Annotated in this window: 103 protein-coding genes (2 of these 103 cut by a window edge); 58 read left to right on the forward strand and 45 right to left on the reverse strand. The window is 74.3% G+C overall.

The window, feature by feature from the left end; genetic code table 11:
- The 4 genes from SM611_RS08150 to SM611_RS08165 form a co-directional block, all read left to right on the forward strand.
- A protein-coding gene (locus tag SM611_RS08150; RefSeq protein ID WP_371948458.1) for a diacylglycerol/lipid kinase family protein crosses the window boundary here: on the forward strand, positions 1-669 show its 3' portion. The gene continues 219 nt to the left of window position 1, outside the view; the window shows 669 of its 888 coding nt (coding positions 220-888); the start codon falls outside the window, past its left edge; it ends in the stop codon at positions 667-669.
- Positions 670-974: 305 nt separating this feature from the next.
- Positions 975-2,495, forward strand: a complete 1,521-nt coding sequence (locus SM611_RS08155; RefSeq protein WP_371948459.1) for a metallophosphoesterase family protein — start codon at positions 975-977, stop codon at positions 2,493-2,495.
- A 157-nt stretch (positions 2,496-2,652) separates the two neighbouring features.
- On the forward strand, positions 2,653-3,153 hold the full coding sequence (locus SM611_RS08160) for a DUF4234 domain-containing protein (protein WP_371948461.1): 501 nt from the start codon (positions 2,653-2,655) through the stop codon (positions 3,151-3,153).
- Positions 3,154-3,467: 314 nt separating this feature from the next.
- Positions 3,468-5,228, forward strand: coding sequence for a bifunctional 3'-5' exonuclease/DNA polymerase (locus SM611_RS08165; protein WP_371948462.1), 1,761 nt, complete (start codon positions 3,468-3,470; stop codon positions 5,226-5,228).
- Here the strand turns inward: SM611_RS08165 and SM611_RS08170 are convergent.
- Both SM611_RS08170 and SM611_RS08175 read right to left on the reverse strand, forming a co-directional pair.
- Positions 5,210-5,896, reverse strand: a complete 687-nt coding sequence (locus tag SM611_RS08170) for an SGNH/GDSL hydrolase family protein (protein WP_371948463.1) — start codon at positions 5,894-5,896, stop codon at positions 5,210-5,212. The two genes, SM611_RS08165 and SM611_RS08170, sit on opposite strands and share 19 nt — an antisense overlap.
- A complete protein-coding gene (locus tag SM611_RS08175; RefSeq protein ID WP_371948464.1) occupies positions 5,893-7,293 on the reverse strand; it encodes an MFS transporter in 1,401 nt (466 codons plus the stop codon). The genes SM611_RS08170 and SM611_RS08175 overlap by 4 nt, the downstream gene beginning before the upstream one ends.
- A gap of 116 nt (positions 7,294-7,409) precedes the next feature.
- On the opposite strand from SM611_RS08175, the gene SM611_RS08180 reads away from it, so the two are divergent.
- A complete protein-coding gene (locus tag SM611_RS08180) occupies positions 7,410-8,042 on the forward strand; it encodes a TetR family transcriptional regulator C-terminal domain-containing protein (protein WP_371948466.1) in 633 nt (210 codons plus the stop codon).
- Here the strand turns inward: SM611_RS08180 and SM611_RS08185 are convergent.
- From SM611_RS08185 to SM611_RS08225, 9 genes are all read right to left on the reverse strand, one after another.
- On the reverse strand, positions 8,008-9,270 hold the full coding sequence (locus SM611_RS08185; protein ID WP_371948467.1) for a flavin-dependent oxidoreductase: 1,263 nt from the start codon (positions 9,268-9,270) through the stop codon (positions 8,008-8,010). The genes SM611_RS08180 and SM611_RS08185 overlap by 35 nt on opposite strands.
- Positions 9,270-10,055, reverse strand: coding sequence for an ABC transporter ATP-binding protein (locus SM611_RS08190; protein ID WP_371948468.1), 786 nt, complete (start codon positions 10,053-10,055; stop codon positions 9,270-9,272). Before SM611_RS08190 ends, SM611_RS08185 begins: the two co-directional genes overlap by 1 nt.
- 55 nt (positions 10,056-10,110) lie before the next feature.
- A complete protein-coding gene (locus SM611_RS08195) occupies positions 10,111-10,968 on the reverse strand; it encodes an ABC transporter permease (protein ID WP_371948470.1) in 858 nt (285 codons plus the stop codon).
- Entirely contained in the window at positions 10,965-11,741 is a 777-nt protein-coding gene (locus tag SM611_RS08200) for an ABC transporter permease (RefSeq protein ID WP_371948471.1), read from the reverse strand. Before SM611_RS08200 ends, SM611_RS08195 begins: the two co-directional genes overlap by 4 nt.
- Entirely contained in the window at positions 11,738-12,721 is a 984-nt protein-coding gene (locus SM611_RS08205; RefSeq protein WP_371948473.1) for an ABC transporter substrate-binding protein, read from the reverse strand. Before SM611_RS08205 ends, SM611_RS08200 begins: the two co-directional genes overlap by 4 nt.
- 36 nt (positions 12,722-12,757) lie before the next feature.
- Entirely contained in the window at positions 12,758-14,359 is a 1,602-nt protein-coding gene (gene mdlC / locus SM611_RS08210) for a benzoylformate decarboxylase (protein WP_371948474.1), read from the reverse strand.
- Positions 14,356-15,204, reverse strand: coding sequence for an ABC transporter permease (locus tag SM611_RS08215; RefSeq protein ID WP_371948475.1), 849 nt, complete (start codon positions 15,202-15,204; stop codon positions 14,356-14,358). Before SM611_RS08215 ends, mdlC begins: the two co-directional genes overlap by 4 nt.
- The gene (locus SM611_RS08220) at positions 15,201-15,941 is read right to left on the reverse strand and encodes an ABC transporter permease (RefSeq protein WP_371948477.1); all 741 of its coding nucleotides are present in this window, start codon (positions 15,939-15,941) and stop codon (positions 15,201-15,203) included. The genes SM611_RS08215 and SM611_RS08220 overlap by 4 nt, the downstream gene beginning before the upstream one ends.
- Before the next feature lie 89 nt (positions 15,942-16,030).
- A complete protein-coding gene (locus tag SM611_RS08225; RefSeq protein WP_371948478.1) occupies positions 16,031-17,014 on the reverse strand; it encodes an ABC transporter substrate-binding protein in 984 nt (327 codons plus the stop codon).
- An 845-nt stretch (positions 17,015-17,859) separates the two neighbouring features.
- Between SM611_RS08225 and SM611_RS08230 the strand changes: the two genes are divergently transcribed.
- From SM611_RS08230 to SM611_RS08250, 5 genes are all read left to right on the forward strand, one after another.
- Positions 17,860-21,024, forward strand: a complete 3,165-nt coding sequence (locus SM611_RS08230) for a sensor histidine kinase (protein WP_371948479.1) — start codon at positions 17,860-17,862, stop codon at positions 21,022-21,024.
- Positions 21,021-21,470 carry a roadblock/LC7 domain-containing protein gene (locus SM611_RS08235; RefSeq protein WP_173396277.1) on the forward strand — a complete coding sequence of 150 codons (450 nt, stop codon included), beginning with the start codon at positions 21,021-21,023 and terminating at the stop codon, positions 21,468-21,470. Before SM611_RS08230 ends, SM611_RS08235 begins: the two co-directional genes overlap by 4 nt.
- A 30-nt stretch (positions 21,471-21,500) precedes the next feature.
- Positions 21,501-21,959: a DUF742 domain-containing protein gene (locus tag SM611_RS08240; protein WP_371948481.1), complete on the forward strand. Its 459-nt coding sequence runs from the start codon at positions 21,501-21,503 to the stop codon at positions 21,957-21,959.
- 40 nt (positions 21,960-21,999) lie between these two features.
- Positions 22,000-22,599, forward strand: a complete 600-nt coding sequence (locus SM611_RS08245; RefSeq protein WP_371948735.1) for a GTP-binding protein — start codon at positions 22,000-22,002, stop codon at positions 22,597-22,599.
- Between the two features lie 109 nt (positions 22,600-22,708).
- Positions 22,709-23,482, forward strand: coding sequence for an SGNH/GDSL hydrolase family protein (locus SM611_RS08250; protein ID WP_371948736.1), 774 nt, complete (start codon positions 22,709-22,711; stop codon positions 23,480-23,482).
- Positions 23,483-23,497: 15 nt separating this feature from the next.
- On the opposite strand, the gene SM611_RS08255 is transcribed toward SM611_RS08250, so the two are convergent.
- The gene (locus SM611_RS08255; protein WP_371948482.1) at positions 23,498-23,833 is read right to left on the reverse strand and encodes an STAS domain-containing protein; all 336 of its coding nucleotides are present in this window, start codon (positions 23,831-23,833) and stop codon (positions 23,498-23,500) included.
- A gap of 381 nt (positions 23,834-24,214) precedes the next feature.
- On the opposite strand from SM611_RS08255, the gene SM611_RS08260 reads away from it, so the two are divergent.
- Positions 24,215-27,784: an AAA family ATPase gene (locus tag SM611_RS08260; RefSeq protein WP_371948483.1), complete on the forward strand. Its 3,570-nt coding sequence runs from the start codon at positions 24,215-24,217 to the stop codon at positions 27,782-27,784.
- On the opposite strand, the gene SM611_RS08265 is transcribed toward SM611_RS08260, so the two are convergent.
- Positions 27,781-29,781 carry an ABC transporter ATP-binding protein gene (locus tag SM611_RS08265; RefSeq protein WP_371948485.1) on the reverse strand — a complete coding sequence of 667 codons (2,001 nt, stop codon included), beginning with the start codon at positions 29,779-29,781 and terminating at the stop codon, positions 27,781-27,783. The genes SM611_RS08260 and SM611_RS08265 overlap by 4 nt on opposite strands.
- A gap of 167 nt (positions 29,782-29,948) precedes the next feature.
- On the opposite strand from SM611_RS08265, the gene SM611_RS08270 reads away from it, so the two are divergent.
- The 6 genes from SM611_RS08270 (at position 29,949) to SM611_RS08295 (ending at position 33,504) form a co-directional block, all read left to right on the forward strand.
- A complete protein-coding gene (locus SM611_RS08270) occupies positions 29,949-31,034 on the forward strand; it encodes an LCP family protein (RefSeq protein WP_371948486.1) in 1,086 nt (361 codons plus the stop codon).
- 22 nt (positions 31,035-31,056) lie between these two features.
- Positions 31,057-31,350 (forward strand): hypothetical protein, encoded by a 294-nt coding sequence (locus SM611_RS08275; RefSeq protein WP_371948488.1) that lies wholly within the window; start codon positions 31,057-31,059, stop codon positions 31,348-31,350.
- An 85-nt stretch (positions 31,351-31,435) separates the two neighbouring features.
- On the forward strand, positions 31,436-31,594 hold the full coding sequence (locus SM611_RS08280) for a hypothetical protein (protein ID WP_371948489.1): 159 nt from the start codon (positions 31,436-31,438) through the stop codon (positions 31,592-31,594).
- 180 nt (positions 31,595-31,774) lie between these two features.
- Complete coding sequence (locus SM611_RS08285) at positions 31,775-31,930, forward strand: hypothetical protein (protein ID WP_371948490.1); 156 nt, start codon at positions 31,775-31,777, stop codon at positions 31,928-31,930.
- A 46-nt stretch (positions 31,931-31,976) separates the two neighbouring features.
- Positions 31,977-32,465, forward strand: coding sequence for a glutathione peroxidase (locus SM611_RS08290; protein WP_371948492.1), 489 nt, complete (start codon positions 31,977-31,979; stop codon positions 32,463-32,465).
- Between the two features lie 127 nt (positions 32,466-32,592).
- Positions 32,593-33,504 (forward strand): oxidoreductase, encoded by a 912-nt coding sequence (locus SM611_RS08295; RefSeq protein WP_371948494.1) that lies wholly within the window; start codon positions 32,593-32,595, stop codon positions 33,502-33,504.
- 123 nt (positions 33,505-33,627) lie between these two features.
- On the opposite strand, the gene SM611_RS08300 is transcribed toward SM611_RS08295, so the two are convergent.
- The 4 genes from SM611_RS08300 to SM611_RS08315 all read right to left on the reverse strand — a co-directional run bounded on the left by SM611_RS08300 (position 33,628) and on the right by SM611_RS08315 (position 36,423).
- Positions 33,628-34,203 carry a TetR/AcrR family transcriptional regulator gene (locus SM611_RS08300; protein ID WP_371948496.1) on the reverse strand — a complete coding sequence of 192 codons (576 nt, stop codon included), beginning with the start codon at positions 34,201-34,203 and terminating at the stop codon, positions 33,628-33,630.
- Between the two features lie 38 nt (positions 34,204-34,241).
- Positions 34,242-34,784 carry a methylated-DNA--[protein]-cysteine S-methyltransferase gene (locus SM611_RS08305; RefSeq protein ID WP_371948497.1) on the reverse strand — a complete coding sequence of 181 codons (543 nt, stop codon included), beginning with the start codon at positions 34,782-34,784 and terminating at the stop codon, positions 34,242-34,244.
- Between the two features lie 73 nt (positions 34,785-34,857).
- A complete protein-coding gene (locus SM611_RS08310; protein ID WP_371948499.1) occupies positions 34,858-35,142 on the reverse strand; it encodes a hypothetical protein in 285 nt (94 codons plus the stop codon).
- Positions 35,143-35,181: 39 nt separating this feature from the next.
- Positions 35,182-36,423 carry a hydroxymethylglutaryl-CoA lyase-like TIM-barrel protein gene (locus tag SM611_RS08315; protein WP_371948500.1) on the reverse strand — a complete coding sequence of 414 codons (1,242 nt, stop codon included), beginning with the start codon at positions 36,421-36,423 and terminating at the stop codon, positions 35,182-35,184.
- Positions 36,424-36,492: 69 nt separating this feature from the next.
- Here SM611_RS08315 and SM611_RS08320 point away from each other — a divergent pair, with 69 nt between their 5' ends.
- The 5 genes from SM611_RS08320 (at position 36,493) to SM611_RS08340 (ending at position 40,459) form a co-directional block, all read left to right on the forward strand.
- A complete protein-coding gene (locus tag SM611_RS08320) occupies positions 36,493-37,710 on the forward strand; it encodes a citrate/2-methylcitrate synthase (protein ID WP_371948501.1) in 1,218 nt (405 codons plus the stop codon).
- Positions 37,711-37,758: 48 nt separating this feature from the next.
- On the forward strand, positions 37,759-38,106 hold the full coding sequence (locus tag SM611_RS08325; RefSeq protein ID WP_371948503.1) for a hypothetical protein: 348 nt from the start codon (positions 37,759-37,761) through the stop codon (positions 38,104-38,106).
- Positions 38,107-38,156: 50 nt separating this feature from the next.
- Complete coding sequence (locus tag SM611_RS08330; RefSeq protein WP_371948504.1) at positions 38,157-38,516, forward strand: DUF3817 domain-containing protein; 360 nt, start codon at positions 38,157-38,159, stop codon at positions 38,514-38,516.
- Between the two features lie 74 nt (positions 38,517-38,590).
- Positions 38,591-39,514, forward strand: a complete 924-nt coding sequence (locus SM611_RS08335; protein WP_371948506.1) for a bifunctional helix-turn-helix transcriptional regulator/GNAT family N-acetyltransferase — start codon at positions 38,591-38,593, stop codon at positions 39,512-39,514.
- 735 nt (positions 39,515-40,249) lie between these two features.
- Positions 40,250-40,459, forward strand: coding sequence for a hypothetical protein (locus SM611_RS08340; protein WP_371948508.1), 210 nt, complete (start codon positions 40,250-40,252; stop codon positions 40,457-40,459).
- Here the strand turns inward: SM611_RS08340 and SM611_RS08345 are convergent.
- A complete protein-coding gene (locus tag SM611_RS08345) occupies positions 40,446-41,282 on the reverse strand; it encodes a helix-turn-helix transcriptional regulator (protein WP_371948509.1) in 837 nt (278 codons plus the stop codon). The two genes, SM611_RS08340 and SM611_RS08345, sit on opposite strands and share 14 nt — an antisense overlap.
- A gap of 103 nt (positions 41,283-41,385) precedes the next feature.
- Here SM611_RS08345 and SM611_RS08350 point away from each other — a divergent pair, with 103 nt between their 5' ends.
- From SM611_RS08350 to SM611_RS08365, 4 genes are all read left to right on the forward strand, one after another.
- Positions 41,386-42,099, forward strand: a complete 714-nt coding sequence (locus SM611_RS08350) for an SDR family oxidoreductase (RefSeq protein ID WP_371948511.1) — start codon at positions 41,386-41,388, stop codon at positions 42,097-42,099.
- Positions 42,096-42,266, forward strand: a complete 171-nt coding sequence (locus SM611_RS08355) for a hypothetical protein (protein ID WP_371948512.1) — start codon at positions 42,096-42,098, stop codon at positions 42,264-42,266. Before SM611_RS08350 ends, SM611_RS08355 begins: the two co-directional genes overlap by 4 nt.
- A 201-nt stretch (positions 42,267-42,467) precedes the next feature.
- Complete coding sequence (gene lon / locus SM611_RS08360) at positions 42,468-44,864, forward strand: endopeptidase La (protein WP_371948514.1); 2,397 nt, start codon at positions 42,468-42,470, stop codon at positions 44,862-44,864.
- 101 nt (positions 44,865-44,965) lie between these two features.
- On the forward strand, positions 44,966-45,463 hold the full coding sequence (locus SM611_RS08365; protein ID WP_371948515.1) for a VanZ family protein: 498 nt from the start codon (positions 44,966-44,968) through the stop codon (positions 45,461-45,463).
- Here SM611_RS08365 and SM611_RS08370 read toward each other — a convergent pair.
- The gene (locus tag SM611_RS08370) at positions 45,460-46,974 is read right to left on the reverse strand and encodes a nitroreductase family deazaflavin-dependent oxidoreductase (protein ID WP_371948516.1); all 1,515 of its coding nucleotides are present in this window, start codon (positions 46,972-46,974) and stop codon (positions 45,460-45,462) included. The genes SM611_RS08365 and SM611_RS08370 overlap by 4 nt on opposite strands.
- A gap of 177 nt (positions 46,975-47,151) precedes the next feature.
- Here SM611_RS08370 and SM611_RS08375 point away from each other — a divergent pair, with 177 nt between their 5' ends.
- The 6 genes from SM611_RS08375 to SM611_RS08400 all read left to right on the forward strand — a co-directional run bounded on the left by SM611_RS08375 (position 47,152) and on the right by SM611_RS08400 (position 52,918).
- Positions 47,152-48,156 carry a Gfo/Idh/MocA family protein gene (locus tag SM611_RS08375; protein ID WP_371948517.1) on the forward strand — a complete coding sequence of 335 codons (1,005 nt, stop codon included), beginning with the start codon at positions 47,152-47,154 and terminating at the stop codon, positions 48,154-48,156.
- Positions 48,153-49,088, forward strand: coding sequence for a 5-dehydro-2-deoxygluconokinase (gene iolC / locus SM611_RS08380; protein ID WP_371948519.1), 936 nt, complete (start codon positions 48,153-48,155; stop codon positions 49,086-49,088). Before SM611_RS08375 ends, iolC begins: the two co-directional genes overlap by 4 nt.
- A complete protein-coding gene (iolB, locus tag SM611_RS08385) occupies positions 49,085-49,975 on the forward strand; it encodes a 5-deoxy-glucuronate isomerase (protein ID WP_371948520.1) in 891 nt (296 codons plus the stop codon). Before iolC ends, iolB begins: the two co-directional genes overlap by 4 nt.
- 80 nt (positions 49,976-50,055) lie before the next feature.
- Positions 50,056-51,063: a sugar ABC transporter substrate-binding protein gene (locus SM611_RS08390; protein WP_371948522.1), complete on the forward strand. Its 1,008-nt coding sequence runs from the start codon at positions 50,056-50,058 to the stop codon at positions 51,061-51,063.
- Complete coding sequence (locus SM611_RS08395) at positions 51,060-52,118, forward strand: ABC transporter permease (protein ID WP_371948524.1); 1,059 nt, start codon at positions 51,060-51,062, stop codon at positions 52,116-52,118. Before SM611_RS08390 ends, SM611_RS08395 begins: the two co-directional genes overlap by 4 nt.
- Positions 52,115-52,918: an ATP-binding cassette domain-containing protein gene (locus SM611_RS08400; RefSeq protein ID WP_371948526.1), complete on the forward strand. Its 804-nt coding sequence runs from the start codon at positions 52,115-52,117 to the stop codon at positions 52,916-52,918. The genes SM611_RS08395 and SM611_RS08400 overlap by 4 nt, the downstream gene beginning before the upstream one ends.
- Positions 52,919-52,931: 13 nt before the next feature.
- On the opposite strand, the gene SM611_RS08405 is transcribed toward SM611_RS08400, so the two are convergent.
- Complete coding sequence (locus SM611_RS08405) at positions 52,932-54,062, reverse strand: helix-turn-helix domain-containing protein (protein ID WP_371948528.1); 1,131 nt, start codon at positions 54,060-54,062, stop codon at positions 52,932-52,934.
- A 126-nt stretch (positions 54,063-54,188) separates the two neighbouring features.
- Between SM611_RS08405 and SM611_RS08410 the strand changes: the two genes are divergently transcribed.
- Genes SM611_RS08410 through SM611_RS08420 form a run of 3 tightly spaced genes read left to right on the forward strand, consistent with a single transcriptional unit; the run spans position 54,189 to position 57,756 of the window.
- A complete protein-coding gene (locus SM611_RS08410) occupies positions 54,189-55,541 on the forward strand; it encodes a flavin-containing monooxygenase (RefSeq protein WP_371948529.1) in 1,353 nt (450 codons plus the stop codon).
- On the forward strand, positions 55,538-56,383 hold the full coding sequence (locus SM611_RS08415; protein WP_371948531.1) for an SDR family NAD(P)-dependent oxidoreductase: 846 nt from the start codon (positions 55,538-55,540) through the stop codon (positions 56,381-56,383). The genes SM611_RS08410 and SM611_RS08415 overlap by 4 nt, the downstream gene beginning before the upstream one ends.
- Positions 56,380-57,756 (forward strand): MFS transporter, encoded by a 1,377-nt coding sequence (locus SM611_RS08420; protein ID WP_371948533.1) that lies wholly within the window; start codon positions 56,380-56,382, stop codon positions 57,754-57,756. The genes SM611_RS08415 and SM611_RS08420 overlap by 4 nt, the downstream gene beginning before the upstream one ends.
- On the opposite strand, the gene SM611_RS08425 is transcribed toward SM611_RS08420, so the two are convergent.
- Positions 57,753-58,034, reverse strand: a complete 282-nt coding sequence (locus tag SM611_RS08425; RefSeq protein WP_371948534.1) for a hypothetical protein — start codon at positions 58,032-58,034, stop codon at positions 57,753-57,755. The genes SM611_RS08420 and SM611_RS08425 overlap by 4 nt on opposite strands.
- A 72-nt stretch (positions 58,035-58,106) precedes the next feature.
- On the opposite strand from SM611_RS08425, the gene SM611_RS08430 reads away from it, so the two are divergent.
- The gene (locus SM611_RS08430) at positions 58,107-58,514 is read left to right on the forward strand and encodes a hypothetical protein (protein ID WP_371948536.1); all 408 of its coding nucleotides are present in this window, start codon (positions 58,107-58,109) and stop codon (positions 58,512-58,514) included.
- 43 nt (positions 58,515-58,557) lie between these two features.
- Here the strand turns inward: SM611_RS08430 and SM611_RS08435 are convergent, their stop codons facing one another.
- The 3 genes from SM611_RS08435 to SM611_RS08445 form a co-directional block, all read right to left on the reverse strand.
- Positions 58,558-60,000, reverse strand: a complete 1,443-nt coding sequence (locus tag SM611_RS08435; protein ID WP_371948537.1) for an aldehyde dehydrogenase — start codon at positions 59,998-60,000, stop codon at positions 58,558-58,560.
- A gap of 133 nt (positions 60,001-60,133) precedes the next feature.
- Positions 60,134-60,565, reverse strand: coding sequence for a cytidine/deoxycytidylate deaminase family protein (locus tag SM611_RS08440; protein WP_371948539.1), 432 nt, complete (start codon positions 60,563-60,565; stop codon positions 60,134-60,136).
- Positions 60,558-61,208, reverse strand: a complete 651-nt coding sequence (locus tag SM611_RS08445) for a RibD family protein (RefSeq protein ID WP_371948737.1) — start codon at positions 61,206-61,208, stop codon at positions 60,558-60,560. The genes SM611_RS08440 and SM611_RS08445 overlap by 8 nt, the downstream gene beginning before the upstream one ends.
- Positions 61,209-61,364: 156 nt before the next feature.
- Here SM611_RS08445 and SM611_RS08450 point away from each other — a divergent pair, with 156 nt between their 5' ends.
- Together SM611_RS08450 and SM611_RS08455 are read left to right on the forward strand one after the other, a co-directional pair.
- The gene (locus tag SM611_RS08450; RefSeq protein ID WP_371948541.1) at positions 61,365-62,492 is read left to right on the forward strand and encodes an exonuclease SbcCD subunit D; all 1,128 of its coding nucleotides are present in this window, start codon (positions 61,365-61,367) and stop codon (positions 62,490-62,492) included.
- A complete protein-coding gene (locus tag SM611_RS08455) occupies positions 62,489-65,512 on the forward strand; it encodes an AAA family ATPase (protein ID WP_371948542.1) in 3,024 nt (1,007 codons plus the stop codon). Before SM611_RS08450 ends, SM611_RS08455 begins: the two co-directional genes overlap by 4 nt.
- Positions 65,513-65,536: 24 nt before the next feature.
- Here the strand turns inward: SM611_RS08455 and SM611_RS08460 are convergent, their stop codons facing one another.
- Positions 65,537-65,902 (reverse strand): PH domain-containing protein, encoded by a 366-nt coding sequence (locus SM611_RS08460; protein ID WP_371948543.1) that lies wholly within the window; start codon positions 65,900-65,902, stop codon positions 65,537-65,539.
- A gap of 401 nt (positions 65,903-66,303) precedes the next feature.
- Between SM611_RS08460 and SM611_RS08465 the strand changes: the two genes are divergently transcribed.
- From SM611_RS08465 to SM611_RS08475, 3 genes are all read left to right on the forward strand, one after another.
- Positions 66,304-67,386, forward strand: a complete 1,083-nt coding sequence (locus SM611_RS08465) for a multicopper oxidase family protein (protein WP_371948544.1) — start codon at positions 66,304-66,306, stop codon at positions 67,384-67,386.
- Positions 67,387-67,461: 75 nt separating this feature from the next.
- A complete protein-coding gene (locus SM611_RS08470; protein ID WP_371948545.1) occupies positions 67,462-68,937 on the forward strand; it encodes a multicopper oxidase domain-containing protein in 1,476 nt (491 codons plus the stop codon).
- 20 nt (positions 68,938-68,957) lie between these two features.
- Positions 68,958-69,476 carry a hypothetical protein gene (locus SM611_RS08475; protein ID WP_371948547.1) on the forward strand — a complete coding sequence of 173 codons (519 nt, stop codon included), beginning with the start codon at positions 68,958-68,960 and terminating at the stop codon, positions 69,474-69,476.
- Positions 69,477-69,549: 73 nt separating this feature from the next.
- Here the strand turns inward: SM611_RS08475 and SM611_RS08480 are convergent, their stop codons facing one another.
- From SM611_RS08480 to SM611_RS08515, 8 genes are all read right to left on the reverse strand, one after another.
- Positions 69,550-70,323 (reverse strand): helix-turn-helix transcriptional regulator, encoded by a 774-nt coding sequence (locus SM611_RS08480; RefSeq protein WP_371948549.1) that lies wholly within the window; start codon positions 70,321-70,323, stop codon positions 69,550-69,552.
- 208 nt (positions 70,324-70,531) lie between these two features.
- Positions 70,532-70,960: a DUF7144 family membrane protein gene (locus SM611_RS08485; protein WP_371948551.1), complete on the reverse strand. Its 429-nt coding sequence runs from the start codon at positions 70,958-70,960 to the stop codon at positions 70,532-70,534.
- A 168-nt stretch (positions 70,961-71,128) separates the two neighbouring features.
- Complete coding sequence (locus SM611_RS08490; RefSeq protein WP_371948552.1) at positions 71,129-71,449, reverse strand: GroES family chaperonin; 321 nt, start codon at positions 71,447-71,449, stop codon at positions 71,129-71,131.
- Positions 71,450-71,459: 10 nt separating this feature from the next.
- A complete protein-coding gene (locus SM611_RS08495; RefSeq protein WP_371948554.1) occupies positions 71,460-72,392 on the reverse strand; it encodes an NAD-dependent epimerase/dehydratase family protein in 933 nt (310 codons plus the stop codon).
- A 54-nt stretch (positions 72,393-72,446) separates the two neighbouring features.
- Positions 72,447-73,202, reverse strand: a complete 756-nt coding sequence (locus SM611_RS08500) for a serine protease (protein WP_371948556.1) — start codon at positions 73,200-73,202, stop codon at positions 72,447-72,449.
- On the reverse strand, positions 73,172-74,158 hold the full coding sequence (locus tag SM611_RS08505) for a DMT family transporter (protein ID WP_371948557.1): 987 nt from the start codon (positions 74,156-74,158) through the stop codon (positions 73,172-73,174). The genes SM611_RS08500 and SM611_RS08505 overlap by 31 nt, the downstream gene beginning before the upstream one ends.
- Positions 74,159-74,278: 120 nt before the next feature.
- Complete coding sequence (locus tag SM611_RS08510; protein WP_371948559.1) at positions 74,279-75,046, reverse strand: SDR family NAD(P)-dependent oxidoreductase; 768 nt, start codon at positions 75,044-75,046, stop codon at positions 74,279-74,281.
- 42 nt (positions 75,047-75,088) lie between these two features.
- Positions 75,089-76,540: a flavin-containing monooxygenase gene (locus SM611_RS08515; RefSeq protein WP_371948560.1), complete on the reverse strand. Its 1,452-nt coding sequence runs from the start codon at positions 76,538-76,540 to the stop codon at positions 75,089-75,091.
- A 259-nt stretch (positions 76,541-76,799) separates the two neighbouring features.
- On the opposite strand from SM611_RS08515, the gene SM611_RS08520 reads away from it, so the two are divergent.
- From SM611_RS08520 to SM611_RS08530, 3 genes are read left to right on the forward strand one after another with little or no spacing between them, the layout of a single operon-like run.
- The gene (locus SM611_RS08520; protein WP_371948561.1) at positions 76,800-78,053 is read left to right on the forward strand and encodes a DUF4132 domain-containing protein; all 1,254 of its coding nucleotides are present in this window, start codon (positions 76,800-76,802) and stop codon (positions 78,051-78,053) included.
- Positions 78,053-80,368: a DUF4132 domain-containing protein gene (locus tag SM611_RS08525; RefSeq protein WP_371948563.1), complete on the forward strand. Its 2,316-nt coding sequence runs from the start codon at positions 78,053-78,055 to the stop codon at positions 80,366-80,368. Before SM611_RS08520 ends, SM611_RS08525 begins: the two co-directional genes overlap by 1 nt.
- On the forward strand, positions 80,368-80,760 hold the full coding sequence (locus SM611_RS08530; protein WP_371948564.1) for a hypothetical protein: 393 nt from the start codon (positions 80,368-80,370) through the stop codon (positions 80,758-80,760). Before SM611_RS08525 ends, SM611_RS08530 begins: the two co-directional genes overlap by 1 nt.
- On the opposite strand, the gene SM611_RS08535 is transcribed toward SM611_RS08530, so the two are convergent.
- On the reverse strand, positions 80,757-81,422 hold the full coding sequence (locus SM611_RS08535; RefSeq protein WP_371948565.1) for a helix-turn-helix transcriptional regulator: 666 nt from the start codon (positions 81,420-81,422) through the stop codon (positions 80,757-80,759). The genes SM611_RS08530 and SM611_RS08535 overlap by 4 nt on opposite strands.
- 81 nt (positions 81,423-81,503) lie before the next feature.
- Between SM611_RS08535 and SM611_RS08540 the strand changes: the two genes are divergently transcribed.
- Both SM611_RS08540 and SM611_RS08545 read left to right on the forward strand, forming a co-directional pair.
- Positions 81,504-82,364, forward strand: a complete 861-nt coding sequence (locus SM611_RS08540) for an aldo/keto reductase (RefSeq protein ID WP_371948567.1) — start codon at positions 81,504-81,506, stop codon at positions 82,362-82,364.
- 59 nt (positions 82,365-82,423) lie between these two features.
- Entirely contained in the window at positions 82,424-82,984 is a 561-nt protein-coding gene (locus SM611_RS08545; RefSeq protein WP_371948568.1) for a PadR family transcriptional regulator, read from the forward strand.
- 40 nt (positions 82,985-83,024) lie between these two features.
- Here the strand turns inward: SM611_RS08545 and SM611_RS08550 are convergent, their stop codons facing one another.
- Positions 83,025-84,011, reverse strand: a complete 987-nt coding sequence (locus SM611_RS08550) for a diacylglycerol/lipid kinase family protein (RefSeq protein ID WP_371948569.1) — start codon at positions 84,009-84,011, stop codon at positions 83,025-83,027.
- Positions 84,012-84,184: 173 nt separating this feature from the next.
- Here SM611_RS08550 and SM611_RS08555 point away from each other — a divergent pair, with 173 nt between their 5' ends.
- From SM611_RS08555 to SM611_RS08570, 4 genes are all read left to right on the forward strand, one after another.
- Entirely contained in the window at positions 84,185-85,207 is a 1,023-nt protein-coding gene (locus SM611_RS08555) for an alpha/beta hydrolase (protein ID WP_371948570.1), read from the forward strand.
- 20 nt (positions 85,208-85,227) lie between these two features.
- Positions 85,228-86,115 (forward strand): amidohydrolase family protein, encoded by an 888-nt coding sequence (locus SM611_RS08560; RefSeq protein ID WP_371948571.1) that lies wholly within the window; start codon positions 85,228-85,230, stop codon positions 86,113-86,115.
- Positions 86,116-86,247: 132 nt separating this feature from the next.
- Positions 86,248-87,330, forward strand: a complete 1,083-nt coding sequence (locus SM611_RS08565; RefSeq protein WP_371948572.1) for a GH12 family glycosyl hydrolase domain-containing protein — start codon at positions 86,248-86,250, stop codon at positions 87,328-87,330.
- 24 nt (positions 87,331-87,354) lie between these two features.
- Positions 87,355-88,863 (forward strand): cellulase family glycosylhydrolase, encoded by a 1,509-nt coding sequence (locus SM611_RS08570; RefSeq protein WP_371948574.1) that lies wholly within the window; start codon positions 87,355-87,357, stop codon positions 88,861-88,863.
- Positions 88,864-88,942: 79 nt separating this feature from the next.
- Here SM611_RS08570 and SM611_RS08575 read toward each other — a convergent pair whose 3' ends face one another.
- From SM611_RS08575 to SM611_RS08585, 3 genes are read right to left on the reverse strand one after another with little or no spacing between them, the layout of a single operon-like run.
- A complete protein-coding gene (locus tag SM611_RS08575) occupies positions 88,943-89,974 on the reverse strand; it encodes a cation diffusion facilitator family transporter (RefSeq protein WP_371948575.1) in 1,032 nt (343 codons plus the stop codon).
- Complete coding sequence (locus tag SM611_RS08580; RefSeq protein ID WP_371948576.1) at positions 89,971-90,384, reverse strand: ArsR/SmtB family transcription factor; 414 nt, start codon at positions 90,382-90,384, stop codon at positions 89,971-89,973. Before SM611_RS08580 ends, SM611_RS08575 begins: the two co-directional genes overlap by 4 nt.
- A gap of 26 nt (positions 90,385-90,410) precedes the next feature.
- A complete protein-coding gene (locus SM611_RS08585; protein WP_371948578.1) occupies positions 90,411-91,445 on the reverse strand; it encodes a DUF6777 domain-containing protein in 1,035 nt (344 codons plus the stop codon).
- A 102-nt stretch (positions 91,446-91,547) separates the two neighbouring features.
- Here SM611_RS08585 and SM611_RS08590 point away from each other — a divergent pair, with 102 nt between their 5' ends.
- Positions 91,548-93,287 (forward strand): serine/threonine-protein kinase, encoded by a 1,740-nt coding sequence (locus SM611_RS08590; RefSeq protein ID WP_371948580.1) that lies wholly within the window; start codon positions 91,548-91,550, stop codon positions 93,285-93,287.
- Here the strand turns inward: SM611_RS08590 and SM611_RS08595 are convergent.
- The 6 genes from SM611_RS08595 to SM611_RS08620 all read right to left on the reverse strand — a co-directional run bounded on the left by SM611_RS08595 (position 93,276) and on the right by SM611_RS08620 (position 101,458).
- Positions 93,276-94,445, reverse strand: a complete 1,170-nt coding sequence (locus tag SM611_RS08595) for a VWA domain-containing protein (protein ID WP_371948581.1) — start codon at positions 94,443-94,445, stop codon at positions 93,276-93,278. The two genes, SM611_RS08590 and SM611_RS08595, sit on opposite strands and share 12 nt — an antisense overlap.
- Positions 94,446-94,508: 63 nt before the next feature.
- Entirely contained in the window at positions 94,509-96,734 is a 2,226-nt protein-coding gene (locus tag SM611_RS08600) for a DUF5682 family protein (RefSeq protein ID WP_371948583.1), read from the reverse strand.
- Positions 96,731-97,858 carry an ATP-binding protein gene (locus SM611_RS08605; RefSeq protein ID WP_371948584.1) on the reverse strand — a complete coding sequence of 376 codons (1,128 nt, stop codon included), beginning with the start codon at positions 97,856-97,858 and terminating at the stop codon, positions 96,731-96,733. The genes SM611_RS08600 and SM611_RS08605 overlap by 4 nt, the downstream gene beginning before the upstream one ends.
- Positions 97,855-99,372, reverse strand: a complete 1,518-nt coding sequence (locus SM611_RS08610; protein ID WP_371948585.1) for a DUF5691 domain-containing protein — start codon at positions 99,370-99,372, stop codon at positions 97,855-97,857. Before SM611_RS08610 ends, SM611_RS08605 begins: the two co-directional genes overlap by 4 nt.
- Positions 99,369-100,667, reverse strand: a complete 1,299-nt coding sequence (locus SM611_RS08615; protein WP_371948586.1) for an SWIM zinc finger family protein — start codon at positions 100,665-100,667, stop codon at positions 99,369-99,371. The genes SM611_RS08610 and SM611_RS08615 overlap by 4 nt, the downstream gene beginning before the upstream one ends.
- 65 nt (positions 100,668-100,732) lie before the next feature.
- Complete coding sequence (locus SM611_RS08620; protein ID WP_371948738.1) at positions 100,733-101,458, reverse strand: M50 family metallopeptidase; 726 nt, start codon at positions 101,456-101,458, stop codon at positions 100,733-100,735.
- 188 nt (positions 101,459-101,646) lie between these two features.
- Between SM611_RS08620 and SM611_RS08625 the strand changes: the two genes are divergently transcribed.
- The 5 genes from SM611_RS08625 to SM611_RS08645 all read left to right on the forward strand — a co-directional run bounded on the left by SM611_RS08625 (position 101,647) and on the right by SM611_RS08645 (position 109,097).
- Entirely contained in the window at positions 101,647-102,630 is a 984-nt protein-coding gene (locus SM611_RS08625) for an AAA family ATPase (protein ID WP_371948587.1), read from the forward strand.
- A 1-nt stretch (position 102,631) separates the two neighbouring features.
- The gene (locus tag SM611_RS08630) at positions 102,632-103,762 is read left to right on the forward strand and encodes a DUF58 domain-containing protein (protein WP_371948588.1); all 1,131 of its coding nucleotides are present in this window, start codon (positions 102,632-102,634) and stop codon (positions 103,760-103,762) included.
- Entirely contained in the window at positions 103,759-105,990 is a 2,232-nt protein-coding gene (locus SM611_RS08635) for a transglutaminase TgpA family protein (RefSeq protein WP_371948589.1), read from the forward strand. The genes SM611_RS08630 and SM611_RS08635 overlap by 4 nt, the downstream gene beginning before the upstream one ends.
- The gene (locus tag SM611_RS08640; protein ID WP_371948590.1) at positions 105,987-106,958 is read left to right on the forward strand and encodes a pyridoxal-phosphate dependent enzyme; all 972 of its coding nucleotides are present in this window, start codon (positions 105,987-105,989) and stop codon (positions 106,956-106,958) included. The genes SM611_RS08635 and SM611_RS08640 overlap by 4 nt, the downstream gene beginning before the upstream one ends.
- Positions 106,959-107,039: 81 nt before the next feature.
- Positions 107,040-109,097: a fibronectin type III domain-containing protein gene (locus tag SM611_RS08645; RefSeq protein WP_371948591.1), complete on the forward strand. Its 2,058-nt coding sequence runs from the start codon at positions 107,040-107,042 to the stop codon at positions 109,095-109,097.
- 24 nt (positions 109,098-109,121) lie between these two features.
- Here the strand turns inward: SM611_RS08645 and SM611_RS08650 are convergent, their stop codons facing one another.
- On the reverse strand, positions 109,122-110,723 hold the full coding sequence (locus SM611_RS08650; protein WP_371948592.1) for a serine/threonine-protein kinase: 1,602 nt from the start codon (positions 110,721-110,723) through the stop codon (positions 109,122-109,124).
- Positions 110,724-111,097: 374 nt separating this feature from the next.
- On the opposite strand from SM611_RS08650, the gene SM611_RS08655 reads away from it, so the two are divergent.
- Positions 111,098-112,579: a hypothetical protein gene (locus tag SM611_RS08655; protein ID WP_371948594.1), complete on the forward strand. Its 1,482-nt coding sequence runs from the start codon at positions 111,098-111,100 to the stop codon at positions 112,577-112,579.
- Positions 112,580-112,654: 75 nt separating this feature from the next.
- On the forward strand, positions 112,655-113,392 hold the 5' portion of the coding sequence (locus tag SM611_RS08660) for a CaiB/BaiF CoA transferase family protein (protein WP_371948595.1). 408 nt of this gene lie beyond the right edge of the window; the window shows 738 of its 1,146 coding nt (coding positions 1-738); its start codon is at positions 112,655-112,657; its stop codon lies beyond the right edge, outside the window.

The following is a 113,392-nucleotide window of genomic DNA, read 5'->3' on the forward strand; positions in this document are numbered from 1 at the left end:
GGCGCCCTGGTGGCGTCCGGCGCGGACGCGCTCTTCGGCATCGTCCCGGCCGGGCGCGGCAACGACTTCGCGCGGCAGCTCGGCGTCCCGTCCGGCGCGGCGGAGCTGGCCCCGCTGCTGCTGGACGGCGAGCCGCGCGCGGTGGACGCCATCGAGGCCAACGGGACGCCCGTGCTCGGCAGCGTCTACGCGGGCGTCGACGCGGTCGCCAACGACAACGCCAACCGGACGCGGGTGCTGCGCGGCTCGGCCGCCTACTACGTCGGCGCGCTGCGGGCGATCGCCTCCTGGCGGCACGCCGACTACCTGATCACGGTGGACGGCGAGCGGCACCGGCGCGAGGGCTACACCGTCGTGGCGGCGAACTCCGGCTACTACGGGTTCGGCAAGCACATCGCCCCGGACGCGCGGGTGGACGACGGCCTGCTCGACGTCGTCCTCATCCGGAAGGCGCCGCGCACCCTGTTCTTCTCCGTGATGCGGGAGCTGGAGAAGGGGACGCACGTGCGGCGCCCCGAGGTGGAGGTCCTGCGCGGCCGGGAGGTGCGGATCGAGCTGGCCGGGCCGCCCGGCCGGACGCTGCCGTACGGGGCGGACGGCGAGCTGCCCGGTGTGCTCCCGGTCACCGCCAGAGTGCTGCCGGGCGCGCTCCGGGTGCTCGCCCCGTAGGTTTTGTCCCCTCGTTTGGGGTGGTTTACGTCCCCATTACGGCCCTCCGTATAGCGTCAGTTACGTCCCGCTTTCGGGACCTTGGGGCTGTCTGTGGAGGCATCATGAGAGGCGACTGCACGCTCGCCGTTCTGGGGGGACTCATGATGACCGCAGGCGCCCTCGACGTGGTGGCGTCGGCGTCCCTGGGGGTGGCGCCGGCGTCCACCACGGGCACGCGAGCGTCCGGCCGACGCCGCGCTTGACGAGTCGGATCGCCTCCGGACAGGCTGTGAGGATTCCCTCACCGCTGCCGGAGGCGTTCTGTGTCCGAGGTTTCCCCCGCGCCCGACAACTCGCGCACCTCCGAGGCGGGTGCGGGGTGGATCTGCGGAAGGCCCGGCACGTTCAACGACCTGCTGCCCGAGCGCGTCCCCGACTTCTCATGGCGGCGCCCGGTGGTGCTGTGGCGGTCCCGCAACGACGTCCTGGCCCGGCTGTTCGGCGACCCGTCCAACACGATCCGCCGGCGGTGCGTCGCGGCGCTGCGCGAGCGCGGCACGCCGGCCGCGTTCACCGTGCACCGCTCGTCCCCGGAGTTCTCGTTCGCCCTGCTCGGCGACACCGGCGAGGGCGACCGGTCGCAGTACGCGGTGGTGCCGCCGCTGCTGCACGCCGCCGCCGGCACCGACTTCATGATCGTCGCCAGTGATGTGATCTACCCCACCGGGGACGCGAGCCAGTACCCGGAGAAGTTCTTCCGCCCCTACAAGGACTACCCGGCGCCCATCTACGCCGTCCCCGGCAACCACGACTGGTACGACGGGCTGCGCGGCTTCCTGCACGTCTTCTGCGACCTGGACGCCGACTGCTCGCCGCCGCCCTGGCGCGGCCCGCTCGCCTTCCTGCCCCGGCTGCTCTGGCGCCGCTCCGGGACGATCGACCCGGAGGCCCTCGCGGAGGCCCGCCGCACGTTCCGGGGCGCGCCCGGGCAGCGGTCCGTCCAGCCGGGGCCGTACTGGGCGATCGACACCCCGTCGCTGCGCATCATCGGCATCGACACCGGCATCACCGGCGCCCTCGATCGCGACCAGGGCCGCTGGCTGCGCGAGGTGTCCGGCGGGCCGAAGCCCAAGCTGCTGGTCACCGGCAAGCCCCTGTACGTGGACGACGACCACCGCCCGGGGGCGATCGAGGGCGGCGGGACGGTCGACGAGATCGTCCGGAACCCGGCGCACCACTACGTCGCCGCGATCGGCGGCGACATCCACAACTACCAGCGCTACCCGCTGCGGACCGGCGACGGCCGGACGATCCAGTACATCGTCTCGGGCGGCGGCGGAGCGTTCATGCACGCCACCCACACCATCCCCCGGACGCACGTGGTGGAGGAGAACGAGTTCCGCTGCTACCCGCTGCGCGGCGACTCGCTGTCCCGCTACAGCAAGCTGTACGGGCGGTGGCTGCGGCTGCCGAAGCTGTTCGAGCTCACCCCGGAGGAGGCCACCGCCGCCGTCCGGCACCGGCTCGGCATCCGGCCGGGGCGCGGCTACAAGGCGCTCCCGGAGCACCGGCCCTCGCGCCGCGCGCGTTTCGTCGCGTCCGTCCTCGGGGTCCCGCGCGACGGACGCCGCCGCCCCGGGTTCCTGCGGCTGCCGGTGCACCGGCTCCCGCAGCGCTTCCGCTCCGAGCTGGCCGACTGGGACCGGCCGCCGTTCTTCAAGAGCTTCCTGCGCATGGACGTGACGGAGGCCGAGCTGCGCATCCGCTGCTTCGCCGCGACGGGCTGCGGCGACCACGAGGACGCGCCGCCCTGCGAGGACGAGGTGAGGATCGCGCTGCGATAGCCGGTCGCCGCGCCGAATCCGCCGGGATTGTGGCCGGAATCGGCGTTTTGCGGCCCCGACGTGGACGGATGCGGTTACAGTCTTGGGTCATCCCACGGGTGAACGGTAACGGACGGTCGGCCGGAAAACGACCGCGTCCCACAGGAAGAGCGACTCGATGAGTTACCCCCAGCAGGGTCAGGGCCAGGCACAGCAGCAGGCGTACCAGGGCGGCTACTCGCCCGCCCCCGCGCAGCAGGGCGCCCCCGCCGCCGTCGGCGCGGGCCACAACATGAAGCGCCGCAACCCGGCCGGAGCCTGGCTCGGCCTCCCGATCATCACCTTCGGCATCTACGGCCTCGTCTGGTTCTACAAGGTCCACGCCGAGCTCCACGAGTACGACCGCCGGATCGACAACGCCGCCACCAACGCGCTGCTGTCCATGCTCTTCGGCGGCATCACGCTGGGCATCTGGCCCCTGGTCATGTGGGTCAAGCTCGGCGGCCGCATCGCCCAGGCCCAGCGCGCCGCCGGCCTCCAGCCGAGCTGCAGCGGAGGCATGGGCTTCCTGCTCGGCATCTTCGGCTTCGGCGTGCTGTACTACCAGATCCAGCTGAACAAGGTCGCCGACCGCTACGGCGACACCCCGGCCGGCCAGCAGGTCTCGCTCGTCGCGTAGTTCATTGCTCCGCCCTCGGCGTCAGGCGCCGGCGCGCCTTCCTTCAACGGGCAAAGCGGCGATCGCTGCATCGCATCCGACTCGCCTGGCGGCTCGCTGCGCGATCAGGTTCTCGCAAGCTCGAACCTGGCTTCGCACGCGATCGCAACGCTGAGGTCGCCGGCGGCTGAGCTTCGAACCCGGATGGTCACGGCCCTGGCCGTCCGTCGAAACGCAGAGAACCCCTTCGCGGATCACCCGCCGCGGAGGGGTTTTCGCGTGCGGGCGCACGCCGGGGCCGCGGTTCTGTCGGTGGGGGCGGCCACAATGAGGACGTGAGGATCGCGGCCGCCGCCGGGCCCGGCGGCGGGGGGACGCTGCGGACGCTCGCCGAGGACGGCACGCCCGCCGCTCCCGCACGCGCCGTCCCCGACCTGGTCGCGGCGATCGCCGACCAGGAGCGGGCCGCCGCGCCGCGCTGGGTGTGGCCGTCCACGGCCCGGCTCTACCCGCGGCTGCTCGACGCGGGCGTCCGGGTGGCCCGCTGCCACGACCTCGAACTGGTGGAGAGCCTCCTCCTCGGCCACGCCGGCCGGTACGGGGAGCCGCGCTCGGTGGCGGCGGCGTGGGCGCGGCTGCGCGGCGAGCCGGTGCCGCCCGACCGCCCGCCGGACGAACCCGCCCCCCAGCCCTCGCTGTTCGACGACGACCCGGAGCGGGACGCGCCCGCCGACGACATCGGGCGGATCGTCGCGGTGCACGCCGCGCAGCAGCGCGCCATCGCCGGGCTCGACGGGTTCGCGCTGCTCGCCGCCGCCGAGTCGGCGGGCGCGCTGGTCGCCGCCGAGATGCGGCGCGACGGGCTGCCCTGGTCGGCCGCCGAGCACGACGCCCTGCTCACCGAGCTGCTCGGGCCGCGCCCCACCGGCGGCCTGCGCCCCCGCAGGCTGCAGGACCTCGCCGACCGCATCAGCGCCGCGTTCGCCCCGTCCTCCGGCCCCCACACGCACGTCAACCCGGACTCGCCGGCGCAGATCCTCAAGGCGTTCGCGTCGGCGGGGCTGCCGATCCCGTCCACCCGGGCGCACGTCCTCAAACGGATCGACCACCCGGCCGTCCCGCTGCTGCTGGAGTACAAGGAGCTGTCGCGGCTGCACACCGCGCACGGCTGGGCGTGGCTCGACACGTGGGTGAGCGGCGGCCGGCTCCGTCCCGAGTACGTGGTCGGCGGCGTCGTGTCCGGACGCTGGGCGACGAGCGGCGGCGGGGCGCTGCAGATCCCGCGCGTCCTGCGCCGGGCCGTCGTCGCCGACCCCGGCTGGGCGCTGGTCGTCGCCGACGCCGCCCAGCTCGAACCCCGCGTCCTCGCCGCCCTCGCCGGCGACCGCGCGTTCGCCGACGCCGCCGCGCACGGCGACCTGTACGCGGCCCTGTCCGATGCCTTCCACGACGACGGCGCCGGCGGCCTCGACGCCCGCGGCAAGGCCAAGCTCGCCCTGCTGTCCGCCATGTACGGGGGCGGGACGGGCGAGGCCGTGCAGCTCCTCGCCGTCCTGAAGCGCCGGTTCCCCGACGCGTTCGAGTACGTGGAGGCCGCCGCGCGGGCGGGGGAGAACGGCCGGCTCGTCCGGTCCCGGCTCGGCCGCACCTGCCCGCCCCCGTCCGCCGGATGGCGCGAGCTGACCTCGGCCGGCGACGACTCCGGCCGCGGCACCGCGGCCCAGGCGCTGCGCAGCCGGGGCCGCTTCACCCGCAACTTCGTCGTCCAGGCCACGGCCGCCGACTGGGCGCTCGCTCTGCTCGGCTCCCTGCGCCGCCGCCTGACCGTCCTCCAGCCCCCACCCACCGCCATTCAAGGGTCGAGCTCTGCTCGGCGCCCCGCCGGCGGCACGGCGTCCGCCGCGCCGGGGGCGCCCCGGCTGGTGTTCTTCCAGCACGACGAGGTCATCGTGCACACGCCCGCCGGGCTCGCCGCGGAGGTCACGGCCGCCGTGCACGCCGCGGCCGACGAGGCCCGCCGCCTGCTGTTCGGCGACACGCCCGTCGCGTTCCCGATGGAGATCGCCGTCGTCGGCCGCTACGCCGACGCCAAGTGAGCCGCCAGCGCCCGGACGGTGTTCGCCGCGGCGAACGCGTGCCCCCGCGCGTTCAGGTGCAGCTGGTCGGAGGTGTAGATGCCGGGGTCGGCGGCGATCGGATGGTCCGGCGGGTTGTGCACGTGGCACGCGCCCAGCTCGGCGGCGACGTCGGCGGTCAGCGCGGCCAGGCTGCGGCTGCGGGCCGAGATGACGTCCCGGTAGCGGGCCGGGCCGAGGCCCGCGACCGTGATGTCCAGCAGCCCGATCGTGACGACGTCGGCCCCCGCGGCGCGGAACGCGGAGATCATGGCGGCCAGTTCGCGCCGCACCCCGTCCGCGTCGAACTCGGGGCGCAGCATGTCGTTGCCGCCGGCGACCACGAACGCGAGGTCGGGCTCGAACGCCAGCGCCGGTTCGAGCTGCGCGGCGCGGACCTCGGCGGCGACCAGGTCGCGGCGGCCGAGGTTGAGCGCGGTGAACCCCGGTGCCGCCGCGCCCAGTGCCTCCTCGATGCGGTCGGTCCACGACAGGTCGCGGTAGCCGGGCACGGGTTCGCGGACGCCCTGCGCGATGCTGTCCCCGATCGTCACCATCCGCGTCCACGGCGCGCCGGCCAGCAGCGCGGCGGACTCGGCGGCGGGCAGGACGGCCGGGTCGGTCGACTCCGACAAGGCGGTCTCGGTCATGCGGTCTCCTTCGTTGGGGCGCCGCCTCGGATGGTCAGCGGCAGGCCCGCGAGGCCCGCGCCGGCGGCGGCCAGCGTGCAGAACAGGTAGACGGCGGTGTAGTCGTCGTGCACCGCCTGGGCGGGCAGCAGCGCGGCGAGGGCGGCGATGCCGAGCGCGCCGCCGAGCTGCCGCGCGGTGGTGTTGAGGCCGGTGGCGCCGGCGAACCGCAGCGGTCCGGCCGACAGCGCGGCGGCCGAGGCGGTGCCGGTGGTGAGCATGCCCATGCCGGTCCCGACGAGGAGGCCGACGGGGAGCCAGAACGTGAGGAAGTGCGGGTCGGCGGGCATCGACGCGACCACCCAGATCCCCGCCGCGACCATGACGGCCGCGCCGCCGACCACCGCGGGCCGGACGCCGATGCGGCCGGTGAGGCGGCCCATCGTGATCGCCGCGGCGGTGGCGGTGAACGCGCCGGGCGTCGAGGCGAGGCCCGCCTTCAGGATCGAGTAGTGCCATTCGGAGGTCAGGAACAGGACGCCGAGCAGCAGCCACGAGTACAGGGCCGTCCCGTAGAGGAAGGAGGCGGCGTTCGCGGCGGCGAACCGCCGGTTGCGCCACAGCGAGATCTCCAGCGCGGGCACCGGGTGCCGCGCGGACCGGTGCAGGGCCAGCGCGACGAGCGCCGCGCCGCCGAGCAGCAGCGCGAGGGTGCGGGCATCGGTCCACGACCAGTCCTGCGTCTGCGTCACGCCGAGCGCGACGCCGCCGATGCCGGCGGCCAGCAGCACCGTCCCGGCGAGGTCGGGCAGCCGCCCGGCGCCGCGCGCGGCGCGCGGCAGCCGCAGCCCGCCGAGCAGCATCGCCAGGCCGACCGGCAGGTTGATGACGAACAGCGACCGCCAGCCGAACTGGTCGACCAGCACGCCGCCGAGGCCGGGGCCGATCGCGGCGGCGAACGCGCCCGCCGCGCTCCACAGCCCGATGGCGCCCGCGCGCCGGTCGGCGGGGGTGTCGTGCAGCAGCAGGGCGAGGGACGCGGGGATCAGCGCGGCGGCCGCGGCGCCCTGCACGCCGCGCGTCGCCAGCAGCACGGGCACGTTCGGCGCCAGCGCGCAGGCCAGCGAGGCCAGCGTGAACAGCCCGGCGCCCCACAGGTAGAGCGCCCGCCGGCCGACGAGGTCGGCGAGCCGGCCGGCGGGGGCGAGCAGCGCCGCGAACAGCGTCGCGTACAGGGTGATCACCCAGGTCAGGCCGGTCAGCGAGCTGCCCGGGAAGTCGGCGTGCAGGTCGGGGACGGCCAGGTTCGCCACGGTGGCGTCCAGCATGGCCAGGAACGTCGCCCCGGCGGCCAGCCAGGGCACGTCCCGCCGCGCGCCGGCGGCGCGGGGCGGCGCCGCGGTGGTGTCGGCGGTCATGGGTAGTGGTCCTCTCAGGAAAATAAACGAACGTTCGTACACTCTTCTGTCGGGACCCCCGCCGTCAAGAGGGTGGGCGCCTTGACTTTGCACGAACGGTCGTGCAGATTTATCGCGTGACCACGGACGGACGGCTGCTGAAGGGCGAGCAGACCCGCAACGACATCCTCTGCCGCGCCGCCGACATCGCCTCGGCGGAGGGCCTGGAGGGGGTGTCGATCGGCCGGCTCGCGACCGAGCTGCGGATCAGCAAGAGCGGGGTGTTCACCCACTTCGGCTCCAAGGAGGAGCTGCAGCTCGCCACCGTCGGCAAGGCGGTGAAGCTGTTCCGCGAGCACGTGGTCAAGCCCGCCCTCGCCGCGCCCGAGGGCATGGCCCGCGTCCGCGCGCTACTGGACGCCTGGCAGCGCTACCAGCGCGAGCCCGTCTTCCCCGGCGGCTGCTTCTTCCACTCGACGATGGCCGAGTTCGACGCCCGCCCCGGCCGCGTCCGCGACGCCATCGCCGCCTCCCAGCGCGACTGGGGCGCCTTCCTGGAGCGCTGCCTCACCGAAGCGCGCGACCGCGGCGAGCTGGACGCCTCCACCGACGTCCCGCAGCTCGCGTTCGAGCTGGACGCGCTGTGCCGCACCGGCGCGGCCCACGCGCTCCTGTACGACGAGCCCGCCTACCACGACCGCGCGTCGCGGGCCATGGACGCCCGGCTGGCGGCCGTCAGCCCGCCGTCGAGTACGACGGGCGCGCGTTGAGCGCCTCCGCGTCGGAGAACGACGTCCGGCGGTAGGCGCCGGTGATCGCGTCCAGCTCCGCGGGGGACAGCACGTCCTCGATCCGCTCGAAGCCGTGCGGCGCGCGTTCGCCCACGGTGTGCAGGATGCGGTCCGCCGGCATGTCCCGGCACGCCAGGACGATCGCGTTGGCCTTGTCGCGGCGCTCCTCCTCGTAGGCGAGCAGCCCGCGGGCGGGATCGCCGGCGCGGGCCAGCTCGCGCGCCAGGACGCGCGCGTCGATGACCGCCTGGGACCCGCCGTTGGACCCGATCGGGTACATCGGATGGGCGGCGTCGCCGAGCAGCGTGACGCGGCCGGACGTCCAGCGGTCGAGGGGGTCCCGGTCGACCATCGGGTACTCCAGGATCTCCGCCGCGCCGGACAGCAGCGCCGGGACGTCCAGCCAGCCGAACCGCCAGCCCGCGAAGTGGGGGAGGACGTCGCCGAGCCGCCCGCTGCGGTTCCAGTCGGCGGCGTGATCCCACCGGTCGCCGGGGAGCCTGACCTCGGCGACCCAGTTCAGCAGGGCCCGTCCGCGCCGCTCGGCGCGCATCGAGATCGGGTAGACGACCAGCTTGGACGCGGTGTTGCTGCCCGCGACGGCGAGGGTCCGCCCGGTCAGGAACGGCCGCCCCTCGGTGAGCCCGCGCCACATCCGGATGCCGTTCCACAGCGGCGGCGGCTCGTCCGGGCGCAGCCGCCCGCGGACGGCGGAGTACAGGCCGTCCGCGCCGATCAGGACGTCCGCGGCGACGGTCCCGGCGGTGCCGGACGCGCGGTCCAGCAGCCGCGCCCGCACCCCCTCGCCGTCCTGCTCGAAGCCCTCGAAGGCGGTCCCGGTGCGGACGGACTCCCTGCCGAGCCGCGCCAGCACCGCGTCGAGCAGGACCATCTGCAGCTCGCCGCGGTGGATCGAGTACTGCGGCCAGTTGTAGCCGAGCGCCCGGCCGCGCGGCTCGCCCCAGATGCGGCCGCCGTGCCGGTCGAAGTGCACCATCTCGGCGGTGGGCACGGCGGTCTCGGCCAGCGCGCCGCCGAGCCCTAACTGGGTCAGTTCCCGGACCGCGTGCGGGAGCAGGTTGATGCCGACGCCGAGCGGCCGCAGCCGGACGGCGGAGTCGACGACGAGCGCTTCGATGCCCGCCTCGTGCAGGCTGAGCGCGGTCGCGAGCCCGCCGATCCCGGCCCCCACGACGAGGGCCCGCATCAAACGCCCGGGGCCGGCGCCGCTCCCGGGACCCGCGCCCCGCCGCGCACCAGCCGTCCCACCTCGGCCCTGAGCTGGACGAAGTCCGGCAGGCCCCGCGTCTCGATCTGGTCGCGGGCGGCGGGCAGCCCGACGGGCAGGTCGGCGTGCACGCGGGCGGGCGCCCGGTTCAGCACGACGACCCGGTCGCCGACGTAGACGCTCTCGTCGATGTCGTGGGTGACCAGCAGGATCGTCATCTTCTCGGTGCGGTGCACCTGCAGGACGAGATCCTCCAGATCCTCGCGCGTCTGCGCGTCCACGGACCCGAACGGCTCGTCCATCAGCATCAGCGACGGGCGGTAGGCGAGGGCGCGCGCGATCGACACGCGCTGCTGCATGCCGCCGGACAGCTGCCACGGGTACTTGCGGCCGGCCTCCGGGAGCCCCACCGACTCCAGCGCCTTCTCCGCGGCGGCGCGCCGCTCCGCGCGGGCCATCCCGCGCCGGCGCAGCGGCAGCGCCACGTTGTCGCGGACGGTCAGCCACGGGAACAGCGACCGGCTGTAGTCCTGGAAGACGACGGCGAGGTCGTCGGGCACGCCGTGGACGGGCTTGCCGTTCAGGGTGAGCGTCCCGCCGGTCGGCTGGATCAGCCCGGCGATGCAGCGCAGCAGGGTCGACTTGCCGCAGCCGGACGGCCCGACGATGCTGAGCAGCTCGCCGTCCGGGACGGTGAGGTCGAGCCCGTCGAGCGCGAGGTGCCCGTCGGCGTAGGAGTGGGTGAGACCGGATATCTGGAGCATCAATAAGCCATTTCTGTGTTCATGTCCTGAGGTTGGCGGCCATGGGGGTCATCGGTCAACTCTCCAGCCGCTGGGCGCCGGTGTGCCAGGCCAGCAGCCGCCGTTCCAGCAGCATGAAGGCGCCGTTGAACAGCAGGCCGAGGATGCCGAGCATCACGATCCCCGCCCACATCCGCGGCAGTTCGAAGGTGCGCTGCGCGTCGATGAGCTCCGAGCCGATGCCCGCGGTGCTGCCGAACAGCTCGGACAGGACCATCAGGATCAGCGCGAACGACAGCGCCACCCGCAGCCCGGCGAAGATCTTCGGCGCGGCGGCCGGGAGGATGACCGTGCCGATCCGGCGGGCCCGGCCGAGGCCGAACACGCGGGCCGTGTCCAGCTGGAGCGGCTCCACGCCGCGGACGCCGTCGGCGGTGTTGAGCAGGACCGGCCACACCACGCCGAACGCGATCGTGACGACCTGCATGGTCGCGCCGAGCTGGAACACCATGATGAAGAACGGCAGCAGCGTCGGCGGCGGCACCGCCCGCAGGAATTCCAGCACCGGGTTCAGCAGGTCGTTGAGGATCTCCGAGCGCCCGATCGCCGCGCCGACGACGACGCCCGCGGCGCCCGCGGCCGCCCATCCGATGAACAGGTGGGTCAGGCTCGTGGAGAAGTCGTCGACGGCGTTGTCGGTGAGGAACAGGTGCGACGCGGGGCCGCCGAACCACAGCTCGCGCAGCACGCTGACGATCTTCGTGGGTGGCGGGAAGTCGTTCTCGCCGACGGCCCTGGTGACGAGCTCCCAGACCACGACGGCGACGGCGACCAGCCAGGCGCGCTCGACGAACCCGCGCGTCGCCCTGCGCACCCTCCGGCCCGGCTTCCGCGCGGGAAGGGCCGTCCGCGCCGGGGCGCCGGCCCCGCTCACGCGACCGCCTCCGCGCGGGCGCTGTGCCACCGGAACGCGACGCGCTGGAGGCCCAGCAGGCCCAGGTTGGCGAGGAGGCCGAGGACGCCCGCCCAGAACGCGCCGGCCAGCAGCAGGTCGGTGTGGCCCCCGCCGGACTGGGTCTCGCTGAGGTAGATCCCCACTCCGTCGACCCCGCCGGCGAACAGCTCGGTGCTGATCACGACGATGAGGGCGACGGACGCGGCGATCCGGACGCCGGTGGCGATGAACGGCGCGGCGCTCGGCAGCGACACCCGCCACAGCACGGCCGGCGTCCCGAACCCGAAGGCGCGCAGGCTGTCCTTGGCCACCGGGTCGACCTCGCGGAGCGCGTACAGGGTGTTGATGAGGATCGGCCAGAGGCACGCGTAGAAGATCAGCGACATCTTCATCCGGGTGGGGTCCGCGAACAGGAGGATGGCGAGCGGGATCAGCGCGACCGAGGGGACCGGGCGCATCAGCTCGACGAGGGCCTGGGCCGCGGTGCCGAGCAGCGGGACCGAGCCGAGCAGCACGCCCAGCGGGACGGCCACGAGCACCGCCAGCGCCAGCCCGCCGAACCACGCCTGGAGCGTGGCCCCGACGTCCACGAGGAACTCCGGGTCCACCGCCAGCCTGCCCGCCTCGCGCAGGATGGTGGAGGCCGGGGGGAGCGCGGTCGCGTCGACGAGACCCGTACGGCTCAGGGTCTCGATGACGGCGGCCACGCCGACCGCCCCGGCGGCACCGAGAACGACGCGGCGGAGATTCATGGGGTCGACGCGATGAACGACTTGGCGTCGATCGGCTTGTCCACGTACTGGAACTCGCTCATGAGGTCGGCGACCTTCTGCAGAGCGGCGGCGTCGAGCGAGGTCGGGTACGCCCCCATGCTCATGGACGAGGCGACCTTGGCGTCGATGCCCTTGGCGTAGGTCGGCAGGACCTGCTCGACGACCGCGCGGTCGGCGGCCATGCCCTGCGCCTTCGTGAGCGCCCGCTGGAACGCCGCGACCGTCTTCGGGTTCTCTTTGACGAACTTCTCGGTGGCGGCGTACCCGGCGATCGGGAGGTCGGCGGTCTTGCCGGTGGCGAGGTCGGCGACCATCCGGGCGCCCATCGACGCGGCCATCTGGGTGCCGAACGGCTCGATCGCCTGGACGGCGTCCACGCTCTTGGACTTGAGCGCCTGCTCCATCGCGGGCGGCGCGACCTCGACGAACTGCTTGTCCTCGTCGAACGCCACGCCCTGCGGGGTGCCGGTGGCGCGGATCAGCAGCGTGCTGATGTTCCGCTTGGTGTTGACGGCGATCTTCTTACCGGCCAGGTCCTTGATCGTCCGGTACGGGGAGTCGCCGCGCACCATCAGCGTGTGGGTCTTGGAGGCGCTCCGGAACCCCTCCGCGACGATTTTCGGCTTGAAGCCGGGGTCCTTGGTCCCGGCGGTGAACAGCGAGACGTAGTTGCCGAAGCTGAAGTCGAGCCGGCCGCTCTTCAGCAGCGGGATGCCGGCCGCGCCGCCCTGGATGACCTGCGTCTTCACGGTGAGGCCCTCGGCCTTGAACAGGCCCTTGCTGATCGCGAGCTGGACCGGCGCGGTGTCGGCGACGGTCATCGTGCCCAGGATGATCTCGGACTGCTCCAGGCCGTTGGCGGACGTGCCGTCGCCGGAGTCGCCGCAGGCGGCCGCGGAGAGCACGAGTACGAGGCTGAGCGCGCCGCAGAGCACCGCGCGGGGGTGGGGGACGGACATGAGGAGTCTCCAATGTGCCGGGGGTGGTGGAGATCGCTAGGGGGTGGATCCGTACATGGCCGAATTGTCTGTCATAACGCTGACATCGAGAAGGAAGGGCCCGTCGTGGCCGAGCGCCTCGGCCATCGCGGCGTCCAGGTCGGCGGCCGCGGTGACGGCCCGCCCCGCGCAGCCGTGCCCCCGGGCCAGCGCGGCGAAGTCGATTCCGGTGACGTCGGCGCCCACGATGTCCTCGATGCCGATCCGGCGGCCGAGCGCCCGGACGGCACCGTACCCGCCGTTGTTGAGGACGATCACGGTCATCGGCAGCCGGTGCTGCGCCGCCGTCCAGAGGGCCTGCACCGAGTACATGATCGCGCCGTCGCCGAGGACGCAGACGATCCGCTCCCCGGATCCGGCGAGCGCGCGCCCGACCCCCATCGGCAGGCTCCAGCCGAGCGCGCCGCTGCCCATGGTGAGGAACGCGCCGGGCCGGGTGATCGGGAGCCGCGCGTGGAACATGTCCCGGTGGCTCGGGCACTCCTCGACGACGATCGCGTCCTCGGGCAGCCGCTCGCGCAGGGTCTCGACGACCAGGGCCGCGTCGAGCGGGTCGGTGGCCGGCGGCTTGGCGAGCCGCGGCCGCGGCTCCGGCGCGGGCCGGTCGGCCTTGTCGACGAGGTCGAGCAGGCCGGTCACCCCGGCCCGGATGGTCGTGAGGATGCTGGTGCCGACCGGCGCCCACGCGGTCTGCACCGGGTCGCAGTCGAGGTGGAACAGCCGCGTGCCCTCGGCGATGAAGGGGCCCTCGCTGTGCACGTGGTAGTTGAAGACGGGCGCGCCGAGCACCAGGACGACGTCGTGCGCCTCCAGGCGCCGGGCGAGCTGGTCCCGGACGGGCGGCAGGAAGCCCTGGAACAGCGCGTGGTCCTCGGGGAAGCCGGACCGGCCCGACAGCGGGCTGATCCACACCGGCGCGCCGACGCGCTCGGCGAGGTCGACGACGAGGGGGAGCGCGTTCTCGTCCTCGACGCCGGACCCGACGACGATGACGGGGTTCTCGGCCCCGTTCAGCGCGTCGGCCGCCTCGCGCAGCGCCGCCGGGTCGGCGGCGAAGGCGGCCCGGACCTCGCGGTGCGGGACGGGCTCGGCCGGGCGGTCCCAGTCGTCCTCGGGAACCGAGAGGAAGACCGGGCCGCGGGGCGGCGTCATCGCCGTCCGGTAGGCCTCGGCGAGCGCGGCGGGGACGTCCTCGGCGCGGGCGGGCTGCCGGCTCCACTTCACGTACGGGCGCGGGAACTGCTCGGCCTCGTCGGCGCCGAGGAACGGCCGGGTCGGCAGCATCGCGCGGGTCTGCTGGCCCGCGACGATCACCATCGGCACCCGGTCGCGGTGGGCGGTGAAGACGGCGCCGAGCGCGTTCCCGACGCCGCCGGCGGAGTGCAGGTTGACCAGGGCGGCGTTGCCGGTGCCGATGGCGTGGCCCGCCGCCGCGCCCACCGCCACGATCTCCTGGAGCCCGAGCACGTACGAGAAGTCCGCGGGGAAGTCGCGGAGCATGCGCAGCTCGGTGGAGCCGGGATTGCCGAAGACGGTCGTCATCCCGACCCGCCGGCAGAAGTCGAACATCGCGTCCCGGACCGTGAACTCCGTCGTCATTCATCTGCCTTTCGTGCCCCGCGGTGCCAGCGGAGCGTCCGCCGCTCCACCGCCAGGAGGAGCGTGTTGAACAGGTAGCCGAGGATGCCGAGCAGCACGATCACCGACCAGATGGTCGGGAGGTCGGACATGCTCTGCGCGTTCGTCAGCTCGAAGCCGAGCCCGTCGGAGGTCCCGGGGAGGAGCTCGGAGAAGACCATCAGGATGAGGCCGAGGGACACCGCCAGCCGCAGGCCGGCGAAGATCTTCGGCAGCGCGGAGGGGAGGATGATGAACCGGACCCGCTCCAGGGCGGAGAGCCGGAACACCTCGGCCGTGGCCATCTGCGTCTGGTCGACGCTGCGCACCCCGTCCACGGTGTTGAGCAGGATGGGCCAGACGGCGCCGAAGACGATCGAGGCGATCTGCATCTGCGCGCCGAGGTCGAACAGCACGATGAAGACGGGCACGACGGTGGGCGGCGGGATCGCGCGCGCGAACTGCAGGAGCGGGTCGAGGTAGGCGAGCACCCGCTCGGAGCGGCCGATCATGACGCCGAGCACGATGCCGGCCACGACCGACAGCAGCAGCGCGACGGCCATCCGCGTCAGGCTCGGCCCGATGGAGCCGCCGGCGTCCCCGCCGAAGAACAGGTGCCCGGCCGGGCCGGCGAACCACATCTCCCGCATCCGCCGCACGATGTCGGACGGGGGCGGGAAGAACGGGCTGTCGGCGACCCGGGTCGCGGCCTCCCAGCCGGCGACGAGGATCACCAGCGGGAGCGCGCGGTGCAGCAGGCCGCGGACCAGCCGTCCCGCGACGCCGCGCGGGCGCGCGGCCCGCAGGGTCAGGGCGGCCGCGGTCACGATGCACCACTCCTCTGCGCCTTGTGCCACCGGAACGCGCGGTTCTCGGCCTGCACCAGCACGGTGTTGATGATGAGGCCGATGGAGCCCGCCCAGATGGTGCCGGCGAGCACGTCGAGGTTCCCGTCGGGGACGGTTCCGGCCTGCGCGATGAACATGCCGAGGCCGTCGCCGAAGCCGGAGAGGATCTCGGTGCTGACGGCGAGGATCAGGGCGATCGCCGCGGCGAGCCGGATGCCGGTCGCGATGAACGGCGCGGCGCTCGGCAGCGAGACCTTGACCAGGACCTGGAGGCGGCTGAAGCCGAAGGTGCGCAGGGTCTCCTTCGCCGTGGGGTCGACGTCGTGCAGCCCGTACATGGTGTTGAACAGGATGGGCCAGCAGGAGGCGTAGACGATGAGCGGCACCTCCATGCTGAGGCCGGAGCCGAGCAGCAGCCCGGCCAGCGGGATGAGCGCGACCGACGGGATCGGCCGCAGGAACTCCACGATGGCCCGGACCGCGGTGTTCACCGCGGGGACGCTGCCGAGCAGCAGCCCGAGCGGCACCGCGATGGCGATGGCGATGAGCATGCCGAACGTCCACGCGGTGAGCGTGACGCGCACGTTGAACAGGAAGTCCGAGTCGCCGAGCAGCTCGAACGCGCGCGCGGTGACGCTGGACGCGGGCGGCAAATAGGAACGGTCCACAATCCCGGCTCGGCCCAGGAGCTCGCTCGCCAGGAACAGGACCGCCACCCCGGCGGCCCCCCGCGCCCACTTTCCGGGACGCGAGAGGCCACGGGGTGGCGTCGTCTGGTGTGCCATAGAGGGATCAGTGCTCGCCGTCAGGCCGTCGGCTGGAAGAGGATCGACTTCATGTCGGGCTTCTGCTTGAGCAGGCCGTCCGAGAGCATGAGGTCAACGGTCCGCTGCATGCGCGTGGCGTTCAGCGAGGTGGGGTAGCCCGGCAGCGTGATCACGCCGGCGACCTTCGCGTCGATCTTGGTGTAGGTCGGCAGCGCCTGCTCGACGACCTTGCGGTCGCCGACGGCGAGCTTCTGCGCCTTGATGATGGCCCGCTGGAACGCCGCGGCCGTCTTCGGGTTCTTCTGCGCGAAGTCCTGCGTGCTGACGTAACCGCTGATCGGGAGGTCGGTCACCGGCTCGGTGCCGCCGTCGACCGCCACCCGGGCGCCGAGCTCCTTCTCGGTGCCGGAGGTGAAGGGCTCCACGGCGTGGATCGCGTCGACCTGCCCCTTCTGCAGCGCGACCGCCATCTGCGGGAAGGGCACCGTCACGTACTCGATCTTGGACGGGTCGACGTTGTTGGCCTTGAGGATCGCGTTCAGCGTCAGCGACTGGATGTTGTTCAGGATGTTGACGGCGACCTTCTTGCCCTCGAGGTCCTTGGGCGACCGGATCTTGGAGTCGGGCATGACCAGCAGGTCGAAGGTGTGCGAGGACAGCGTGGCACCCTCGGCCAGCACGCTGAGCTTGAGCGTGCCCTTCTCGTTGGCCTGCAGGAACGACACGTAGTTCGCGCCGGCGATGACGTTCACGTCACCCTTGATCAGAGCGGGGATGGCCTGGGTGCTCTGCTGGACGGGCTTGACCTCGACCTTGAGGCCCTCCTCCTTGAAGAACCCCTGCTTCTGGGCGATGTACACGCCGACGTTGTCGGCGAGCGGAAGCGCCGCCACCGTGATGGTGCTCTTCTCCAGGCCCTGGCCGCCCTTGCCGGAGTCGTCGGAGTCGCCGCACCCCACGGCGGCGGACAGGACGAGGGCGAAGGCGCTGACCAGTGCTGAAAGACGGAGGGATTGCCGCATGGGCACTCCTTAACTCGCGGGGGGAAGTCGCTTCGGCATGGCTGTGGATCGGGGCATGCGAGCCAGGGGAACGACCGTAGCCACCACAGCGCCACGCCTGAAGATCACGTTCGAGGGAGGGTATCGCGAAGTGTGCGACTTGGGTGGTTTGGCTCCGAATTGCGTGACTCTCTTGTGTCCTAAGCGGCGGTCCGGCACCGCCCCGTTGCCGCAGATGACCGGCCGGTCGGGGCGGCCGGCGGGTCCCGGCCGGGGGTGGGCCGGGAGGCCCGCGGGCCGCGGCGCCGGGTGTTCGAGCACTATCGAATATCGAGTCCAATAGGACACCCTAAGCCGTCGGCTCATTCGTGTGCGCAGGGGATTGCGGGGGTTTCGGTGACAATCCATTGCCAAGTCAATTCAGAGCGTGACGGGTCACGGTTCGGTCGCGATGTGCTCTCGCCGCCGGACCGGGCAAAATGATGGGCCGAGCAGCACTTGCTACGGTCCGTGAACACTTGGCGACCATATCGACCTGTACGCAGGGTGATCGTCCGTGCTCAAGAAAACGGACATATGGGCATAAACTCGCGATCCGCGCATTGGTCTTTATCCGCTGACCTATGGTCCTTTGCGGCCTATCCGGGAATGTGCTGCAATGTCGGACGCCGAGGGTGGAGGTGATGTCGCTTTAACCCTGCGCGCCTGTGAGGCCACGGAGAGTGTGCGACATCGTGTGGAGAGGGTGTTAGCGGCGGATGCAACCAAGCGACGAAGGTCGCGACGGTCCTCGAACAGGTAACGTCGAGGTTCAGTCGGACCGTTCGACACGGTCAGGCAGTAGGTTGAGCCTGCGCAACTGGCGTGTGCCACAGCGGCTCATCGTCCTGATCCTGGTTCCGACGGTCGCCGCCGTCGTGCTCGCCGGGGTGCGCATCTCCAGCTCCGTCAGCGAGGCGGAGACCTACGGACGCGTCGAGCAGATGGCCGAGCTGGGGCAGGGAATCACCCAGTTCGTCCAGGATTTCACGGCGGAACGGGACCTGGCGGTCGAGTACGCCGCGGCCAACCGCGCCGGGGCGCTCCTGCCGGAACTGCAAGCTCAGGAACGCAGGACCGACGCGCGGATCCAGCCGGTCCGCTCGTCCGCGTCGGCGATCGACGGCTCCTACGGCGCCGAGGCCGTCCGCGACGCCCGCGCGGTCCTCAGCCGCCTGGACGGCGTCAAGGCACTGCGCTCGCTCGTGGTCGGCACCAAGGTGCCGGCCTTCATCGTGCTGCAGAAGTACACGGAGGCCACCAACGAGCTGATCGCCGTCCTCGACGGTATCTCGCAGAACGTGGCCGACGGCGGCCTGGCGGAGTCGAGCCGGGCGCTCGGCGCGCTCGCCCGCGCCAAGGAGGCGGTCTCGCGCGAGCGGGCGCTGCTCCTCACCGGCGCGCGGGCCAAGCGGCTGGCCGCCGACGAGCTGGACGAGCTGCGGGCGGCGCGCGCGCAGGAGGACAGCGAGCTCGCGGCCTTCCGCGACTCGGCGACCCTGGAGCAGGCCCAGCTCTACGAGGACACCGTCGTCGGCACCAGGATCGACCAGGCGCGCCAGGTGCGGCAGCGGGTGATCTCCGGTGCCGGCACGTCCGGCGGCCCGCTGCTGCGCTCCCTCGGCACCGCCCGGTCGGCCAAGGTCATCCGGGACTCGATGACCAGCATGATCGACAAGATGCGCGAGGTCGAGCAGCGGCTGGCCGGTGACATCAAGGCGCAGAGCGACGAGCGGGGCGCCGAGGCCCAGCAGTCCTCGATCATGGACGCGGTCATCATCGCCATCGTGCTGGCCGTCGTGCTGCTGGTCACGGTCATCATGGCGCGGTCGCTGGTGCGGCCGCTGCGCCGGCTGCAGGCCGGCGCGCTCGACGTCGCCAGCACCCGGCTGCCCGGGCTGGTCGACCGGCTGCGCGATCCGGAGGCCGCCGCCGGCGGCATCGAGGTCGAGCCGATCGAGATCGACTCCACGGACGAGATCGGCCAGGTCGCGCGGGCCTTCGACGAGGTTCACCGCGAGGCGGTCCGGCTGGCGGCCGACGAGGCGGTCCTGCGCGGCAACATCAACGCGATGTTCGTCAACCTCTCCCGCCGCAGCCAGTCGCTCATCGAGCGCCAGCTGCGGCTGATCGAGGAGCTGGAGCAGAGCGAGCGCGACGAGGAGCAGCTCGCCAACCTGTTCCGGCTGGACCACCTGGCCACCCGCATGCGGCGCAACTCGGAGAACCTCCTCGTCCTCGGCGGCCAGGAGCAGGTGCGGCGCTGGAACAAGCCGGTCCCGCTCATCGACGTCGTCCGGGCGTCGCTGTCCGAGGTTGAGCAGTACGAGCGGGTGGCGCTCCGGGTTCAAGGCGACATGGCGGTCGCCGGCCCCGTCGTCAACGACCTCGTCCACCTGCTGGCCGAGCTGGTGGAGAACGCCACCGCGTTCTCCTCCGAGCACACCAAGGTCACCGTCTCCGGGCAGATGCTCAGCGGCGGCGGCTGCATGCTGCAGATCACCGACAACGGCGTGGGCATGTCGCCGGAGGAGCTGGAGCAGGCCAACTGGCGGCTCGCGAACCCGCCCGTCATCGACTTCTCCGCGGCCCGCCGCATGGGCCTGTTCGTGGTCGGCCGCCTGGCCGTCAGGCACGGCATCCGCGTCGAGCTGCGCGCGGCGCAGGGCGGCGGCCTCACCGCGTTCGTGGTGCTGCCGGACGCGGCGGTCTCGCCCGGCGAGACCGGCGGCATCGGCGCACGCGGCCTCGGGCCCCGCGAGTCCGGCTCGCACGGCCAGCTCGCCGCGCTCACCACCACGGCCGCGGAGCCGGGCGGCGCCTTCCGGCAGGACGGCTACGGCTCGATCGGGACCGGCCCGCGCCCCGTGGTCGGCGGCACCGGCCCGCTGCGCTCCGTCCGGGGCGGCACCGACGCCCAGCCGGTCATCAACGAGACGGGCCCGATCCCGGTCGGCGGGTTCGCCGACACCGGCGCGCAGCCCGTGGTGCCGCCCATCGAGCGGCGCCCGCCGCGCGACCGGCACCGTCCGCCGGAGGACCCCTACCAGCCCGGCGACCAGCAGCCGCCGCGGCGGCCGGGGGAGCTGCCCATCCGCGAGCCGGGCCGGCACCTGCCGGACCGCCCGTCCGACGACGGCGCCCCGAACGGCCTGTTCCAGCCGCGCAACGAGCGCCCGCAGCCGCCCGCCGGCCGCGGCCCCGCCGCGAGCAACGGCGGCTTCCGGCCGGCCGGCCGCACCGGACCGCAGTCCGTGGTCCCGGAGGCCCAGCCGGCGGTGCCGGAGCCCGGCGCCGCGCGGCAGATCCCGTGGGAGACCGGGCCGCTCCCGGTCGGCGGCGCCGGCGGCTACGCCGACACCGCGCCGCCGGCGCCCGCGCCGAACCCGCCGGAGGAGTACGTCCCGGAACCGCCCGCACCCGAGCCGGCCATGCGCGCCGCCGCGGCCCCGCCGCCGCCCGCGCAGCCGGAACCGAAGGCGCCGCGGGTGCCCGAGCGCTCGCCGATCTTCGACGCGATGCAGTCCGAGTGGTTCCAGCGCAGGTCGGGGAGCACGTCCGGGGAGGATCCGGTGAAGGGATGGGAGTCGCCCGCGGACGCCGGGTTCCGTGCCGCCGAGGCCGCCCGCCAGCCCGTGGCGACGTCGCGCACGACCGTGGGTCTGCCCAAGCGGGTGCCGGGCAAGAACCGCGTCCCGGGCGCGGTCGGCCACGCCCAGGCGCCGGCGGGACCGCCCGCGGGCGGCGCCGGGCAGCCGCAGCCCGCGCCGGCACGGCAGCCGCAGGGGCCGCCGCCAGGGCCGCCGATGCCCGGCCAGGCGCCGGGGCAGATGCAGGGCCAGGAGAGTTACGGCCAGTCGGCCGATGTCGTACGCAGCCGCTTCGCGAGCCTGCAGCGCGGCGTCCACCGTGGACGCAACGAGGCTCGCGGGACAGGCACGTCAGGTGAGGCGCCGTCACAGGGTGACGGCGAGACAGGAGGCACGCGGTGAGCGGGCAGGATCTCAACTGGTTGGTGACGAACTTCGCGGACCGTGTCGCGAAGGTCGCACACGCCGTCGTGGTCTCCTCGGACGGGCTGCCGATGGCGTACTCGGCGGGCTTCCCGCCCGAGCGCGCCGACCAGCTGTCGGCGATCGCCTCGGGGCTGATGAGCCTGACGCAGGGCGCGGCGAAGATCTTCGACGCGGGCGGCGTGAACCAGACCGTCGTGGAGATGGACCGCGGGCTGCTGTTCGTCATGTCCATCACGAACGGGTCGGTGTTCGCGGTGCTGGCCGCGCCCGACTGCGATCTCGGGCTGGTCGCGTACGAGATGACGCTGCTGGTGGAGCGGGTGGGCCGGGTGCTGACCCCCGCGCTGCGCGCCCAGGAGCAGCAGCCCCCGTACTCCGGGCCGTCCGTGACCGAGATGGGCGCCGGCCCCGCCCGCTATTGACCGTGACTGACTCTGACGGAGGTCGGCGACATGGATCGAGGCAGTCACTACGGAGGCGGTCCCGGGGTCCCGGGCGGCCCCGGGCGCTGGCCGGGTGACCAGGGCCGGGCACCGGGGCGGCCGCCCGAGCGGGAGGACAGCGACACCAGCTCGCTGGTCCGCCCGTACGCGGTGACCGGGGGGCGGACGAAGCCGCGCTACGACCTCGCCATCGAGGCGCTGGTCACCGCGGCGCCGTATCCGCCCCGGGACGTGGCCGTGCTGACCCCGGAGTACCGGGCGATCATGGATCTGTGCCGGTCCGCCCGCTCGGTGGCCGAGGTGTCCGCGCTGCTGCGCCTGCCGCTCGGCGTGGCGCGCGTGCTCGTCGCCGATATGGCCGTCGAGGGCCTGCTGCGGCTGCACCAGTCGCAGCCCGCAACCACCGCCGGCGGACAGCCGGACCTCCGCTTGCTAGAAAGGGTGCTCAGTGGCCTTCGGAAGCTCTGACCAGGTCCCGGCCCCCGGGCCGCACGGCGGAGAGGCCGAGCTGACCTCGGTCAAGATCGTCGTCGGTGGCGGCTTCGGCGTCGGCAAGACCACCTTCGTCGGCTCCGTCTCGGAGATCATGCCGCTCACCACCGAGGCGGTCATGACGGCGGCCAGCGCCGACGTCGACGACCTGTCCGCCGTGCCGGACAAGACGACCACCACGGTCGCGATGGACTTCGGGCGCGTGTCGCTCGACAGCGAGCTGATCCTCTACCTGTTCGGCACGCCCGGGCAGCACCGGTTCTGGTTCATGTGGGACGACCTGGTGCGCGGCGCGATCGGCGCCGTCGTGCTGGTCGACACCCGCCGGCTGGAGGACTGCTTCGCCGCGGTGGACTACTTCGAGGAGCTCGGCCTGCCGTTCGTGGTGGGCGTCAACGGGTTCCACGGGGAGTTCCAGTACGCCGTGGAGGACATCCGCGAGGCCCTGTCGATCAGCGCGCACGTGCCGATCGTGCAGTGCGACGCGCGCAGCCGCGAGTCCACCAAGCAGGTGCTGATCACCCTGGTCAAGCACGCGATGACGGTGCACGCGGGCGGCGGGCCGGCGGCCGCGCAGGCGCAGCAGCCCGGCACCACGTCGCCGAGCTGGACCTAGCCGCCGGGAGCCCGTCGGGAGCCCGCCGGACGGTTACGGTCGCGTAGGTCGTGTGCGCGATGCATGATTAATCTTCGTGATCGACCATGAATCCGTGCTGGGGGTCGCGATGCGCGAAACGGAGCAGATCGGGACGTACGTTGCGCTCGGCGACAGCTTCACCGAGGGCCTGAACGACCCCTACCCGGGCGAGGACGACGTGTTCCGCGGCTGGGCGGACCGGCTCGCGGAGCACATCGCCGAGCGGAACCCCGGTCTGCGCTACGCGAACCTCGCCGTCCGCGGCAAGCTCGTCCGCCAGATCGTGGACGACCAGGTGCCGATCGCCGTCGGCCTCGCCCCGGACCTCGTCACGCTGTGCGCCGGCGGCAACGACATGATCCGCCCGGGCGCCGACCCGGACGCGCTCGCGGTGGTGTTCGACGACGCGGTCCGCAGGCTGCGCGGCACCGGCGCCCGCGTCGTGGTGTTCACCGGCTTCGACACCCGCGGGCTGCGCTCCGGATCCCGCATCCGCGGCAAGGCGGCGACCTACAACATGCACCTGCGCGCGATCGCCGACCGCCGTGGCTGCGACGTCGTCGACCTGTGGCCGCTGCGCGCGTTCAACGACCCCCGCGCCTGGCACGAGGACCGCCTCCACCTGTCGCCCGAGGGCCACCGCCGGATGGCCCTGCTGGTCGCGGGCGTGGTCGGCGTCCCCGTCGAGGGCGACTGGCGCGAGCCCTGGCCGCCGCTGGACCGCGCCGACTGGCTCACCATGCGCCGCGAGGACGTCCGCTGGGCGCGCACCTACCTCGTCCCCTGGATCGGCCGCCGCGCCACCGGCCGCTCCTCGGGCGACGGCCGGGCGCCCAAGCGCCCCACCCCCTCGCCGCTGTAACCCGGGCGGCCGGGGCTAGAGCAGCGCCTCCGCGAGGGTCTCGGTCACCGGGATGCGCCGGTGGAGCCCGGTGATCTCCAGGGCGCGGCGGACGATGGGACGCGGGCCGGCGAGGGTGAGGCTGCCGCCCGCGGCGGTCGTCGCCTTGAAGCAGGCGACGATGACGGACAGGCCGTGGGAGTCCATGAACTCCAGGCCGGCCAGGTCGAGGACGAGGTGCTCGCCGTGTTCGCGGCGTGCCTCGTTCAGGTCCCTGCGCAGGTCTTCCGAGCAGGCGATATCGAGCTCTCCGCACAGCCGGACGACGGCGCGCCCGCCGTCCGACCGCGTGGTCACTTCCAAAGGTGGCACGGGGGATTCCCCTCTTGTGAGCGGCACCGGAGGAGGGCCGTCCGCCGATGCTTTCCATTCGACAACTATCGCCGACGGGGCCTCGCCTGCCAACCCGCCGCGCGGACCCTCGCAACGAGAGCGGAACCGGCTACTGTGCCTAGAGCAACCGCCACCCCAGCCTCGCGCCGACCGAAAGGCACATGTCCGTAGGCCCGACCCGCGACGACCTCGACGTTGCGATCGCGTGCGAAGCCAGGTTCGAGCGAAGCGAGAACCTGATCGCGAAGCGAGCCGCCAGGCGAGTCGGACGCGATGCAGCGATCGCCGCTTCGCCCGCCGAAGGAAGGCGCCCCAGCGCCTGACGCCGAGGGCGAAGCAAAGAACAGGGAGAAGGACGCAGTGAGTGCCCCCCGGCTGCCGGACCATCTCGAAGTGCTGCTCACCGAGGAGCCCGTGCTGGACGTGTACGCGCACGGTCCCTGGCGCGTGCCGGACGGCCTCTACGAGGAGATCCGCGAACGAGCGGTCGCCTACAACACCGACAAGCGCGCGGTGGTGCTGACCCGGCAGCTCAGCGACTTCTACGGGGACCGCACCAGCGCGGCGGGGGCCGAGCAGTGGTCGCTGCTGACGTTCCTGCTGGGGGCGTCGGCGGTGCGCGGCGGGTCGCGCGGCGACGTCGACTACGAGCTGCTGTCGGACTTCCTGGCGACGCCGGAGTCGGCGGTCCGGGACCCGGCGGCGTGGTTCACGCAGGGCGGGCGGTGGCGTCCGCCGGGCCTGTGGCTGCCCGAGCCGGCGGGCGACGACCCGGAGCGGCGCGCGGTGATGTTCGAGCTGGCGCGGGCCGGGCTGGACGTCTTCGAGGGACTGGAGCCCATCGAGCGGCGCCGGAAGGCGCTGATGGGCCTGTTCGACCGGCGCGCCGCCGACCCGGCGCTGCGCGAGGCCGACATGACCGTCCCGAACCGGCGGCTGGAGGACGCCTGGGCCTCCGCGCTGACCGAGAAGGAGCTGGCCGTCCTGCCGGAGCTGGCCGGCCCGGTCGGGTACCTGGGCTGGGTGTGCCAGGGCCTGGACGCGGCGCACGAGCGGCTGGCCGGGGCCGTCGCCGACGGGGACGACCCGGACGCGGCGCTGGCCCGGCTGCTGCTGGCGGCCGAGGTGTCCGTCGTCCCGGCCGAGCTGGCGGTCGTGCTGGGCACCACGCGCTACGAGAACGTGGAGGAGCGCTTCCGCGCCGCGCGCGAGGGGTTCTCCGCCGAGGCGTGGCAGCAGCGCGTGCGGGCGTGGCTGGCGCGGGGCCTCGTCGCGGGGGAGGCCGACGCCGCCCGCGCCTGGCTGGACATGGCGGTGCGCGTCACCGGGGCGGTGCAGGGGCTGCCCGAAGCGGCGGCCAGCCCGCGGTGCCGCGTCCCCGTGCGCCCATTCCAGGCCGACCTGCGGCGGTTGTTCAGCGCGCGGCGGATCCTGAACACGCTGGAGTTCGGCCCTGGGCGGACGGGCGGGGACGACGGCGGGGACCGCGGCGCCGCGGAGCGGCCCGAGCGGGCGGAGGTGCCGGAGCCGGGGCTCGTCGGGCAGCCGGAGCTGTCCCGGGCGCTGCGCGAGGCGGTGGCGGCGCGGCTGGCGGGGGAGCGGGCCGTCCGGCTGCTCGTCACCGGCCCCGAGGGCACCGGGAAGGGCACCGCCGCGGAGATCGCGGAGGAGCTGCTGGCCGGGCGCGGCGCCGTCCGGGAGGCGCTGTGGATCTCCGACCAGGTGTTCGCGTCGCTGGGCGTGAGCGACGCCGTCCTGTGGCTGCAGGCCCGCGTCCGCGACTGCCTGGAGGGCCGGATGCTCCTCGTCGTGGACGACCTGGAGAAGCTCGCCGGCCACGAGCGCTGCGGGGCCGCCGCCGCGGAGGAGCTGCGGCGGCTCATGGCCCGCGCGCCGTCCCTCAACGTCGTCGCGCTGTGCCGCCCCGGCGGCGACCGGCGCCTGTTCGACGCCAACCCCGCGCTCGTGCGGGCGTTCGACGTCGCCCGCACCCGCGACTTCGGCGAGGACGACTTCGCCGAGCTGTTCGCCCTCGCCGTCGCGCGGCGCGGCGCGCGCGTCGCCCCGGAGGTCGCGGCGTCGGCGGGCGGCATGCTGCGCCGCACCCCGCCGCTGCGCAACCTGCGCGGCGCCCGGCTGGCCGAGCACATGGCGGGCGAGGCCGTCGCCGCCGCCCGCGCGCGGGCGGCGGACCCGGTCGAGGTCACCGCCGCCGACCTGCCGCAGCACCTCATCGCCGGCCGTCCCGCCGAGACCGACCCGCTCGCCGAGCTGGCCGCCTGCGTCGGCATCGAGCCCGCCAAGCGCGAGGTCGACGCGCTGATCGCCGAGGCCAAGGCGGCGCGGCTGCGCCAGGAGGCGGGCATGAGGGCGCGGACGCGCCCCCGGCACCTGGTGTTCACCGGGAACACCGGCACGGGCAAGGGCAAGGTCGCGCGGATCCTGGGCCGCGTCTACGCCGACCTCGGCGTCCTGTCGTCCGGCCACCTGGTCGAGGTGGAGCGCGCCGACCTGCTCGGCGAGTACGCCAGCGAGAGCGTGCTGCGGGTGCGGCGGGCGGTGGAGCAGGCGCACGGCGGCGTCCTGCTGGTCCGCGACGCGCACGCGCTGGTCTCGGCGGCGGCGGACGCGGCGCGCGGCCGGGAGGTGCTGGACGTCCTGCTGACCAGCGTGCAGGCGCACACCGAGGACCTCGTGGTCGTGCTCACCGGCCCGCCCGCGGAGATGAACGGGCTGCTCAAGGGGCACCCCGACCTGGCCGCGTTCTTCCCGCGGACGATCGCCTTCGCCGACCTCACCGACGACGAGCTGGTGGAGGTGTTCGCGGCCAAGGCCGCCGGCTCGGGGTTCGAGCTGGCCCCCGGCGTGCTGGACAAGGTCCGCGCGCTGGTCGAGGCGGCGCCCCGCGAGCGCGGGCTCGGCAACGTCCGCATCATGACCAACCTGCTGGACCGGGCGGTCGCGATGCAGGGCCGCCGCGTCCTCGCCGACGGGATCGTGGACGAGACCGAGTCCCTCGACGTGATCCTGCTGGAGGACGTCCCCGACACGCTGACCCGCGGCCGCGACGACGTCCCCGGCGACCCGCTCGCCGAGGTGGAGCGGCTGATCGGGCTGGCCGACATCAAGCGGGAGGTGGCCGCGCTCGTCGCCGAGGTCCGCGCCGAGCAGCTGCGCCGCGACGCCAAGGTGTCGCCGGCGCCGCCGGCCCGGCACATGGTGTTCATGGGCAACCCGGGCACCGCCAAGACGACGATCGCGCGGCTGATCGCGGCCGTCTTCGCCCGGCTGGGCCTGCTGTCGTCCGGGCACCTGGTGGAGGTCACCCGCGCCGACCTCGTCGCCGAGTTCGTCGGGCAGACCGCGCCGCGGGTGCGGGGCGCGGTCGAGCGCGCCCTCGGCGGCGTCCTGTTCGTGGACGAGGCGTACGCGCTGTCGTCCGCGGGCGGCGACCGGCGCGACTTCGGCCACGAGGCGATCGCCGAGCTGCTGCGGCTGATGGAGGAGCACCGGGGCGACCTGGTGGTCATCGTCGCCGGCTACGACGCCGAGATGGCGCGGTTCCTGGACGCCAACCCGGGGCTGAAGTCCCGGTTCCCGAAGCGGCTGCTGTTCCCCGACTACACCGACGACGAGCTCGTCACGATCTTCGAGTTCATGGCGGCGGAGGCCGGGTTCGAGCTGGCCGGCGGCGTGCTGGACGCGCTGCGCGACCGGGTCGCCGCCCAGCCGCGCGGCGCCTCGTTCGGCAACGCCCGGCTCGTCCGCAACCTGCTGGAGGCGGCGATCTCCCGGCAGGCGCAGCGCATCACCGCCAAGCACGACGAGGGCCGCGAGGTCGGCGCTGCGGAGGTGGGCCTGCTGCGGCCCGAGGACCTCCCCGACGCCCCGCCCCGCCCCGACGACGGCGGCTACGGCCTCTACATCTAGCCGGCCTGCGCCCGGGTGCCGTCCGCCCCGTAGGCGGCGGCCTGCAGGGAGTACAGGTCGGCGTAGAGGCCGCCGCGCGCCATCAGCGCGCGGTGGTCGCCCTCCTCGATGACCCGGCCGTGCTCCAGCACGTAGATCCGGTCGGCGTGGCGGACGCTGGCGAGCCGGTGCGTGATCAGCAGCACGGTGCGGCCGTCGGCGTGCGTGCGCATCCGCTCGAACAGCTGGTGCTCGGCCCGCGCGTCGAGGGCGGCGGTCGGCTCGTCGCAGATCAGCAGCGGCGCGTCCCGGAAGAAGCCGCGCGCGACCGCGAGCCGCTGCCACTGCCCGCCGGACAGGTCGGCGCCGCCCTTGAACCGGCGGTCCAGCAGCGTGCCGTAGCCGAGCGCGAGCTCCCCGACGACCTCGTCGGCGCCGGACGCGCGGGCGGCGGCGAGCATCGCCTCGTCCTCGGGGTCGCCGTCGGCGTGGTCGCGGCCGCGGCCCATCGTGATGTTCTGCCGCGCGGTCATCGGCCAGTGCGTGTACTCCTGCGCGATGACGGCGATGCGCTCCCACACGTCCCGCGGGCGGACGGCGGTCAGCGGCACGTCGTCCCACCGCACCTCGCCGGCGTCCGGGTCGTACAGGCCCGCCATGATCTTGGCGAGGGTCGTCTTGCCGGACCCGTTCTCGCCGACGAGCGCGACGACCTCGCCCTTGCGGACGTCCACCGTGACGCCCCGCAGGGACGGCGCGTCCGCGCCCGGATAGGTGAACACGACGTCGCGGACGCGGATGTGCGCGAAGTCGTCGGGCAGCCGCGCGCACTCCGCCGCCGCCGGGCCGAGGGCGCGGAACGGGATGCGCCTCTCCGCGGCCTCGCAGAAGCCGACGTAGTCGCCGAAGTACAGGCCCTCCTCGTAGCACCGGTTGACCGCGTAGACGAGGTTCGCCAGGGAGGTCTGGCCGGACCTGATCGCCAGCACCGCCGTGCCGGCGACCGCCAGCGGCACCGCGCCCTTCCACAGCATGACCCCGAGCGCGACGTAGACGAGCGCCGTCGCGGCGCCCTTCAGCATGTCGCCGGTGACCTTCACGGCCAGCTGGCGGCGCGCGACGTCCAGCTCGACGCGCCGCTGGTAGGAGGCCGACCGGTCGTACTGGTCCAGCAGGAACCGGCGCATCGTGAACGACCGGACCTCCGCCGCGTGCTTCCGGTCGACCATCAGGTCGGACAGGATCCACTTGCGCCGCGACACCCCCACTAGGGAGAGCATCATCATGTACCGCATCCGGGCGCTGCGGACGGACGCCCACCCTTCGGGGACGGCGGTGAGCAGGAGCAGCGGCAGCAGCAGCGGGTGCAGCACGCCGAGCGTCCCGGCGGCGGCGATCATGCCGATGGCGCCGGTGAGCACGTCCACGGCGTGCTGGACGACCATCGGCGCCGACATCATGCCGCGCCCCTGGGCGCGCTTCAGATCGTCGAGGAAGTCGGAGTCGTCCAGCGCGGTCATGTCCACCGCGGTCGTCGCCTCGTACAGGCGCAGCTCGACGAGCCGCTCGACCTGCGGCTCCAGCCGCGCCTGCGCCCAGCCGGCGCCCGCCTGCAGCGCGGCCCGCAGCGCCACCGCGCCCGCGACCAGCGCCAGCGACGGCAGCGCGTCGCGGACCCGGGACGGCGTCGGCGCCGCGCTGAACAGCGCGGACAGCACGCCGGTCGTTGCCAGCAGCCAGAACGCCGTGAAGAACCCGGCGGCGATGTTCAGGGAGACCGCCGCGACCGTGTCGGCGCGGCTCGCCCGCCACGCGAGGCGCGCCGCCTGGAGGATCGTGGCCGGGAACCGCCGCGCGATCGTGACCATGCTCGTCTCGGTGAGCTCCTTGTCGCGCGCGTGCCAGGCGACGACGACCTCCGGGAGCCCCGGGTCGGGCAGCGGCCCGCGGCGGCGACGGCCGCGCCGCTCCCTCCCGCGCAGCGTGAATGGCCTGGAAAAACGCCGTCCTGCACCCATGCGCCGCCCTCCGCGCGTCCTGCCCGCGTACCCCCCGCCAGGGGCAGTGTGCGCCGTAAGGAGGACGATGTCCGCTTCATGTGTCACATAGCGCGGTGATTTGTTCGGATGCAGAATCATGCGGCGGATGGACGCGCGGCACCCCCGGGGTTGTCTAAGGTCTACGCATGAACGAGGGCCGGGCTCACCAGCACGCCGCCTACGGGCGGGACCCGTACGACGACCCGTACGCGGGCGACCAGCTCGCCGGGGGGCGGGTCGGCGCGGGCGACCCCTACGGCGGGGCGCCGGTCCGGCGCCGCCGCAGGCGCCGCTGGCCGCGGGTGCTCGGCGCGATCGCGGTCGTGCTGCTGCTGATCGTCGTGGGCGGCTACTTCTACCTGGACTCGCGGCTGAAGCGCGAGTCCGTCCTGGTGGACTACCCCGGCCGGGTCGCCGACACGCCCGGGACGAACTGGCTGGTCGTCGGGTCCGACAGCCGCGAGGGCCTGTCGAAGGCCGACCAGAAGCGGCTCGCCACCGGGTTCGCCGGCGGCCGCCGCACCGACTCGATGATGCTGCTGCACTACGGCTCGGGCGGGACGTCCCTCATCAGCCTGCCGCGCGACTCCTACGTCCCGATCCGGGGCCACGGGTCCAACAAGCTGAACGCCGCGTTCGCGTTCGGCGGCCCCAAGCTGCTCGTCGAGACCGTGGAGAAGGCCACCGGCATCCGCATCGACCACTACGCCGAGATCGGCTTCGGCGGCTTCGTGGGCGTCGTGGACGCGGTCGGCGGCGTGGACATCTGCGTCAAGGAGAACATCAAGGACCGCAAGGCGGGCCTCAACCTCAAGGCCGGCTGCCAGACGCTGGACGGCGGCCAGGCGCTCGGCTACGTGCGGACCCGCGCGTTCGCCCGCGCCGACCTCGAACGCGTCGAGCACCAGCGCCAGTTCTTCGCCGCGCTGATGAAGAAGGCGACAAGCCCGGGGACGATGCTCAACCCGTTCCGGAGCGTCCCGCTGGCGATGAACGCCACCAGCAATTTCCTGGTGGACGAGAACGACCACCTGTACGACCTGGTCCGCATGATGTGGGCGATGAAGGGCGTGAGCGGCGGCGGCGGTGTGACGACGACCGTCCCGATCGGGGGCAGCGGGAGCTCGGCGGCGGCCGGGTCCTACATCACCTGGGACAGGGCCAAGGCGTCCACGATGTTCGCCGCGCTCAAGCAGGACCAGCCGATCCCGCAGGACGTCATCACCAAGTGACCCGTCCGGCTACAGTCGGACCATGTCCGATCTGACGCCGGACGGCGTGAAGCTGGACGAACTGAGCTCCAAGGAGCTGCACGAGCGGGCGATGCAACTCGCCCGGGAGCGCCGCGACGTCGGCTTCCTGTGGGAGCTGCTGCGCGCGATCCCGGCCGCCGCGGCGGCCACCGGGGAGGTCGACCGCGCCGAGTTCGACATCTTCCACGTCGTGTCGCTGCTCGAGGAGTTCACGCACGCGGGGGAGGGCGAGGTCGGGGAGGCTCTCAGGCCCCTGTACATCAGGTACATCGCCGAGCACGCCAACCGGACCTGACCGGCTCTTTACCCCGTCTTGATCTCCGTTCGCCCATCCGAGGGAACTACTCTGTGTGAGTTAGCGACCGCAGAGGGTGGTTGAAGTGAACAAGAAGAGCATGAAGATCGCCGCCATCGCCTTCGTGGCGTGGTACGTCATCAGCAGGCCCGAGGGGGCGGCGACTCTGGTGAACAACGCCCTGAGCGGGCTGGGCAACGCGGCGGAGTCGTTGTCGCAGTTCATGAGCGCGATCCCGAACTGACGGACGGCTCCGTGGCCCCGTACCCCCGGCGGTGCGGGGCTTCTACGCGTCCGCCCCTCGGCGGGCCACCAAGCGGTGGCCCGCGCGTCACAGTAAAATCGCGCTTTGCGGGCACCCGCGGCTGGGCACAATTGGATCGGGTCAATTGTGTCGCGCGCTACAACCAGGGACGGCGTACGGATGAAGAAGAACCTCCGCTATGTGGCGATCGCCTTCGTCATCTTCTACTTGCTGAGCTCGCCGACGGACGCGGCGGGAGTGGTCAACAATGCCTTCGACCAGCTGGGCAACGCGGGCAACCAGCTCGCCGCCTTCGTGAACGCGCTGGGCACGTAGGACGGCGGGGGGCCGGTCATGGGAGGGATCTCCTAGGATCGGCCTCATGTCTGTCTTCGACGTAGAGATCGACGGTCTGCGGGGCGGCTCCGCGGACCTCGCGCAGTACCAGGGCAAGGCCGTGCTCGTCGTCAACGTCGCGTCCAAGTGCGGCCTCACCCCGCAGTACTCCGGCCTGGAGCGGCTGCAGGAGAGGTACGCCGAGCGCGGCTTCACCGTCCTCGGCGTGCCGTGCAACCAGTTCATGGGCCAGGAGCCCGGCACCGCCGACGAGATCGCCGAGTTCTGCTCGACGACCTACGGCGTCACCTTCCCGATGACCGAGAAGATCGAGGTCAACGGCGACGGCCGGCACCCGCTGTACCAGGGCCTCGTCGGCACCCCGGACGCCGAGGGCCACACCGGCGACATCCGGTGGAACTTCGAGAAGTTCCTGATCGGCCCGGACGGCGCCGTCGCGGCGCGCTTCGCGCCGCAGGCCGAGCCGGAGTCCGCCGAGGTCGTCGCCGCCATCGAGAGGAACCTTCCCAGCTGAGGCCGGTCGCGCCCTCCGGCCCGCCCGGAGGGCGCCCGCCGCTGTGAATCGCGCCACACCGCGAAGCCGTTGCCCTCTATTCGAGGACCCGTCTAACTTGTGAGGTCCGCGATACGTGGAGGTGCCCATGCGCGGCTGGACGGCGAACGACATCCCCGCGCTGAAGGGCCGCCGGGCGATCGTCACCGGGGCCAACAGCGGCATCGGCTACCACACCGCGCTCCAGCTCGCCCGGCACGGCGCGTCCGTCGTGCTGGCCTGCCGCAGCGCCGAACGGGGCCAGGCCGCCTTCGACCGGATGAAGGCCGCCGCGCCCGGCGCCGACCTCGCGCTCGGCTCGCTGGACCTCGCCGACCTGGTGTCCGTCCGGGCGTTCGCGGCCCGGCACGGGGACGGCCCGCTCGACATCCTCGTCAACAACGCGGGCGTCATGGCGCTGCCGCGGCGCGCCACCGCCGACGGCTTCGAGATGCAGTTCGGCACCAACCACCTCGGCCACTTCGCGCTCACCGGCCTGCTGCTGCCCGCGCTGCGCGCCGCCGAGTCCGCGCGCGTCGTCACCGTGACCTCGGGCTTCGCCTGGACGGGCCGGCTGGACTTCGACGACCTGCAGGGCGAGCGCCGGTACCGCAAGTGGTCCGCCTACGGGCAGGCCAAGCTCGCGAACCTGATCTTCGCCAAGGAGCTGGACCGGCGCGTCCCCGAACTGACCAGCGTCGCCGCCCACCCCGGCTTCGCCGCGACGAACCTCCAGCAGGCCGGCCCGAGGATGCAGGGCAACACGCTCATGGACAAGGCAGCGGGCCTCGGCAACGCGGTGATGGCCCAGTCGGCCGCGGCGGGGGCGCTGCCGTCCCTGTACGCCGCGACGGCGGACGTCGAGGGCGGCGCCTGCTACGGCCCCCGGCTCCTCCAGTACCGGGGCGCGCCCACCAAGGTGGTCACGCCCCCGCAGGCCGGCCGCGCCGACCTGGGCGAGCGCCTCTGGGACGTCTCCGAGACCCTCACAGGCGTCGGCTACACCCCCGCCAAAGCCTGACCCCGGACCTGCCGGATTCCGGACCTGCCTGGCTCTGGATCGGCGTGACTCCGGATCGGCGTGACCCCGTCGGCGCCTGACCGGGCCTGCCCGGATCGCGGGCCTGCCCGGCCTCGGACCGCCTCAGCCCAGCCCGCGGATCGCCTGGGCCACCGTCGCCTCGACGACGGTCCCGGCGCCGGACGGGCCGCGCTGCGCGAGTCCGGCGGCGGCGTCGACCAGCGCCTGGATCAGTTCGGCCCGCAGCTCGGCGTCGGCGACGCCGCCCGCCTCCAGGGCGGCGGCGAGCGGGCGCAGCAGCTGCGCGTGCGCCGCCCGGATGCGGCCGACCGCCGGTTCGGCGAGGGCGTGCTCGACCAGCGCGACGGCGGCGGCGTGCCGGCCGTCCGTCATGACCTCCAGCTGGCACCGGATGTAGGCCGCGACCTTGCCGTCCAGGCCCTCGGCGCCGGCCAGCGCCGCCTCGACGAGGGACGCCCACCGGGGCAGCTCCTCCTCCAGGATCGCCGCGACGAGATCGTCCTTCGACCGGAAGTACTCGTACAGGCCGGGCCGCGACAGCCCGACCCGGCGCGCCAGCGCCGCCAGCGTCAGCGCCTCGATGCCCTCCTCCGCCACGAGCGCCCGCGCCCCGTCCAGCAGGTTCCGCAGCTGGCGGGCCCGGTGCTCCGCGACGGTGGCCTCACTGATCCTCGGCACCCGCCCATTTTAGGGTTCCCGACCGCACGTAGGTAAGCTCACGGAGCGCGGGTGATGTCCCAGTCGAGGGTCGCGGGGACGGAGCCCTCCAGCGTGAGGAGCCAGCGCTTCACCTCGACGCCGGACCCGCCGCTGTAGCCGCCCAGCCCGTTCGAGGCCACGACGCGGTGGCACGGGACGATCAGCGGGATCGGGTTGCTGCCCATGATCTGCCCGATGACCTGGGCGTGGACGCCCGTGCCGCTGCGGTCGCCCAGTTCCCCGTACGTGACGACCTTCCCGTACGGGACGGACTCGTACAGCGTGGTGAGGACCTGCCGCTGGGCGTCGGACGTCAGCCGCCAGTCGATCGGGACGTCGAAGTCCTTCAGGTGGCCGGCGAAGTAGTCGCGCAGGGCCGAGAGCGCGGGGGCCGTGCGGGCGGGGGCGTCCACGACGGGCAGGCCGGTGGCCTTGGCGGTGCGGGCGCGGGCGGCGGGGGTGTCGCGGAAGGCGAGCGAGACGACTCCGGTCTCGGTCTCGGCGACGAGCAGGCGGCCGAGCACGGTCTCGGCCGTGCCGAACGCGAGGGTCTCGGTCATGGTCCAGCGCTCCTTCCGGTGTGTCCAGCGTCCCACGCGGGACCGACACCTTCGTCAACACCGATGCCCGCCCTCACGTTGCGAGGGTGCGGTGCAGGCGGGCGGACTCCTGGACGAGGCGGCTGGAGCCGCCGCGCGCCGCCACGGCCTCGACCTCCGGGATGGCGCCCCTGACGCCGGCGGCCTCGGCCGGCGCCGCCTGGGTGAGGACCCCGCTGAAGAAGTGCGGATGCGGCCGGGGGCCGCCGCTCGTCGTCCCGCCGGACGTCGACAGGCCGAGGAGGCCCGCGTCCAGCCCGGACGGCCGCGTGTACGTGTACGACTGCGCGGCCCCAGCCGCCACCGTGCTGCTCGCCATGCCCGAGAACGTAGAGCGGGCATCGGACAAATCCCGGTGTCAGCCGAGCTGGCCGGGGAAGAGCAGCGACAGCTCCCGGGGGTAGGCGCCGATCAGGCGGAGCTCGTCGTCGGTCAGCGGCCGGCCCGTCTGGGCGTTGCACAGCTGGACGAGCTTGAACGCGAGGTCCTCGTCCACCGGCTCGACGCCCAGCCCGTCCATGACGTGCCGGAAGCCGGCCTTGCCGCCGTACTCGCCGGTGAGGACGACCCGTCCGCGGCGGGTGTGCCAGTCGTCGGGGAACGGGCCGAGGGTCTCCTCGTCGTACAGCTCGTAGTTGCCGTGGTCCTTGAGCGCTCCGTCCGCGTGGATGCCGGACTCGTGCGCGAACGCGTTCCGTCCCACGCCGACCTGGTTGTAGGGGAGCGGCTGGCCGAACGCGTAGCTCGCCCACAGCGCGAACCGCCGCGCCCAGGACAGGTCGATCGGGTCGCCGATCTCGATGCCGCGCTCCTGCAGCCCGAACCCGTGCCGGAACGCGAGGATGGTCGACAGCAGGTCGGCGTTGCCGGACCGCTCGCCGATGCCGTTCACGCAGGTGTTGATCCACGCGTCCTGGCCCGCCTCCAGGTCGCCGAGCGCGCCGCTGACGGAGTTCGCCACGGCCAGGCCGAGGTCGTTGTGGCAGTGGGTCTCGACGGGCATCCCCACGGCGGAGGCCAGCTCGGCGAAGCGGTCCCTGATCCGGTCGGGCGTGTCGCCCCCGATGGTGTCGCAGTACCGGACGCGGTCGGCGCCGGCCTCCTTCGCGGCCAGGGCGAACTCCTTCAGGAAGCCGTCGTCGGTGCGCGAGCCGTCCTCGGCGTTGACGCCGACGGTCTCGGCCCCGCCCGCTTTGGCCGCGCGGACGGCCGCGACCATCTCGCGGACGATGGCGTTCCGGTCCAGCCGCCCCCGGAACTTGTTCGCGATCATGTAGTCGGACGTCGAGATCGACAGGTTGTAGTGCGCGAGGCCCGTGCCCCCGGCGCGCACCCCGGCGGCCTTCTCCACGTCCGCCGCGACGCCCCGGCACCAGCCGGACAGCCGCAGGCCGCCGAACGCGCCCGCCTCCGCCAGCGCGATCTGCGCCCGCACGTAGGGCTCCTCGTGGAACAGGAACGGGAAGCCGATCTCCGACTGCGCCGCGCCGAGCCGTCCCAGGTAGAAGTTCACCATCGTCTTGCCGAACTTGGACAGCCCGGTGCGGGCCGTCTGGACGCCGTCGCGGTTGGTCACGTCCAGGAAGTGAATCTGAGGCATGCCCTCAGATTGACACTGAGATCTATATGTATCAATATTGACGATAATCAATATTCAGGGGCGAGAATCGTGGAGAACGAGCAGGCCGGCGGGTGGATCGACGCGAAGGCCGCCGCCGAGAGGCTCGGTGTGAAGCCCGCCACGCTGTACGCGTACGTGAGCCGCGGCGTGCTGCGCCGCAGGCGCGCGGCGGACGGGCGCCGCAGCCTCTTCGACGCGGCGCAGGTGGAGGAGCTGGCCCGGCGCGGGAAGCCGCGCCGCCCGCCCGGACCGGGCGAGCTGGCGATCGAGTCGGCGATCACCGCGCTCGGCGCCGACCGCCCGTACTACCGGGGGCGCGACGTCCTGGCCATGGCGGAGTCCGGGACGTACGAGGACGTCGCCGCCTGGCTCTGGACGGGCGGCGATGGCGGCGATGGGGACGCCGGCCCGTGGCGCGCCGCGGCGGACGGGGTCGCGGCGGCCGTCGCCGCCCAGTCGGGCCTGCCCGCCGGCCTCCTTCCGCTCGACCGGCTCCAGCTGATCGTCGCGGCCCTCGCCGCCACCGACCCGCTGCGCCACCACCTCGATCCCGAGGGCGTCACCGCGACCGGGCGGGCGCTCGTCTCCGGCCTCGTCGAGGCCCTCCCGGCCGCCGCCGCGCCCGCCGGGGGCGGGATCGCCGAGCGGCTGTGGAGCCGGCTGTGCCCGCGCCCGCCCGAGCCGGGCCTGCTGCGCGCGTTCGAGGCCGCCATGATCCTGCTGGCCGACCACGAGCTGGCCGCGTCCACGGTCGCCGCGCGGGTCGCCGCGTCCGTGCGCGCCGACCCGTACGCGGTCGTCGCGTCCGGGCTCGGCGTCCTCGGCGGCCCGCTGCACGGCGGCGCGTCCTACGGCGCCGAACGGCTGATCGCCGAGGTCGGCGACCCGGCGTCGGCGTCCCGGGTGGTCGGGGAGCGGCTGCGCGCCGGCGAGCGCGTCCCCGGGTTCGGGCACGGCGTCTACAAGTCGGGCGACGCGCGCTTCGCCGTGCTGATGGGCCTCGTCCGGTCCGCCGCGCCCGGGCACGAGCGGGTCGCCGCCGCCGACGCCGTCCTGGACGAGGCCGCGCGGCGACGCCTCCCCGCGCCCAACGTCGACTTCGCGCTGGCGGCGCTGGGCGCGGTCGCCGGCCTCGTCCCGGGGGCGGGGGAGGCCGTCTTCGCGGTCGCGCGCACCGCCGGCTGGCTCGCGCACGCGCTGGAGGAGTACGGCCGGCGCGGCCCGCTGCGTCCCCGCGCGGTCTACGTCGGCCCGCCGCCGCCGTGAGGCGGGGCCGGGGCGGCACCGCGCGGGACCGGGGGTAGGCTCGGTGGCGTGCGACGGTTCCTCACCCCAGGCTGGCTCGGCCTGCACGCGCTCGCGATCGTGCTGTGCGGCGCGTTCCTCGGGTTCGGCTGGTGGCAGTTCGACCGCGCCCAGTCCGGCAACGACCGCAGCTGGGCCTACACGTTCGAGTGGCCGATCTTCGCGATCTTCGTGATCGTGATGTGGGTCAAGATGATCCGGGACGAGCGGGCCGGCACGGCGCCCGCGCCCACGGTGCTCGAGGAGCCCGCGGAGGCCAAGGTCAAGCGGGAGATCATCAAGCGGCACGAGGAAGAGGACCCCGCCCTCGCGGCCTACAACCGCTACCTCGCCCGGCTCAACTCGCAGGGGCGCTGACCCCGCGTGCGGGCCGCCGCGCGGCCCGCTCAACGAAAGGTGTGTTCGCTGTGGAAGGCGCGGTCACCAGGTACCGGATCTTGGCGCTGATCGTCGGCACGCTGCTGGTGCTGCTGGCGATCGGGATGGTCCTCAAGTACGGGCCGACCGACATGCCGGAGATGGCGGGCATCGTGTCGCCGATCCACGGCCTGTTCTACATGGTCTACGTGGCGCTGGCCTTCGACCTGTGGCGGCGGACGGGCTGGCCCGTCGGCACGATGGTGCTGATCGTGCTCGGCGGCGTCGTGCCGCTGATGACCTTCTTCGTCGAGCGCAAGGTCGTCCGCGAGGCGCGCGCGCTGGCGGCGGCCAAGGCGGGCAAAGCGGCCGACGCGGAAGCCGACGCAGGGGCCGAAGCGAGCGTCTGACCCGGTTCGGGGCTGGTGCCCCGCTTCCTCGTCACGTAACGTTTGACTCAGTCAAACGTTAGGAGGGCGGCGGCATGGAGGTGACCGAGGAGGACGTCGGCACGGTCCGCGCGTTCAACCGCTTCTACACCGGCGTCATCGGGGTGCTCGGCGAGGGGCTCGTCCGCTCGCCCTACTCGCTGACCGAGGCCCGGGTGATCTTCGAGCTGGCCCAGCGGGAGGACACCGAGGTCCTCGCCCTGCGCCGCGCGCTCGACCTCGACGCCGGCTACCTCAGCCGGATGCTCGCCCGCTTCGAGGCCGACGGCCTGGTGCTGCGCGAGCGCGCCGCCGGCGACGCGCGCCGGCAGGTCGTCCGGCTCACGCCCCGGGGCCGCGAGGTGTTCGCCATGCTCGACGAGCGGAGCGTCGCCGAGATCCGCGGCCTGCTGGACGGCCTGGCCCCCGCCGACCGCCGCCGCCTGCTCGGCGCTATGCGCACCGTGCAGGGCGTCCTCGGCGACCGCCCGCGCCCGGACGGCGTCGTCCTGCGCCCGCTGCGTCCGGGCGACCTCGGCTGGGTGGTCGAGCGCAACGGCGCCCTCTACGACGAGGAGTGCGGCTGGGACCGCACCTACGAGGCCCTGGTCGCCACCGTCGTCGCGGACTACGTGCGCGACCACGACCCCGAGCGGGAGAACGCGTGGATCGCCGAGTCCGGCGGCGTCCGGCTGGGCGGCGTGTTCTGCGTCAGGCGCGCCGAGGACGTCGCGCAGCTCCGCCTGCTGCACGTCGAGCCGGACGCGCGCGGCCTCGGCGTCGGGTCGGCGCTCGTCGCCGAGTGCGTCCGCTTCGCCGCCGAGGCGGGTTACGCGGAGATCATGCTGTGGACGACGGCGCTCCAGCGTCCCGCGCACCGCGTCTACCGGCGGGCCGGGTTCGTCCTGGAAGAGGAGGAGCCGCCGGTGGAGCGCTTCGGGGACGTCGTCCACGGGCAGGTCTGGCGCAGGAAGCTGTGAACCGGGCCCGCGGAGGGTGTCGCACCTCCACGGGCCCGGTTCCGCAGCGATCCCTACTGCGTCGGCGGCCGGGACGGGGGTCGGACGGAGTTCCGGCCGCCTGCTGTGCTCACCGGCGTGGCGCCGGTTCTTCTGGATACCGATTCCCACCTCCCTCCCGGCCGCGCCGGGCGGGGGCGTGACGGCCCGCCCGGTGGTGGAGGGAGGGCGCCGCTGGGCGCCCGAAAGCCTGGGACCGGGCCGGCGGCGCGGTGGGACGGAGCCGCCGGCCCGGCCGCCGGGGGACGCCGGTGCCGCGGGGGCGGGCGGCACCGGGGCCCGGGGCGGGCCGCCGCGTCGAGCCGGTCCGGGACGGCCGAGGACCCGAGGTGTGTCGCGGCGCGCCGCCGCACCGGCACCCGTTGGGGGACGGGTGGCGGGGGTGCGCGCCGGGAACGCCCTCGGCCGTGGCGCGGACCGGGCCGCGCGGCGAGAGGGGCGCGGGGACGGGCCGGATCTCACGCTCGCTCTTGCGCATCCCAGCCCTCCTTCGTGCCCGACCTGGGACTTTGCCGCCCCGAGGATCTTTCGTTCACCGTGTGTCACGATCTCGTTGCGTTAAGTACCCGCACGTCATGCGCACGTAAACGCGCTCCGCTCAAAGAATCAAGATCACGAACCCGGCTTTGCCCGCGCATTGCCCGCGAGCCATCCGAGACCGGCCGGCAAGTCCCTCATTTCCGGCATCATGCCGCCATGCCCCCTGTGCCACGTGCGGCGGAACGGTCGCCCCGGACGGCCGCCGCTGGGACTGCGGCAGCGCCCAGCCGGCCGTCCGCGCCCACCTGGGCGGCCCGGCCCCCGTGGGACGACGCGCGTTCGCTCGTCCGGCACGCCCTGGACGCCGGCACCCGCGACAACACCACCGCCCTCCTCATCCGGGTGGCGGGGCTCACCCCGGGCTGACGTCGGAGGCGGTCATCGCCAGCAGGACGAGGGCGTCGTGCTCGGCGGTGCCGGGCTCGGCCTGGTAGACCATCATCCGCTGGCCGTCGGCGGTGGTGGCGAGCACCTCGTGGGCGAGGGTGAGCGGGCCGATGACGGGGTGGCGGAACGCGGTCTCGCCGCCGCGCTTGACCATGACTTCGTGCCGCCGCCACAGCTCGGCGAACGGGTCGCTCGCCGAGCGCAGTTCGCCGACCAGGGCCGCGGCCGGCTCCGGCGCGGTCAGCTCGGCGGTGTGCAGGTGGGCGACGCTGTTGCGGGCGACCCGGTCCCAGTCGGCGAAGACCGACCGCGCGTCCGGGTGCAGGAAGGTGTAGCGGATCGTGTTGCGCCGCCCGGGCGGCCAGTCGCCGAGCCCGTGCATCAGCGCGAGGCCCTCGGCGTTGGCGGCCAGCACGTCGTTGACCTCGTTCAGCACGTAGGCGGGGCTCGGCCGGAGCGACTCCAGCATCAGCAGCAGGCCGGGACGGGCCGGCCGCGGTGCCGGGGGACGCCGGCGGGGCGTCCGCCCGGCGGTCCGGTCGGCGAGGCCGAGCAGGTGGGCGTGCTCGTCGTCGCTGAGCCGCAGGGCGCGGGCCAGCGCGTCCAGCACCGAGTCGCTGGGCGCGGTCTCGCGGCCCTGCTCGATACGGGTGTAGTAGTCCACGCTCACCCCGGCCAGCGCGGCGAGCTCCTCCCGCCGCAGCCCGGGGTTGCGCCGGGGGCGCGGGCCGATGGGCAGCCCGACGTCGGCCGGGCCGATCCGCCCGCGCCGGATCCGGAGGAACGTCGCCATCGCGTTCATGCCGTCGAGTCTGCCACCGGCCGTCCCGCGCCTGGGTGGCCGTGTCGCACCCAGGTGTCGCGCGGCCTTCCGCGTCGCCGCGGCGGCGCCGGACACTCGGCGCATGACCAACGTAATGATCATCGGCGGCGGCTCCGGCATGGGTCTCGCCCTGGCCCGGACCCTGCTCATGGACGGCGCCGACGTGACGATCGCCGGACGGTCCGAGGACCGGCTCGCCGCGGCCCGCACGGAACTGGAATCGGCCGGGCACGGGAAGATCCGCACCGTGCGGGCCGACATCGGCAGGGAGGAGGACGTGGCCGCCCTGTTCGCCCGCGCCGGGGAGGTCGAGCACGTCGCGGTCACCGCGGCGGACGCGACCGGCGTCTACGGCCGGACGCCGGACCTCCCGACGGCGACCGCCAGGGCCGTCCTGGACGCCAAGCTGCTGGGGGCCTGGCTGGTCGGCAAGCACGGGGCCGGCCGCGTGACCGGCTCGATCACCTTCACCTCGGGCATCAACGCCTACCGTCCGAACGGCGCGAACACGATCATGGCCGCGGCCAACGGCGCGCTCGCGTCCCTGGCCCGCGGGCTGGCGATCGAGCTGGCCCCCGTCCGGGTGAACGTCGTCTCGCCCGGCTGGGTGGACACCCCCATCTGGGAGCAGCTCGGCGTGGACAAGGGCGCGGCCTTCGCCGAACTGGCCGGACGCCTGCCCGCCCGGCGCATCGGCACGCCGGACGACATCGCCCAGGCGTTCGTCTCGGTGATGGGCAACGGCTTCATCACCGGAACGGTCCTGCACGTGGACGGCGGCCATCACCTCACTTGACCGGCAGCGTCGTCCTGCCGCGGGCCGGGCGGGCGGACGGCGCGTCCCTCGTCGTGCTGCGCGCCCCTCCCGGCTCGCGGGACGCGCCCGGCGTGGCGCAGTACTTCGAGCGGCGGCTGTCGCGCGGCGTGGAGTCGGTCCGCGGGCTCGGGACGAACGGGGGCTGAAGGGTTCCGTCGGCATCCCGCCGGGAAGTCGCCGCGGAAGGCGTTGTTGGAACACGGTGCCGCTCTTCGGCGATGATCCGCCGCGCGCGGGTGTGTGATCGCTGAGAGCGAACGTTGCTGCGGAAACAAAATGCTGCTCCGTTTTCTTGAGTGTGTATGGCTCAACTTGAGGTTGGGTCGGCGACGGACTTGGAGCTGAGCATGAGCGAAACCCTGACGCTGCCGGTGCTGCCCCTTGAGGACGGGGTCGTTCTGCCCGGCATGGTGGTCCCCCTGGACCTTTCCGAGAACGGCGAGGTCCGGGCGGCCATCGAGGCCGCGCGGGCGGTGGCCCAGTCCCAGGGGCCGGGCATCCGGTCGACGGGCAAGCCGCGGGTGCTGCTGGTGCCCCGGCTGAACGGGAGGTACGCGGGCGTCGGCACGCTCGGCGTGATCGAGCAGGAGGGGCGGCTGCCCGGCGGCGAGCCGGGCGCGGTCGTCCGCGGCGTGTCGCGGGTGCGGATCGGGACCGGGACGACCGGGCCCGGCGCGGCGCTGTGGGTCGAGGGGACCGTGATCGAGGCGCCGCCGGCGTCGGGGCGGGCCCAGGAGCTGGCCAAGGAGTACAAGGGCCTGGTCAGCGCGATCCTGCAGAAGCGCGGCGCCTGGCAGGTCGTGGACGTCGTCCAGCAGATCGACGACGCGTCCACCCTGGCCGACAACGCCGGGTACGCGCCCTACCTGACCGACGAGCAGAAGATCGAGGTCCTGGAGACCGTCGACGTGGTCGAGCGGCTGGAGCTGCTGATCGGGTGGACGCGGGACCACCTCGCCGAGCTGGACGTGGCGGAGACGATCCGCAAGGACGTCCAGGAGGGCATGGAGAAGACGCAGCGGGAGTTCCTGCTGCGGCAGCAGCAGGAGGCCATCCGCAAGGAGCTGGCCGAGCTGAACGGCGACCCCGCCGACGAGGAGGACGACTACCGGGCCCGGATCGAGGCCGCGAACCTCCCCGAGAAGGTGCGCGAGGCGGCGCTGAAGGAGGTCGACAAGCTGGAGCGGTCGTCCGACGCCTCGCCCGAGGGCGGCTGGATCCGCACCTGGCTCGACACCGTCCTCGACATCCCGTGGAACGAGCGCACCGAGGACGCCTACGACATCGCGGGCGCCCGCGAGATCCTGGACGCCGACCACGCCGGGCTCGACGACGTGAAGGAGCGCATCGTCGAGTACCTGGCCGTGCGCAAGCGGCGCGAGGACCGCGGCCTCGGCGTCGTGGGCGGCCGCAGGAGCGGCGCCGTGCTGGCGCTGACCGGTCCTCCCGGCGTGGGCAAGACCTCGCTGGGCGAGTCGGTCGCGCGGGCCATGGGCCGCAGGTTCGTCCGTGTCGCCCTGGGCGGCGTCAGGGACGAGGCCGAGATCCGCGGTCACCGCCGCACGTACGTGGGCGCGCTTCCCGGACGCATCGTCCGGGCCGTCCGCGAGGCCGGCTCGATGAACCCGGTCGTCCTGCTGGACGAGGTCGACAAGGTCGGCGCCGACTACCGGGGCGACCCGACGGCGGCGCTGCTGGAGGTCCTCGACCCCGAGCAGAACCACACCTTCCGGGACCACTACCTGGAGGTCGAGCTCGACCTGAGCGACGTGCTGTTCCTCGCCACCGCGAACGTGGTGGAGGCCATCCCCGGGCCGCTGCTCGACCGGATGGAGCTCGTGGAGCTGGACGGCTACACCGAGGACGAGAAGGTCACGATCGCCCGTGACCACCTGCTGCCTCGCCAGCTCGACAAGGCCGGGATGGAGGCGTCGGAGGTCGCCTTCGGCGACGACGCGCTGCGGCTGCTGGCGGCCGAGTACACCCGGGAGGCCGGTGTCCGGTCCCTGGACCGCTCGATCGCCCGCGTCCTGCGCAAGGTCGCCGCGAACGTGGCGCTGGAGAAGGCGGCGCTGCCGGTCTCGATCGGCGCGGCCGACCTGAAGGACTACCTGGGACGGCCCCGGTTCACCCCGGAGGTCGAGCTGAGCCGGAACGAGCGCCGCACCGGCGTGCCGGGCGTGGCGACGGGCCTGGCGGTCACCGGCGCGGGCGGCGACGTCCTCTACATCGAGGCGTCGCTGGCCGACAAGGAGACCGGGGACACCGGCGTGACCCTCACCGGGCAGCTCGGCGACGTCATGAAGGAGTCGGCCCGGATCGCGCTGTCCTACCTGCGCTCGCGCGGCGCGGAGCTGGAGCTGCCGGTCGGCGACCTGAAGGACCGCGGCGTGCACGTCCACGTGCCCGCGGGCGCGATCCCGAAGGACGGCCCGAGCGCCGGCATCACCATGACGACGGCGCTGGCCTCCCTGCTGTCGGGGCGGCCGGTCCGCGCGGACGTGGCGATGACCGGCGAGGTGTCGCTGACCGGGCGGGTGCTGCCGATCGGCGGCCTGAAGCAGAAGCTGCTGGCCGCGTCCCGGCTCGGCATCACGACCGCGATCGTGCCGAAGCGCAACGAGCCCGACCTCGAGGACGTCCCGGCCGAGGTGCTGGAGAACATGACGGTCTTCACCGTCAGCGACGTCCGCGAGGTCCTGGACCTGGCACTGGAGCCCGCCACCACCGCGGTGGCGGCCTGACCCACCCGAACGCCCGCGCCGCTCCGGCGCGGGCGTTCGCATGCGCCCATTACGGACAAGCCGGAACGAGCCGGCGCGCATGGTCCAGGTCGGACGGGGGGATGACGAGCCGGGTGTTGGTGGAGATGTGGCAGCCCGCGGCGCCGGGCGAACGGGTTCCCTGGTACGTCGTCGCCTTGCGCGCCGTCGTCGTCCTGATCGCGCTGGGCCTGCTCGGCGTGTTCTTCTATTTCGCGTTCCGGCTGACGCTCACGCCCGTCCACGACAACGGCCAGGCGGGCGGGAACACCGATCCGGGACGTTCCCTGCGCTTCTACCTGGACCGCCCCACCAAGGAGGCGTTCCTCCAGCTAGGCGGCAACCTGGCGCTCCTGGCGCCGCTGGGCGTGCTGCTCCCGCTCGTCTGGACGACGCTGCGCGGCCCCGTGCGCCTGGCCCTCCTGACCGGCGTCCTCTCGCTGGCGATCGAGACGGTCCAGGGCCTGCTGGTCATGGGCCGGGCCTTCGACGTGGACGACGTCATCCTCAACGTGGCGGGCGCGGTCCTGGCCTACCTGTTCCTCGGCCGCCGCCTGTCCAGAACCCTCCGCGGCACCTAGCGCGGGGTCAGGTGGAAGACCCTCAGTTCGCGTCCCGAGCGTTCCACGTAGTCGTCGTAGACGGGCCAGACGGCGGTCAGGCGGGGCCAGACCTCCTTGCGCTCCACCTCGTCCAGGAGGTGCGCGGTGACCGGGACGCGGCGGCCCTGGAAGCTGACCTCGGCGCCGGGGTTCTTGATGAGGTTGCCCGTCCAGGCGGGGTGCTTCTCGCGGCCGAAGTTGGAGCCGACGACGTACCAGCCGCCGTCCGGGTCGGGCAGGCACGCGAGCGGGGTCGAGCGGGCGAGGCCGCTCACGGCGCCGGTCGTGGTCAGCACGAGGCTCGGGACGAGGAGCTGGCCCAGCAGGAGCCGCCCGCCGGTCACCCGGTGCAGCGCCCGGTCGATCGGCGGGACGACCTTCGGCCCCACCCTGGCGAACCACGCGGCGCCGGAGACCCGGTGGAAGACCGGCCCGAGCGTGCGCTGGACGAGCGTGGGCCTCGGCGTGCCCTCCGCGGCGGCGAGCCGCCCGGCCCGCCGCGGGTTCAGGTGGCCGCTCCGGGCCAGCCAGCGCAGGCCGTCGGCGATGGTCTCCTCGACGGGACGCAGCGTGAGGTCGAGCGCCTCCAGGATGGGGCGGTCGTCGGTCGGGACGAGCGTCACCATGAACTCGGCGGCGTCGCGGGTGAGCGGGTAGTCGAAGTGCCGGACGCGCTTGGCCGCGTCCAGCGCCGACCCCAGCCCGAGCATCACGCGGGACGGGACGGGGACGCGGCGGCACCTCACGCCGGTGAGCCGGTCGCACAGGTCGGCGTACTCGCGCCAGGTCAGGTAGTGGCCGCCGAGCACCCAGCGGCTCGGGCCCTGGCGGGCCTCGACGGAGCGGGCCAGCGCCTCGCCGAGGTCGCGGACGTCGATGACCGAGACGCCGCCGCCGGGCAGCGGCCACACCTTGCCGAGCGCGGCGGCGAGCCCCTCCATCAGCGCGTCCAGCACGGGCTGGTCCGGCCCGCACACGCCGCCCGGGTAGACGATCGTGATCGGCGCGCCGTCCTCCTGGAGGCCGCGCACGTAGCGCTCGGCCGCCAGCTTCGACTTGCCGTAGTCGGTGCGGGGGCTCGCCAGCGCGTCGTTCGCGGTGATGACCGGGCCGGACGGGGGGACGAACACGCCGATCGTCGACACGTGCACCACCGGGGCGAGGCCCTGGGCGACGGCGCCGCCGACGACGTTCCGGGTGCCCCGGACGTTCACCTCGACCAGGTCGCGGTCGCCGCCCGTCACGCCGATGGCGGCGGCGGCGTGGACGGCCGCGTCGCAGCCGGCGAGCGCCGCGGACACGGCGTCCGCGTCCAGCATGTCGCCGGTGACGAGCTCCACGTCCTCGGGGGCGACGCCGACCGACCGCAGGACCCTGGCCGCCTTGCCCGGGTCGCGGACGAGCGCGCGCGGCCGGTGCCCGGCGGCCAGGAGGGCGCGCACGGTGTGGGACCCGACGAACCCGGAGGCGCCGGTGACGAAGATCCGCATGGGACAAAACTAGCGTTTGGTTCTATCCGGGCGACACCCCGCCGGTCTCGCTCGACACGTCCGGCTCCGGCAATTTCGGTCACCTGGATACGGGAAAGCCGGACGGTTCGTCATTGACGCCCCTGGAACGGTCCAGCACACTCGGGACGCACCTGACCGCCGACCGGGAGGGGATCGATGAGGATCGGACTGGCCGGCGCGGGGCGCATCGGTGCGCGCCACGCCGCCGCTCTCACTGCACTGCCCGAGGTGGAGGCCCTGGTCATCGCCGACGCGGACGCGGCCCGCGCGCGGGACCTCGCCGCCCGCCTCCCGTCCCGGGCCCGGGCGGCGGACGCCGTCGAGGACCTCTTCGCCGCCGGCCTGGACGGGCTGCTCGTCGCGGCGGCCACCGACGCGCACGCCGCCCTGGTGGAGCGGGCGGTCGCCGCCAGAATTCCGGTGTTCTGCGAGAAACCGCTCGCCTCTGACCTTGATGGAACGTTCCAAGCAGTTCGGGCGGCGGCCGCCGCCGGGGTCCCGGTGCAGGTCGGCTTCCAGCGCCGCTTCGACGCCGGGAACGCCGCGGCGCGGGAGGCGCTGGCGTCCGGGCGGCTCGGCTGGCTGCACACCGTCCGGTCGTGCAGCTTCGACCCGTCGCCGCCGCCCGCCGGGTACGTCCCGGCGTCCGGCGGGCTGTTCCGCGACTGCGTCATCCACGACCTGGACCTCATCCGGTTCGTCACCGGCCGCGAGGTCGTCCGGGTGATGGCGTCCGGCGCCAACCGCGGCGAGGACTTCTTCCGCGAGTGCGGCGACGTCGACACCGGTTCCGCGCTGCTCGTCCTGGACGACGGGACGCTCGGCGTCGTCTCCGCCACCCGCTACAACGCCGCCGGCTACGACGCGCGGCTGGAGCTGTTCGGCTCCAAGGACAGCGTCGTCACCGGCATGGACGACCGGACGCCGGCGACCCCGCTGCCCGACCGGGACGCGGAGCCGAGGCCCGCCTACAGCGGCTTCATGGAGCGCTTCTCCGACGCCTACGACGCCGAGCTGCGGGCGTTCCTGGACGTCGTGGCGGGCCGCCGCGCCAACCCCTGCCCGCCGGAGGAGGCCCTGGAGGCGTTCTACCTCGCCGAGGCGTGCGAGCTGTCCATGCGCGAGGGCCGGATGGTCGGCGCCGACGAGGTGCGGCGATGAGCTTCGACGTCGTCACGATGGGCCGGGTGAGCGTCGACGTCTACCCGCACCAGGCCGGCGTCCCGCTGGAGGACGTCGAGACGTTCGGCAAGTACCTCGGCGGCAGCCCCACCAACGTCGCCGTGGCGGCGGCCAGATACGGCCGCCGCGCCGCCGTCATCACCCGTACCGGCGACGACCCCTTCGGCCGGTTCGTCCGGAAGGCGCTCCGGGGCTACGGCGTGGACGACCGGTACGTCACGGCCGTCCCCGGCCTGCCGACGCCGCTGGCCTTCTGCGAGATCTTCCCGCCGGACGACTTCCCGCTGTACTTCTACCGCTACCCCAAGGCGCCGGACCTGGAGATCCGTCCACATGAGCTGGACATGGAGGCGATCCGTGGGGCCCGCATCCTGTGGGCCACCGTCACGGGCCTCTCCCAGGAACCCAGCCGTGAGGCCACCCTCACCGCGCTCGCCGGACACCCCGGGCAGACCGTCATCGACCTCGACTACAGGCCGATGCTCTGGAACGACCCAGGCGAGGCGCCGCATTGGGCCGCGCGCGCTCTGGAACAGGCCAAGGTGGCGGTCGGCAACCTGGACGAATGCGCGGTCGCGGTGGGGGAGAGGGAACCGCGTGCCGCCGCACGCGCGATCCTCGACCGCGGCCCTGAACTCGCCATCGTGAAGATGGGCCCGGACGGCGTCCTCGCGGCGACGGCCCGCGAGACCGTCCGGGTGCCGCCGGTCGAGGTCGACGTCGTGAACGGGCTCGGCGCGGGTGACGCGTTCGGCGGCGCCCTCTGCCACGGGCTCCTGTCCGGCTGGGACCTGCGCCGGCTCGTCGAGTTCGCGGGCGCCGCCGGGGCGATCGTGGCGTCCCGCATCGCCTGCTCGGACGCGATGCCCGCGCAGGACGAGGTCGAAGCACTCCTCAAGGAGACGGGATGAGGTACCACCTGCCCGCCGGCAGCACCGCGGAAGGCCCGTACACGCTCGTCGTCACGCCCGAGTCGGCCGGCTGGGCGCATTCCGCCCTGCGCGTCCTCGACCTGCCGGACGGCGGCGAGCACGCGTTCGGCACCGGCGAGTTCGAGACGATCGTGCTGCCGCTGGCCGGGTCGTGCGCCGTCGAGTGCGACGGCGCGCGGTTCGAGCTGGCCGGCCGCGACGACGTGTTCAGCCGGGTCACCGACTTCGCCTACGTCCCGCGCGACGCGCGCGTGACCGTGCGGGGGCGCGGCAGGTTCGCGCTGGCCGGCGCCCGCTGCGGGACGCGCCTGGAGCCCCGCTACGGCCCCGCCGGGGAGGTGCCGGTCGAGCTGCGCGGCGCGGGCGCGGCGAGCCGGCAGGTGAACAACTTCGGGACGCCCGAGGGGTTCCCGTTCGCGGAGAAGCTGATCGCCTGCGAGGTGCTCACGCCGGGCGGCTGCTGGTCGTCGTTCCCGCCGCACAAGCACGACGAGGACCGGCCCGGCGAGTCGGTGCTGGAGGAGATCTACTACTTCGAGGTCGGCCGGGACGGCATGGGCTACCAGCGCGTCTACGGCTCGCCCGGACGCCCCATCGACGTGCTCGCTGAGGTGCGCGGCGGCGACGCCGTCCTGATCCCGCACGGCTGGCACGGCCCGTCGATGGCGCCGCCCGGCCACGACCTCTACTACCTGAACGTGATGGCCGGCCCGTCGCCGGAACGGGCGTGGAACATCTGCGACGACCCCGAGCACGCGTGGATCCGCGGCACCTGGGCGGGCCAGGAGGTCGATCCGCGGCTGCCGCTGACGTCGGCGGAGGGGCGCCGCCGCGGCGCGCGCCCACGGGGCGCCACCGGATTGTGAGCGGGATCGGCGCGCACGAACGCCCCGATCTGTGATCAACTCCTCACACCGACCATTCGGGGAGAAACGGAGTACAGCCGATGAGAGGCGATGTCGCGCGCGGGCCGCTGCGGAGGCGCGGGGCGTCCAGGGGCCTCGCGGTCCTGGCCGCCGCCGGACTGCTGGCGCTGAGCGCCTGCAGCAGCTCGGGCGGGAAGAAGTCCGAGGAGGCGCCCGAGGGCGCCGGCCCTCGGCTCAAGATCGCGATGGTGACCCACTCGGGCGCCGGCGACACGTTCTGGGACATCGTCCAGAAGGGCGCGAAGGCCGCCGCCGCCAAGGACAACGTCGAGTTCCTGTACTCGGCGGACCCGGACGGCGGCAAGCAGGCCCAGCTCGTCCAGGCGGCGATCGACAAGAAGGTCGACGGCATCATCGTCACGCTCGCCAAGCCGGACGCCATGAAGGACGCGCTGGCCCGCGCCACCGCCGCGAAGATCCCGGTCGTGTCGATCAACTCCGGTGCGGAGGACTCGGCGAAGCTCGGCGCGATCGCGCACTTCGGGCAGGACGAGTCCATCGCCGGCGAGGCGGCCGGCACCGAGCTCGGCCGGATCGGCGCGAAGAAGGCGCTGTGCGTCATCCACGAGCAGGGCAACGTCGGCCTGGAGGCCCGCTGCGCGGGCGCGAAGAAGACGTTCGGCGGCGACCTGGAGAACCTGTTCGTCCAGGGCACGAACATGCCGGACGTGAAGTCGTCCATCACGGCCAAGCTGCAGGCGGACAAGGGCATCGACGGGATCCTGACGCTCGGCGCGCCGTTCGCCGCGACCGCCGTCGACTCGGTGAAGGAGACCGGCGCCGAGGCCAAGATCGGGACGTTCGACCTGAACAAGGACCTGATCGCCTCGCTCAAGGAGGGCTCGATCGAGTTCGCCGTCGACCAGCAGCCCTACCTGCAGGGCTACGAGGCCGTCGACGGGCTGTGGCTGCTGAAGAACAACGGCAACGTCCTCGGCGGCGGGCGCCCGGTGCTGACCGGGCCCGCGATCGTCACCAAGGAGAACGCGGCGGGACTGGAGGCGTTCGCGAACCGGGGGACGCGATGACCCACGCGGTGGCGCAGCCGCCGGTGGCCGGTCCCGGCTCCGACGAGCGCCTGGCCCGGCGGTCGCCGCTGCGGCGGCTGCTGGGCCGCCCGGAACTGGGCGCGCTGCTGGGCGCGGTCGCGCTGTTCGTGTTCTTCTCGGCCATCGCGGACGCGTTCCTGCGCGCCGGGTCGTTCTCGACGGTGCTGTACGCCAGCTCCACGTTCGGGATCATGGCGGTCGGGGTGTCGCTGCTGATGATCGGCGGCGAGTTCGACCTGTCCGCCGGGGTGATGGTCACGTCGTCGGCGCTGATCGCGGCGCTCACCGCCTACCAGTTCACGCTGAACGTGTGGGCGGGCGTCGCGGTCTCGCTGGTGCTGACGCTGGCGCTCGGCATGGTCAACGGCGTCCTCTACATCAGGACGCGGCTGCCGAGCTTCATCGTCACGCTCGCGACGTTCTTCATGCTCGCCGGGCTGAACCTCGGCGTGACCAAGGCGCTCACCGGCAACGTCGCGAGCGACTCCGTCCGCGACATGGACGGCTTCGACAGCGCCCGCGCGATCTTCGCGTCCGACGTCGACGTGCTGGGCGTCAACGTCAAGATCACCGTGTTCTGGTGGCTGCTGTTCACGGCGGCCGCGACCTGGCTCCTGCTGCGCACCCGCGCCGGCAACTGGATCTTCGCGGTGGGCGGCTCGGCCGACAGCGCCCGCGCGGTCGGCGTCCCCGTCGCCCGCGTCAAGATCGGCCTGTTCATGGGGGTCGCGTTCTGCGCCTGGTTCTCCGGCATGCACCTGGTGTTCGCGTTCGCGACCATCCAGTCGGGGGAGGGCGTCGGCAACGAGTTCCTGTACATCATCTGCGCGGTCATCGGCGGCTGCCTGCTGACCGGCGGCTACGGGTCGGCGATCGGCGCGGCCATCGGCGCGTTCATCTTCGGCATGACGAACAAGGGCATCGTGTACGCCGAGTGGAACCCGGACTGGTTCCGGTTCTTCCTCGGCGCGATGCTGCTGATCGCCACCGTGGTGAACCTGATCGTGCGGCGCAGAGTGGAGCGGTCGTCATGACGGACGCGAAGGCGGGCGCGGCGCCCCTGATCCGGCTCGCGGGCGTCGGCAAGAACTACGGCAACGTCATCGCGCTGCGGGACGTGGACCTGGAGGCGTCCGCCGGCGAGGTCACGTGCGTGCTCGGCGACAACGGGGCGGGCAAGTCGACGCTCATCAAGGTGGTCGCCGGTCTGCACCGGCACGACACCGGCACGTACGAGGTCGGCGGCGAGGAGGTCGCGTTCGGCTCGCCCCGCGAGGCGCTCGACCGGGGCATCGCGACCGTCTACCAGGACCTCGCGGTCGTCCCGCTCATGCCGGTGTGGCGGAACTTCTTCCTCGGCTCGGAGAGGCGCAAGGGCCTCGGCCGCATGGACGTCGGCTTCATGCGGAGGACGACCCACGGCGAGATGGCCGCGATGGGCATCGACCTGCGGGACGTCGACCAGCCCATCGGGACGCTCTCGGGCGGCGAGCGCCAGTGCGTGGCGATCGCCCGCGCCGTCTACTTCGGCGCCAGGGCGCTCGTCCTGGACGAGCCCACCGCCGCCCTCGGCGTGAAGCAGGCCGGGGTGGTGCTGCGCTACATCCTCCGAGCGCGGGAGCGGGGCCTCGCGGTCGTCTTCATCACCCACAACCCGCACCACGCCTACCCGGTCGGCGACCGCTTCCTGATCCTCAACCGGGGCCGGAGCATCGGCTACCACACCAAGGACGAGATCACCCGCGAGGAGCTGACCGGCCTCATGGCGGGCGGCGGTGAACTGGAGGAACTCGCGCACGAGCTGGACGCGGCGACCTCCCCGACCGACACGTAGCCGCCGCACCGTGTCAGGAGGGGACGAGCCAGGCGCGGCAGAGCCACCAGGCGTTGACGCCGCCGAAGGTGTCGGCCGCGTCGATGCCGGTGACCTCGGTGAACCGCTGGACCCTGTTCCGCACCGTGTTGGGGTGCACGAACAGGCGTCCGGCGGCCGCGTTGACGTCGCGCCCCGCCTCCAGCCAGGCGCACACCGCGCGGGCGACCGGCTCGGCGTTCGCGGCGAGTTCGGCGCGGGCCGGCCGGTACCGGTCGAGCAGGATCGAGGCGAGGTCGGTCCGGTCGGCCGCCGCCGCGACGACGGCGACCTCGGCGACGTGCACCACGCCGGTCCGCCCGGTCGCCTCGGCGGCGGCGAGCGCGGACACGGCGAGGCGGCGCGCGGCGGCCAGGTTCTCCGCCTCGGCCGGTCCGGCGAGCCCGGTGGCCGCGCCGCCGGGCGCCGCCGGGGGGCGGGCGGTCACCGCGAACAGCAGGCCGTCCAGCAGTGCGGACGGCGCCGGCGGCCGGACGGGCGGCAGGTTCCCCCGGCCCATGCCGGTGCCCGCGTCGGCGGTCGGCCGGGCGGCCAGCACCCACAGCGCCGCGCCGGCCGGGAGGCCCGCCTCGGCGGCGGCCAGCGCGGCGGCCGAGCCGCCGTCGAGCAGCCGCCGCAGCAGCGCCGCGTCCCGCTCGTGCGGTCCGGGCCCGCCGCCCGCGCTCGCCTCGCGGTGCGCCTTGATCAGCCGGGACCGGACGGCCTCGGCCCAGTCGTCGTACAGCTCCCGCGCGTCCAGCAGCAGCCCGTCGCCGATGCCCTCGGCGGCGGCGATCTCCCGGGCCCGCGACCAGATCGCGCGCTCGGCGACGTGCACCGCGCTCAGCACCGCCTCGACCGGCACCCCCTGCCGCGCGCGGGTGACGCCGAGCTCCGCGACGAAGGCCAGCTCCCCCTCGGTGGGCCCGCGCCGCGCCGCGATCGCGCGGGTCGCGGCGGCGAGCAGCGCGCGGGTGTGCCCGGCGATGTCGGCGGGCGGCAGCACCGAGACGTCCCGCACCACGGAGGTCACCCCGGCGACGACGGACGGCAGCAGATCCTCCTCGCGGGAGATCCGCTCGATGAGGTCGATCACCGGCGTCCAGTCGGCGTCGCTCTGGTTCATGGCCCCGATTGTGGTGTGCCACAATGCGCGATGCCAAACGCGTGCTCCCCTCCATGTTCGCGCGGGGAAGGCGCTGCCTAGTGTTGGAGGCCACCACAAGGAGCCGTCGTTCCCGGGAGCACCCTCATGATCGCTGACCGCCGTGTCGCCGTGATCGGCGCCGGGCCGGCCGGCCTCGCCGCCGGCAAGGCCCTGCGCGACGCGGGCGTGGAGGTCGTGCTGTACGAGCGGGGCGACCGCCCCGGAGGGCTGTGGGTGCGCGGCGCCGGCCTCTCGCCCGCCTACACGTCCCTGCACCTCAACACCAGCAAGGGGCGCACCGAGTTCGCCGACTTCCCGATGCCCCGGCACTGGCCCGACTACCCGTCCGCCGACATGGTCGCCGGATACCTGGCCGACTACGCGGAGCGGTTCGGCGTCGTCCCGCACATCCGCTTCCGGAGCACGGTCGCGTCGGTGGCGCGGGACGGGGCGGACGGTCCGTGGACGGTGACGACCGAGTCCGGCGACGCCGCGCGCTACGACGCCGTCGTGGTCGCCAACGGCCACAACTGGGACCCCCGGTGGCCCGACCCCGCGCCGCCCGGCGACTTCGCCGGCGTCCAGACGCACGCCCACGGCTACCGCGACGCCGAGGCGTTCCGGGGCAGGCGGGTCCTCGTCGTCGGCATGGGGAACTCGGCCATGGACATCGCCGTGGACGCCTCGCACGTCGCGCGCGGCCCGGTGCTGCTGTCGGCCCGGCGCGGCGTCCACATCGTCCCGAAGTACCTGTTCGGACGGCCGTCCGACGCGACCGGCGGGGCGCTCGCCGTGCTGCCGTGGCGGGCCAGGCAGCGCGTCGCCGAGACGATGCTGCGGCTCGCCGTCGGCCGCCCGCAGGACTACGGCCTCCCCGCGCCGGCGGGCGGCCTGTTCCAGAACCACCCCACGATCAGCGACACGATCCTGCACCGCCTGACCCACGGCGAGGTCGAGGCGCGGCCCGGCGTCGACCGCCTCGACGGGGACCGGGTCGTCTTCACCGACGGCACCGCCGACCCGGTCGACGTGATCGTCTGGGCGACCGGCTACCGGGTGAGCATTCCGTTCCTGTCCCGCGAGCTGACGGGCGGCGACCCGGAGCGGCTCCCGCTGTACAAGCGCGTCTTTCACCTGGACGACCCGAGCCTGGCCTTCGTCGGGCTGATGCAGTCCACGGGAGCGGCGCTGCCGATCGTGGAGGCCCAGGCGAAGCTGGCGGCGGCGTACTTCTCCGGCGGCTACGCCCTGCCGCCCCCGGCGGAGCGGCGGCGGGCCGTCGCCCGCGCGCTGCGCGCCGCGACCGCGCGGTGGGGCGACCGGCGCCCCATGATGCGCGTCGATTTCGACCAGTACGTGGCGGACCTGCCCCGCGAGGCGAAGGCGGGCCGGGCCCGGCTCGCCCGGGGCGCCGCCCGGCCGTTCACCCCGACGCACCGCGAGGAGACCCCCGCATGAGCACACCCCGACCGGCCGGCCGGCGCGACCCGCGCGGCCTGCGGGTCCTCGTCACCGGCGCGTCCGGGACGTTCGGCCGCGCGATCGGCGCCCGGCTGACCGGCCTCGGCGCCCGCGTCGTCGGCCTCGACGCGGCCCCCCGGCCGGACGACCCGATCGACGTCATCGCCTGCGACCTCACCGACGACGACGCCGTCCCCGCCGCCGTCGCCGCGGCGGTCGAGCGGCTGGGCGGCCTCGACCTGCTGATCAACAACGCCGGGATCGGCGGCCCCGCCCCGGCCGAGCTGCCGCCCGGCGAGGAGGTGCGCCGCCAGCTCGACGTCAACCTGCTCGGCGCCTGGCGGGTGACGTCGGCGTGCGTGGACGCCCTGGTCGAGTCGCGCGGACGGGTCGTCATGCTGTCGTCCCGCATGGCCGTCATGCAGCTCCCGCTCGCGGCCGCCTACGGGGCGTCCAAGCGGGCGCTCGTCGCGTACGCGGACGCGCTCCGCCTGGAGATCGGCACCCACGTCGGCGTGACGTGCGTCTACCCGTCGGCGGTGCGCAGCCCGATCCACGACTCGACCGCCGCCGCGGGGCTCTCGCTGGAGGGCGTGAGCCAGTACGAGCCGCTCGACGGCGTGGTGGACGCGGTGCTGCGCGCCGCCCAGTCCCGCCGCCCCCGCCGGGACGTGACCACGACCCGGCGCGGCGCCGTCGAGTTCTTCCTTGCCCGGCACCTGCCCGCGCTGACCGACCGGATCGTCGCCCGCTCGTTCGGCGCGCGCGTCCGCGCGGGCGCGTTCGCGGGCGCCGAGCTGGCCGCCGGCGCCGTGCGCCGCCACGCGGGCCGCCCGTGAGCACCGCCGAGTCGACGCGGCCCGGCACCGCGGCCCCGCCCCGCGCCCTCGACCTCACCGGCTACGCGGCCGGCTCGCTCGGGATGGGCGTGTGGGTCACCGTCCCGGGCCTCCTGCTCCTGTACTTCATGACGCACACGCTCGGCGTCTCCCCGTTGCTCGCCGGGCTCACGCTGCTGCTCCCGAAGATCATCGACGCGGTCGCGCATCCGCTGTTCGGGACGCTGTCGGACCGGCAGGCGCGCCGCGCCGGGCACCGGCGCGGGATGCTGCGCTGGGGGCTGCTGCTGGCGGTCGCCTGGATCGGACTGTTCTCCGTGCCGGCGGGCGTCTCCGGGTGGGCGGCGGCGCTGTGGGTCGGCGGCTTCTACATCGCCGGGAACGTCCTGTACGCGTGCTTCCAGGTGCCGTACCTGACGACGCCGTCCGACCTGCGGATCGGCTACCACGAGCGCACCCGCGTGTTCATGTACCGCATGCTGCTGCTGACCGTGGGCCTGCTCGGCGCCGGGGTGGCGGCCCCGGCGCTGGTGGCGTCGGGGGAGCGCGCCGACTACGCGCGGATGGCGGTCCTGCTCGCCGGCGTCCTCGTAGTCACCGGCGTGGTCGCGGTCGTCTTCGTCCGGCGGCTCACCGAGCGCTGCGGTTTCCGGGTCCCGGCCGAGCACGGGGACGCCGTGCTCGGCCGGTCCGCCCTCGCGGACGTGCGGATCGCGTGGCGGGACCGCGACTTCCGGACGCTGGCGCTGTCCTACCTGTTCACGAGCGTCACGACGCACCTGTTCCTCGCCGCCGTGCCCTTCTACACCGAGTACATGCTGGACGACGAGGGCCTGACCGCGGTGCTCATGGGCGCCTTCCTCGTGCCGGCGGCGATCGCCGGGCCCGTGTGGAAGAAGGTGTCGCGGCGGACCGGCAAGCAGCGCGCGCTGCTGGCGTGCCAGGCCGCGTTCGTCGCCGGCCCGCTCGCCCTGTGGCCCGGCGACGCGCTGGGCCTGCCCGCGACGGCCGCGGTGATCGCCGTGCTGGGCACCGCGTTCGCCGGGCTCCAGCTGTTCGCGTTCTCCCTCGTCCCGGACGTGGTGGACGCCGCCGAGGCGCGCGGGACGGCCCGCGCCGGCGCCTACACGGGCGTGTGGACGGCGACGGACGCGACCGGCACCGCCATCGGCCCGTACGTGTACTCCGCAGCCCTCGCCCTCGGCGGATTCGTGTCGACGACCGACGGGCACGCCGTCGCCCAGTCGGACTCGGCGCTGCTGGCGCTGCTGATCGGCGTCACCGTCGTGCCCGCCGCGCTGATGGCGGTCGCCGTGGCGTTCCAGACCCGGTTCTCCCTGGACGGCGCCCGGCCGCCGGCCGCGCGCCCCTAGGCCCAGGCCGCCTTCGCGAGGATCTGGTCGAGGCCGGGGGTGTCCCACTCGTCCAGGATGAGGAGCCTGGGCTCGGTCAGGTACCAGTACCGCTGGACGTAGGACGGCCCGGCGGGCTGGAACTGCTTGGGGCCCGTCCAGAACGAGCACCTGAGGCGCCATTCGCGGTACTGGGCCTGCCGCGTCCCGACGGCGGCGGTCCCGGCGCGGGCGGGCCTGTCCCGGTCGCCCTCGACGCCGATACCGCGGTGGCCGGGGTGGCGGGCTCGCCGCGCCACTGCTCGGGCGCCATGTAGACGGGGGTGCCCGACCGGTCGCCCTCGCCCGTCCACACGGCGATGCCGAAGTCGATGAGCTTGCTGAGGCCGTCCGCGCGCCACGAGGCGGGCCACCCGGCGCGCGGGCCGTGCCGCCCGGCGAGCGCGCAGGCGAACAGGCCGCCGGCCGGGTCGCCGCGCCCCGCGAGGCGCTCCGCGTGCGGGAGCACCTCGGCGGGATCGGGGAGGCCGTACTGGACCGTCCCGCCGTACGGGCTCGCGCCGTACGGGCTCGCGCGGTGCGGCCCGTCCGCGAGGGCCGTGGCGACCCGCTGGAGCGCCAGGGCGGGGACGTCCGCGCAGGCGTCGGCGAGCGCGTCCGCGGCCGTGCCCTCCCAGCGCGGCGTCGCGGCCGCCAGTTCCCGCGCGAGCTGCGCCGGAAGCCGCCCGGCGGTACTTGGGGACGCGACGCGCGGTCACTCCGGGCACCCGGCCCGGTGATCCGGGGATCGCCGGGCCGGGACCTCTCGCGGGCGGCCCGAGGTCAGGCCGGCGGGGCGGGGTGCGGGATGGACTTGTGCTCCAGGTAGGCGCGCAGGCCCTCGGGCCCCAGCTCGCGGCCCATTCCGCTGTTCTTGAAGCCGCCGAACGGCGTGTTCGGGTCGAGGGTGTACATGTTGACGCCGCAGCTGCCGGTCCGGATGCGGCGGGCGACGTCCACGCCGTGGTCGACGTCGGACGTCCAGACCGAGCCGCCGAGGCCGTAGTCGCTGTCGTTGGCGATCTTGACGGCGTCCTCCTCGTCCTCGTAGGGGATGAGGACGAGGACCGGGCCGAAGATCTCCTCGCGGGCGATGCGCATGTCGTTGCCGACGTCGCCGAAGACGGTCGGGGCGACGTACCAGCCGCGGTCGTGCGGCCGGTTCAGCCCGCCGGTGATCAGCTTGGCGCCCTCGTCCTGCCCGATCCGGATGTAGTTCTCCACCCGCTCCTGCTGCCGCTGGGCGACGAGCGGGCCGATCTCGGTGCCGTAGTCGGCGGGGTCGCCGACGGTGAGCCCGCCGACCATCGCGGCGAGGGCGTCGGCGACCTCGTCGTAGCGGCGGCGGGACGCGAGGATGCGGGTCTGCGCGGCGCACGCCTCGCCGTTGTTCATCAGCGAGGCCAGCTTGAAGCCCTCGATGGTGGACGGCAGGTCGGCGTCGTCCAGGATGATCGCGGCGGACTTGCCGCCGAGCTCCAGGGTGACGCGCTTGAGCTGCTCCCCGCAGACCGCGCCGATCTTGCGCCCGGCGGCGGTGGAGCCGGTGAACGAGACCTTGTCGACGCCGGGGTGCGCGACCAGGTGGGCGCCGACCTCGCGGCCGGCCGGGACGACGTTGAAGACGCCCTCCGGGAGGCCGGCCTCGCGGGCCCACTCGGCCAGCAGGTAGGAGTCGAGCGGCGTCTCGGGGGAGGGCTTGGCCACCACCGTGCAGCCGGCGATGAGCGCGGGCGCGAGCTTGAGCATCAGCGTGAACTGCGGGACGTTCCACGGGACGATCGCCGCGACGACGCCGACCGGCTCCTGGGTGACCGTGACCGGCCCCAGCATGCCCTGCCGCTCCTCCTCCCACGTGTAGGTGGCGGCGAGGTCCACGTAGTACTGCAGGACCATCTGCGGGATGGCGGCCTGCCCGAACACCGAGAACATGATGGGCGACCCCATCTGCGCGGTGCACAGGTCGGCCATCTCCTGCTGCCGCTCGGCGTAGATCGCGGACAGGCGGCCGACGACCTCCGCCCGCTCGGCGGGCGTCATCCGGGGCCAGGGGCCCTTGTCGAACGCGCGCCGCGCCGCCGCGACCGCGGCGTCGATGTCGGCCTCGGTGCCGTCGGGCACCCGCCCGATGACCTCCTCGGTGTGCGGGGAGATGACGTCGATCGTGCCGGTGCCGGCCGGGGCGGCCCACTCGCCGCCGATGAACAGCCGATCGTGCTCGCGCATACTGCTGTGCCTCCCTGCCCGACGGGCCGGTTCGGGAAAACCGAATGCTTGCTTGGGCACAGCATCGCATGAGGTCCCGGGGCGTTGGCAAGAGCAATGAGACTCGCGTCTCATTTCCTTCCGGCACCCGCGTTCAGGAGAGGAGGTGGGCGTTGGGCTCGCGCGCCCGCCCGGCCAGCCCGGGGAGTTCCACCACCTCCACGCCCGCGGCCTCCAGCAGCTCCGCGCCCGTGCCGGCGGCGAACAGCTGCGGCTCCCGCCAGGCGAACACGACGCGGCGCGCGCCCGAGGCGATGATCAGCTCGGCGCAGGGGCGGGGGCGGGACGCGCGGTGCCCGCACGGCTCCAGCGAGCTGTAGACGGTCGCGCCGGCGAGTCCGCCGCGGGTCTTGGCCAGCGCGGCCTCCTCGGCGTGGTCGTGCGGGTCGTGCTCCCGGGAGAAGCCGCGGGCGACCTCCCGCCCGTCCGGGCCGACGACGACCGCGCCGACGGAGAAGGCGGTGCCGGACGGCGGGCACAGCTTCGCCAGGTCGCAGGCCAGGTCCAGCCAGCCGAGGTCATCCACGCGCCGCCCCGATCACGTACCGCAGCAGGGCCAGGTCGCCGATCCGGGTGACCTCCGCAAGGCGCATCGGACGGTCGGGGCTCTGCGGGAACACCCCCGACTGGACGAAGCGCGGCGCGGACGGGTCGCCGATGAAGAACGGCGCGACGACGAGCTGCAGCTCATCCACCAGGCCGGCCGTCAGGAACAGCGTGTGGACGCCGCCGCCCCCCTCGACCATCAGCCGCCGGACGCCCCGCGCCGCGAGGTCGCCCAGCACGGTCGGCAGCGTGAGCGGGTCGCCGGCGTCGACCACGGCGGCCAGGCCGTCCAGGCGCGGCGCCAGCTCGGCCGCCGTGCCGGACGGGGCGTACACCAGCTTCGGCGCCTCGCCGGTGGTGAAGAACCGGGCGCCGGGGTCCAGGTCGCCGCTCCAGGTCAGCGTCGCCTTGGTCAGGTCGGCGGGCAGCCCCCGCGCGACGCGCCGCTCCCGGCGCGCGGCGGAGCGGATCAGCAGCTTCGGGTCGTCGGCCCGCACGGTGCCGGCGCCCACGAGGATCGCGTCGCAGCCGGCGCGCACCGCGTCGACCCGGTCGAAGTCCGCCGGGCTGGACAGCCGCAGCCGCTCCGGGCCCGCGTCGTCGATGTAGCCGTCGGCGGACATCGCGCAACTCAGCAGTACATAGGGCCGCTCACCGGGACGCTCGCTCACGAACCAACCCTACGGGAGCCGCGCCGATGCGGTATTCGAAGATCCTTTGGGGCGGCTCGGCGTTTCTGCGCCGGATGTGTCGGAGGGGGTGCCTATGGTTGCCGGGACATGCGAATCCTGCACACCTCCGACTGGCATCTCGGCAGATCGTTCCACCGCGAGGACCTGCTGGCCGCGCAGGCGGCGTTCGTCGACCACCTGGTCGAGACCGTCGCGGCGGAGCGGGTCGAGTGCGTGCTGGTCTCCGGCGACGTCTACGACCGCGCGCTGCCCGCCGTCGACGCCGTGAAGCTGTGCGACGAGGCGCTCGAACGGCTCGCCGGGCACGCCCGGGTGGTGCTCATCGCCGGCAACCACGACTCGGCGCGCAGGCTCGGGTTCGGGTCCGCGCTGCTGGACAAGGCCGGCGTGCACGTCCGCACCGACTTCGCCTCCGTGGGGGAGCCCGTCATCGTCGGGGACGCCGCCGTCTACGGCATCCCGTACCTGGAGCCCGAACTCGTCCGGCACCCCTGGGAGCTGGACGAGCGCAGCCACGCCGCCGCCCTGGCCGAGGCCATGCGCCGCGTGCGCGGCGACGCGGCGCGGCGCCCGGAGCGCTCGGTCGTGCTGGCGCACGCGTTCGTGACCGGCGGCGAGTCCAGCGAGAGCGAGCGCGACATCTCCGTCGGCGGGTCGTCGCAGGTGTCGGCGTCGGTGTTCGAGGGCGTCGACTACGCGGCGCTCGGGCACCTGCACGGCGCCTGGCGCATCACCGACCGCGTCCGGTACTCGGGCTCGCCGCTCGCCTACTCCTTCTCCGAGGAGAAGCACGTCAAGGGCTCGTGGCTGATCGACCTCACCGCCGGCGGCATCGCGGCGGAGTTCGTCGAGGCGCCCGTCCCGCGCCGCCTCGCGCGGCTCCGCGGCCGCATCGACGACCTGCTCGGCGACCCCGCCAACGAGGAGTACGAAGACCGCTGGCTCCAGGTCACCCTGACCGACGCGCGCCGCCCGTCCGCCGCGATGGAGCGGCTGCGCCGCCGCTTCCCGCACACCCTCGTCCTCGGCTACGACCCCGAGGGCGGTGACGCGGACGGCGCCCGCACCTGGTCCGAGCGCGTCCGCGAGCGCTCGGACCTCGACATCGCGGCCGACTTCGTCGCCGAGGTGACCGACGCCCCCGCCACCGCCGCCGAGCGCGCCCTGCTCCACGACGCGTTCGAGGCCTGCCGCCGGAAGGAGGCCCTCGCTTGAGGCTGCACCGGCTGGAGGTCGCGGCCTTCGGGCCGTTCTCGGGGGTGGAGGCCATCGACTTCGACGCCCTGTCCGACGCCGGGCTGTTCCTCATCCAGGGCCGGACGGGCGCGGGCAAGACGAGCGTCCTCGACGCCGTCTGCTTCGCCCTCTACGGGCAGGTGCCGGGCGTTCGCAACGCGGTGAAGGGCCTGCGCAGCGACCACGCGCCGCCCGGCGCCGGGCCCCGCGTGGTGCTGGAGACGACGGTCCGGGGCCGCCGCCTGCGGATCACCCGGTCGCCCGCGTGGGAGCGGCCCAAGCTGCGCGGGTCCGGGACGACGACCGAGCACGCCAAGGTCGTCCTGGAGGAGTTCGAGCACGGCGCGTGGACCGGCCTCACCACCCGGCTGGACGAGGCGGGCGACCTGGTGTCGCGGCTGCTCGGCATGAACGCCGTGCAGTTCTGCCAGGTGGCGATGCTGCCGCAGGGGGAGTTCGCCGGGTTCCTGCGCGCCGGGGCGGACGAGCGCCGCAGGGTGCTGGAGCGGCTGTTCGCCGCCGAGGTGTTCACGCAGGTCGAGAAGTGGCTGGCCGACCGGCGCGCCGCGACCGGGCGGGAGGCCGCCGAGCTGGGCGCCGCCGCGGCCTCGGTCGCCGACCGGATCGCCGAGACGACCGGCGCCGCGCCGCCGCGCGGGGAGCGCCCCGCCGTCCCCCAGCCGCGCCGCGGGGAGCCGGCCGCGGAGCCGTTCGCCGAGGTCGAGGCGCTGCCCGCGTGGGCGGCCGAGCTGGCGGGCGGTCACCAGGACATCTGCGCGACCATGGAGGAACTGCGCGCGGGCGTCACCGAGACGCTGCGGGCGGCCCGCGAGGCGCTCGACGACGCCAAGGCGCTCGCCGCGCGGCAGCGGACCCACGCCGAGGCCGTCGCCCGGCGCGACGCCCTGGCCGGGCGGGCGGAGGAGAAGTCCCGGATGGCGTCTCGGCTCGACGCCGCGGCCCGCGCCGACCGGGTCGTCCCGCTGGTGAAGGACGTCCGGGAACGGCACGGCCGGGCGGTGCAGGCGCGCCGCTGGGCCGAGGAGACCCGCTCGAAGGTCGCCGCGCTGCTGCCGCCCAAGGCGCCCGAGGACGTCCTCGCCAAGGCCGAACGCGACCGCCGCGACGAGGCCGCCGCGCTGGAGGGCATGCGCGCCGCCGCCGCGAGGCTGCGCGACGTCGAGCGGCAGCGGGAGGAGCTGGCCGGCGAGCTGCGCCGCCTGGAGCCCGACGACGCCCGGACCGCCGCCGCGCTGGACGAGCTCCCCGGGCTGGTGCAGGCCCGCCGGGCCGAGCTGGACGAGGCCAGGGCCGCCGCCGCGGGGCGTTCGGGCGCCGAGGCCGCCGTCCGGGACGCCCGGCGCAGGCTGGACGCGGCGCACCGCCGCGACCGGGTCGAGGTCCTGCTCGCCGAGGCCGAGGAGGCGCAGCGCGCCGCGGTCGACGCCGCGCAGGAGGCCCGTGACCGCGCCCAGGAGCTCCGGCAGACCCGCCTGGACGGGATGGCCGCCGTCCTCGCCGCGGAGCTGGCGGACGGCGAGCCCTGCCGGGTCTGCGGTTCCACCGAGCATCCCGCGCCGGTCGCCTCGCTCGCGGTCGTCCCGTCCGAGGACGAGGTCGAGCGCGCCCAGGCCGCCTACGAGCGGGCGCAGGAGCGGCGCGAGAAGCAGACCGGCGAGGTGGAGTCGCGGCGGTCCGAGCGCGACCAGTTGCTGGAGGCGGCCGGCGACGCGGCGGCCGAGGCCCTCGCCGCGGAACTCGCCGAGGCCGAGGAGGCGTTCGAGGCCGCCGCGGCCCGGGCGGCGGAGGCCGACCTGCTGGAGAACGCCGTGCACCGGCTCGAAGGCGACCTCGACCAGGCCCGGGACGACCGTGACCGGGTGTCGCGCCGGCTCACCGAGATCCGCACCCGGGACGGGGAGCTGGCCGCCGAGCGGACCCGGCTGGCCGCCGACCTCGACCGGGCGCGCGGCGGCGATGCGACCCTGGAGGAGCGCATCGCCCGCCTCGCCCGCGAGGCCGCCGCGCTGGGCGAGGCCGCCGAGGCGCTGCGCGCCTCCGGCCGCGCCGACGAGGAGCTGGCCGCCGCCCGCGCGAAGGCCGCGCAGGAGGCCGCGGAACAGGGGTTCCGGACGCCCGACGAGGTCGACGAGGCCGCCATGCCCGACGAGGACCAGGGCGTCCTGCGCGACCGGATCCGCCAGCTGGACGACGCGGAGGCCCAGGTCCGCGCCCTGCTCAAGGACCCGGAGCTGATCGCGGCCGCCGCCGCGCCGGCCCCCGGCCTGCCCGCACTCGAAGCGGCGGTGCGGGCGGCGGAGGCGGCGCACACCGAGGCGGCGAGCGCCGCCGACCGCGCCCGGCACCGCCGCGACCGCCTCGCCGAGCTGCGCGAGCGGCTCGCCGCGGCCGTCGCCGGCTGGCGTCCCGCCGCCGAGCGGCACGAGGTGGCCGAGCGGATGGCGGGCCTGGCCTCGGGCAAGCACACCGCGAACCGGCACGCCATGTCCCTGTCGGCGTACGTGCTGGCGGCGCGCCTCGAACAGGTCGTCGCCGCCGCGAACGAGCGCCTCTCCCGCATGTCCGGCGACCGCTACGCCCTCGTCCACACCACCGGCAAGGCGGCGGGCGACCGCACGAAGGGCGCCGGCGGCCTCGGCCTCCGCGTCGCCGACGCCTGGACGGGCCTGGAGCGCGACCCGGTCACCCTCTCGGGCGGCGAGTCGTTCATCACCTCGCTCGCCCTGGCGCTCGGCCTCGCCGACGTCGTCACCGCCGAGGCCGGCGGCACCGAGATCGGCACGCTGTTCGTCGACGAGGGCTTCGGCACCCTCGACGAGGAGACGCTCGACGAGGTCATGGACGTCCTCGACGGCCTGCGCGACGGCGGCCGGGCGGTCGGCATCGTCAGCCACGTCGCGGAGCTGCGCGCCCGCATCCCCGCCCAGCTCCGCGTCACCAAGGACCGCACCGGCTCCACCGCGAAGGTCGTCGTCTGACCGGGGCGGGCGCCGGTGGCGGCGTCACGAGATGTACTGAAGGATCACGTTGTGGACGTGGTGGCTCTTGTCGCTGCCGCGGAACTCGACCTCGTAGGTGTGCGTGCCCACGTTGATCGCGATGGACCCGGTGGAGAAGTAGGACCCGGCCCACGACTTGTTGCTGACCACGCTCACCGAGGTGATCTTGGAGTAGGGCACGCTGGTGATGGCGTACTTCTTGCCGGCGAAGCTCTTGTCCTGGATGATCACGCGCCGGTCGGTGAGGCCGATGAACCCGGTGCCCGCGCCGACCGCGTCGTAGACGGCGATGATCTGCTCGCCGGGGATCAGCCCGCTCTCGATCTGCTTGAGCTGGCTGGACCTGTCGTGTTCGATCTCGTCGCCCATCGGTTCCTCCGGTGCTCGGTGTGCCGGTTCGACGGACGCGCGGTCCGCCCCGTTCCGTACGGAGTGTCTCAGCCGCCGCGCCCGGTGGGGACGGGGCCGCTGGGATTCCCTCACCCGCCGCCGTCCGCGGCTCCTGAGCCGCGGCGGTCCACGCCGGCGGGGGCATCCCGCCGTCCGGTGAAAAAACTAGTGTAATTGGTCAAATTAGCGTGGCGCAGGCGGGGTCCCCGATGCCGGCACGCGCCCTCCACCCTCCGCGCCTCCAACTCTCTGACCAGCACTTTTGCGCTGCGAGTTGATGCTGTGCGGTGCTTCACACCTCCCGTCTATGGACCTGGACGGGGTCCGGCAATTAAACCTAAGGTTCTCGTAAAAATTAGGACCCGGAAGGGGTCGACAGGATGGATGGAGCCAGATCGAGGGTGCTGGTCGCGGCGATCGCGTTCGCGGTCGCGCTGACCGTGTCGCTGTGGACGATTCCGCGCGGCAGCGGCGCCGCCGAGGCGTCGCACGGGGCGGAGTCCTCGCACGCGGCGGAGGCGGCCGAGTCCGCGGAGCCGCTTGCCGCGGAGCACGACGGAACCTCGCCCGACGCGTCCGGCGGCGGCGCGGACGGCTGGAAGGCCATGGACGAGGCCATGGCGAAGCGGGACAAGAGCTTCCCCGCGGCCACCAAGGGCCAGGGCGGGCAGGACCTCGTCCCCAAGGTGCTGGCGGACGGCACCAAGGAGTTCCACATGACCGCCGCGCCCGTGAAGTGGGAGGTGGAGCCGGGCAAGGTCGTGGACGCCTGGGGCTTCAACGGCATGGTGCCCGGCCCGACGATCCGCGCGGACGTCGGCGACAAGGTCCGCATCGTGGTGAAGAACGACCTGCCCGAGCCGACCAGCGTCCACTGGCACGGGATCCAGCTGCCCAACAAGATGGACGGCGTCCCCAACGTCACCCAGGACTCGATCAAGCCGGGCAAGTCGTTCGCCTACGAGTTCCCGGTGACCCGGATCGCGGACACCTGGTACCACTCCCACTACAACGGCACCAAGCAGGTGAGCAGCGGGCTGTGGGGCGCGATCCAGTTCGGTGACATCCCCACCCCCCACAAGGAGAAGGTGGCGCAGAAGCAGGTCATCCAGATCCAGGACGCCGGCGTGATCGGGATGACGCTCAACGGCAAGTCGTTCCCCGCGACCAAGCCGCTGAAGGCCAAGGTGGGCGACTGGGTGCAGGTCACCTACGTGAACGCCGGGACGATGGCGCATCCGATGCACCTGCACGGCGTGGACCAGGTGATCATCGCCAAGGACGGGTTCCCGCTGGAGCAGACCTACAAGGCCGACACGGTCAACGTCGCGCCGGGCGAGCGCTACACCGTCCTGATCCACGCCGACCAGCCGGGCAAGTGGATCTGGCACTGCCACATCTTCCCCCACGCCGAAGGCTCGCAAGGCATGTTCGGCCTGGTCATGGAGATGCAGATCACCTGACCGAGGCGGACGCGGCCGCCGTCCGCGGCCCGCACGACCGCCCATCCCCCCGTTTCTCACATCTGGAGTGAGTCAATGCCCATCACCCCTGCGCCGGACCATCCGGCACCGGACGGACCGTCCGCCCCCGCCGCGCGCCGCCGCTGGGCCGCGGCCCTGAACGGGCTCCTGCCCGCCATCAGCGCGGCACTCGCCCTCGGCCTGATCGTCGGGCTGCTCATGGTCAGCGCGTCCCCCGGCCACGGCCACGGCACGCTGGCGTCGGCCGCCGGCGAGGCCCCGGCCGCCTCCGCGGGCGGAGGCGCCGCCCTTCCCGGGAAGGGCAAGAAGGTCACCCTCGACTTCGAAGAGGGCGACATGTACATCAAGCCGAACAAGGTCACCGTCCCGGCCGGCGCCGACGTCACCGTGAACGTCGTCAACAAGGGCGCCATGAACCACACCTTCAGCCTGCTCGGCAAGACGAGCAAGGAGCTCGAACCCGGCAAGTCCGAGACGCAGCACTGGGGCGTGCTCACCGAGTCCACCCAGGCGTGGTGCGTCATCCCCGGCCACAAGGAGGCCGGCATGCTCGTCGAGGTGACCGTGACCGGCGGCGAGAGCGCCGCGACGGCCGCGGCGGGCGGCACCGGCGCGGCGGCGGCGAAGGCCGGCGCCGCCGGCGACTCCGCCAACGCCAAGATCGACCCGGCCGCCAAGCCCGCCGCCGGATGGAAGCCGCACGACCCGACGGCGCCCGCCAACGACGGCAAGGACGTCCACGAGGCCACCTTCACCGTCACCGAGAAGGAGATCGAGGTCGCCCCCGGGGTGAAGCAGACCCGGTGGACCTACAACGGCTCCGCGCCCGGCCCCACACTGCGTGGCAGCGTCGGCGACACCTTCCGGATCAAGCTCGTCAACAAGGGCTCGATGGGGCACTCCATCGACTTCCACGCCTCGAAGGTCGCGCCGAACGTCCAGATGAGGACGATCAAGCCCGGTGAGACGCTCGTCTACGAGTTCAAGGCGCAGTTCGCGGGGATCTTCACCTACCACTGCGGCTCCGACCCGATGATCTACCACATGGGCAACGGCATGCACGGCGCCGTGATCGTCGACCCGCCCAAGCTGGACAAGGTCGACAAGGAGCTGGTGCTCGTGCAGTCCGAGCTCTACCTCGGGCCGCAGGGCAAGCCCGGCGACATGAACAAGATGCTGGCCGGCGAGTACGACGCGGTCGTCTTCAACGGCTACCACAACCAGTACGTCCACGCCCCGATCAAGGTGAAGCCCGGCGACCGGGTCCGCGTGTGGGTGGACGACGGCGGCCCCAACGAGAACATCGCCTTCCACGTCGTCGGGACGATCTTCGACACGGTCTGGAAGGACGGCGCCTACAGGGTCCGCAAGGACAACGCCGACAAGGGCGGCGCGCAGGTGCTCGACCTGCAGCCCACCCAGGGCGGCTTCGTCGAGTTCACCCTCCCCGACGCCGGCACCTACGCGTTCCTCGGCCACAAGATGCAGAACATGGCCGCCGGCGGCGTCGGCGTCTTCCAGGTCGGCTGACCCAACTCCAGGAGGTGACCATGACAACCATCGAGACCAGCGGCACGACGACCGCCCCGGCGGCCCGGCCCGTGCCCTCGGCCAGGCGCGTCGCGGCGATCGGGTCGGTCCTCGCCGCGTTCGTCCACTACGCCGTCGTGCCGGAGCACCTGAGCGAATGGTGGGCGTTCGGCGTCTTCTTCAGCGCCATCGGCATGTTCCAGCTCATCTGGGCCGTGCTCGCCTACACCGGGAACGAGCGGCCGCTGCTGCTGACCGGGCTCGCCGTCAACCTCGGCGTCCTCGCCCTGTGGGTCGTCAGCCGCACCGCCGGACTGCCCTTCGGCCCGGAGCGGGGCGAGGCGGAGGCGGTCGGCGTCCTCGACGTGCTCAGCGGCGTCGCCGAACTCGCGCTGGTCGGCGGGATCCTGTTCGCCCTGCGCCGCCCGCGCCCCAAGGCGGAGCGGTCCGAGGCGGAGCGGTCCGAGGCAGCCGGGGAGGAAGGGGCGGAGCGGTCCGGGGCCGCCGGGGAGGAATCGGCGGACCGGAGCGGTGGCTGACGCCGCCCGGTGAGGCCCGTTGGCCCGCGGACGCCCGGAAGGGGGCCCGCGGGCCTTCCGCGCGTCCGGGCCGTCAGCCCCCGGCCCGGCCGTCCGCCGGATCCGCCCCGCCGTCCGCCGAGCCGGTCCCGGCGTCCGTTCGGGCGTCCGTTCCGGCGATGCGGCGCAGGTACGCCAGGCAGAGGTGCGGTTCCACCAGCGGATCGAGCCGGTCCGCCGCCAGCGGCACGTTCATCTCGGTGAGCGCGCCCTGGATCAGACCGAGATGCAGCCGGCACACCACGTCCGCGTGCTGCTCGGCGACCGTGCCGAAGGGGCAGTTGCGCACCCGGATGCGGATCTCGTCCGGATCCGTATGGGCGGTGTCGTGCTCGAACTCCGGGCTGAACCCGATGCCGGCCATCATCCGGTTGAGGCGTTTCAGGGCCTCCTCAGGGTCGAGACGCTGGAACGGCGCCGGCGCGTCGGCGAGATGGCGCCCCCAGGCGCGGCCCGCCTCGAGCGCGGCCCGCTCCGGGTCGGGGAGCAGGCCGGAGACCAGGCTCGCCAGCATCTCGGCGAGCAGCCGGTAGCTGTGCCTGCCGTCCGCGGCCTCCGCCCGGTACATCATGCGCGGGCGGCCGGGCCGGTCGCGGTCCTCAGGGACCCGCTCCACCAGGCCGGCCTCGGCCAGCCCGTCGAGATGGAAGCGGGTCGTGTTGGGATGCAGCCCGGCCCGCTCCGCGATCTCGCGCACGCCCAGCGGAGTGCCGTCCACCTCGCGGATCACCCGCAGGACCCGCGCGCGGCTGCCGCCGAGCCCCGCCTCCGCCGCCGGCTCCGCGTCCACCCACTCGCGGTCGTCCATGCCCCGAGTTTATGCATATCGACTAGTGAAAATCACTCGCCGGTCGCGGGCATCCATACGGGCCGATGCACCGCACGACCTCGAAGAAGTAGGGCGATGAGGGAGCGCAGGGCGTCCTGGGCGGTGCGCATCGCGGCACGGCCGCTTCCCCGCCCGTCCATGCCGCGCTCGCCGCGCCCGCCGCGGCCCCGCGGCGGGCGCGCGGAGGTCAGCCGCCCGTCGCGCCGCGCGGCGGGGCGGTGAGCGCGTAGATCAGCAGCACGCAGAGGGCGATGGTCAGCACCGACCAGATCGGGAACGCCTGCAGGAACGCCAGGTGCCCGATGGCGGCGACCACGGCGAAGAACACGCCGACGGCGCGTGCCCACATCTTCCCGGCGACGATCCCGGCCCCGACCGCGACCTGCGCGATGCCGAGGAAGAGCCAGATCCATCCCCAGGCGGTGTAGTCGAACACCAGGATCCTGTTCTCGCCGACGAGGAAGTAGTCGTCGCGCAGCAGCGCGACCAGGCCGTCGATGATGTTGAAGGCGCCGATCACCAGAGTGAGCGTGCCGGCGAAGGTGAGCCAGCCGGACGTGCGGTAGGGCCGCCGGGCGGTGGCCGGTACGGAGCCGTGCGTGGTCTTGGTCGTCATGGGACCTCCCCGGGAGCCGCGGCCGGACGTCGCCGACCGCGGACTGGTGACCGGAAAGTCCCCTTTCTCGCCCTGGTCGCAACCCCGACCGCCCCCTATTTGGCGGTGCCTTGGGCGCACCGTCGACCGCCGTTGGCATTCGGCCCGCGGCGGGTCAGAGGTAGCGGGTCAGAGGTAGAGGCCGGTCCCGTGCTCGGGGCGCTCGCTGGCGATGGCGTGCAGGTCGCGCTCGCGCATGACGAGGTAGTTCTCGCCCTGGATCTCGACCTCGAACTGGTCGCCGGGGTGGAACAGCACGCGGTCGCCGGGCTTGACGATCCGCACGTGGTGGCCGACCCCGCAGACCTCGCCCCACACGAGGCGGTTCGCCTCCTCCACGGTCGCGGGTATGACGATGCCGCCGGTGCTGCGGCGCTCGCCGCTGTCCTTCTCGACCTTGATCATGACGCGGTCATGGAGCATCTGGACTTCGAACTTGGGCTCGGACACGCCGGCGAGTTTATCCGCCCGCGCGGGTCAGGGCCGCCCACGAGCCGGCGATGATCTCCGGCAGGGCGGAGCGCTCGGGCCGCCAGCCGAGCTCGGCCCGGATCGCGGCGGCGTCGCACAGCAGCACCGGGGCCTCCGGCCGGGCCGGACCGCGGCGGACCGCGACCGGCCGGCCGGTCGCCTCCTCGACGGCCGCGACGACCTCGCGGACCGCGGCTCCGGCACCGCTGCCGACGTTGTAGACGCGCTCCTCGCCGGGTCGGACGGCCTCCAGCGCCCGGACGTAGGCGGCGGCGAGGTCGTCCACGTGCAGGTACTCGCGGACGGCGAGCCCGTCGCCGTTGACGTCCAGGTGCGGGGCGCGCCCGGCGGCCACGGCCAGGGCCTTCGGGATCAGCCGCGTCTCGTCGGGGTCGGCGCGGCCGTCCACCGACCCGGCGACGTTGAACGTGCGCAGGACGACCGCGCCGATCGCGCCCGTCCGCGCGTGGTACCGGACGGCCTCCTCGGCGGCCAGCTTCGACGCCCCGTACGGGCTGGTGGGCGCCGTCCCCGCGCTCTCGGGGATCGGCTGCCGCTCCGGCGTCCCGTACACGGCCGCCGTGGACCCGAACACGACGCGGTCCGTGCCGACGGCCTCCAGCAGGTTCACGGTGCCCTGGACGTTGGCCGCGAAGTACCGCAGCGGCTGCTCGAACGACTCGCGGACGCGGGTGAGCGCCGCGAGGTGGCACACCCCGTCGTAGGGCCCGCGCGGCAGCAAGTCCGGGACGAGCAGGTCGCCGCGGACGGGACGGACCCCGTCCGGCAGCAGCCCGGCGCCCCGCCGCATGGGATCGGCGTCCCGCCGCACCAGCCCGTCGACCTCGTGTCCGGCCGCGGCGAGCCGCCGCCCGACCGCGTACCCGATGTATCCCGCCGCCCCTGTCACCAGCACCCGCATGGGGCCAGCATCCAGCCCGCGGCCCGGGCCCGGCAATGCCGAATCAGGGCCGAATCAGGGCAGGGAGTCGAGCCTCGCGTAGACGCCGGGGTAGCCGGGCTTGCCGCAGCCGTAGCCCCAGGACACGAGGGCGACGACGCGGCCGCGGGCGACCAGCGGCCCGCCGCTGTCGAACTGGCAGGAGTCGGCCGCGGCCGACCCGGCGCACACCATGTCGGACGGGTCGAACGAATCCCCGTACGCGCGCTCGCACGCCGCGTCGCCCGGCAGGGGCACGCGGGCCGCCCGCAGGCGCGTGTTGAACAGGTCGTTCTCGGAGGTGAAGCCCCAGCCGGCGATCCGTCCCGTCCGGGCGGAGCCGGGCGAGCCGAGGGAGGCGAGGGGGCGCCGCACCGGACGCGCGAGCGTGAGGACGGCGAGGTCGTGGTGGCCGACGGTCTCGTCCCTGAACGACGTCTCCCGGTACCGCGGGTGGACGCGCACCGACGTCACGGCGACCGTCTCGCCGCCGCTCCCGGTCAGCTCGTCCCGGCCGAAGGTGGCCGTGAGGAGGCCCGGCACCGAGCGGAACATCGACACGCAGTGCCCCGCGGTGAGGACCCGGTCCGGCTTGATCAGCGCGCCGCCGCAGAACTGGCCGGACGGCCGGACGAAGAAGATCGGCGATCCGACCGCCGCGAGCCACGGGTACGCCGTCGTGGACGCCGGGGCGCCGCCCACGACGGCGGACGCCGGGGCGGACGCCAGCGGGACTGCGAGGGCGGCGCCGAGCGCCGCCGTCAGAACGGACCGGCGTGAGAGGAGGGCCATCTGGGCAATGTACGAGGATCAAGGGCGGGGTGCACGGTGTTCCGGACGGCCGGTTCCGGCGCCCGCTCCTCGTAGCGGGGGAACAGCACGAGCGCGAGCAGGGCGAGGGTGAAGCCGCCCGCCCGCAGCATGAACGGGCCCGCCTCGCGCGGCCAGTCCTCGCCGAACATGACGGTGCTGGCGAGGAGCAGGTACGACCGGCCGATGACGGTGAGGACGACCGCGACGATCGCGATCCGGCAGCGCTGCAGCGCGACCTGGAGCTGCCCGAGCGCGATCGCGGCGAGCCCGATCGTCAGGTACGGGTAGGCCGACTGCATCACCGCCTGGACGCTGCCCGTCTCCTGGTAGACGATCGAGATGCCGCGGATGCCGGCCTCGGCGAGCCCGGCGCACGCGCCCGCGCCGATCCCGTAGGCGACCCCGGCGAGCTTGCGGGCGTGCCGGCCGCTCGCCCGGCGGTCTCCGACGAGCCACACCAGCGCCGCGATGACGACGGCCGGGGCGCAGATGGCGATCATCAGCCAGGGCTCGGTGAGCGTGCCGATCAGCGTGGCGTCGGCGTGCAGCTCGCCCTCCTCGGTGGCGGAGAGGCCGATCAGCATGGTGGCGAGGACGAACAGCGCGACGCTCGTCCACTCGCGGACGCTGAGCCGCTCGCCCAGGAACACCACCGCGTAGGCGACGAGCATGACCAGGGCCACGGCGAAGATCGGCTGCGCGACGGCGAGCGGCATGGCGGTGAACGCCACGACCTCGTAGCCGAGGCCGAGGAACAGCAGCAGCCCCCCGCCGAGCCAGACGGGGTTGGTCAGCATCAGCCGGGCGACCCGGAACGGGCGGCTGCCACGCAGCGGCTCCATCCGGCGGGCGGACGCGCGGAAGAACAGGAACGCGATGTAGTAGACGGTGGTCGCGATCAAGGCGAGGGCGGCATAACCCAGGTCGGAACCCATCGGGAGGAACCTCTCGGTGGACGGGGACGGGGCATGTCGTTCGGCGCGCCATCGAATCGACCTGTGACGTCCAGACTGCCCTCCCGAACCCCTCGTTGCAAGTGACTGCTTACTGAAGCCTCAGTCGTACCGCCGTCCGGTGGTGGACGACAGCCGCGCGACCAGCCCGCGCGGGGCGAACCGCGTCGCGGCGTAGAGCGCCTTGTACTGCGCGCCCGGGACGCTGACCTGGACGCCGCGGCGCAGGTCGCGCAGCGCGGCGTCCACGACGTCGTCCTTGTCCAGCCACATGAAGCCCGGCAGGCCGGACATGTCCATCTGGGCGCGCTCGTGGAACTCGGTGCGCACGAACCCCGGGCACAGCGCCATCACCCGGACGCCGCCGCGCGAGCGCTGCCTCAGGTCGGCCGCGATGCCCTGGCTGAAGCTCACCACCCACGCCTTGGACGCCCCGTAGGTGCCGCGCGTCGCGAACGCCGCCATCGACGACACGTTGACCACCGCGCCCCGGCCGCGCTCCAGCATCCCCGGCAGCGCGGCGGAGGTGAGCCGCAGGACGGCCTCGCAGTGCACCTTCAGCATGGCCACCTCGTCCGCCACCGGGACGTCCAGGAACACGCCATGGTGGCCGAACCCGGCGTTGTTGACCAGCAGGCCGACGTCCTTGCGGGCGCGCTCCTCGGCCGCCGCCAGCCCCTCCTCCGTGGACAGGTCGGCGGGCAGGGCCTCGGCGCGCACGCCGTACCCGTCCCGCAGCCCGGCCGCGGTCCGGTCGAGGCGTTCGGCGTCGCGGGCCAGCAGGACCAGGTCGAATCCGTCGGAGGCGAGGCGGCGGGCGAACGCGGCGCCGAGGCCCGCGGTCGCGCCGGTGATGAAGGCGGTCGGCATGGCACCGAGCCTAGGCCGCCCGGCGCCCGGGGCGCACGGAGGCTAGACGGCCCGCCGGACGGTGAAGTGCCGCGGGTCGGGGCGGCGCGTCGCGTTGCGGTAGGCGAAGGTGAACCCGGGCCAGTTGTTGACGACCGTTCCGTCTGCGGTCATGTACCAGCTCTGGCAGCCCGCCTCCCACACGGTCGTGCGCATCCGCTCGCGCATCTCGCGGGTGAACGCGTCCTGCACGTCCGGCCTGACGTCGATCCAGGCGAGGCCGGCCCCGCGCAGCGCCTCCACGCAGCCGAGGACGTACCGGAACTGCGACTCCAGCATGTAGATGATCGAGTTGTGCCCCAGGTTGGTGTACGGGCCGTACAGCAGGAACAGGTTGGGGAAGCCGCTGACCGTGATGCCGAGATGCGCCTGCGCGCCGTCCCGCCACGCCTCGTTCAGCTCCCGGCCGTCCCGTCCGACGACCTTCAGGGGGGAGAGGAACTCCGTGGTGCGGAACCCGGTCCCGTACACGATGACGTCCACGTCGTAGGCGCGGCGCGCGGTCGCGACCCCCGACGGCGTGATCCGCTCGATCGGGTCGGTGACGAGGTCGACGTTCGGGCGCGCGAGCGCCGGATAGTAGTCGTTGGAGATCATGATCCGCTTGCAGCCCATCGGGTAGCCGGGGACGAGGGCCTCCCGCAGCGCGGGGTCCTCGACGCCGTCCTTGAGGGCGTCCTTGAAGCGCTTCTCCAGCAGCGCCATCAGCTTCGGGTGCTTGATGAACCCCAGCGCCCGCGCCTCGTAGGCCGCGTAGGTGTAGGCGCGGTTCAGCTCCCACAGCCCCGGCGTCCTCCGCATGACGGCCTGCTGCCACGGCCGGTACACCCGGTCCGGCTTGTCGATCACGTACGGCGCGGACCGCTGGAACACCCGCAGCTCCGCCGCCTCCTTCGCGATCTCCGGGACGAACTGGATCGCGCTCGCGCCCGTCCCGACCACCGCGACCCGCTTGCCGCGCAGGTCGGCGCCGTGGTCCCAGCGGGCGGAGTGGAAGCTCGTCCCGGCGAACGAGTCGCGCCCCTCGATCTCCGGCAGCACGGGCCGGTTCAGCTGCCCGCACGCCGACACCAGCGCCCGCGCCTCCAGGTCGCCCTTCGACGTGGAGATCCGCCACAGCGCGGCGTCCTCGTCGAACCGCGCCTCGGTGACCTCGGTGCCGAACCGGACCTTGTCCAGCACCCCGTACTTGCGGGCGCAGTGCCACAGGTAGTCGAGGATCTCGGCCTGCGGCGGGAACCGGCGCGTCCAGTCCGTCTTGCGCTCGAACGAGAACGAGTACAGGGCGGACGGGACGTCGCACGCCGCGCCCGGATAGGTGTTGTCCCGCCAGGTGCCGCCGAGGCCCCCGGCCTTCTCCAGGATCACCACGTCGTTGACGCCGGCCTGCCGGAGCCGGATCGCCATCCCGATGCCGCCGAAACCGCTTCCGATGATCACCACGCTGTGCGTCATGGCCGTCCCGAATCTCGTTCTACCGCGGTATGGACCGAGCCTAGGTGACCACGAGGTCACTGAACAGATGCCGCGATGGCGCGTTTTCCGTCCGCGCCCTCCGCCGGCGTCCGGGCATGCCCTGCGCCACCCTCGTCGCCCGGTGACGTTCCTGCTCGCCGCCGACCACGAGATCACCGGCCCCGGGATCCCGGCGCGGATCAGGCGCTGATCACCGGAAACGCCGGGAACCGTCGGTGCCTTCTGGAAAGATCACCACATGTCCGACCACTCCGCCGATCTCCGAGCGCGTCTGGACGCGCTCACCCCGCCGCGGCCGTCCCGCGCAGCGGCCCGCCGCGGCGTCACCCCCGCGCAGCTCGTCGAGCGCGGCGTGCCCGCGCACGGCCTCGGCCGCGACGGCTCCCTCGCCCGCGACGTCGGCGCCTACCAGGCGGTGCTCGTCATCGAGGACCCGCTGACGGTCCGGCTCACCTTCACCGGCGCGGACGGCAGCCCGCTGCGGACCGTCCCGGGCGCGCTCAAGGTCCCGTTCGCCGCCGAGATCAAGGAACTGAAGTCCCTGGTGAAGCAGGTCCGCGCGACGCTCGCCGCCGAGCGGACCCGGGTCGAGGCCCTGATGGCGGTGGAGCGCACCTGGCCGTTCGCCGAATGGTGCCGCCACTACCGCGACCACCCGGTCACCGGTATGGTCGCGCGCGGCCTGATCTGGGAGTTCGAGGGGCCGGACGGCCGCTGGCACGCGGCCACCCCCGCCGAGGACGTGCTGGTGACGGTGGACGGCCGGGCGCTGCCCGTCCCCTCCGGCGACGCCCGGGTGCGGCTGTGGCATCCCGCGCGGGTGTTCCCGGGCGCGGTGCGGGCGTGGCGCGGCTTCGTGATCGGCAACCGGATGACGCAGCCGTTCAAGCAGGCGTTCCGGGAGACCTACCGGCCCGCCCCGGCCTGCGCCGAGCCGGGCCCCGGCCGCGGCGGCTTCGACGGCGAGCTGCGGCGCGTCTTCGCCGAGGGCGCCTGGCGCGTCAGCCACCACGGCGGCACCCGGTTCGAGCGGAAGGTCGCCGGACGCTGGCGGGAGGTCCCTCCGGCGGACGTCCCGCCGCTCGTGTTCAGCGAGGGCGCCCGCGAGGTCGACCTGTTCCTGCGCGTCACCTCGATCACCGGGGAGGAGCCCTTCGGGGAGCTGTCCGCCGCCGCCGCGATCCGCGCGGACGTGCTGCGCCGCGTCCTGCCCGGCACGAAGATCGCCGGCCGCTGCTCGGTCGACGGGCGGTTCCTCGTCGTCCGCGGCGAGCTGCGCACCTACAAGATCCACCTGGGCTCGGCGGGCGTGCTGATGGAGCCCGGCAACGAGCGGCTGCGTGTCGAGCCGCCCCGCCGGCCGGGGCGGCGGCTGTTCCTCCCCTTCGACGACGAGCGGCTCACGCTGATCCTCGGCACGGCCTTCCTGCTCGCCGCCGACCACCGGATCGGCGACGAGACCGTGCTCCGGCAGATCAGGAGGGGCGCCTGATGGACCTGACCGGCCGGCTGCTGCGCGCCATGACCGCCCCGGCGCCCGAGGACGAGGGGTTCCACCCGTCGGGCGCCGATCTCGCCCGCCTGTCCGCCGAGGACCTCGGCACCCTGCTGCCCGCCGCGTACGGGGTCGGCCGCGAGGCCCCCGCCTTCGTGTCGACGTCCGTCCGGTTCGCGGTGGAGGGCGAGGGCCGCGAGCGGCAGCCGCGCTACACGCCCGAGGCGTGCGAGCGGATGTTCGGCGCCCTCGTCGACGGGCTCGCCTCGCGGAGGTGGGCCGACCTGACCCTCGGCGCCGGCGCGCTGCTGCGCTGCACGGGCCCGTGGCCCGACGTCGCCCGCCCCGCCCGCGTCCTGGTGAAGTCCCTGCTGGCCGCCGGTCGCACCGACCAGCCGCTCGCGCTGCTCGCGATCGCCGGGATCGGGGGCGACCGCGTCCGGCGCGCCGCCACCCGGCGCCTGCGCGCCGAGACGGCCGGCCCGATCGCGCTGGAGGAACTCGACTTCCTGGCGGCGCTCGCTCCAGAGCACGGTGTGCTGCTGAGCGACACCGACCACACCCACTCCTTCACGTCCCCGCCGCCGCTCGCGGACACCTGGGAGCGCGTCGCCGCCATACCGGGCTACGCCGGGTTCGCCCGCCGGACGCTGGAGAGCGCCGCCGCCAGGGCCCGCGCGATCCAGGCCGGCGAGCTCCCGTTCCGCGCGGACAAGGCGTTCACGCCCGACGAGGTCGCCGCCGTCGGCCGCGCGGCGCGCGTCGCGCTGGCACGGGACGAGCCCTGGCTCCCCGCCCTCTTCGACGCCCTGCTGCCCGCCGTCTCGGTCGCGCCGACGCAGGCGAAGTCGCTGCCGTCGCAGGCGCTGCTGTACGAGATCGTCCGGGCCGCGCAGGCCTTCCCGACGCCCGAGCTGGTCACCGCGATCCGGGCCGTCCGCCGGACCGTCCGGCACGCGGGGGTGCCCAAGCAGCTCGACAAGATGCTCAAGAAGGTCGAGGCGGCCCTCGCCGAGCGCACCGAGGTCGCCCTCCGCCTTCCCGACCCCGGCGTCCTGCGCAGGGACCTCGGCGGCTACACGGCCGAGGTCGTCGTCGCCGGCAAGGCGGAGCTGGCCTTCGCGAAGGACGGCCGGCCCCTGAAGGGCGTCCCCGCGCCCGTCCGCCGCGACCACAAGGCGGAGCTCAAGGAACTGCGCGAGCTCGTCAAGCGGGTGGGCGCGCAGATCGCCACGCTCGCGCGCGCCCTGGAGGGCGGCTTCACCGCCGACGCGACCCACCCCTTCGGCCACTGGCGGGACGCGCTCCTGCACCACTCGATCGCGGGGCCGACCGTCCGCGGCCTCATCTGGGAGATCGAGACCGCGCCCGGGCGGTGGCAGGCCGTCCTGCCCGAGACCGGCGGCCTCCCGGACGCGCCGGACGACGCGCCCGTCAGGCTGTGGCATCCGATCAGGTCGACGCCGGACGAGGTGCGGGCCTGGCGGGACCTGCTCGTCGAGCGGCGGATCAGGCAGCCGTTCAAGCAGGCGTTCCGCGAGATCTACCTCCTCACCCCGGCCGAGGAGGAGACGCAGACCTACTCCAACCGCTTCGCCGCGCACCTCGTCCACTACCGGCGGATGTTCGCGCTGTTGCGGGCCCGCGGATGGACGAGCGGCATGCTCGGCCCGTGGGACGGCGGCGGCGAGGACGAGGCGGCCCGGACCCTCGCGGCGGGGGAGTGGCGGGTCCGGTTCTCGCACGTCCTGGCCGACTGGGCGGACGAGCGGGAGATCGCCGGCACCGACCGGGTCCGGTTCGACCGCCGCGCCGGCGGCGGCTGGCGGGAGGCGCCGCTCGCCGCCGTCCCGCCGCTGGTGTTCAGCGAGGCGATGCGCGACGTCGACCTGTTCGTCGGCGTCACCTCGATCGCCGCCGACCCCCTCTGGGCGGACGGCGAGGCCCGCACCTACTGGATGCGCGAGTGGGACGCCGACCCGGCCGAGACCGCCCGGACGCGCGGGGACGCCCTGCGGCGCATCCTGCCCCGCACGAAGATCGCCGGCCGCTGCTCGGTCGGCGACCGCCACCTCGTCGTCCGGGGCGAGCTGCGCACGTACAAGATCCACCTGGGGTCGGCCAACATCGCCATGGAGCCGGACGACGCGTTCCTGTGCGTCGTCCCCGAGCGCCGCGCCCCCGGCGCCAAGGTGTTCCTGCCCTTCGAGGACGAGCGGCTCGCCCTGATCCTCAGCAAGGCGTTCCTGCTGGCCGCCGACGACACGATCACCGACGAGTCGATCCTCACCCAGATCAAGCGAGGTGCCTGATGCCCGCCGTGACCTTCCGGGACGAGACCGCGGCCGGCACGCCCGTCGCCGAGGCCCGGATCGAGGGGCTGCCGGAGCGGATGACCGTCCGGGAGCTGATCAGGCTCCGGGTCCGCGAGGAGGTCGCCCGGCACAACGCACGGCCGTCCGACCGCTTCCACGGACTGGTCCGCCCGGACGGCGCCGAGGCGGAGCTGAACGGCTACCGGTTGCGCGAGCCGCGCCGCCTCGACTGGGAGCGGCAGGCCGAGATCGCGGAGAAGGCGTTCCTCGCCAACGGGTTCTTCGTGCTCGCCGGCGACCGGCAGGTGGAGGACCTCGACGAGGAGGTGGACCTCACCGCCGACCCCGGCCTGGTCTTCATCAAGCTCGTCGCCCTCGTCGGCGGCTAACCGAGCAGCCCGAACCCGTGGGCGCGGATGCCCGCCTGGAACCGGGACTCGGCGTCCAGCAGCGTGAGGATCTCCGCGACGCGGCGCCGGTAGGTGCGCAGCGACATGCCGAGCCGCCGAGCCGCCGCCTCGTCCTTCAGCCCGCCGCCGAGCAGCCGCAGGATGTCCCGGCTCTCCTCGGTCAGCGCGGGCGGCCGGTCGCGGCGGTAGTCGGCCAGCTCGACCGCCGCGTCCCAGGTCGCGCGGAACAGCGAGACGACGCCCTTCACCACGCCCGGCGACCGGACGACCGTGTACTCGCGGACGCCGGCCTCGGCCGGGCCCGCGAGGATCGCGACCCGCCGGTCCACGATGATCGTCTCGTGCGGGAGCGGGCTCGGGCAGATCCGCACCCGCACGCCGGCCCGGTCCAGCTCCACGAGATGCCGCTCGGACTCCTCGTCCGCGAGCGCCGCCGGGGTGTACAGCTTGCGGACGGCCGGCGGCGGCCGCAGGCGGTGCCGCTCGGCGACGATCCGCTCCCGGGCCCCGGGCAGCGCCCACGTGTTCATGTCGGTCGCGGCGCAGGCGAACTCCTCGCACGCGAAGAACAGCCGCCCGGCGCGCTCGATCAGCTCCGCCTCACCGCGCAGCACGACGTTCCGGTCCAGATCGACGCTCATCGGTATCGAGTCTGCCACGCGAAAGTGGCAGCAAGCTGCCAGCGGTTCGTCCCGCGCCGAGCGGCGCAGCACTGTGGACGCATGACGACACACGACACCTTCGACATCGGCGGCGACCTCCGCGTCCGCCGGATGGGCTTCGGCGCGATGCGGCTGCCCGTGAGCGGGCCCGGCGCCCCGCCGAACGACCGCGGCACCGCCCTGAAGATCCTGCGCAGGGCCGTCGAGCTGGGCGTGGACCACATCGACACCGCCGCGTTCTACTACCACCAGGAGGGGGAGGCGGCGAACGAGCTGATCCGGACGGCGCTGAGCCCCTACCCGCCCGGCCTGGTCATCGCCACGAAGGTCGGGCCGTACCGGGGCCCGGGCGACCCCTTCCCGTCCGGGCAGGTGCCCACCTCCGGGCTGCGCGCCGAGGTGGAGCGGAACCTGCGCGAGCTGGGACGCGACCGCCTCGACCTCGTCTACCTGCGGCACGGCGGGCTGGAGGCCCCCGCGGACGAGCCGATCGGCGAGCGGTTCCAGGTCCTGGCCGGCCTCCGCGAGGAGGGCCTCATCCGGCATCTCGGGCTCAGCCACGTCACCCCGGCGCAGCTCGCCGAGGCGCGGGAGATCGCGCCCGTCGCCGCCGTCCAGAACCGGTTCGACATCACCCGGCCGCAGGACGCCGCACTCCTGGAGACCTGCGAGCGCGAGCACATCGCCTACGCGCCCTACTTCCCGCTCGGCGGCTTCGGCATCCCCGACGACGCGCGCGTGAGCGCGGTCGCCGCGCGGCACGGCGCCACGGTCCCGCAGGTGCTCCTCGCGGGCCTGCTCGCCCTGTCGCCGGTGATGCTGGCGATCCCCGGCACCGGCTCCCCGGACCACCTGGAGGAGAACACGGCCGCCGCCGGCCTCGCCCTCACCGCGGGCGACCTCGCCGCGTTGCGGAGCTAGCCACCGCCGCCGCCCGGACCGTCTACCCTGGACAGGTTTTTCGCGATCAGGGGGAGACGATGTCGACGACGCGGCTGCTGGTGCTCGGCGGGGTGCGGCGGTTCGGGCGGGCGCACGGCTACGAGGTCCGCCGCGAGCTGATGTCGTGGGGCTCCGACGAGTGGGCCCACGTGAACCCGGGTTCGATCTACCACGCGCTGAAGCAGCTCGCCAAGGAGGGCCTGCTGCGCGCCCACGACGTGGAGGAGAGCGAGGCCGGGCCGCCGCACACCGACTACGAGATCACCGACGCCGGCCGGGAGGAGTTCCTGCGGCTGCTGCGCTGCGCCCTCGGCACCGTCGACGTCCGGCATCCGGAGATGCTGACGGCCGGGCTCGGGTTCCTCACCGAGCTGCCGCGCGCCGAGGCGGTCGCGCTGCTGCGCGAGCGGCTGGACGGCCTCGCCGACTGGCGCGCCTCGGTCGCCCCCCACCTGGAGGAGCAGGACCCGTCCGACCACCTGCGCGAGCTGCTCGGCTGGTGGGTCCACTCCGCCGAGGCGGCCACGGCGTGGACGCGCGGGCTGATCGGGCGGCTGGAGGCCGGCGCCTACGTGATGGCGGGCGAGGCCCCCGCGTGACACGCCGCGCGACGGGCCGCGCGACGGGCCGCGCGGCCCGTCACGTGTCGACGAACGTGCGCGGGACGATCACCCGCAGCGCGTTGCCGCGCAACTTGATCGAGACAGGGGTGCTGCCGCGGACCTCACCGTCCACGTCCACCTGCATCGGCGGGTCCGTCTCGATCTCGACCTCCGCGGTGGTGAGGAAGGCGTCCTCCTCCAGGGACCGCCACTGGCCGGTGAGGACGTGCCGCGCCGTCGCCGACGCCAGCCGCAGCCGCCGCTCGTCGCCGAGCCGGTAGACGGCGAGCAGCCGGTCGTCCGGGCTGGCGTCGCGGGCGATCCGCTGCCCGCTGTGGTGCGCGCCGTTGGCGACGTTCAGCTGGTGCGTCGTCAGCTCGTGCGTCTCGCCGTCGATCGTGATCCGGGCGGTGAACGGGTCGTGCCGGGGCAGCAGCCGCGCCGCCGTCAGCGCGTAGGCGGGACGCCCCACGAACCGCTTCAGCGTGTCCGGGACGTTCCCGGCGACCTGCACCGACAGCCCGAGGCTCACCATGTTCGCGAAGATGTGCTCGCGGTCGGCGCCGGGCCCCTCGCCCTGCGGGTCGCCGGTCGACTCGAACCAGCCGACGTCGACGTCCGCGACCTTCCCCGCGCCGGGCCGGCCGACGGCCAGCGTGCGGACGGCGCCGGGCAGGTCCAGCGGCAGCTCCAGGCTGCGCGCGAAGTTGTTGGTGGTGCCGAGCGGCAGCACGCCGAGCGCGATGTCGCGGTGCGCCAGGTGCCCGACCGCCTCGGCGACCGTGCCGTCCCCGCCGCCGACGACCACGAGGTCGGGCTCCAGCGCGAGGACGTCGGTGAACAGCTCGCGCAGCCGGGTCGGGTCGGTGACCGGGAAGACGTGCGGGAACTCCAGCCCGGACTCGCGCAGCAGCCGGCGGGCCGTGCCGTAGAGCCGGCGGCCCCGCCGGGACCGGGAGTTGATCACCAGTACCGCGCGTCCGCCGCCCGCGATGGCCGACTCCAGTTCCGCCTTGCTCCGCATCTCGACGCTCCGCATCTCGACCGGTGCCCTCCCTCGTCCGCGTCACCCTATAAGGCACGTGGACCGGAACTCCCGGCCCGACATTTTATAAACCGCTTACCCGGCGTTGAAACCTCGCACCGGCTGGGGATCCTTACAAGTAGCGCACTTCTCATTGACCCGGGGCGAAAATCATGCGGCTGAGCGGCGTGGCGGGAGCGGGATTCTTCGTCGCGGTCGCCGGGCTCATGGCGTCCATCGCGCCGGGCGGCGCGGCGCCGCCGGCGGGCCCCGCGGGCGGCGGCGCGACCGTGGTCGGCGAGCGCCGGCCCCGCCGCCGGGTGCTCGACCTCGCCGTCCGGTCGCCCGTCCTGGACGGCGTCGCCCGCGTCCGCCTCCTGCTGCCGCGCGGCTGGTCACCGGGCGCCTCCCGCACCTGGCCGGTGCTCTGGCTCCTGCACGGGTTCGCGCGCGGGCCCGGCGCCGGACGGGCCGGCCACACCGCGTGGAGCGACCACACCGACATCGAGGAGCTGACCGAGGACGCCGACGTTCTCGTCGTCATGCCGGACGGCGGCCCGTGCGGCAATTACACCGACTGGTGGAACCGCGGCGGCGGCGGAGCGCCGAAGTGGGAGACCTTCCATCTGGCCGAGCTGCGGCGGATTCTGGAAAGCGGATACCGCGCCGGTCCGGAGCGCGCCATCGCCGGGAACGGGATGGGCGGGCTCGGCGCGCTGGCGTATGCGGCCAGGCACCGCGGCCTTTTTCGGGCGGCGGCCTCGTTCAGCGGGCCGCTGCACACCCTGTACCGCGACCCGTCCGGGCTGGACGTCGCCGACCTCGTCGAGCTGGGCGTCGCGATCGGCGCGCCGTCCCTCGACTGGACGGACGTGTGGGGCGATCCCGAGGAGCAGCGCGTCGTGTGGCGGCAGCACAACCCCTACGACCTGGCCGGGCGGCTCGCCGGGGTGCGCCTGCACGTCAGCTCCGGCGACGGCGGCCCGGGGCCCTATGACCGGCCCCTCGACGGGCGCCGCAACGGGCCGGACGTGCTGGAGTCGCTCGCCTGCACGGTCTCCCGGGAGTTCGCCGGCAAGCTCGGAAAGCTCGGCATCCCGGTCACGACGCACTTCTACCCGGGCACCCACACCTGGCCCTACTGGCGGCGCGAGCTGCGCGCGGCGCTGCCCGCCCTGCTGGCGGAGATCGGTTGATCTCCGGCTAGGGTCGGAGGGTGGCCGAACCCCGTTCTGATTCAGCCGTTCCCGCGTTCTGGCAGGCGCTGGGGCTGCCCGGCATCATCGACGTGCACGTCCACTTCATGCCGCCGCGCCTGATGAGCGCGGTCTGGGGATACTTCGACGAGGCCGGCCCGCTGATCGGCACCGAGTGGCCCATCCGGTACCGGGACTCGGAGGAGGAGCGGCTGGCGTTCCTGCGCGGCCTCGGCGTCCGCGCGTTCACGTCGCTGAGCTACCCGCACCGCCCCGGCATGGCGGAGTCGCTGAACGACTGGTCGGCGCAGTTCGCCGCCCGCGTCCCCGAGTGCGTCCCGACCGCCACGTTCTTCCCCGAGCCCGGCGTCGAGGACTACGTCGCCCGCGCGCTGGACGCCGGCGCCCGCGTCTTCAAGGTCCATCTGCAGGTCGGCGGCTTCGACCCGCGCGCCAAGGAACTCGACGCCGTGTGGGGGATGCTCGCCGAGGCCGGCGTGCCCGCGCTGGTCCACGCGGGCTCGGGCCCGGTCGCGAACGGCTACACCGGCCCCGGCCCGTACGGGGAGGTGCTCGCCCGCCATCCGGGCCTGACGACGATCGTCGCGCACCTCGGCGCACCGGAGTTCGACGGGTTCTTCGCCCTCGCCGACGCCCACGAGCGCGTCCACCTCGACACGACGATGATCTTCACCCGGTTCGCGGCGCTGGCCGCGTTCCCGGAGGCGCTCCTGCCCCGGCTCCGCGACCTGGGCCTGGAGGGGCGCGTCCTGCTCGGCACCGACTTCCCCAACATCCCCTACGAGTACGCGCACCAGCTGGAGTCGCTCGCCGCCCTCGACCTGGGCGACGACTGGCTCCGCGCCGTCTGCTGGCACGGCCCCGCCGAGCTGTTCGGACTGCCGTAAGGGGCGGGGGCGCCCGTTTCACGGATTTTCACGCCGGACGGCTGGTCAATCCGGGACCCGATCCGCGTTCTTGACAGCCCCCGCGGCGGCCGCGACCTTGGGAGCGCTCCCACCACCGAATGAGGTCCCGCAATGAGAGCGCGTCTGAAGAGTTGTGCCGTGCTGGCCGCGGCCCTGCTGGCGATCCCCCTGCACTCCGCGCCCCCCGCCTCCGCCGCGACGCGGCTGTGCGGCGCCACGGACACGACCCCCGTCAGCGGCGGCGAGTACATCGCGCAGAACAACATCTGGGGTGCGGACACCCCGCAGTGCATCACCGTGGACGGGACGTCGTTCACGGTCGACTCCGCCGGGCACTCCAACGCCACCAACGGCGCCCCGGCGGCGTACCCGTCGTTCTTCAAGGGCTGCCACTGGGGGCAGTGCACCGCGAACAGCGGCCTCCCGGTGCGGGTCGGCGACATGCCGTCCGTGACGAGCGACTGGAGCACCACCCAGCCGTCCTCGGGCTCCTACAACGTGTCGTACGACCTCTGGTACGACTCCCATCCGAGCACCACGACCGACCCCGACGGGGCCGAGGTCATGATCTGGCTCAACCAGCGCGGCGGCGTGCAGCCGGCCGGGTCGCGCGTCGCGACCGGCGTGCAGATCTCCGGCGCCACCTGGGACGTCTGGTACAGCCGGATGAACTGGAACTACATCGCCTTCGTCCGCACGTCCGGCACGACGTCGGTGAGCGGCCTCGACCTGGCGGCCTTCACCCGGGACGCGGTGGCGCGCGGCTACATCCAGAACGCCTGGTACCTCATCGGCGTCGAGGCCGGGTTCGAGCTCTGGCAGGGCGGGGCGGGCCTCGCGACCGACGCGTTCGGCGTCACCGTCGGCGGCACGACGACCCCGCCGCCGTCCTCGGACGGATGCTCGGCCGTCCTGCGCACCGACAACGCCTGGAACGGCGGGTTCACCGCCACCGTGACCGTGACGAACGACGGCGACGCGCCGCTGTCCGGCTGGTCCGCCGACTGGACGTTCGGCGGTGACCAGCGCGTCACCGGCGGCTGGAACGCCACCGTCACGCAGAGCGGATCGTCCGTCCACGCCGTGAACGCGAGCTACAACGGCGCCGTCGCCGCGCACGGCTCGACGAGCTTCGGCTTCCAGGGCACCGGGTCCGCCCCCGGCACACCGGCCATCACCTGCGCGGCCCGCTGACGGACCGGAAGAGGAGGACGACCCATGACCGGCTCCTACGGAACGACCAAGCGCATCCTGCTGATCCTCGTCGCCGCGCTGCTCGCGCTCGTGTCCGTCCCGGGCGCGCCGGGCACGGCACGCGCGGCCGCCGGCACCGGCTACTGGCACACCAGCGGCCGGCAGCTGCTCGACGCGAACGGGCAGCCGGTGCGGATGACGGGCATCAACTGGTTCGGCGCCGAGACGTCCAACTACTCCCCGCACGGGCTCTGGACGCGGGGCTACAAGGACATGCTCGACCAGATGAAGAGCCTGGAGTACAACACGCTCCGGCTGCCCTACACCAACCAGCTGTTCGACTCCGGCAGCGCGCCGAACAGCATCGACTACTCCAAGAACCCCGATCTGCAGGGCCTGAACGGGCTGCAGATCCTCGACCGGGTCATCGACTACGCCGGGCGGATCGGGCTCAAGGTCGTCCTCGACCGGCACCGCCCCGACGCGGGCGGCCAGTCCGCGCTCTGGTACACCGGCGCCTACCCCGAGTCGCGCTGGATCTCCGACTGGGAGATGCTCGCCCGGCACTACGCGGGCAACACCACCGTCATCGGCGCCGACCTCCACAACGAGCCGCACTCCCCGGCGTGCTGGGGCTGCGGCGACCGGGCGACGGACTGGCGGCTCGCCGCCGAACGGGCCGGCAACGCGATCCTCGCCGTCAACGCGAACTGGCTGATCATCGTCGAGGGCGTCAACGACCACGACGGCGACAACTACTGGTGGGGCGGCAACCTGCAGGGCGCCGCGCAGTACCCGGTGCGGCTGGACGTCCCGAACCGGCTCGTCTACTCCGCGCACGACTACGCCACGTCCGTCTACCCGCAGCCGTGGTTCGACGACCCCGCCTTCCCATCCAACATGGCGGCGATCTGGGACAAGAACTGGGGCTACCTCTACAAGAACAACGTGGCGCCCGTCCTGCTCGGCGAGTTCGGGACGACCCTGGCCGACCCGCGCGACCAGACCTGGCTGCGCACGCTGTTGGCCTACCTCGGCACGGGCGCGAGCGGGATCTCCTTCACGTTCTGGTCGTGGAACCCGAACTCGGGCGATACCGGCGGCATCCTCAACGGCGACTGGACGACCGTCAACACCGCCAAGCAGTCCTACCTGGACCCGTACCTGCTGGGCGCCGGCGACCCGAGCGGCGATCCGGGCGATCCGGGCGATCCGGAGGTCTCCTGCGAGGTCGCCTACACGGTGCAGAACAGCTGGCAGGGCGGCTTCACGGCGCAGGTGACCATCACCAACAGCGGCTCGGACGCGCTGAACGGCTGGACGCTCGGCTTCGCCTTCCCCGGCGACCAGAAGGTCAGCCAGGGCTGGAGCGCGGCCTGGTCCCAGTCCGGCGACGACGTCACCGCGAAGAGCATGGACTGGAACGCCGCGATCGCGCCCGGAGCGTCGCTCACGATCGGGTTCCAGGCGACCGGCTCCTCGTCCGGGACGCCTGCCGGGTTCGACCTCAACGACCAGCCGTGCGGGGTGTGACGCGCCGCGCAGAGCACCGTTCGCCGCTGTCCTCGCGTGCTCCCCTGGACGGCCCGGCCACACCGGTCCGCGAACGCGGTCAGTGATCGCAAGGGGCGTTCCCCGCGTGGTCGTGCGGCTCGCCGGCCTCCGCCACATGGCGGGGGCCGTGCGCGTCCTCGCAGTGGACGTGCGCGCCGCCGGACGGTTCGGCCACGTGGTCGACCTCCAGGGTCGTGTGGGTGATCCCGTACGCGTCGCGCAGCAGCTCCTGCAGATCGCGGCGGACGGCGTGGCAGTCGCCCTGCGTGTCGACGAGCACGTGCGCCGACAGCGCCGGATACCCGGAGCTGACCTCCCACACGTGCAGGTCGTGGACCTCCTCGACGCAGGGGCGCCGGGCCAGCCGGCCGCCGAGCTCGGACGGGTCGATGCCCGCCGGGGCGGCCTCCATGAGCACCCGGCCCGCGTCCCGCAGCAGCCCGTAGCCCGCCTTGACCATCAGCGCCGCCACCACCAGCGACGCGACCGCGTCGGCGCGGGACAGGCCGGTCGTCCAGACGACGAGGCCCGCGATCGCCGTCGCGACGAACGCGAACAGGTCGTTGAGGATGTGCTGGAACGCGCCCTCGACGTTCAGGCTGCGCCGGTCGGCCCGGCTGATCAGGTACGTCGCGGCGACGTTGACGGCGATGCCGGCGAGGGCCGTCCAGAACACGAAGTGGCCCTCGACGGGCGGCGGCTCGATCAGCCTCCGGACGCCCTCGTAGACGAAGTACGCCGCGAGCAGGATCAGCGTCAGCCCGTTCAGCTGCGCGGACAGGATCTCGGCGCGGCGCAGGCCGAACGTGTACCCGCCCTTCGGCGGGCGCGCGGCGATGCGCATCGCCACCAGCGCCAGCGCGATCGCGAACGCGTCGGTCATCATGTGCGCGGCGTCGGAGATCAGCGCCAGCGACCCGGAGACCAGCCCGATGACCACCTCGCCCGCCATGAAGGCGAGGATCAGCGCCAGCGCGCCGGTGAGCAGCCTCCGGTCGGCCCCCGCCGTGATGCCGTGCCCATGACCGTGCCCGTGCCCATGACCGTGCCCGTGGCCGTGGCCGTGCTCGTCCGGGGCGCCCGCGCTCATGGGGCCTCCTCCCCGTGGCCGACGTGGGTGAGGGCGAGGTCGAGCAGCATCCGGACGTGCGAGTCGTCCAGCCGGTAGTAGGCCATCCGGCCCGCCCGGCGGACCCGGACGACGCGGTTGGCGCGCAGCAGCCGCAGCGCGTGCGAGACGGCCGACTCCGAATGACCGCAGGACGCGGCGATGTCGCACACGCACATCTCTCCCCCTTCGAGCAGCGCGATGATCACCCGTAGCCGCCCGGGGTCGGACAGCAGCCCGAACACCTGCGCCAGCTCGGCGATCGTCTCCCCGTCCGGCAGCGCGGCGGAGACGATGGCGACCTTCTCAGGATCGACCACCCGGACCGCGCACGCCTCGGCGGGCACGCCGGCGGGCGTGTCGGGGGAGACGACATCTGACTGGCTGCTCATATGAGCAAATGTAGCGCACTGCCGGGTCAGGAGACCTGCGGGGCCGGCTCCTCGGACGGCGGCAGCGAGATCGGGCTCGCCGGCCCGTCCCCGGGCTCCTCCATCCCGCCCGTGCCCGTACCCGGGTCACCCGACGTCACTCCCGGGGACTCCGGAGACGTTCCGGGATCGGGCGTCTCCGGCCCGGGGGACTCCGTCCCCGGCGATTCCAGGCCGGGCGACTCCGTTCCGGGAGACTCCGTCGCGGGCGACTCCAGGCCGGAGTCGGACGGCGCCGGCGAGTCGCTCGTGGGCACCTCGGTCTCCGTGCTCGGCAGCGCGGTCGGCGGCCCGTCCGACTCGCCCTCGGTCGCGCGGGGCCGCTCGAAGCCCATCGTCGCCCCCGGGTCGACGAGGACGAAGGTGACGATCGTCCCCTTCCGGGAATCCCGCGGCCGGATCCTCGTCACATTCCGCTTCTCGAATCCCGGCCAGGACCGGCCAGTGTAGGACGCGTTCCCGGTGGAGATCTTTTTCTCCGGCCGGGTCAGCGGATTGCCGCAATTGCACTTCACCACGGGCACGCCGTAGCCATTGACCAGAACGCCCATTCCGGCCTGGAGGACGGCCGGCGCGCTCGTCGCCCGCCCGTCCTGGTAGCCGTGGTTGGTCACCAGCGTGTCGGTGCGCAGCAGCACCGGCGTCAGCCGCGACACATAGCGCGGGATGTCGCTCACGGGGATGCCCTGGACACCCGCCCAGGCCCGCGCCTTCTCCGGGTTGGCCTGCAGGAACGCGATGATCTTCTGCTGGTCGCAGGTCGACGCCCGGCGCGTCCCCCCGTACAGGCCGGGGGAGTCGCCGTCCTTCGTCCCGCCCGCGCTGGGCCGCTCCTTGACGTCCATCTTGTCGGTGTTCGCCATCAGCGTGTACGGGTCGGGCCCCGGCGACCCCACGGTCAGCCTGGTGATGGTCGCGCCGGCGTCCCCGCAGCCGGCCAGCGCGCCCGCCGTCAGCGCCAGCACCGCGACCGCCCCCGCGAGGGCGCGGTGCCCGGCAATTGGCGAATGGATCTCAAGCATGCGTCTACTCCCGCTCCGGGCCGGCCGAACCTATACTCTTTGATGCCGGGCGAAGCGGATTTGTGCGCGGCGGAATGCTCGAGTTTTTCGCGGGGGGACGAAATGGCGGGCCCGGTTCCGCTCGACGCCGCCGACCCGACCCGGCTCGGCGGCTGGGAGCTGCTCGGCCGGCTCGGCACCGGCGGCCAAGGCATGGTCTATCTCGGCCGCCCCGTCGACCCGGGCTCCGGGCCGTCCCGCGTCGCCGTCAAGCTCCTGCACGCCCAGCTGCTCGGCGACGCCAATGCCCGGGAGCGCTTCGTCCGCGAACTGGCGCTCCTCCAGCGCGTCGCCGGGTTCTGCACCGCGCAGATGCTCGCCGCCGACATGGCGGGCGACCGCCCCTACATCGTCAGCGAGTACGTCCCGGGGCCCTCCCTCCGCGCCCTCGTCCAGGACGAGGGCCCGCGCGCCGGCGCCGACCTGGACCGCCTCGCGATCAGCTCGGTGACGGCCCTGTCCGCCATCCACCGCGCGAACGTCGCGCACCGCGACTTCAAGCCGCAGAACGTCCTGATGGGCCCGGACGGCCCGCGCGTGATCGACTTCGGCATCGCCCGCGCCTTCGACGCCGGCATGACGCTGACCAGCCAGGTCGTCGGCACGCCCGCCTACATGGCGCCCGAGCAGTTCGCCGGCCGCGCCGGCCCCGCCGCCGACCTGTTCGCCTGGGCGAGCACCCTCCTGTTCGCCGCCACCGGCCGCGACCCGTTCGCCGGCGGCCCGCTTCCCGCCGTCATGTACAAGATCATGCACGAGACCCCGGACCTGAGCCCCCTTCCCGCCCCGCTGGCCGAGGTCGCCGCCGCCTGCCTGGCCAAGGACCCCGCCGACCGCCCCACCTCGGAGAACGTCCTCCTCTGGCTCCTGGGTCACCGGACGGGGCAGACCGACCCCCGGTCCGGCTCCGGCACGGCGCCCTACACGATCGGAGCACCCCCGCCCGAGACGGGGCGTGATCAAGCCGCCCCGTTCCACCACGGCGCAGCGGGCGGTGCGCCCGGCCCCGGGCCGGGACGTGGCCAGGGCGTGCCGTCCCCTTACGGCGCGGCCTCTGATCCCAGCACAGTGCCCTACTCAGGCGCGGCCCCCGTCTCCGACGCCGCCACGGCGTCCTACACGGGAGCGCCCGGTCCCGGGACGGGGCGTGATCAAGCCGCGCCGTCCCACCACGGCGCGGTGTCCCATCCCCGTACGGCGCCCTACACGGGCGGGGCGCCGGGCTCTGGGGCAGGGTTTGGTCAAGGTGGGGCGTTCGGCCACGGCACGGGCGCGGGGTGGGAGCAAGGTTCGCCCGCTTCCTCCCGTACGGCAGCCGGTTCGGGGACGTCGGTCGAACCCGGTTCGAGCGCGGGTGCGGGGGAGCCGCACATGGGCGCGGTTCCGCGTCCGCACGCCGGGGAGCGGGGAGCACCGGCGGGGGCGGGGCGGTTGCGGCGCGGGCCCGCCCTGGTCACCGGGCTGCTCCTCGCCGGGCTGCTCGCCGCGCTGGACGTCGCGGCGCTCGCGATCCTCATCGCCCGGCCGTCCCTCACCGAGGGGCATCGGGGCGGGCTCCTGCCCGCGGTGGCGTCCTCGTTCGCCGTCGTCGCCGTCGTCACGCTGGTCGCGGTGATCCTCGCGTGGCGCGGCTCCCGCGCCGCCGCGTGGACGGTGATGGCAGCGCGCGTCGTCCGCGTCGCGATGTGGGGCGCGTGGGGCGCGCTGGTCGAGATCCAGGCGTCGGCGCTCGCCGGGCACGCCGCCCTCACCGCCGCCGTCGTGGTCCTCCTGGCGCGGGGCCTGACGCGGTCAACCCGCTGACGCGTGCCGCTCGGACCACTCCTTCAGATCGCGGCGCTCGATCGCGGCGGCCATCAGCTCGGGGAACGCGTCCGGCGTGCACGCGAACGCGGGGACGCCCGTCGCGGCGAGCGCCGCCGCGTTCTCGTGGTCGTAGGCGGGCGCACCCTCGTCCGACAGGGCGAGCAGCACCACCACCTGGACGCCCGCCGCCGTGAGCGTCCCGACCCGGCGCAGCATCTCGTCCCGGACGCCGCCCTCGTACAGGTCGCTGATCAGCACCATGATCGTGTCGTTGGGCCGCGTCACGAGGCCCTGGCAGTAGGCGATGGCGCGGTTGATGTCGGTGCCGCCGCCGAGCTGCGTGCCGAACAGCACCTCCACCGGGTCGTGCAGCTGGTCGGTGAGGTCGACGACGCTGGTGTCGAACACGACCAGCGACGTCCGCAGCGACCGCATCGACGCGAGCACCGCCCCGAACACGCTCGCGAACACCACCGACGCCGCCATCGAACCGCTCTGGTCGATGGCGAGGACCACGTCCCGCTTCACGGCCTGCTGCCGCCGCCCGTACCCGATCAGCCGCTCCGGGACGAGCGTGCCGTGCTCGGGCAGGTAGTGCCGCAGGTTCGCGCGGATCGTCCGCTCCCAGTCGACGTCGGCGAGCCGCCTCGGCCGCAGCACCCGCGCCGACCGGTCGAGCGCCCCGCCGACCGCCGACCGCGTCTTCTGCGCGAGCCGCCGCTCCAGGTCGCGGACGACCTTGCGCACCACCGCGCGCGCCGACTCCCGGGCCTTGTCGGGCATGACCCGGTTCAGCGACAGCAGCGTCCCCACCAGGTGCACGTCGGGTTCGACGGCGTCCAGCATCTCCGGCTCCAGCAGCAGCCGGGTGAGGTCGAGCCGCTCGATGGCGTCCTTCTGCATGACCTGCACGACGCTGGACGGGAAGTACTCGCGGATGTCGCCGAGCCACCGCGCCACCGAGGGCGCCGAGTCGCCGAGGCCGGCGCTGCGCCGCCCCGGCCGCGGCCGCCCCTCGTCGCCCCCGCCGCCGTAGAGCTTCTCCAGCGCCCCGTCCATCCGGGCGTCGTCCCCTGCCAGTGACACGCCGGTCCCGTCCGCCCGGTCACCGCCGAGGACGAGCCGCCACCGCCGCAGCCGGTCACCGTCGTCCATGGTGCTCTCATCGCCCTGCATCGCCGTGTCCTAGGTGTCGTCGGGGTTCGGTTCGGGAGCGGGTCATGGGCGGGGCCAGCCGAGGATCTGGAGGGTGGTCTCCGCGGCGGGGGCCGCGCGGCGCTCGTCCACGTTCTCCTCGGGCGCGGCTCCCGCCGGGTGCCTGTCGTGGCGGCGCAGCCGTTCGCCCATGGCGCGGCGTTCGGCGGCGGGGTAGGCGCCGAAGGTCCGGCGGAGGAGGGGGAGGACGTCGGTGAACGAGCCGGCGGGCAGGGTCGCGATCCAGGCGTCGACGAGACGGAGGAGGGGCTCGTCGTGCAGCAGGAGCAGTGCGCCGCCGGACAGGAAGCCCTCCACCCAGGCGGCGGCGCGGTCGGGAGGCGCGCCCGCCGAGACGGCGCGGGCCATCCGGGCGGGGACGTCGCCGAGGCGGCCGGCGTCGAGGAGGAGGCGGGTGAGGCGGCCCTCGATGAGGCCGTGCAGGGCGTCCGGGCGGGCGAGGAGGCCCTCCAGGGTGCGGCGCCAGCGTTCGAGGTGGCCCTCGTCGGCGAGGAGGGACAGGGCGCCGTGGACGGCGTCGACGTGGGCGAGGAACTCGCGGGCGGCGTCGTCGTCCAGGCCGGTGATCGCGGGCGGGAGGCCGACGCAGACGCGGACGACGAGGCCGTCGACGACCGTGCGGAGCGGGCCGGTGGACGTGCCGCGGACGTCGCCGTAGCGGAGGGCCCGGACGAGGGCCGGCATCGCCGCCATCAGGCGCGCGACGTCGGTGTCGACGGCGGCGCGGTCGGCGAGGGCGGTCATCACGGTCGGGAGGGCGTCGCCGAGGTCGGCGAGGAGGCAGCGCTCCGCCACGGACGTCAGGTCGGCGAGCGCGGTGGCGTGCGCGGCGAGGGCCTCGGCGCGGGCCGTGGCCGCGCCGCGGACGGTGGTGCCCCACGCGCCGGCCTCGATCAGCTCGACGTCGAACTCGGGCCGCCAGGCGAGCGTCCAGGTCTCGCGGAAGGTGCCCTTGGAGCGGCCCGTGTCGGCCGGCTCGCCCCAGTTCACGTCCAGGAGGCGGAGCCGGTGCAGCAGGCGGCTGCGCTGCAGGTCGGTGGGTTTGCGCAGGTCGAGGTCCTGCTCCTTGTCGAGCGCGGACGGCTTGAGGCGCAGCCGGCGCTGCTCGGCCTGCAGGTCGCGCTGGAGCGGCACCATGGGGGTGCGCTCGGGGACGGCGCCGAGCCGCTCGCCGACGACCATGCGCCGCTGGATCAGCTCGACGGGCAGGTCGGCGCCCTCGCACAGGACCGCCCGGGTCGCCTCGGTGACCTCGTCCAGCCCGGCGAGGGGGCGGCCGCGCAGCGCCGCGAGGGCCTCGGCGAGCCGGACGGCCTCGATCACGTGCGCCGAGGAGACGTGCAGGTCCTCCTCGCGCAGGACCCGGGCGGCGGCGGTCAGCCACCGCTCGATCGGGCGGTCGCCGGCCGCGAACAGGTGGTGGTACCAGCCGGGGGAGCGGACCCCCGCGCCGTAGCCGGAGTGCCCGGCGAGGCGCCCGTGCGTCCACGGCACCCAGGTCATGGCGACCTTCGCCTTCGGCAGCCCGCGCAGCGTCCGGTCGTCGTGGGCCGCCGGGACCTTCGCCCGGAGGGCGGGGACGTGCCAGGCGCCGCACACGACCGCGACCCGCTCGTGGCCCTCCTTGAGCGTGCGGCGCAGCGTCCGGCGCATGTGGGCCTCGCGCTGCTCCTCCCGCCGCTCCTCGCGCCGCGCCCCGCCGGGCTCGTCGAGCTGGGCGCGCAGCTCCGTCATGGCCTCCGCGATCGCCGGGAACGGGGACGGGCCGCCGCCGCGGTGCTCGACCACGTCGTCCCACCAGCGTTCGGCGTCGTCGTAGCCGGCGGCCTTCGCCAGCCGGCCGAGCGGGTCGAGCCGGATCCCGCCCGCGGCCGGCTCCTCGTCGTCCGGGACGGGGACGAGCTGGTTCGCCGCCGGCAGGTCGCAGAACCGGACCGGCACGCCGGCGGCCAGCCCGTACCTGATCGCCTGCCATTCGGGGCTGAACTCGGCGAACGGCCAGAACGCGGCCTTGCGGCCCCCGTCGCCGGGGGCGGGGGCCGGGGAGTAGGCGAGCAGCGCGACCGGCGGCACCATCCCGGCGTCGCCGGCCAGCTCCACGATCGGGTCGGCCTCCGGCGGGCCCTCGATCAGCACCGCGTCCGGCTTGAACTCCTCCAGGGCGCCGCGCAGCGCCCGCGCCGAGCCGGGCCCGTGGTGGCGGATCCCGTAGACCTCGACGTGGCTCAAGACACCTCCCGGCAGGCGCGGTAGAAGTCCCGCCACTCGGACCGGTCGCGGACGACGGCCTCCAGGTACTCCTGCCAGACGACGCGGTCGGACACCGGGTCCTGGACGACGGCGCCGACGATGCCGCCCGCGACGTCGGCGGCGCGCAGCACCCCGTCGCCGAAGTGCGCGGCGAGCGCGAGCCCGCTGGTGACGACCGAGATCGCCTCGGCGGTGCTGAGCGTCCCGCTCGGCGACTTCAGCTTGGTGCGCCCGTCGGCGGTGACGCCGGAGCGCAGCTCGCGGAACACGGTGACGACGCGGCGGATCTCCTCCAGCCCCGCCGGGGACTCGGGCAGCTCCAGCGCGGCGCCGATCTGGTCGACGCGGCGCGCCACGATGCCGACCTCGTCCTCGACGGACTCCGGCAGCGGCAGCACGACGGTGTTGAACCGGCGGCGCAGCGCGCTGGACAGCTCGTTCACGCCCCGGTCGCGGTCGTTCGCCGTCGCGATGACCGTGAAGCCCCGGCGGGCCTGCACCTCGGTGTTCAGCTCCGGGACGGGCAGCGTCTTCTCCGACAGCACCGTGATGAGGGTGTCCTGGACGTCGGACGGCATCCTGGTCAGCTCCTCGATGCGGGCGACCTGGCCGCGCTTCATCGCCCGCATGAGCGGGCTCTCCACCAGCGCCCTCTCGGACGGCCCCTCGGCGAGCAGCCGCGCGTAGTTCCAGCCGTAGCGGATGGCCTCCTCCGCCGTGCCCGCCGTGCCCTGCACGAGCAGCGTCGAGTCGCCGCTGACGGCGGCGGCGAGGTGCTCCGACACCCACGTCTTCGCCGTGCCGGGGACGCCGAGCAGCAGCAGTGCCCGGTCGGTCGCGAGGGTCGCGACGGCGACCTCCATGAGCCGGCGCGGGCCCACGTACTTCGGGCCGATCTCCGTCCCGTCGGGGAGCTCGCCGCCGAGCAGGTACGTGGTGACGGCCCAGGGCGACAGCCGCCAGCCGGGCGGCCGGGGCCGGTCGTCGTGCTCGGCCAGCCGGGCCAGCTCGCCGGCGTACTCCTGTTCGGCGTGCGGGCGCAGCACCGCGTCCTCGCCGGAGGGACAGCCCTCCGGACCACCCGGCAACTGGTTCTCGGTCAAGGGGTCAGCTCCTTCAGCATCTCGTCGCGGAAGCGCAGGGTGGCGATCAGGTCGGTGACGGCGCGCGGTGCGGCGCCGTCCGGCCCCGTCAGGGAGCCGAGGCGGGCCGCGGCGGCCGGGTCGAGCCGCTGGTCGGCGAGCCGGCACAGCTGGGTGACGAGATGCTCGTCGCGCCGGGAGGAGGGCCCGGCGGACGCGGTGAGCGTCGCGACCACCGCCGACGCCAGCGGCCCCGTCCACGGCCCGGGGACCCGTTCGAGGACGCGCAGCAGGTCGGGCCGCGCCTCCACCCAGCGGATCAGGTCGGCCGCCGCCGCGTCCCGCTCGCCCCCGGGCAGGACGGACAGCAGGTCGGCGAGCGCCTCCGGCTCGTCCACCATGACGCCGCCCTTCAGCAGCGCCCGCGCCCACGCGGCGTCGCGCTGGCCGAGCGCGGCCTTGGCCCACCCGATGTGGACGTCCCGCCCGTCGGACTCGGCGACGGGCAGGCACACGATCTCCATGGGCGGCAGCCCGAACAGGTCCGTCCAGGTGGACAGCGGGGTGCGGGCGAGGATCTCGCGCAGCCACGCGGCCCGCGTCCCCACCGGCCCGCCCCCGTCGCGCGGCGCGAACGACCCGCTGGGGTGGAAGGGGATGCCGTCGCGGGCCATGTCCTCGCCGTGGGCGTGCGGCGGCTCGACCGCGATCCAGGTCTGCCGCCGCCCCCGCACGGTGCGGACCTCCGGTCTCAGGCAGCCCCGCGCCCGCGCCGCCATCCGCGCCCCGTAGGCGGACCCGGGCATGCGGGCGAGCAGGTCGGACGCGAGCTGCCGGACGTCCTTGCCCCGGTCCTCCAGGGCGGCTTCGAGGAACTCCTCGTCGCCGGCCGACAGCCCGTGCTCGAACGTGGCGAGGAAGGCCGCGCGGTCGGGCGCGGGTTCCTTCGCCCACGTCTCCCGCAGCAGCTCCCGCGCGCGCTCCGGCTCGGTGCCGCGCAGCCTGGTGAGATGGGCCACCCGGCGGTTGCGGGTGCCGGTCTCCCACACCTCGGGGCCGCCGCCCGGATCGTCCCCGGAGCCGACCAGGTAGGCCCAGTCGGTGTTCTGCAGGGCCAGCCACACGCCGCGCCGCCCGGCCGCCCGCGCGATCGACGGCCGCAGCATCCGGTCGCTGCGGCCGCGCTCCAGCAGGTCGGGCAGCGCTTGCGCGGGCACCCGGAAGCCGCGCGCCGCCGCCGCGTCCAGCCATTCGGGCAGCACCCGGATCTGCTCGCCGGCCAGGATGCGCCGCAGCCGGGCCGCCGCCGCGCGCGGCACCACCGGGGCGTCCTCGACGGGGGCCAGCGCGATGGGCTCGGTCGCCGCGCTGGACGGCGCCAGCCCCGCCCGCCGTCGGACCGCCAGCAGCGCCGCCTGGTCGAGCAGCCGCCCGGCCCGGTCGCCGCCCTCGGCCGGGGCCCCGGGCAGGGCGGGCGGATCGCGCCGCTCGGTGCCGAGCAGCGCCGCGGTGACGTGCTCGTTCCACGCGCTCACAGGACCACGGTCCCCTCGTTCTCGTGCCAGGCGGCCAGCGGGCTCAGCCCGCGCGGGCTCCACTCCCCGGACAGCGTGACGGGGCCGCCGCCCGACAGCGCGAGCAGCCGCCACGGGTCGCCCGTCCGGAGCGGCAGCGCGTCGCCGGCCTCGTCGGACACGTACAGGTCGCCTCCTTCGGCGCGGGCCAGGCGGACGTTCCCCAGTGTCGCGGGCCAGCGGTCCAGCCAGGGGTCTCGCGCGAGCGCCGCCGCGTGCTCGTCCAGGAACCCCTGCACGGACGTCCCGCCGGGCATGCCCGGCTCGGCGGCGCCGTACCGCTCGGCGACCAGCGCCCGCAGCGGCTGCGACCCCGGGTAGAACGCCAGCTCCGCGTCGACCTCCGTACCCACGAGGAGGGACGCGTCCAGCGGCGTGCCCGGAGCCGCGAAGGACAGCACCAGCGCGGGACGCCCCGTCCGCCGCCCGCGCAGCCACACCCGCCGCGTGGTCAGCAGGTCCTGCGCGGTGTCGCGGGACCCGATCACCCACCACAGGTCTCGGGCGCGCTCGCCGCCCGCCAGGACCTCCTCCTGCGGCACGGTGAACCCGACCCGCGAGCGCACGGTGTCGCGCAGCGCCCCGGGCAGGTCGTCCCGCCGCTGGTGCGCCCGGACGAGCAGCCGCAGCAGCGCGTACTCCTCCAGCAGCCGACCCGGCCACCCGGGCCGGCGCGGGATCGCGGCCAGTGCCCTGACCTGCCCGGCGAGCGACCCCGCCTGCGCGTCGACGAGCCGCCGCGCCGCGTCGTCCCACAGCCGGTAGGGGGCCTTCTCCGCCTGCGCGAGCCCGTGCGCGACCTGGTCGCGGAGCCACTGGTCGAGTTCGGCGAGGCCGTCGTCGACCCGCCGCTCCCGCCGCTCGGCGGTCTTCGGGTCGCGCGCCTTCGCCGCCGGCGCCGCCTTCTTGCTCGCCGCCTTCTCGGCCCGCGCCCGGCGCTCCTCGATCCACTCGGCGGCCCACGCGGGACGGGGCCCCGCCTCCACGGCCGCGTCCGACCACAGGAGCAGCAGCCCGAGCGCGTGCTTGCAGGGGAACTTCCGGCTGGGGCAGGAGCACCGGAACGCGGGCTCGGTCAGGTCGGCGCACGTCCGGTACACGGACGTGCCGCTGCCCTGGCACTCGCCCCAGACGGCCTCGTCGTCACACCCCGTCCCGGCCCACTTGGCGGGTCTGGCGACCCCGCCGGCGGCCTTCGCGGACGACGCGTCCGGCGCGAGGCCGAGCACCTGCTCCCGAGCCCATCGATCCCTCACACCTCCGAAACTATCGGCGCCCTAGGACATTCGGGCGCGGCATCGAGGCGGCTCCGCGGCGGTCCTCAGAAGCCGGGCGGGGTGGGGATGTCGGGGACGGAGATGTCGGGGACGAGGAGGGCGCCGCCGGCCAGGAGGGCGAGGAGGGCGGTGGCGCCGAAGAGGCTCACCCAGGCGAGGCCGGGGACGCCGGTGAGGTGGGCGAGCTGGTCGGCGTCGGAGCTGGGCGCCATGTGCCGGGCGCGCATCCGCTGCAGCTCGATCACCGGGCGGGTCGCGGCGAGCAGCAGGAACCAGGCGGCCAGGTAGGCGAACCCGGCCTGGACGGTCGCGCTGCCCAGCCAGGACACCGCGAAGATGATCGCGCCGGTGGCGATGACCGAGAGCGCGCCGTAGGCGTTGCGGATCATCACGAGCATCGCGGCGAGCAGCGCGAGGGAGAACCACAGCATCAGCGTGATGCGGCCGGCCGCGAGCAGCAGCGCGAACAGCAGGCCGAGCAGCGGCGGCGTGACGTACCCGGCGAGCGCCGTGAGGATCATGCCGGGACCGTGCGGCTTGCCGCGCGAGACGGTCACGCCGGAGGTGTCGGAGTGCAGCTTGATGCCGTCCAGCTTGCGGCCGGTGACCAGCGCGATGAGCGCGTGCCCGCCCTCGTGCGCGATCGTGACGGTGTTGCGCGCGACCCGCCAGGTGGGGCCGTGGAGCACCGCGCCGAGCGCGACGAGGCCGACCAGGCCGACCAGCCACAGCGGCGGGTCGGGCTGCGAGCCCGTCAGCCGGTTCCACATGTCGGCGATGCTCACGTCTTCCACGTCCACCTCGGAGTTCCTCGTCGCGATGCCCAACAGTAGGACGCCCGGGACGATGTTCGCGTTCGGTTCGTCTTGGATCGTGGTGATGTTTGGCGATCTTGTCGCCTGCGACCCGCTTTGTCGTTAGTGTGCGTTCGCATCGGCAAGACGGGGGTCCGGGTCGGATGGGTGCTAACGCGGGGCTGGACACGGACGCGCTGGCCGGGCGGTTCGCGCAGGTGTTCGCGGCGCTGGCGGGAAGCGTCGAGCGGGTCGTGCACGGCAAGCGGGACAAGGTCGAGCTGGCGCTGATCTGCCTGCTCGCCGAGGGGCACCTGCTCGTCGAGGACGTCCCCGGCGTCGGCAAGACGACGCTGGCCAGGGCGATCGCGGCGTCCGTCGAGGCGAAGTGGGCGCGGATCCAGTTCACCCCCGACCTGCTGCCCAGTGACATCACCGGCGTCTCGATCTTCAACCAGGGCACGAGCGCGTTCGAGTTCCACCCCGGCCCGATCTTCGCCAACCTCGCCGTCGCGGACGAGATCAACCGCGGCTCGCCGAAGACGCAGTCGGCGCTGCTGGAGGTCATGGAGGAGCGCCGGGTGACCGTGGAGGGCGTCCCGCACCCGGTGCCGCGCCCGTTCATGGTCATCGCCACCCAGAACCCCGTCGACATGGACGGCACGTATCCGCTGCCGGAGGCGCAGCTCGACCGGTTCCTGATGCGGATCTCCATGGGCTACCCCGACCACCGGGCCGAGGTGGCGCTGCTCGCGGGCGCGCCGTCGGGGCAGGCGCTCGACCGGCTGCCGCCGGTGCTGGGCGGCGAGGACCTCGCCCGCGCGATCGGCTTCGCGCAGGGCCTGCACGTCGCGGCGCCGCTGCACGACTACCTGGTGCGGGTCGTGGCCGCCACCCGCGAGCATCCCGAGCTGCGGCTCGGCGCGAGCCCGCGGGCCGGGATCGCGCTGCTGCGCGCGGCACGGGTGCGGGCGGCGGCGGCCGGCCGCTCCTACCTCGTCCCCGAGGACGTGAAGGCGCTCGCCGGGCCGGTCCTCGCGCACCGGCTGATCGTGACGCCGGAGGCCGAGCTGCGCGGGCGGACCGGCGCGGACGTGGTGGGCGAGGTCCTGCAGAGCGTGCCGACGCCGCAGGCCGCCGGAGTCTGAGGTGCTGACGCCGCTCGGGTGGGGGACGGCGGCCGTCTCGGCGCCGCTGTACGCGGCGGCCTGGTGGCTCGGCTACCCCGAGCCCGCGGTGCTCGCGGTCGCCGGGCTCGCGGCGGTGGCGGGCGCGCTGCTGTGGACGCTGCCGAGGCCGCGGCTGGACGTCCGCCGCGAGATCGCGCCGACGAAGGTCGAGCGCGGCGAGCCCGCCGTCGCCGTGCTGCACGTGGCCAACGAGGGCCGCGCGGTCCGGGGCCTCAGCGCGCGGGACGCGGCCGGCGCCACGGACGTGGCCGTCGACATCCCGCGCCTGCGCTCGGGCGGCGGGCGCACCGTGACGTATCGGCTGCCGACCGCCCGCCGCGGGGAGATCCCGGTCGGGCCGCTGCGGCTCGTGCGGGCCGATCCGCTGGGGCTGGCCCGCCGGGTCCGCGAGTACGGCGCGCCGCGCGTCCTGCTGGTCCGGCCGCGGACGGTGCCGCTGCCGGTGCTGCCGTCCGGCCGCGCGCACCATCTGGAGGGGCCGACGAGCGACCGGTCCCCGGCGGGGACGGCGACGTTCCACGCGCTGCGCGAGTACGTGGTCGGCGACGAGATGCGGCACATCCACTGGAAGTCGTCGGCCCGCACCGGGACGCTGATGGTCCGCCGGCTCGTGGACGCGAGCCTGCCGACGACCACGGTCGTGCTGGAGGCGCGGGCGGCGGCGTGGCCGGAGCCCGACGACTTCGAGCTGGCCGTGGACGCGGCGGCGTCCGCGGCCGCCGGCGCGGCGTCGGCCGGCTTCCCCGTCCGCGTCCTCACCGGCGCCGGCCCGCTGGCCGGCACCCGCGGCGGCCCCGGCGACCTGGAGGTCCTGCTCGACGCGCTCACCTCGGTCGGGACGGACGAGGGCGCGCGGTCGGCCGTCGACGCGGTCCGCGGCGTGCGCGCGGGAGGCTCGCTCGTCGTCGTCACGGGCGGCGACGCCGAGATGGGGCGGATCGCCGCCGTCAGGTCCCGGTTCGACCGGGTGGTGGTGCTGCGCGTCCGGCCGGCCGGGCCCGTGCCGGCGCCGCCCGGCGTCCACCTGATCGACGTCGCGGACCTGGACGGCCTGGCGGAGTCGTGGCGCCGGCTCGGGAGCGCCAGGTGACCCGCTACGTCTCCCTGGCGCTGACGGCCTGCCTGGCCGCCGTCGCGGGCCTGTCGTTCCAGCGCGTCTTCGGCCTCGGGCCGGTCGTCCCCGTCGCCGCCGTCGCGGCGGTCGTCCCGACGCTGCTGTGCGGGCTGCTGTCGGGCCCGCGCGAGAAGGGCCCGTGGCCCCTCTGGATCTCACTCGTACTGACGGTGCCCGCGTGGGCGGCGACGGCGTCGCTCACCGTCCTGCGCCCGGCCCTCGGCGCCGGGACGCTGCCGCGGACGCTCCGCGAGGGCGTGCTCAGCTCGTGGAAGGCGATCCTGACCACGCTGCTGCCCGCGCCCGCCGAGCCCGAGCTCCTCGTCCTGGTCAGCGTGGTGGTGTGGCTCGCGGCGTTCGCGTCCGCGGAGCTGGCGCTGCGGACCTCGCTGCGGGCCGCCCCGGCGGTCCCGGCCCTCGGCGGGTGGGCGGTCGCGCTGCTGCTCGGCGTGGACGGCCCCGGATCGAACCTGCCTCTGGCCGCCGCGACGGTCGTGCTCATCGCCGTGCTCGTCCTCGTCCGCGCGGACGGCCCGGACGCGGGCGCGTCCTGGCGGCCGCTCGCGGCGGGAGTGCCCCTAGCCGCCGTCCTCGGCGGGCTGGCGTTCGCGGTCGGGCCGGTCGTCCCGGTCAGCGCCGCGCCCTACAACCCCCGCGAGCAGGTGCGGGCTCCGGCGCCGCAGCAGCGCGACGGCGTCAGCCCGCTCGACCGCGTCGGGGGCTGGCTGCTGAGCCCCGGCCAGGTCATGTTCACCGTGGACGCGGGGCGGGCCGAGATCGAGCGGCTCGCCGTCCTGGACAGGTTCGACGGCGTGACCTGGTCGTCCACCGCCCGGTTCGTCCCGACCGGGAGCCGGGTGCCGGAGGGGCCGCGGCCGGACCGGCGGCACGAGACCTCCCAGCGCGTCACGATCCGCGACCTGACCGGAGTGTGGGTCCCGGCGCCCGACCGGCCCCGCCGGGTGGACGGGCTCCCCGTCGTCGTCGACCCCGCCAGCGGCGCCCTCGCCACCGCCGAGCCGCTGCGCGCCGGCCAGACGTACCGGGTCGACTCGGTCGTCCCCGAGTGGACGGCCCGCGACCTGGCCGCCGCGGGCGTCGCCACCGACGCCGAGGCGGCGGCCGCACGGCGGCTGCCGTGGGGGCCGGGCGCGACGGAGGCGCCCGTCCAGATCGCCGAGTTCCGCGGGTTCGCGCAGGCGGCGACGAAGGGCGCGGTGACGCCCCTGCAGAAGGCCTCGATGCTCGCCGACTACCTCAAGGTCTTCGCCAGGTACGACGTGACCGCGGCGCCCGGCCACGGCTACCGGCAGATCGACTACTTCCTCGCCCAGGGCAGGCGCGGCACGCCCGAGCACTTCGCCACCGCCTACGCCCTGCTCGCCCGGACGCTCGGGCTCCCGTCCCGCGTCGTGGTGGGGTTCGAGGGCGGGAACCGGCAGGGCGGCACCGTCCAGGTCCGGTCCGGGGACGTGACGGTCTGGCCCGAGGTCAAGTTCGACCGGCTCGGCTGGATCCGCTTCAACCCGCTCCCGGACGGCGCAGGCTCCTCCAAGGGCAGCGAGGGCGTCGCGGCGGGCGAGACGAAGCAGCAGCTCGAGCAGGCGCAGAAGAGCGCGGCCTCCCAGCAGCGCGACCCGGGCCCGGACGAGACGGCGGAGCGGGGAGGGCAGAAGGCCGCCCCCGCCGAGGACCCGCCCACACCGTGGTGGGTGTTCGCCACGATCGCCGCGGGCGCGCTCGTCATCGGCTACCTGGGCGCCGCTCTCCTCGCCCCCGCGCTGCGCAGGCGCCGCCGCCGGGCGGGCCCGCCCGCCGCCCGCATCACCGGCGCCTGGCACCAGGCGCTCGACCACCTCGCGGACGTCGGCCTGTCCACCGCCCGCACGCTGACCGCGCACGAGGTCGCGCGCTTCGGGGCGTCCAGCGTCGGCGCGGACGCCCACGGCCATCTCGGGCCGCTCGCCGACCTGGTCAACCACTCCCGCTTCGCCGCGTCCCGGCCCGACCCGCGCGCCGCCGACCGGGCCTGGCACCACAGCGACGCGCTGGGACGCCTCGTCACCGCGAAGGCCGGCCGCCTCCGCAGGCTGCGCCGCCGCCTGCATCCGCGGTCCTTCCGGGACCGCCGCGCCTACACGACCGAGCAGATCCGCGGCCGGCTCCGCGAGCGGCTCGGCGAGCCGCCGGGGGAGCGGCCGTGACGGCGCGGGCCGTCCGCGCCCCCGGCCCCGACGACCTGGACCGCGCCTGGCGCGCCGTGTCCGCCGAGCTGGAGCCGTCGCCGCTCGTCCCGTCCGCGCTGGCGCCCGGCGCGCTGCTGAAGCTGGAGACGTTCCAGCCGACCGGCGCGTTCAAGGTGCGCGGCGCCCTCGCCGCCGTCGCGGCGCTGCCCGCCGGAGTGCCGGCCGTCACCGCGAGCGCGGGCAACCACGGGCTCGGCATGGGCTACGCCGCCGCCAGGTCGGGGGCGGACGTGACCGTGGTCGTCTCGACGCGGGCGTCCCGGGTCAAGGTCGACCGGATCGGCGCGTACCCGGTGCGGCTCGTCCAGCACGGGCTGACCTACGACGAGGCCGAGGCGCACGCGCTGACGCTGCCCGGCCACTACGTCTCGCCCTACAACGACCCGGCGGTCATCGCGGGCCAGGGCACCATCGGCCGCGAGCTCGACGCCCAGGCCCCCGGCCCGCTCACGGTCGTCGCGCCGGTCGGCGGCGGCGGGCTCCTCGCCGGGCTGTGCCTCTGGGCGCGCGAGCGCGGTGACGTGCGCGTCGTGGGCGTCGAGTCGGCGGTGTCGCGCGGCGTCTCCGCCTCCGTGGCGGCCGGGCGGGTCGTCGCGGTCGAGGTCGGCGAGACGTTCGCCGACGGGCTGCCCGGCAACCTGGAGGCCGGGTCGGTGACCCCCGGGGTCATCGGGGACACCGCCGCGCTGACCTCGGTCACCGATGGCCAGATCCGGACGGCGATGCGCTGGCTCTTCCACGAGCACGGCCTCGTCGCCGAGGGCGCGGGCGCGGCGGGGGTCGCGGCCGTCCTCGCCGGTCAGGTCGAGGTCGCGGGCCGCCCCGTGGTGGTGATTTCCGGACGCAACATAACGGTCCCGACATTCACGGAGGCGATCGGCGAAAATCAGCCAATCCGGGGAAACCCGGGTGGCCGGACGGCGTGATCCACTACGTTCTCGGGAGAACGGGGCAGGTGAGCGCGCGTGCGTGGGGCAGTTCTGGGGTCTTTGTTCCGGCGTGACCGATTGACGGGACAGGTCGCGGTCGGGCTCGTCGGCGTGCTCGTCATCGCCGCCGCCGTCTACGGGGTGGGCGTCGCGAGCGCGAAGTACCGGCTCGCCGACGTCGGCGCCTGGCTGACCGCGGCGGGCAGGGGCCTCGTCGTGCACGTCAACGGGCCGGCCGGCAAGGTCGACGGCAAGACCGGCGTGATCCCGCAGATGCGCGGCCACAACATCAAGATCGTCCAGGACGGCGCCACGGTACTGATCGTCGACCTCGACACCGGCGTGGTCAGCCGGCTCGACCCCTCCCAGCTGGACATCGGGACGAGCCGCCCGCTCGGCAAGGGCATCCAGGTCCTCGCCGGGTCCGGGAAGGCCTACACGATCGACTCGGTCAAGGGCGCCGTCCAGGAGATCGACCCGGTCTCCCTGACCCCGGTCGGCGCGTCCGCCGTGCTGCCGCCGATCCTCGGGCAGGCCGGCATCGACGCGCGCGGCACGCTCTGGGTGCCGGTGGCGCGCAACGGGGAGATCGCCGCGTTCGCGGGCGGCGCCCTGCGGCCGCCGGTCCGCGTCGGCGAGCCCGGCGACGGCCTGGCGCTCACCATGGCGGCCGGAGACCCCGTCGTCACCGACTCCACCGCCGGGACCGCCACGGTGGTCAAGGCGTCCGGGGCCTCGCTCAAGGTGAGCCTGCCCGCGACCGTCAAGCGGGCGGGACGCGGCGGCGCGCTCGCCCCCGCCGCCACCGAGGGCAAGATCGTCCCGCTGCTGGTGCAGGCCACCGGGTCGCTGGTCACCGTGGACACCGACACCGGCCGGTACACCAGCACGCGCCTCGCCATGCCGAAGCACCGCTACCGGCCGCCGCAGATGCTGGGCGCCAAGGTCTACATCCCGGACGAGACGGCCGGCGCGCTCATCGTGTACGACTCGGCGAAGAACCGGTTCGAGCGCCCCGTCCAGGTGACCGGGCGCCCGTCCCGGCTGGACGTCTTCGTCCGCGACGGGATGCTGTGGGCCAACGACCCGGCCGGGCCCCGCGCCGTCGTGATCGACCCGCGGACCGGCGGCAAGGGCGTCGACAAGTACAAGGACCGGGTGCCCGGCGGCCCGCAGCGCCGCCCCATCCCGCTGCCCGGCGGCCCGGACGCCCCGCCGCCGCCCCGCGCGCCGGGGCCCTCCCAGGCGCCGTCGCCGCGGGAGCCGGCGTCGCCGCCCGGCCCCGGCGACCCGCCGACCGCGCCGTCCAACATCTCCGTCACGCCCGGCTCGAGCACGATGCGGATCGACTTCCAGCCCTCGCAGGGCGACGGCATCACCGGCTACGTGCTGAAGGACGTCCCGTCCGGCCTGACCGCGAGCCCGTCCGCGGTCCAGGGCGCGGGCCCGTACACGTTCACCGTCGGCGGGGGCGACTGCGGCACCGAGTACCGGTTCCGCGTCGCCGTCCGCTACCGGGACGCGGCCGGCCGGACGCGCGAGCAGGTGTCGGCGGCGAGCGACCCGGTCCGGCCGTGCGTGACGCCGGGCACGCCGACGGGCCTCACGACGCAGGCGACCACGTCCGGCGCGAAGGTCTCCTGGACGGTCCCGCCGGGCGGCGGCGCGGACGGCTACACGCTCGCCTGGTCGGGCCCGGTCTCCGGGAGCACGACCGTCGCGGGCACGTCCGCGACGCTCGGCGGCGTCTGGACGAACGGCTCCTACTCGTTCACCGTGACCGCCGCCAACGGCGCCGGGACCGGCGCCCCCGCCACGGCCGCCGCGACGCTGACGGGGCCCACCACCACGTACGCCGTGCAGATGAACGGCAACTCCAACGCCTACATCTACTCGGCGGCCGACACCCGCGGCTCGCGCGTGGCGACGATGACCGACAACAACGGCGAGAACGTCACCGTGAACTGCCAGGAGACGGGCGCCAGTTTCACGCACCCGAACGACTCCAGCCTTTCCGGGAACATGTACACGAACATCACCTGGAAGGGGAACCGCGGCTACGTGGTCGCCTATCTGGTCAGCACGCCCGGCAACTGGAAGAGCTTTTCCGGGCTGCCGATCTGGAAGTGCGGCTGACCGCCGGAGACCCGGCGGGACGGGTCAGCCGCCGGGCGGTGCGGGGGCGCACGCGGGCGCCGACCACGACACGTCGGGCGCCGCGCCCTGGTGGAGGCGCAGCACCGTGCCCACCTTGAAGCAGTAGCGGACCTTCGGCCGCAGGCCCGGCACGGTCGTCGTGCGGGACCCGGCCGGGACCGTCGCGATCGCCTTCGAGCCGGCGGGCTGCTGCTGGATGAGCAGCGGGAGCCTCCGCGCGTCGGGCGGCAGCGTCCAGGCGAGCGTGACCGTCCGGCCCGCCCGCCGGACGGCGAGCTTGCGGGGGCGCGTCGCCGCGAACTGCGCGGCCGTCACGGGCTCCTGCTGCGGTTCCGCCCCCGCCTGCGGGACGGTCTCCGACGGCCGCGCGGCCGGGTCCGTCCCCCCGTCGCCGGCGCCGCCGTTCGCCAGCGCGAGCGCCCCGACGCCGAGCCCCAGCCCGCCGACGAGCGCGACCCCGGCCGCGACGATCAGCCCGCGGCGCGGCCCGTCCTGCGTCCGGCCGGCCGGGGCCGCGCCCGGCGCCAGCGGCGCCGTGCTGCCGCCCGTACCGCCGCCCGTACCGCCGTGGGACGCGTGCGGGTGCGGTCCGGACACCGTCGGCGCCCACTCGGGCACGGGCGGGGGCGGCTCCGGCGGGTTCGACACCGTCGACGCCCATTCGGGGACGGGCGGCGGCCCCGGCAGGCCGGGTGCGGGGGCCGGAGGCAGTGTCCGCGCGTGGGCCGAGGCCGGCGAGGAGGCCGGCTGGACGGTGCCGCCGCCGAACGCCACGTCCGTGACGGGGAGGCCCAGCTCGGCCTGCGTCCGCTGGAGCGCCTGCGCGAACTCCACGGCGGTCGCGAAGCGCAGCTCGGCCGCCTTCGCCATCGCCCGCCCGATGACCTCCGAGACCTGGGCCGGGACGTCCGGCCGCTGGATCGGCGGCGGCGCCTCGTACAGGATCCGCAGCATGAGCTGGGCGATGCCCTCGCCGGGCGGGCCCTTGAACGCCGGCCGGCCGGCGAGCAGGTGGTAGAGCGTCGAGCCGAGCGAGTAGAGGTCGGAGGCGACGCCGGGCGGCCTGCCCTCCAGGATCTCCGGCGCGGCGTGGTGCGGGGTGAACGCCTGGGTGTGCGTGGCGTCGAACGAGTCGACGAGGCCGGCGATCCCGAAGTCGGCGAGGGCGGGCTCGCCGTACCGCGACAGCAGCACGTTCTGCGGCTTGACGTCGCGGTGCAGGACGTCGGTCTCGTGGGTGGCGGCGAGCGCGCCCGCCATCTTCACCCCGATCCGCAGCACGTCCGCGACCGGCAGCGGCCCCTCGCGCTCGAGCCGGTCGGTGAGCGCGCCGTGCTCGAAGTACTCCATCACGATGTAGGGGTGGCCGACGCGGGTGGTGCCGGTGTCCAGCACGGTGACGATGTTCGGGTGCCCGGAGAGCCGTCCGGTGATCTTGCATTCGCGCTGGAAGCGCCGCATGGCCGCGGCGTCCACCGCGCCGACCGACATCACCTTCAGCGCGACCATCCGGTCGAGGCGCTCCTGGTGCGCGCGGTAGACGACGCTGAAGCCGCCCTCGCCGACCTGCTCCAGCACCTGGTAGCCCGGGACGTCCTCGGTCATGGGGCGGTGGATACCTCTCCGTCGGTCGTCGTGGGTCCGGGGCCGCGGCGGGGGCGCGAGATGTCCGACGCCAGGCGGGGCGGGACGGTTCCCCCACGAGGGCAACAGCCTAGTACGGGGACGAATCCGGCGCGGCGTATCGCCCGAACGCGCGCCGGAGCGCGTACCCGCACGGACATGAGATGACATTTCCATTCGGCTGGTTAATCGTTGTCCCAATTCCGCGCCGCCCGCCGCCCGCATCGCTCTAACCTCGGATTTCGCGACGAAGGAGAACGGCGCAGAGGGAGTGGCCCGCCGTGACCGAAGATGTCATGACGAATCCGCGGACGGAAACACCGCCGGCGAAATCTGCTTATGCGGACCTTGTCCGCATGGCGTATTTCGTTCTGCCGGGCAGGGGGAAGCGCGTCTACCGGCTGGCGATCGCCCGCCGGATCGTGGACGGCACCGCGCGCGGCGCCCGCGACCGCTCCGCGGCCGGGCACGCCCGGCGCCGCACCCGCGTCCTGCGCCGCGCGCTGCGCCCCTCCCGCCGCCTCCAGATCGGACTCGGCCCGTGGCTGCGCGCGCTGCCCGCGCGGCTGCCCGACCCGGCGCTCAGCGCCGCGGTGTCCCGGCTCGCGCCGCACGTCCGGGTCGCCTACGTGCTCCGGAACATCGAGGGGCTGCCCCGGTACGAGATCCGCGACCAGCTCATCGATCTCGGGATCCGCGACCCCTGGTCGGCGATCCGCGCCGCGGAGGCCGCCCGGCTGCCGGCGCCGCGCGGCGACGACCGGTTCGAGCCGGAGACGCTGCGTCCCGTCCGCAACCGGTCGGTGCTGCCGCTCGCGACGGCCGCCGTCCTCACCGCCGGGCTCGTCGGCGCGCTCGTCGCCACCGAGCACGGCGAGCCCCGCGCGGCGTCCGCGCACGCCCCGCGGCTCGTGTCCGCGGCCCCGGACGCCTGGACGCGCGGCGCCCGCACCCTCGACGCCTGGCCCGCGCGCGGCGAACTCGCCGCCGACCGGGCGTTCGTCCGCCGCGCGGCCGCCGCGTGGGCGGAGATGCCCGGCGGCACCGGCGGCGGCGCCGCCCAGCTCCTCTACGCGGGCCGTCCCGGCGGCACGCCGGTCGCCGTCATGCGGCGCGGCGACCGGCTGGCCCGCTACACGCCCGGCCGGCTGGACGTCGTCCCCGCCGGGACCGGCCCGTCCGCCCCGATCGCCCTCGGCGGCGGACGCTACCTCCTCGCCCCGTGGGACGCCCGGCCCGAGACGCTCGGCGGGGACCCGCTGGCCGCGCCCGGCGGCGTGACGGCCCCCGTCCGCGCGGGCACGCGCTGCGGGCGCGGCCCGCTGTTCCACCTCGGCACCCGGACGGTCGGCGACCTCGGCGGCCCGCGCGCCGCCGTCCTCGCCTACCGCTCGCCCGCGTGGCGGCCGCGCTCGGCTGGCCGGCCGGAGCGCCTCGGGCCGCGGGGGAGGGGGCTGTGGAACCGGCTGGCCTGCGCGGCGCCGCGCCCGGCGAAGCCGGTGTCGGACGCGATGGCCTTCGCCTTCTGGTCGGGGAGGCTGCCGCACGGCGGCGGCCCCGCCGACTGGGTGTGCACCCGGCTGGCGTACGCGTCCGGCGGCGCCTCCGCCCAGGCGACGCTGCTCGGCGCGCCCGCCCGGCCGACGGGCGGCTGCGACCCGGGCCGCCCGGTCAGCGGGACGTGGTGGCGGGCGCCGTCGGACCGCTGGTACTACCTCGCCGCCGCCGGGCGCGGTCTCGTCCCGCACGCCGACGGCGTCCGCGGCCCGGCGACGCGCGGACGCCTGCTCGTCGCCACCGGCGCGCCGCGCACGACCGTCGCCCTGACCGCCCGCTGACCCGAACCCGCGTCAGCGGACGCTTACCCAGATGGTGCAGACTAGGGGGACCGAACGAGATTCAGGGAGTCGCAGATGGGCAACGGGCCGCTGTCCGGAGTACGGGTGATCGAGCTGGCCGGGATCGGGCCCGGGCCGTTCGCCGCGATGCTGCTGGCCGACCTCGGCGCCGAGGTGATCCGCGTCGACCGCGCCTCCGCCGTCCGGGAGGGCGCGACCAGCGGCGGCACCGACTTCAGCAACCGCGGCAAGCGGTCGATCGCCGTCGACCTGAAGAGCGAGCGGGGCCGCGACGTCGTGCTGCGCCTGGTCGAGAAGTCCGACGTGCTCCTGGAGGGCTTCCGGCCCGGCGTCACCGAGCGCCTCGGCATCGGCCCGGACGACTGCCTCGCCCGCAACCCGAAGCTCGTCTACGGCCGGATGACCGGCTGGGGCCAGGAGGGCCCGCTCTCCCACACCGCCGGGCACGACGTCGGCTACATCGCCATCACCGGCGCGCTGCACGCGATCGGCCGCGCGGGCGGCCCGCCGCAGGTCCCGATGAACCTGCTCGGCGACTTCGCCGGCGGCAGCATGTACCTGATCGTCGGGGTCCTCGCCGCCCTCCTGGAGTCGAAGACCAGCGGGCGCGGCCAGGTCGTCGACGCCGCCATCGTGGACGGCACCGCGCACCTGTCCACCTTCATTCACGCCTTCCTCGCGACGGGCCTCTGGCAGGACCGGCGCGGCGTCAACATGCTCGACACCGGCGCCCCCTGGTACGACGTCTACGAGACCGCGGACGGCCGCCACATGGCCGTCGGCGCCATCGAG

It is taken from the genome of Actinomadura monticuli (assembly GCF_041463655.1).
Taxonomy (GTDB): domain Bacteria; phylum Actinomycetota; class Actinomycetes; order Streptosporangiales; family Streptosporangiaceae; genus Spirillospora; species Spirillospora monticuli.

Excerpts from the sequence above, each read along its gene's own strand:
- SM611_RS08555 (WP_371948570.1), top strand. The coding sequence starts at position 84,185 with ATGCGGCTGAGCGGCGTGGCGGGAGCGGGATTCTTCGTCGCGGTCGCC.
- SM611_RS08390 (WP_371948522.1), top strand. The coding sequence starts at position 50,056 with ATGAGAGGCGATGTCGCGCGCGGGCCGCTGCGGAGGCGCGGGGCGTCC.
- SM611_RS08510 (WP_371948559.1), bottom strand. The coding sequence starts at position 75,046 with ATGCCGACCGCCTTCATCACCGGCGCGACCGCGGGCCTCGGCGCCGCG.
- SM611_RS08650 (WP_371948592.1), bottom strand. The coding sequence starts at position 110,723 with ATGACCGAGGACGTCCCGGGCTACCAGGTGCTGGAGCAGGTCGGCGAG.
- SM611_RS08200 (WP_371948471.1), bottom strand. The coding sequence starts at position 11,741 with ATGAATCTCCGCCGCGTCGTTCTCGGTGCCGCCGGGGCGGTCGGCGTG.
- lon (WP_371948514.1), top strand. The coding sequence starts at position 42,468 with ATGAGCGAAACCCTGACGCTGCCGGTGCTGCCCCTTGAGGACGGGGTC.
- SM611_RS08460 (WP_371948543.1), bottom strand. The coding sequence starts at position 65,902 with ATGGGCGACGAGATCGAACACGACAGGTCCAGCCAGCTCAAGCAGATC.
- SM611_RS08480 (WP_371948549.1), bottom strand. The coding sequence starts at position 70,323 with ATGGACGACCGCGAGTGGGTGGACGCGGAGCCGGCGGCGGAGGCGGGG.
- SM611_RS08465 (WP_371948544.1), top strand. The coding sequence starts at position 66,304 with ATGGATGGAGCCAGATCGAGGGTGCTGGTCGCGGCGATCGCGTTCGCG.
- SM611_RS08310 (WP_371948499.1), bottom strand. The coding sequence starts at position 35,142 with ATGGCGAGCAGCACGGTGGCGGCTGGGGCCGCGCAGTCGTACACGTAC.
- SM611_RS08340 (WP_371948508.1), top strand. The coding sequence starts at position 40,250 with ATGCCCCCTGTGCCACGTGCGGCGGAACGGTCGCCCCGGACGGCCGCC.
- SM611_RS08495 (WP_371948554.1), bottom strand. The coding sequence starts at position 72,392 with ATGCGGGTGCTGGTGACAGGGGCGGCGGGATACATCGGGTACGCGGTC.
- SM611_RS08400 (WP_371948526.1), top strand. The coding sequence starts at position 52,115 with ATGACGGACGCGAAGGCGGGCGCGGCGCCCCTGATCCGGCTCGCGGGC.
- SM611_RS08535 (WP_371948565.1), bottom strand. The coding sequence starts at position 81,422 with ATGAGCGTCGATCTGGACCGGAACGTCGTGCTGCGCGGTGAGGCGGAG.
- SM611_RS08205 (WP_371948473.1), bottom strand. The coding sequence starts at position 12,721 with ATGTCCGTCCCCCACCCCCGCGCGGTGCTCTGCGGCGCGCTCAGCCTC.
- SM611_RS08250 (WP_371948736.1), top strand. The coding sequence starts at position 22,709 with ATGCGCGAAACGGAGCAGATCGGGACGTACGTTGCGCTCGGCGACAGC.
- SM611_RS08470 (WP_371948545.1), top strand. The coding sequence starts at position 67,462 with ATGCCCATCACCCCTGCGCCGGACCATCCGGCACCGGACGGACCGTCC.
- SM611_RS08405 (WP_371948528.1), bottom strand. The coding sequence starts at position 54,062 with ATGAACCAGAGCGACGCCGACTGGACGCCGGTGATCGACCTCATCGAG.
- SM611_RS08580 (WP_371948576.1), bottom strand. The coding sequence starts at position 90,384 with ATGAGCAGCCAGTCAGATGTCGTCTCCCCCGACACGCCCGCCGGCGTG.
- SM611_RS08540 (WP_371948567.1), top strand. The coding sequence starts at position 81,504 with ATGACGACACACGACACCTTCGACATCGGCGGCGACCTCCGCGTCCGC.
- SM611_RS08275 (WP_371948488.1), top strand. The coding sequence starts at position 31,057 with ATGTCCGATCTGACGCCGGACGGCGTGAAGCTGGACGAACTGAGCTCC.
- iolB (WP_371948520.1), top strand. The coding sequence starts at position 49,085 with ATGAGGTACCACCTGCCCGCCGGCAGCACCGCGGAAGGCCCGTACACG.
- SM611_RS08175 (WP_371948464.1), bottom strand. The coding sequence starts at position 7,293 with ATGACCGCCGACACCACCGCGGCGCCGCCCCGCGCCGCCGGCGCGCGG.
- SM611_RS08160 (WP_371948461.1), top strand. The coding sequence starts at position 2,653 with ATGAGTTACCCCCAGCAGGGTCAGGGCCAGGCACAGCAGCAGGCGTAC.
- SM611_RS08570 (WP_371948574.1), top strand. The coding sequence starts at position 87,355 with ATGACCGGCTCCTACGGAACGACCAAGCGCATCCTGCTGATCCTCGTC.
- SM611_RS08370 (WP_371948516.1), bottom strand. The coding sequence starts at position 46,974 with ATGCGGATCTTCGTCACCGGCGCCTCCGGGTTCGTCGGGTCCCACACC.
- SM611_RS08415 (WP_371948531.1), top strand. The coding sequence starts at position 55,538 with ATGAGCACACCCCGACCGGCCGGCCGGCGCGACCCGCGCGGCCTGCGG.
- SM611_RS08350 (WP_371948511.1), top strand. The coding sequence starts at position 41,386 with ATGACCAACGTAATGATCATCGGCGGCGGCTCCGGCATGGGTCTCGCC.
- SM611_RS08585 (WP_371948578.1), bottom strand. The coding sequence starts at position 91,445 with ATGCTTGAGATCCATTCGCCAATTGCCGGGCACCGCGCCCTCGCGGGG.
- SM611_RS08485 (WP_371948551.1), bottom strand. The coding sequence starts at position 70,960 with ATGACGACCAAGACCACGCACGGCTCCGTACCGGCCACCGCCCGGCGG.
- SM611_RS08530 (WP_371948564.1), top strand. The coding sequence starts at position 80,368 with ATGCCCGCCGTGACCTTCCGGGACGAGACCGCGGCCGGCACGCCCGTC.
- SM611_RS08475 (WP_371948547.1), top strand. The coding sequence starts at position 68,958 with ATGACAACCATCGAGACCAGCGGCACGACGACCGCCCCGGCGGCCCGG.
- SM611_RS08450 (WP_371948541.1), top strand. The coding sequence starts at position 61,365 with ATGCGAATCCTGCACACCTCCGACTGGCATCTCGGCAGATCGTTCCAC.
- SM611_RS08545 (WP_371948568.1), top strand. The coding sequence starts at position 82,424 with ATGTCGACGACGCGGCTGCTGGTGCTCGGCGGGGTGCGGCGGTTCGGG.
- SM611_RS08185 (WP_371948467.1), bottom strand. The coding sequence starts at position 9,270 with ATGCGGGCCCTCGTCGTGGGGGCCGGGATCGGCGGGCTCGCGACCGCG.
- SM611_RS08655 (WP_371948594.1), top strand. The coding sequence starts at position 111,098 with ATGGCGTATTTCGTTCTGCCGGGCAGGGGGAAGCGCGTCTACCGGCTG.
- mdlC (WP_371948474.1), bottom strand. The coding sequence starts at position 14,359 with ATGACGACGGAGTTCACGGTCCGGGACGCGATGTTCGACTTCTGCCGG.
- SM611_RS08240 (WP_371948481.1), top strand. The coding sequence starts at position 21,501 with ATGGATCGAGGCAGTCACTACGGAGGCGGTCCCGGGGTCCCGGGCGGC.
- SM611_RS08430 (WP_371948536.1), top strand. The coding sequence starts at position 58,107 with ATGAGCTTGCTGAGGCCGTCCGCGCGCCACGAGGCGGGCCACCCGGCG.
- SM611_RS08170 (WP_371948463.1), bottom strand. The coding sequence starts at position 5,896 with ATGACCGAGACCGCCTTGTCGGAGTCGACCGACCCGGCCGTCCTGCCC.
- SM611_RS08445 (WP_371948737.1), bottom strand. The coding sequence starts at position 61,208 with ATGTCCGCCGACGGCTACATCGACGACGCGGGCCCGGAGCGGCTGCGG.
- SM611_RS08395 (WP_371948524.1), top strand. The coding sequence starts at position 51,060 with ATGACCCACGCGGTGGCGCAGCCGCCGGTGGCCGGTCCCGGCTCCGAC.
- SM611_RS08595 (WP_371948581.1), bottom strand. The coding sequence starts at position 94,445 with ATGGACGACGGTGACCGGCTGCGGCGGTGGCGGCTCGTCCTCGGCGGT.
- SM611_RS08410 (WP_371948529.1), top strand. The coding sequence starts at position 54,189 with ATGATCGCTGACCGCCGTGTCGCCGTGATCGGCGCCGGGCCGGCCGGC.
- SM611_RS08550 (WP_371948569.1), bottom strand. The coding sequence starts at position 84,011 with ATGCGGAGCAAGGCGGAACTGGAGTCGGCCATCGCGGGCGGCGGACGC.
- SM611_RS08365 (WP_371948515.1), top strand. The coding sequence starts at position 44,966 with ATGACGAGCCGGGTGTTGGTGGAGATGTGGCAGCCCGCGGCGCCGGGC.
- SM611_RS08620 (WP_371948738.1), bottom strand. The coding sequence starts at position 101,458 with ATGTGGAACCGGCTGACGGGCTCGCAGCCCGACCCGCCGCTGTGGCTG.
- SM611_RS08285 (WP_371948490.1), top strand. The coding sequence starts at position 31,775 with ATGAAGAAGAACCTCCGCTATGTGGCGATCGCCTTCGTCATCTTCTAC.
- SM611_RS08345 (WP_371948509.1), bottom strand. The coding sequence starts at position 41,282 with ATGAACGCGATGGCGACGTTCCTCCGGATCCGGCGCGGGCGGATCGGC.
- SM611_RS08565 (WP_371948572.1), top strand. The coding sequence starts at position 86,248 with ATGAGAGCGCGTCTGAAGAGTTGTGCCGTGCTGGCCGCGGCCCTGCTG.
- SM611_RS08500 (WP_371948556.1), bottom strand. The coding sequence starts at position 73,202 with ATGGCCCTCCTCTCACGCCGGTCCGTTCTGACGGCGGCGCTCGGCGCC.
- SM611_RS08265 (WP_371948485.1), bottom strand. The coding sequence starts at position 29,781 with ATGGGTGCAGGACGGCGTTTTTCCAGGCCATTCACGCTGCGCGGGAGG.
- SM611_RS08315 (WP_371948500.1), bottom strand. The coding sequence starts at position 36,423 with ATGCCTCAGATTCACTTCCTGGACGTGACCAACCGCGACGGCGTCCAG.
- SM611_RS08290 (WP_371948492.1), top strand. The coding sequence starts at position 31,977 with ATGTCTGTCTTCGACGTAGAGATCGACGGTCTGCGGGGCGGCTCCGCG.
- SM611_RS08225 (WP_371948478.1), bottom strand. The coding sequence starts at position 17,014 with ATGCGGCAATCCCTCCGTCTTTCAGCACTGGTCAGCGCCTTCGCCCTC.
- SM611_RS08305 (WP_371948497.1), bottom strand. The coding sequence starts at position 34,784 with ATGACCGAGACCCTCGCGTTCGGCACGGCCGAGACCGTGCTCGGCCGC.
- SM611_RS08375 (WP_371948517.1), top strand. The coding sequence starts at position 47,152 with ATGAGGATCGGACTGGCCGGCGCGGGGCGCATCGGTGCGCGCCACGCC.
- SM611_RS08505 (WP_371948557.1), bottom strand. The coding sequence starts at position 74,158 with ATGGGTTCCGACCTGGGTTATGCCGCCCTCGCCTTGATCGCGACCACC.
- SM611_RS08270 (WP_371948486.1), top strand. The coding sequence starts at position 29,949 with ATGAACGAGGGCCGGGCTCACCAGCACGCCGCCTACGGGCGGGACCCG.
- SM611_RS08295 (WP_371948494.1), top strand. The coding sequence starts at position 32,593 with ATGCGCGGCTGGACGGCGAACGACATCCCCGCGCTGAAGGGCCGCCGG.
- SM611_RS08590 (WP_371948580.1), top strand. The coding sequence starts at position 91,548 with ATGGCGGGCCCGGTTCCGCTCGACGCCGCCGACCCGACCCGGCTCGGC.
- SM611_RS08190 (WP_371948468.1), bottom strand. The coding sequence starts at position 10,055 with ATGCTCCAGATATCCGGTCTCACCCACTCCTACGCCGACGGGCACCTC.
- SM611_RS08575 (WP_371948575.1), bottom strand. The coding sequence starts at position 89,974 with ATGAGCGCGGGCGCCCCGGACGAGCACGGCCACGGCCACGGGCACGGT.
- SM611_RS08335 (WP_371948506.1), top strand. The coding sequence starts at position 38,591 with ATGGAGGTGACCGAGGAGGACGTCGGCACGGTCCGCGCGTTCAACCGC.
- SM611_RS08625 (WP_371948587.1), top strand. The coding sequence starts at position 101,647 with ATGGGTGCTAACGCGGGGCTGGACACGGACGCGCTGGCCGGGCGGTTC.
- SM611_RS08435 (WP_371948537.1), bottom strand. The coding sequence starts at position 60,000 with ATGCGCGAGCACGATCGGCTGTTCATCGGCGGCGAGTGGGCCGCCCCG.
- SM611_RS08520 (WP_371948561.1), top strand. The coding sequence starts at position 76,800 with ATGTCCGACCACTCCGCCGATCTCCGAGCGCGTCTGGACGCGCTCACC.
- SM611_RS08525 (WP_371948563.1), top strand. The coding sequence starts at position 78,053 with ATGGACCTGACCGGCCGGCTGCTGCGCGCCATGACCGCCCCGGCGCCC.
- SM611_RS08515 (WP_371948560.1), bottom strand. The coding sequence starts at position 76,540 with ATGACGCACAGCGTGGTGATCATCGGAAGCGGTTTCGGCGGCATCGGG.
- iolC (WP_371948519.1), top strand. The coding sequence starts at position 48,153 with ATGAGCTTCGACGTCGTCACGATGGGCCGGGTGAGCGTCGACGTCTAC.